Source organism: Bartonella sp. OT172YNZD, assembly GCF_042193725.1.
Taxonomy (GTDB): domain Bacteria; phylum Pseudomonadota; class Alphaproteobacteria; order Rhizobiales; family Rhizobiaceae; genus Bartonella; species Bartonella grahamii_A.
Genome location: NZ_JBHILZ010000002.1, coordinates 115,343 through 215,015 on the forward strand (window position 1 = coordinate 115,343; position 99,673 = coordinate 215,015).

Here is a 99,673-nt window from a genome sequence, read left to right on the forward strand (position 1 = left end):
ACGCGCCCTCGTTCATTAAAATAAAGTTTAAGAGGAACAAGTGTCATTCCTTCACGAGACGTTGCATTAAAAAAACGTGCCATCTCACGTTTTGAAAGTAATAACTTGCGCAAACGTCTCGGTTCATGATTAAAACGATTAGCCTGCGTATATTCAGGAATATAGCTGTTTACTAACCATAATTCCCCATTCTCAAAACTCGCATAGCTTTCAGCAATATTGGCATGATTAGAACGTAAGGACTTTACTTCCGCTCCCTGAAGGACAAGACCAGCCTCGAGATTATTAAGGATTTCAAAATTAAAACGTGCTTTACGATTGTCAGCAATTATTTTCCGTACGGACGCGTACTTTTTTTTATTCATGGCTTTGTCAATATCATTTTATGCTTTTAAAAGACCAGCATGACTGAGGGCTGCATCAATAATCTTCTTTGTTCTTTCTGTTAATGGAACAATCGGAGAACGCACAGTATCACTACAAAATCCTAATTTGGCAGCAGCATATTTAATACCTGCTGGACTAGGTTCAATAAACACAGCACGATTAAGAGGCATCAAGCGATCATTTAATTCTCGTGCTGTTTTATAATCACCACGAAAACAAGCGGCTTGAAGCTCTGCACAAAGCTTTGGAGCAACATTGGAGGAAACTGAAATACACCCCATACCTCCATGTGCATTAAAACCTAACGCTGTACAATCATCACCGGAAAACTGTACAAAATCCTTCCCACACTTTTCACGTTGTTCACTAACGCGTTCAATTCTGCTTGTTGCATCCTTTACACCAATGATATTTTTAAAATCTTGATAAAGGTCTTTCATCGTTTCAACAGCCATATCGATAACAGAACGACCAGGAATATTATAAATTATAATCGGAATAGAAACAGCCTTGGCAATGGAAGAAAAATGTTTGTATAAACCAGATTGATTTGGTCTATTATAATAGGGAGTGACAACCAAAACTGCATCTGCACCAGCTTTTTGCGCGTATTGTGCAAGCTCTACAGCCTCACTTGTGCTATTTGATCCCGCTCCAGCAACAACAGGAACACGCTTTGCGACCTGCTCAACACACAATTCTATAATCCGCTTATGTTCTTCATGACTTAACGTTGCTGATTCACCCGTTGTCCCAACTGGGCTTACACCGTTAATCCCTTGTGTGATCTGCCATTCAATAAAATCACAAAACGCCTTCTCATCGATTGCGCCCTTGCTATCAAACGGTGTAATAAGCGCAGTTATAGCTCCCTTGAGCATGATAAACTCCCTATAATGTTCGCTTTTATTTTTTAATAATCGCCTTTTATAAATTTTAAATAGAGCATAATCTTGCTCTATCATTGAAGCAAGATGAATTTCAAAAAAAGCCCTCATAAGATGAAAATGCCTCTCCTTAAATGTGCACATTTCTTTAAAATAAGCCGTCTATATTAACGCGTTTTTCATGCTTGTGTTCTATAAATCCTTAAGTTTTTACAAAAAGCAAGGTCTCAAGGTCTTTTCTCTATGCATGTATTTTCTACCTCTCTTTTCGTATCAACCTTTACTGCACTTATACTGGCAATAAGAATTTTATTTTCAAGTGCATACGCGCAAACACCTCTTTTGCACGGGAAAGCGCCAATCCCTTTGGTGCGCCCTATTCCCGTTACCAAAAAAGAAGCTCAAGAGCCTCTTCAACAGATACACACGACATCACACAATACTGCTACACTTCAGAAACTGAAAGCTGGGCTAGATGCACTAGCAAACAACAATATTGCAAAAACAATAAATCTTCGTAATTCAATGGAAAAACACAGCCTTGATCGTCATATTTTGACATGGGCGCTGGGGGTATCAAACCAAGCTAATATACCAAGTTCTGAAATATTTAATGCAATCAACATGCTAAAAGGATGGCCAGGTATAGAAACAATGCAACGCAATGCTGAACGTGCTTTTCTTAACGAAACCAATGACACACGCGCAATCATCCAAAAATTTTCTTATCACCCGCCCCAAACAGCACAAGGGATGGCTCTCTTCGCTAAAGCACTTATCGCAACGGGACAAACCACCCGTGCTCAACACGTTATTGCACCATGGTGGCATAAAACACAGCTTAATGCAAAAGAAGAAATCTTTGTTCTTAAAAATGCAAGTGCTGCATTAAAACCTATTGATCATTTGAAACGCATGCAGTTTATGCTGTATGCATGTCGTTTTGATTCAGCAGCACGCGTTGCAAAATTAGCCCATGCTCCATCTCTTTTTGATGCTTTTGTGGCCGTTGAAAAAAATGACCCTAGAGCTACACAAAAATTAAAAGCTGTAGAGAGATCATGGCAAAAAGATCCTCTTTTTCAGTTTGCTCAAATACGCCATCTTCGACGAACAGAGCAATATGATGCAGCCGCAGCACTCATGATGAAAACATCAAAAAATGCATTCCGCCTTATGAACCCTCATTCATTGTGGAAAGAACAACGCGCCCTTTCTCGTGAAATGCTCGATTTAAACAAACCAAAAATTGCTTATCAACTCGTTGCAATGCACACTGGTATAACATCTGCATTAGCCGTCGATGCTGAGTTTCATGCAGGATGGTACGCACTACGGTTTCTTCATAACCCTAAATTGGCAATGCAGCATTTTTCACGTATTCCTCAACTCTCTTCTTTACCTTTTTCTGCATCACGTGGATATTACTGGATGGGACGAACAGCAGAAAAGCTAGAAGAACATAAAAATGCCCAACAATACTTTCATCGCGCAGCTCATTTTGGCGCAACTTACTATGGTCAATTAGCCGCTGCACGACTCAACCAAAAAAAGCTTAAAGTTTCCTTTCCCAAACCCACAACCGCTGAGCGACAACATTTTAGTGCACGAAAAGCAATCAAAGCAATTCAACGTCTTGAAGCAGCTGGCTATGCTGATTTTGCTAAATTTTTTTATAGAGAGCTCGGAAAAAAAATAGAAAGCCCCGGTGAATTAGCTCTTCTGGCTGTTATGGCAGAAAAAAATGGAGACTATTATACCAGCCTCAAAATTGGAAAAATGGCTGTTTTTCAGGGAAAAAATGTTGGTGCACTCTCTCATCCTCTGGGTGCTATACCAGCTTCTGCTAATATTTCTATAGAAGAAAAATCGCTTCTCTATGCCATTGCTCGCCAAGAAAGCGAATTTAATCCAACAGCCATATCAAAAGCAGGTGCACAAGGTATACTCCAATTGCTTCCTACAACAGCAAAAGCACTGGCAAAAAAATATTCAATCGCATGGTCCCCTAAAAAATTTAGTAGTGATGCTCATTATAATGCAACATTAGGTGCCCATTTTCTCAATGAACAATTGGAACGTTTTAATGGATCCTATATACTAACTCTTATTGGCTATAATGCGGGTCCCCGTCGAGTCAATGAATGGATAAAACGTTATGGCGATCCTCGAGGACAATCTCTCGATAACGTCATTGATTGGATTGAGCGTATTCCTTATACAGAAACACGTAATTACGTGATGCGTGTCATGGAAAATTATGGTGTCTACAAAGCAAGACTCACTGGAAAAATAGATATAAAAACCGACCTTCTTTCTGGTCGATAGAAATAAATAATATGCCTTAACTTCCTAAATAGCATTTGAAAGCGTTCATAAGAAGTGTTTTTATTCCTTATTTAATAGTACCCACATACCAACCTACTTATGATGTATAAGCAAGTAATTTTAATTAATTCAGTATCAATAAATTCGAAATGAGAAAATCCTATGCTATTTAGGTCTTTTATACCAAATACAAAATGATGAATTATCATTATAAATCAACATGTCGTACAAATAGTTCATTTCTTCTCAACATAAACAACAATATCATAGATGATTACAAATATTAAGAGAAGAGTGAAACAAATGGCTCATCCTTTTACTGTTTCTTATTAGTCAATATTCAAATCTTATACAACAGCATATTTCAAGATTATTTTGTTCTGCTTATAACATTTCTATACCAAAGAAGAGTACGTTATTATATATATCATTTGGATTATCTCTAATAACAGAAAAACAGACTCATCGAGTTAGAAAGCCTTAAAGCCAAACAATTCTCTTCTGCCCCTTCCCTTTTCATTCGGTTTTACGACTTTTAAATATGTCAATATCTTTTAATGATGAAGATAAAGCTTTGCTTTTTGTTTTTCTCATTTTCGCATATAAGCTCATATCCTTTACACAAAACAGAGCACCCCCAAATAGTATGTTTTTCTTATTTATATTCTTGTTTTATTTTAATGTTCCTAAGTCCATTTCACAACGGTGTATCTGAAAAATACTTACAAAAACCCTCTCACGAATGGTATAAAAATCGATTAGACACGATTAACCTTTACTTAATAAAAGCTATAGCTCTATCATCCTTAACTCCCAATGTTGCAACAGCCCTTTCATTTAGAGCATTCATAAGAAGTATATTCACTGCTTTTTAGAAGTTTTTATCCATGCTTCCCCTCAACTTGTGTCATAAGTAAGCAGATAGTTTTGATTGATTCAACGTCAAAAAATTCGAACGAACTATATTTGCACTTTCATTCAAATTATAAACAATCATTATAAATCAATATATTATAAGAAAAATGCCCCGCATAAAAAATCAGCTAAATATCAGGGATACTCTGATTTTTTTATTCGCTTTTGATGGTGGTGGTGGTGGAAAAGAACCAACGCGTTGAAGTGCTGCCATAGCTAATCGATCAAGTTCTGGATCTCCAGCAGAAGCGGCAACACGGCTAGAAAAAATGCTTCCTTGCTCATGCACCCTAAACTCTAACTTCACCGTTCCTTTTGCTCGGCTAGTACGCTGTCCTACAACATAATTTTTTTGCCTTTCTAATTGTGACTGTACCTTTGCTAACCACTCCATTAACAACATATCTTCAAGCCCTGCTGTCCCGACATCCTTGTTGGTGGAAGAAGAACGTACGGCCTTTGCATTGGAGCGCTTTACTACAGCCTTTGGCATAGGTATTGTTTTTTTGATAAACGCTTTATGCTCCACTTTTTGAGGAAGGGGCTCTTCCAAAGACTTTAAGTCATCTTGTTCTACCATATGCTGAGGTTCTTCCGATTGAATTTCATCCACGGATTCCAATTCCTCTGACTCCTTCTCTAAAAGATCAGACTGTAATACTTTTGGCTCTGTATTAATATCCGACTCTGTATGAATATCTGACAAGTCTGTACCAACATCCGGATATACAGTTTCTTGCACAAAAGTCAGCATAATCTCCGACGAGAGCAAGCCATTACTTACACCAATATTTTGAAAATAAAACTGCGCTCCCAATAATACATGCAAAAAGAAAGCTCCAACAAATGCACCAATCCAACGAGTTAATAATTGCTTCGTATTTACAAAATGCATCGTTTCTTCTGCCACTATTTTAAGCTTATTATTGGTGTTCAATCTCATTAAAACAGGCTATTTTGAAATTGCAACTTTTTTCTTGACTGATTTTGTCATGTTTAATATGGTTTTCTAGTGATTTTGTGTTGTTGGCAAAATCATTTCTGCTTGGCTGGCAAGTTTTAATCAGCGAGTCCAGCCTTTTTGTATGTAATATAAAATTTCCAAACAGAGAGGGGATGTTTAAAAGGGTTGTGATGTGTCATGGAAATAAGACGAAAAAATATCTATAAAAGCTGTGTGATTTTAAGTGCGTTATCGGTCTGTGTACCTTCATTTGTTTTTGCACGAAATAAAGATGGAGGTGCTGTAACTGAACTTAAACCAATTGTTATTGAAGAGAAAAAAATAGGATCGTTTTTGGATTCAGTAACTATTCTGACAGATCGTAAAACTGCTAAGGATATTAGTGAAAAACAAATAACTAGTGCCTATGATATTAGTCGTCTTGATCCATCCGTAACCTATAACCCAAGAAACAACAGTTTTGTTATGCGTGGTTTAGAGGCAAACCGTGTTCTCACAACAATGGATGGTATTGTTCTTCCATGGTTCGACGATATATTGCGTGGGAATGGTAGTAACACAACGTTTGACTTTAGTGCACTTTCTACACTTGATATTATTCAGGGATCGGATTCTAGTCTTTACGGATCTGGTGCACTAGGAGGAGTTATTGCGTTGCGTACCCTTAATCCTGAAGATCTTATCACAGAGGAGAAGAATTGGGGTGGTCTTATAAAAGGTGGTTATCATTCTGTTGATAATAGTTGGCACATAAATCAAGCTGTTGCAGTGCGTGCTCAACAAACGTTTTTACTTTTCCAAGGTTCTTATGCGGAAGGTCATGAGCGCAAAAATATGGGGACTCTAGAAGGCTATGAAGAACGCACACGTAAAAACCCTGCTCATTTTGACCAAAATAATTTGCTCTTTAAAATTCACCAATACCTTGATGACAATCACCGGCTTGGTTTTACCGCGGAGCGTTTTGGTCACAATGTTGATATACATTCATTGGATGCTTCTAAAAAATATGCTCCAGGTTCCGTTTATGATAAAGACAACAAACTCCGTGAACGCCTTTCTCTTTCTTATGACTATAACGGCAATGAAGATGCTGTTTTTGATGCGTTTCGTGGGCAGATTTATTGGCAAAAACAGTCAAATCGTTATATTATGACTGGGTTTCGTGTTGCGGCACCCAAAGGCGATTATTTGAGAGATAATTTTTTGCGTAATACCAATTATGGTTTTAATGCCGATACTCTCAAGAAAGTTCATATTGGTACTGTAGATCATACGTTAAAATTTGCCACTAATGTTTTGTCATCTAAATTTCATCATTATTTGTTAGGTAAAGATAATTGTCATTTGGCGGAAAATGCAGGAGGGTGCCTCTTTTTGCCTGCTAATCAGTCAGATTCACCGGATACGAATGGCTACAATTTTGGTTTTGTTTTCGAAGATGAAATTGGCTTTGCTGATAACCATTTCCGTATAACACCTGGAGTTCGTTATGATTGGTATAAGTACGTCCCTCATAAAACGTCCTCTTATGAGAAAGCACTGTTTTCTGACAAATTTCCTTCAGAAAGAAGTGGTGCACGTTTTTCTCCAAAATTACGTATGGAGTGGGATGTTCGTAATCAAGTGACGCTCTACGCTCAATGGGCGCAAGCTTTTCGTGCACCACGTGTTTCAGAACTCTACGTCTCTTATATAAAACCCTCTGCTTATTATGTAAAAGGAAATCCTGATCTTAAAGCAGAAACCAGCAATGGATATGATGTTGGTATAAGATATAAAAATAAAAATTTCGATGGTTCACTCAGTGCCTTTTTCAATCAATATAAAGACTTCATAGATACTATAGATAAAGGGCCATCCGAGGAATTTCGATTTGCGCGTCACCATTATACAAATCGTGCAAATGTGCGTATTTATGGTGCTGAAGCAAAAATACATTTAGCTCTTAATGGTGGATTCCATAGCAATTTTGCTCTTGCCTATTCGCAGGGAAAAGATCTCGATAAGGATGAATATCTTAACTCAATTCCAGCTTTAAAAACGATTGTTGGGATCGGATACGCAAAAGAAATCTGGGGAGCAGATGTCGTGCTTACCTCATCTGCCAAACGCGATAAAGTTGCTAAGGATTCTGATTATCAAAAGATTCCTGGATACAAAATCTTTGATGTATCATGTTGGTTGAAGCCATTCGGCGAAAAAGGACTTGTTGTAAAAGCGGGTGTTTATAATCTGTTCAATGAAAAATATTGGAATGTATTAGATCTTCCTTCTGCTAAAAGTACAACATCAAAGGATTATTACAGCCAACCTGGTCGTAATTTCAAGGTGTCGTTTGTGCAAAAATTTTAGTCACTTTTGTTAACTATTTGATCAATTGAAAGGGTTGTATCGGTAAAAAATAAACTGTTGCGTTTCTGTTCTCATTGCTCTTTAAAAAATGAGCTAGATGCTTTAATTCTTTGTAATTTATCGATTTTTATTGTTCTGCTGTTGATAATAAGGGCTTATTTGGTAGTGGGTTGAACCTTTAGTTGATAATGGTTCGACTTACTATCTTTGAATTGTAAAATTGAAAAAATTAACTCTCAAATAGGCAAAATAAGGAAAGTCCATGTCATATACAGCCGAGATGATTATTCGTTTGCGTGAAGAAAAAAAAGAAATGCGTAGCCGCGATTTTGCGGTCTCTATTGGTATATCCGAAGCAGAACTTATTGCGGCCTATTGTACAATTGGAAAAGCAAAAAAACTACGCGCTAATGTCACTACTCTCTTGGAAAGTGCTTCTAAACTTGGAACGGTTATGGCATTGACACGTAATGAAAATGCTGTCCATGAAATAACAGGATGTTTTGAGAAAATTGTTCAAAGCCAGCATATCCCGATAACACTCGGTGAAATTGACCTGCGTATTTTTTCAAAACAATGGAAATTTGGTTTCGAGCATGACGTGACAATTCTCGGAAAAACTATGAAAAGTTTGCAATTCTTTGATCAATATGGTATTGCTATCTTTAAGGTCTATTCTAAAGATACGACAAATATGGAAGAATGGGCTGCACTTGTTGAAAAGTTGCTTCATGACGATCAGTCCGCTGTACTTGACATTTCTCCCGTTCCTACTGCAGTACAATGTGATACGGCAAAGCTGGATGTTGAAAAACTCCGAGATCGTTGGCGACAGATGACTGATGTACATCAGCTTCACGGGATTATTTCTGAACTGAAAATTAATCGACATGTTGCTGTAAAACATGCCGGAAATGAGTTTGCCGATGAGTTAAAAATAGAAGCTGTTGAGATGATGCTCAAACAAGTTGCACAAGAAGAGTTACCAATTATGTGTTTTGTTGGTAATAGAGGATGTATCCAAATCTTCACTGGGCAAGTAAAGAACATTAAGAAAATGGGACCTTGGCTTAATGTTCTTGATCAGAAATTTCACCTCCATTTATTCGTTTCTGGGATCAATAAGGTATGGCGTGTCCGCAAACCTACGATTGATGGTTATGTCAGCTCACTTGAAGTTTTTGATAAAGATGATGAGATGATTATTCAATTCTTTGGCATACGCAAGGAAGGTCAAAAAGAACGTGAAGATTGGCGCTCTTTATTAAATAGTTTACCATCGTGCCAAAAAAACAGCAGTAACTAAGATAAGGCAAGGTCGAACATGTTCATATCTCTTTTGCATAGGTTATCAAACCTTTTTCTTATGTGTTTACTGCTTTCTCTTACCTGTTTTTTTAAACAAGTGATTGCTGAACCCACAACCCATTTTCCTGAAAATGCTCGAATTGTTTCTATCGGCGGAGCACTTACAGAAATTATCTATGCATTGGGAGCCCAAGATCAGCTTCTCGCCCGTGATAGTACAAGCGTCTACCCGCAAGAGGCACTCAAGCTTCCTGTGCTTGGGTATATGCGCGCTCTTTCACCTGAGGGGGTTTTATCACTTGCCCCAGAGGGCATATTGCTTGTTGAAGGAAGCGGACCTGCTTCAACAATTGCTATTCTCAAAAAAACATCAATACCTCTGGTGATTATACCAGAAAACTACTCCCGTGAAAATGTGATAGAAAAGATTCGCCTCGTTGGCCAAGCCATTCATCGGGAAGTGCAAGCAGCTGCGTTGATTGAAAAATTGAAGCGTAGTTTTTTAGACAACGATGCGCTTTTGGCGAAAGTAACAAAGCCAAAGCGTGTTCTTTTTGTTTTATCCGTGCAAAATGGACGCGTCATGGCATCTGGCACAGGGACAGCAGCCGATGGTATGATAAAACTTTCAGGTGCTATCAATGCTATCACCGATTATAAAGGATATAAACTACTCAATGGCGAAGCGTTATTGAAATCAGATCCTGATGTTATCTTACTTGTAAAACATGGTGCAAGATCAACCAGCATTGATAAGATTTTAGCCATACCGGCAGTTCAAGCAACAACTGCAGCAAAAAATCATGCTATAAAACAGATGGATGCTATGTATCTTTTAGGATTTGGTCCACGCACTGCAGACGCATCAAGAGAGCTTATTAAGATATTTTATGGTTCAAATCAAAACGGTAAGAGCTGATAAAAATGGTAGACGGTACATCCATGATGCATTTACCTGAAGCAAAAGAAGGTAAAAAAATAAACCGTTCAAAGCAGGGGAAGGTTTTATTATTAAGCTTAATAATATTCCTTACCTTCAGTATTTTTGGTGGGCTCTTGAATGGTGCAGCAAAGGTTTCTTTCGTTGATCTCCTTCATGTGATGCTTACACAAGATTTTTCGGTAAGTAGTAAAACGCGTGATTACCTCGTGCTTATCGACATAAGGCTTCCCCGTGTTATCTTAGGATTGTTGATTGGATCAGCTTTAGCTGTCTCCGGTGTTCTTATGCAAGGGCTTTTCCGTAATCCTCTTGCAGATCCTGGAATTGTAGGTGTATCAGCAGGTGCTGGACTTGGAGCAGTCTTAGCAATTGTTGTCGGTATTGCTTTTCCTGTTTCATTTACACCTTTTCTAGAACCTTACAAAGTTATCATAGGTGCTTTTTTTGGTGGACTTTTATCAACGATTGTTCTCTACATAACAGCAACGCATAATAGCTTTACCTCTATTGCAACCATGTTGCTTGCTGGTATTGCTCTTAGTGCATTAAGCAGTGCAGTTGTCGGAACATTGATTTTTATCGCAAATGACCAGCAACTCCGTGATATCACTTTTTGGAGTCTTGGCTCTCTTGCTGGGGCAACATGGTTGAAAGTTTGGCTTATTTTGCCTTTTATCTGTGCTGGTCTCCTTTTTTCCCCCTTTCTGTCACGCGCCCTTAATGCTCTCTCTCTTGGAGAAGCAGTTGCTGGTCATGTTGGCTTCCATATCCAACGGGTTAAAAATATCGCTATTTTCCTTGTTGCGCTTATGTGTGGTAGTGCTGTTGCTGTCAGTGGTGGTATTGGTTTTATTGGTATTATTGTTCCTCATATTTTACGTCAGCTCATTGGTCCTGATCATCGCTATCTCATTCCTTGCTCTGCTCTCTTGGGAGCAGCATTACTTATTTTTGCTGATACGTTTGCACGCTTAATTGTTACCCCCGCAGAATTGCCGATTGGAATTGTAACAGCACTTTTTGGTGCACCTTTCTTTCTATGGATCCTTATATGCAAACGAGGAACAGACTTTTCATGATTGAAGCGACAAATATTTGTGTTCGGCGCGGAAAGAAGCAGATTCTTAAACACATTAATCTTCAAGCTAAAAGTGGTGCTTTTACCATTATTATTGGTCCTAATGGATCAGGAAAAAGTACTTTTATCAAAGCTCTGAGTGGTGAAATTCCTTACAGTGGAACAATAACCTTAAATGGTTATAATGTATGCCAAACAAAAACCCATGAAATGGCAAAAATGCGCGCTGTGCTACCACAATCAACAACACTCGTATTTCCATTCTTAGTCCATGAAGTTGTAGGGCTTGGACTTTCTGTAAACCAATTTACCATTGCCAAAGCCGAATTGGAAAATCTTATCCAAAAAGCTTTAGAGTGCGTTGACCTTTCTGATTACGGCAACCTGTATTATCACCAATTATCAGGCGGAGAACAAGCTAGAGTACAACTTGCCCGTGTACTTTGCCAAATCTGGAAACCTGTTTATAATGGGATTCCTCGCTGGATGATATTAGATGAACCTATTGCTAGCCTCGATATTCAACATCAAATCATCGTTATGGATATTGCTAAACAATTTGCCCATTCTGGTGGTGGCGTTCTTGCTGTTCTTCATGACCTCAATCTCGCAGCACATTATGCAGATAACATGATCTTGCTCAAGGAAGGAGAGATTTATTGCGAAGGAAATCCAACTAACGTTTTGACAACACAAAATCTCCGTGAGGTTTATCATTGTTCTTTAAACGTTTCTGAATTACCTAAAGAAGATATCCCATTTATACTCCCTCAAACGGCATCCTCCTATGAAATTAAATCTCTAAGCTATCGGCTTCAATCTAAAAACTACTAGTTTAAAATCTTTCAAGATTTTACATAACTAAAAACATGTAAGGTTTTGTTTTGCTATCACACTGTTAGACAATACGAATTTATACAACGTAAATATGCGTTTTCTTACTCTTTCTATCACTTTATCTTTATAAAAATGATTCAAGAAATACGTAAAAATGCCTTTGTTATAATAATGGAGTGTATTATTTATATCTTCTAAGGACCATAGAGAAATCAAGTACCTTTTCCCCATCCATAAAAGATTTATTTGTAGCTTTAATAGTAATATTTTCTTTGTAACACATCTATTTTAGCTTTTTGTATAAATAAATATTGATTTATAACGATATTTTTTATTTTTCTCTCTCTATTAAAAAATTGCTTATTAGCATATAATAAAGAATTAAACTATTGAATAAAAACTTTAAAATAAAATCAATAACGTTTCTTGTAAGCCCCCCTAATGCAAAAACAATGCGGAATATAGGGATAAGGAGAGAGTATAGAAATAGCATTTGTCTGCTGCTTCACAAGCATAAAGATGATTCCACTCAAGAAGTACTATCATTTACAGATAAAGCCTACACCATGGCAATGCAAAGAAATGAAATCGACAACAAGATGAGAGATATCTTTATGAGATGAATTAACTCATCTATTAACAATATAGATTTCCTTTTCATATGCATAGAAAATAACGCGGAATTTCTCCGCGTTAACAAAATTATCAGGGTGTATAGATTATTATTACTCATGATTTTATAGCATAGACAACAGTTGTATTAACAGGGCGCGTTTCTGCCTCACCCGTATGGGAAAGAGTTACCTTGTGTGTATGTGCGCCAGCAGAATCTGTTGTTCCTTTCAGGGTCGCATCATAGGTATAATGATTCGGTAGTCTCCCAATATCACCAACTGGCCATCCAACTCCTTTATACTTAAAACTATGCGCATGCTCGCCTGCGTTTTCAATGCTCCCAATATGCGTATGCGATTTTATGCTATCTTGTTGTTCATCTGCAAATTTTCTATCACCATCTAAACCCCGACCATTATCAAAGCCGCGTAAAAACATGCCTCTAAAATCAGGAACTTTAAAAGTTTTATTACTGTCTTTTCCCCATTTATCACCTATTGCCCTGAATAACTGCGGATAATCTTCACGCTTATAGGCTTTACCATCACATAAAAGCCAACCATTTGGCACATTTTGCATAGCAAATGTTGCAATAAATCCAGAGGGAAAACTTTCTATCTTTGGTGGTGTAGGATTTAATAAATACCAACCCTCATGCTCTTTTATTAAAACACCATTATTATATACCATTTCATAAATGCCATCTGTTTGAAATTCTCCACCTTCTAATGGTATAACCCCCGCATCAGTGGCTTTATAGATAAGCTTTTCTCCTATATTATTAACAGTTATTGTTGTCGCGCCAATATTTACACCACAAGCTTTAAAACGTATGACGATATCATTGTTGTATTTCTTTATAGGCGAAACTGTCTTTAAGGTAATTAATGTTGTTTTATCTTCCACATTTACTATAAAGCTTGAATTAATAGATCCACCATTATCTGCAAGATATTCACGTACGCGCTGCATCATCGCCCGTGCACTATCATTAACAGAACTAGGCGGCTGACCTTCTGCCCAATTAATGATACTATCTGAATAAGCATTTTCATCAGCCTTTAGAGACCAATCGTAAATATTAGACATTATAAATCCCCCATTATTTTCATAGTTTTTCTAAAAATTTCTCATTCTGTGTACTAAAATGTGCTACCGCTGTTGATTGGTACATCATAACCACTGCACCATCCGTATTTACGTATTTTACCTCTCTTCACTCCTTGCAATTTAATAACCTAAATTCACCAGACGCTTTTCATAACATTAGTATTAATACTTTCCCTTCTAATGTGTAATATAACCACCTCATCTGATGTTACTTAATATCTTGTTTTGCTGTTTTACTGTTGTTATATAATTATTTTTCAATCTTGCATCTTGTTGCAAAATTTATAAATACTGTTCAAAATTTTTCTTATTATGGATTTCATATAACCATTATTGAATGTAATAAATTATCATCGACATAGAAAGTTTCTGACTTAAAAATTATTTTTTTATTTTTTTCAATATGTTGAATCTATCTCGTCGAGATTTTATACCATATATTTTAAACAAAGAAACTCTTTCATTTGTATAAAATTTTAAAAGTTAGCTTCAAATTCTTTGCACGCTTCATTATGCTTTTATTCACTTGCAGCTACTTTGTTCTATGTTATTCAATTTATTCCTGAAATTATGTTACAAGATCAGCACAAATGTTTTTTGAACAAGCTTTTGTTCAATCTAAATACACCATAGAGAATATATTTAATATGGCCATTTCTTTCGACTTTCATTGAACTGGAAATGAAATACTTTGAAATACTAAAGAAATATCACACACCTTCACTACATTTGAAGATTGTATCCAACCCGGAAAACATTAAAAAGCATAACCCAGCGCCCTCTCCCAATTTTTATGAACAATATCCTTGTTTTTTAAACGCCCCGTAACCAACTTCTCCCCTCCTGCACTTAGTATATCTCTTTATATGTTATTATATGTATATTTTTTTTGCAAGAACAATAAATCATTCTCAACAACATGTTGTAATTATCGGTGTTCTTCTTAATTCATGGCAATATCAAAAGCATTTTCCAAACTGTTTTGCTAACTCATCTGCTTCATCAATCCAAACAAAAAATACGCTCCATCGATTTAACACTTGCTATACCCTTAACTATCAAAGAAAAAATCTTGCTAAATAAGTAGCCAGACAATTAAACTATCTATGGCTTGTTTTTCCACATAGAATATCCTCTCCTCTCATTACCGACTTTATTTTCAGTGTTCTCTGCACCTTTAACTTCTATCTTCCCTTTAAAATACGCATTATTTATTAGCTACGCCCTTTACCAGCTCTAAATGGGGTTATTTTTTACTGTTTTTAAAGTTATCGCTATATTTTCTAATGTCAGAAACATTTTCTTTAGGTAATAAAAAACTGAGAAATTTCAGAATTTCTAAATGTATAACGCCATACATAATCTTACCATACATGAATGAAATGTAATCTGTTCTAATCCACAAAATGAACACTCAAAAAGAAAGATGGAGATATGAGTTTTGGAGACCTTATAGTATGCATTATGGTAGGATTTTTATTTATAATCTTTTCATTGGGGGGTGGGTGAATGCTCAAAATCGTTACAGCAGAATGGAAAAAAGAATATTTTAGGTGTTCTTTTCTATTCCTTCCACCATTTACCTCATTATTTAGTATAATTACACTACTTAAATATGATTTTTTTAACAAGATCTAAAAGATAAGCTGTTTTTATATCCTTCCTAATGTGCATAAAGAGTTTTATGATGTTAGTGGGACAATGCAAAGCGATTATAGAATGCTATGATAGTGCAAATAAAGAATTCACTAACGAATTTATCTATGAATCTCTTATTAACAAATTTGTCTATCTCTGCTCTGGGGTATACCAATCATCTTTTCCCGCATAGCTGCAGCTTTTATATGGCTACCAATTATAACATTGCTAATATAATAGCAATGTTAGTGGGAATTTGGTTCCTCTTCCTCATAATTCCCGACTTACTCAAAAATTGGTTTTTGGCTTTGTTAATTATTATCATAACAATTCTTTGTTTGCCTTTTTTATTTATTACCTATTTTAGTATTTAAAAATTTTTTTGACGCAAATTTACTCAATTTTTCTCTTGTTGTACTATAATAAATAAGAGCACTTCATTATCATTAGATAAGCTTTTTGTATATAATTAATAATTTCCTATCTGTAATATTGTTGCACGATATCACATGACTCTTGAATAACTTTACCTTGAAAACAAAGAGCTTTATGTCTCAGAAAATGAATTTTTACCTCGTCTTAAGCTAAAACACAGCGCTTTGCACACATTTCTATTGCAAACTAATTAATGAATTTACGTAGTACTTTATGCTGAAATACATCCTTTTGCTTTCTTCTCTCTTCCAACTATTTACAAAGTGTTGATGAAATTTCAAAAAGCCTTTGTTCATTTTCATCATCATTTTTTAATTCAGCTTTACGATTTTCAAAACATTCAAGGCAATATTATTTCTAATAATAAAGATTAGGCATTGTTTCACGCTTTTGTTTATCGCATTCTTAATAGGAACATCCCCTTCATGAAGAATAGAATACCCCAAACAAAATATAATGATATTGCATATCACGCACTTTTTTAAGAAATATTGCTCAAAATATACTCCGTTCATTTTACGACAGCGCACGTCAATGATATAATAGTAAGCCATTATAGATCATCATCTTTAAGCTTTTGAAAATACAAGCTGGAATCCATCATACATTTTGTTGGACCCCACATTGCGACAGTCCTCGCATCTGAGAATGTTCATTTATGACATTTGACTTCCTTTCTTCAAGTGTTTTGCCCATACGCTCCCACTTATGACGTGCAAGGAAGTGATTTTATATGAAAAGATGTATGATGAGAGAATCTTATGATCTTTTGAGTTATTATTTTAATATAAAAAAATCTCAATCAGAACTATAAACTATCTACTTTTTCCTTGATAATCCGTTTTTAACTTTATTCTTGTTTATAAAAGCTTCAATATCATAGTTTGTCACTTCATAATATCTATTTTCACTCTTAAAAAACACACCAAAATCGTTTAAAATATATTTTTATGATTGACAATATAGATATTTAAGCCAACCATATTCGTATTAACAAAAATACTTTAGGTGGGAGGAGGTATGCAAATATGAGAATAGATATTGTATCAATTTTTCAAAATAAATTTTCTTGAGCTTTATTGGATTTTCTTTGCTATAAAGCAATACTATTCCTATTTATCCGAATGCTCGTGATTGATAATTTGAATACATCCCCATTAACATCGTAACCTATTTTTGAACTCTGTGTCTATAAGGAAAAAGTTTGTGCAGAAAAATACTCCATCGATCAGTTGTAGCCCCTTTCCCGCTTCACGCAAAATTTATCAACAGAGCCTTCTCTTTTCTGATGTGCGCGTACCATTGCGTGAAATTTCACTGACTGATGGCAGTGGTGAAAAACCTTTAAACGTCTACGATACTTCTGGCCCCTACACAGATAAAGGTATGATCATTGATATTACAAAAGGCTTGCCAGCAATTAGCTTACCTTGGCTCTCTAAGCGAGATGATACTGAAACTTATCCTGCACGATTAATTCAACCTGAAGATAATGGATTGGCTTCTGATAAAAACCTTACACCAGCCTTTAAACAAAAACGTCCCATTTTACGAGCAAAAAATGGCAAAGCAATTACACAAATGGCTTATGCGCGCGCAGGCATTATTACCGAAGAAATGGAATATGTGGCTATACGAGAAAATGAAGGATTAGCAGTAAAAGAATGGCAGAATGTACTATCAAATGAAACATTTTCTGCATCAATACCAGAAATTTATACTGCCGAATTTGTTCGCAATGAAATTGCTTGTGGACGCGCCATTATTCCACAAAACATTAATCATCCAGAATGCGAACCTATGATTATTGGGCGTAATTTTCGTGTTAAAATTAATGCCAATATTGGCAATTCAGCAGTGACTTCATCTATGGAAGAAGAAGTTGATAAAATGGTTTGGGCCATTCGCTGGGGAGCAGATACAGTTATGGATCTCTCAACAGGTCGAAATATTCATAATATTCGTGAGTGGATTATTCGAAATGCCCCTGTTCCCATCGGGACTGTTCCACTTTATCAAGCACTCGAAAAAGTACAGGGTATTGCCGAAAACTTAACATGGAACATTTTCCGTGATACCCTTATTGAGCAAGCAGAACAAGGTGTTGATTATTTTACCATTCATGCGGGATTAAGATTACCTTTTATCCCTTTGACCGTTGATCGGGTAACAGGTATTGTTTCACGAGGTGGTTCTATTATGGCAAAATGGTGCTTGCATCATCATAAAGAAAGTTTTCTCTATGAACATTTTGATGAAATTTGTGATATTGCACGCGCGTATGATATCTCTCTTTCATTGGGGGATGGATTACGCCCTGGCTCTATTGCCGATGCCAATGATAAAGCCCAATTTGCAGAGCTTAAAACTTTGGGAGAATTGACAAAAATTGCTTGGGGAAAAGATGTACAGGTTATGATTGAAGGTCCTGGGCATGTCCCAATGCACAAAATTAAAGAAAATATGGAGCAGCAATTAGATCTTTGTCATGAGGCGCCTTTTTATACTTTGGGACCTCTTACAACGGACATTGCTCCTGGTTATGATCATATTACATCAGCAATTGGTGCCGCTATGATTGGATGGTTTGGAACAGCCATGTTGTGTTATGTAACGCCTAAAGAGCACCTAGGACTTCCCAATAGGAATGACGTAAAAACTGGTGTAATCACTTATAAAATTGCTGCTCATGCCGCTGACCTTGCCAAAGGTTTTCCTAGAGCACAATTGCGCGATAATGCTCTTTCGCGTGCACGATTTGATTTTAGATGGCATGATCAATTCAACCTTTCTCTTGATCCGGAAACAGCCTGTGCCTTTCATGATGAGACAATGCCTAAAGAAGCCCATAAATTGGTGCATTTTTGTTCCATGTGTGGACCAAAATTCTGTTCTATGCGTATTTCTCATGATATTCGTGAGGCAGCAGCAATAAGAAAAAAAAAGGAGAAGGTATGATCGCCATGGCCGAGAAATATCAAAAAAATGGTGATCTTTATATGGAAATTGTTCCTCCTCAAAAAGAGAAAGTGAACAATTGAAGAACATTCTTATCAAAGGTGCGGGTGTAGGCGGCTTAACCGTTGCCTTTATGTTACAGCAAAAAGGTACTTCTGTTACTGTATCGGCTCCCCCTCATTCTCCTATAGGAACGGCTAGTTGGTATGCAGGAGGAATGCTCGCACCTTACTGTGAAAGAGAAAATGCAGAACAGATTGTTGAAGATCTTGGTATACAAGCTATACAGTGGTGGCGTAAAACACTCCCCAACCTTGTCATACAAAAAGGCACTTTAGTGGTTGCACCTACACGAGATAGAGGAGAGCTTGAACGATTTTCTGTGCGTACGCATAATCACAAAACCATAGATAATGTAGAAATAGCTCATCTTGAACCAGATCTTGCGGAACGTTTTAACTGTGCGCTCTTTTATGAAAATGAAGCCCATATTGATCCTCGCAAAGCGCTTATGGCTTTAAAGGAAAAACTTCTCAACAATGGAGCGTGTTTTGTTGATGTAGAGACGGCTGAAACAAATTTTGATATTGTTATTGATGCGACAGGAATAGCACGTTTAGGAAAAGATAAAAATATACGAGGCGTACGCGGCGAAATGCTTCTCGTGCGCTGCACCGATATTAAAATTTCGCGCCCAATTCGTCTTCTTCATCCACGGTTTCCTCTCTACATTGTACCTCGACAAGATAATATTTTTATGATTGGCGCAACAATGATTGAAAGTGACTTTGATGGTGCAGTCTCAGTGAGATCAATGGTGGAACTGCTCAACGCGGCTTATACTTTACATCCTGCTTTTTCTGAAGCAGAAATTATTGAATCTGGCGTTGGTGTTCGTCCATGTTATCCTGATAACTTCCCTTCTGTGCATAAAGATGGTAACTGTATTTCTATTAATGGATTTTATAGACATGGTTTTCTTTTGTCTCCAGAAATGGCAAAACGAGCAATGAAATTGGCATTGGAATAAAGAATGAAAATATTTGTTAATGGTGAAACAGTCCAAACAGAAGTTATGACTCTCGGTCTCTTGCTTGAAGAATTGGGTTATGAAGGAAATTGGCTTGCAACCGCTGTTAACGCTGAGGTTGTTCCTATAGATGCACGAAGCCAATTTGTCTTGCATGAAGGAGATAAAATTGAAATTTTAAGCCCAATGCAAGGAGGCTAAAATTATGCTGAATCTTTATGAACGACAATTCTCTTCCCGTCTTCTCTTAGGTACAGCGCAATATCCTTCACCAGCAATCCTTCGTGATGCTATTCATAAATCGAATACGGATATTATAACTGTTTCCTTACGCCGTGAAACTGCGGGTGGAAAACAAGGCGGACAATTTTGGCAATTTCTTCAAGAACTTGGGGTAACAGTGCTTCCTAATACTGCTGGTTGTTATACTGTTAAAGAAGCCGTAACCACAGCGCGATTAGCAAGAGATCTTTTTAAAACAGCTTGGATTAAACTCGAAGTCATAGGAAACCCAGACACCTTACAGCCAAATGTTTTTTCCTTACTCGAAGCTGCGCAAATTTTAAACAATGAAGATTTCAAAATTTTTGCCTATACAACGGATGATCTCATTGTTGCTGAAAAACTTTTTGACATCGGTTGCCGTGTTATTATGCCTTGGTGTGCTCCTATTGGTTCTGCCAAAGGACCTCATAATACTGATGGATTGCGTTCTATCCGTGCTTACCTTCCTGATGCTACTCTTGTTATTGATGCCGGCATTGGACGCCCATCACATGCCGCCATTGCGATGGAACTCGGTTATGATGCAGTACTGCTTAATACCGCAGTTGCTAGAGCAGGTGATCCTGTCTTAATGGCTGAAGCATTTTCTAAAGCTGTTCAAGCAGGACGTATGGGATATAAAGCTGGCATGATAGAAGCACGCAATGTAGCAGTCCCTTCAACGCCAGTCATTGGAAAAGCAGCATTTTCATGAAACTGGATCCATTTTACCTCATCGTTGATAACGCTGATTGGATTGAACGTTTGCTCCCTCTTGGAGTTAAACTCGTACAATTGCGTATGAAACATGAAAATCAACAAATAATCTGTCAACATATCAAGCACGCAAAAAACATATGCAATAAATTGGGAGCACAATTAATTATTAATGATCATTGGGAAATAGCAATTAATGAAAAGTGCAATTTTATTCATCTGGGACAAGAAGACCTAAGCAATGCTGATCTTCACGCAATTCGCAAAAGTGGTATAAAAGTTGGTCTTAGTACACATGATGAACATGAATTGGATACCGCACTTTCTGTTAATCCTGAGTATATTGCACTTGGTCCTATTTATCCAACAATCTTAAAAAAAATGAAATGGATGCCGCAAGGACTAGAAAAAATCAAACAATGGAGAAAGCGGATTGGTGCTTTACCTTTGGTGGGTATTGGTGGTTTAACACCAGAACGCGCAGTTGGTGTTTTAAAAGCAGGAGCCAATAGTGCTGCTGTTGTAACTGATATTATCTTTCATAAAAAACCTGAAGAGCGTGTAAAGCAGTGGATAAAAGTGACACAAACATGGCGTTGATACCTTCCATTCTTATTGTTGCAGGCACTGATCCAACAGGAGGAGCCGGTATTGTTCGTGATATAGAAACCGCTGTACATTTTAAAATAAAAGCAAATTTAGCAATCACTTGTGTTAACGTACAAGATGATAATCACGTTGTCGAAATCATTCCAATGCGTGAAGACCGCGTCGCTGCGCAAATGCGTGCTGCCCTAGACGCAAATCCAATAAGCGCAATAAAAATTGGTATGACGGGAACAAAAGCAATTATAGCAGCAATTTGTAACGTACTCAAAGACTATCCCCATGTTCCAGTTATTCTGGACCCTTTACTTGTCGCTTCATCAGGAGGAAAACTAACAACAGAAACAATCATCGACACTATGATCGATGAACTACTTCCTCATGTTGATCTTTTAACACCGAATAGAGAAGAACTCGCTCTTCTTAGCCAAAGTCCATTGGCATCTCATGATAAGCAAGCAATACAACAAGCAAAAAAACTTTTGTCATTGGGAGCTCGCTCTATTTTAGTAAAAGGGGGACATGCAGAAGGTCCTCTTGCAATTGATAGCTTCATTGACAAAACTGAAGTCATAAATATTTCTACTCCACGTTTAAAAGGAACAATGCGAGGAACAGGTTGCATTCTCTCAAGCGCTATTGCAGCGCATTTAGCATTAAATGAACCTCTCATTTCAGCTGTAAAAAAAGCAAAAACATATATCCACACATTGCTTTTAACCCATTGTAAAAACAGCTTGTAAAGTCTTAGTATTTTCTCATATAAAAGTAATATTTATATATTTCTTAATATTTTTAATAAAAATTATTTAAAATATAACAATAAAAAATTGATACTTAATTTTAATAAAATATATAAAAGTCACTTTCATTAATTATTAAATATAGAATATAATGATCAAAAATGTTATCATAACACTTGCATTTTACGGTTTGCCTTTTTTGTGAAAAGAGAGAATCCTATCAGCGTTCTTATACATTAACGGCTAGCGAATACATTTATAAAACTTGAAGGATAATTTTATTTGATCTATAGTTGCTAAATCATTAGAAAAAATAAAATGTTAAATCAAATGCCGTGTTCAATTGCCTATGAAGAACTCTTAAACTTTTATAAAGAAAGTGGTGCGGATGCTGTTCTGACAGATTCTCCTATTGATCGTTTTAAGCAGTCTGCTTGTTCAGAGAGAAAATTAATATCTGTTGTGAACAATAATCAACAAATATCTCCCAAAACATCTCCCACCGTAAAATTAGATCATCATCCGCTGCCTAACTCTAGGGCTATACAAAATGAACCTACAGCTATAGAGAGTGCAAAAAATGCAAAGACACTTGATGAATTAAAATCTGCTCTCCTTGCATTTAATGGTTGTTCATTAAAATTGACAGCAAAAAATACCTGTTTTTCAGATGGAACAGCAGGAAGCCCCCTGATGCTTATAGGCGAAGCACCAGGACGAGAAGAAGATATACAAGGAATTCCTTTTGTGGGAAAAGCAGGAATGTTGCTTAATAAAATCCTCGCATCAATTGGTTTAACAAGAAATAATGTTTACATTGCCAACACTATTCCTTGGCGTCCACCAGGAAATCGTACACCAACACCAAGAGAAGTTGCCTTGTGCCGCCCTTTTATTGAACGGCACATTTATTTAGCACGTCCTCGTGTACTTATAGCACTAGGAGGCATTGCTGCACAATTTCTTACAGGATCTCAAAATGGGATTATCCGAACACGAGGGAAATGGCATATTTATGAAAGTGAGGATAATATAAAAATACCTGTTATGCCAACTTTTCACCCTGCCTACCTTCTCCGAACCCCTAGTCAAAAAAAACTTACATGGATAGACTTCTTAGAAGTAAAAAATCGCCTTAATAGCCTTTTGTAATTCTTTAATCTTCTTTGACTCTAAAATTAAACACCTTCTTTAACTCTTAAAATACGAATGGGAACAACTATGGAACAGCCAACAACATCTATTTATCGTTTGGAAGACTACCAACCAACCCCTTACGCTATCCCTAAAACACAACTTTCCTTTCAATTAGCACCAACAAAAACCTATGTTACAGCCATATTGTCTATTGAGACCCGTCACAATACAAAAGAATTAACACCTCTTGTTCTTTCTGGCGATGATCTTACTTTAAGTTCCGTTTCTATTAATGATGAAACATTAGCCCCAAACACCTATAAAGTAACGCCTTCACGTTTAGAAATTACAACGCCACCAGCGGCTCCTTTTACATTGAAATTGGTTACAGAACTGAATCCTGAAAGCAACCGCCAACTTATGGGCCTTTATCTTTCAAATGGTGTTTATTGCACACAATGCGAATCGGAAGGTTTTCGTCGTATTACTTATTTTTACGACCGCCCAGATGTTCTTTCTACCTATAGAGTAAAAATTGAAGCAGATTCCCAAATCCCAATCTTGCTTTCAAATGGTAATCTGGTAGAAACAGGGACTTTGGAGAATAATCGCCATTTTGCCATTTGGGAAGATCCTTATCCCAAACCATCTTATCTCTTTGCTTTAGTAGGTGGAAATCTTGATAAGTTAGAAGACCATTTTACAACTGTATCTGGACGACGTATCGAGCTTGGTATCTATGTAGAAAAAGGAAAAACCAAACGCGCAACCTATGCAATGGATGCTCTTAAACGTTCCATGCGTTGGGATGAACAATGTTTTGGGCGTGAATATGATCTTGATGTTTTCAATATTGTTGCTGTGTCCGACTTTAACATGGGAGCAATGGAAAACAAAGGACTTAACATTTTTAATGATAAGTATGTTCTTGTCGATCCTGAAACAGCAACCGATCAGGATTATAGAAATGTTGAACGTGTCATTGCACATGAATATTTCCATAATTGGAGCGGTAATCGTATTACCTGTCGCGATTGGTTTCAACTCTGTTTAAAAGAAGGATTCACTGTTTATCGTGATCAGGAATTTTCATCAGATCAAAATGTACGCAGCTTACAGCGAATTGAAAATATAAAAACATTAAAAGCTACTCAATTTGTCGAAGACGCTGGTCCCCTCGCTCATCCTGTACGCCCTCGTCAATATAGCCAAATTAACAATTTTTACACCACAACTGTTTATGAAAAAGGTGCTGAAGTTGTTCGCATGATACGGACTATTTTAGGACCCTCTCTGTTTCGTAAAGGTACTGATCTTTATTTTCAACGTCATGATGGACAAGCTTGTACAATTGAAGATTTTATCGCTTGTTTTGCTGAAGTATCTGGTCAAGACTTCTCCCAATTCATGTTGTGGTATGAACAAGCCGGAACACCCAATGTAGAAATCAATAGTCATTATAGCGATGGTGTTTTAACAATTCATGCAAAGCAACAGGTTCCCACAACCCCACAACAAAATACAAAAAAGCCCATGCTTATCCCTATATTATTTGGCTTGTTAGGACCTAATGGAGAAAACCTCACCTATGAAGCGGATACAGATATTCAATCAAATGTTATGCTTTTATCCAAGGAAAACCAAACGTTTACATTAAAGAGTCTGCGTGAAAAACCTATTTTATCACTGCTTAGAGACTTTTCTGCACCAATCAACCTACAAACTCCATTCAATGAAAGCGAACTTATTTTTCTTGCACAACATGATGACAATCACATCAATCGCTGGCAATCTCTTAATCATTTAATGATGCAAGCTTTGATTCAAAGCATTCAAGATAAAACACAAGCACAAGAAACAATCCCCTCTGCTTTGCTAAACCTAATTGAAAAGATTATAACAGATGAAAGCTTAGAGCCTGAATTTCGTGCCTTCTGTTTAAATTTACCTAGTGAAGTTGAGCTTGCCCATACAATCGGTAAAAATATTGATCCAGATCGTATTCACTATGTACGCAATCAGTTTTTAACTTCACTTGCACAAACACATCAAAAAGTCTTAACAAAATTTTATGGGCAAATGCAAATCAAAGAGCCCTATTCACCAAACGCTGCACAAGCTGGGAAACGAGCATTAAAGAATATAATACTGGATTATCTTTCCATTACCGAAGCCAATCCAAATCGTGCTGCTATACAATATGCAAAAGCTGATAATATGACTGACCGTATGGCTAGTATCGCTGTTCTCGTGAAACATTTTAATGAAAGTGAGCAGGCACAAAATGCCTTAAATGATTTTGAAAACCGCTATCGGCATGATCCTTTGGTCATGGATAAATGGTTTTCTATTCAAGCAATGGTTGCTGGCACATCAACGCTCGAGAATGTTCAAAAGCTCATGCAACACCCGCTATTTTCACAAAATAATCCTAATCGTGTACGTTCCCTAATCGGTGTCTTTGCCTCTAACAATCTCACGGGCTTTAACAGAATGGATGGAGCGTCTTATCATTTTCTTTGCCAAATCATTTTGGAAATTGACAAAAAAAATCCACAGCTCGCTTCACGATTATTAACAACGATGCGCTCTTGGCGACAACTAGAACCCATTCGACAACAAAAACTTGAAACTGAATTAAAAACGATTGCTGCTGCGCCAAAATTATCAAGCGATGTCGCTGATATCATCAACCGTCTGCTCACTTGAAACGAAAATTTATTTTAAATCAATATTCTATAATATTTTTTAAAATAAATTCTACAAACTATTTGATCATCATTAAACCTATAAACAGGCAATCTAAGCCTGTTTATAGATCATGTTTAAAGTGCCTTTTCCTTTTCATATTTCAAGTTCATAGAAGTAAAATTATTTTTTTTAAAAAAAAACTGGACAGAAGACTCCTGTTTTGATTCATTGCACTCGATGGGGTTACTATGAATATCGAAGCAGTTTTAAAATCACATTATTCCGGAATTAAAGGAAGAAGAGATGGCTAAATTGGACGCATATAATGCGCCAAGAGAGATATATGCTGATTCAAAATCGAGCGCTCCAAGTCATAAAGCGCAGAAAAAACGTATTCATCTGCTTTCTGGCTCTGCTTATCAAAAGATTCTCTTTATTGAACCTTGGTTACGTCGCTCACTTCCATTTGTCATTGTAGCATTTCTTATTGTACTTGCATCAATTCGTTTTGTATCACTCTATGATCAGCGTAACATGATTGATAAGAACACGCGTTCTACCATCACTCTCTTAGCTTCTCATATTACCAATACAATTAATCATGACTTACTGGCTGTTTCTCAAAAAGGAAAAGTATCTGCCCTTTCTCATAGTCATTTGCAAAATATCCTCACCACTTTTCGTAATCAAGATCTTATTAATCCTAGCACTCTGATCGCCATTGTTGATCAAAAAGGAAATGTCTTAGCTTCATCCAGTTCAGAGATTGCTTTAGGAAAACCTTTACAAGACTTTATCTCTGACAGCATTGCTTTACAATCTCTTGGACAGCACATTGGAATTATGAAAATCACAATAGGAAAAAATGTCTCTGCTCTTGCTTCATTTCACCAAACAGAAAATGGGCAATATGGCGTATTCATTAGCGAAAAGATGCAAGATAGCGCCATGAAATGGCGGAAAATTCTCTCATTAAATATAACCCTGTTCATTGGAACTAGTGGCGTTATCCTCGCTCTTCTTTATGCTTATTACAACCAAATTGTACGAGCACGCAAAACGGATCTTGTTTCAGAAAAAATTCAAAACCGTATTGATATGGCAATGATGCGTGGACGCTGTGGACTATGGGATTGGAATATGGCAAGTGGACGCGTCTACTGGTCACGAGCAATGTACGAAATGCTCGGCTATGTCCCTCAAGATGCATTGCTCTCAATTTCGCAAATTAGCGCCATTATCAATCCAAATGATGCAAATTTTTTTGATCTTGCTCAGGAATTAATGAGCGGTAAAAAAAAGCATATCGATATTAACGTTCCCATGCGCCATGCCGATGGTCATTATGTCTGGATGCGCATTCGTGCCGAAGTTACTGAAGAAGAAGAACCCCATTTGGTTGGTATTTCCTTCGATATTAGTGAACAGCGACAATTAGCTGAACAAACAGCGCAAGCCGACCTTCGTATCCGTGATGCAATTGAAAACATTTCAGAATCTTTTGTCTTGTGGGATTCAGAAGGACGTTTAGTCATGTCCAACAGCAAATTTTGCGAATATGCCGCTATTCCTAAACAAATTCTACAATCAGGTATCCAACGTGCAACTGTCGAAGCCATGGCACGCCCTGCTATCAGTGAATATCCCCTTAAAGATGATGGTACTGGTAACTTAACCAGTATTCGCCAAACGGCAGATGGTTGTTGGCTTAAAATTAACGAACGGCGAACCCAAGACGGAGGATTGGTTTGTATTGGTACTGACATTTCTGAGCTTAAACAACAACAGGAAAAATTTGAAGATAGTGAAAGGCGTCTTTTTTCTTTCATTCAAGAACTCAAGCGCGCGCGAGGGAGTGCTCAACAACGTGCAACAGAAGTTGAAAAACTTAATAAAAGTTTGAAAGCAGAAAAAGAACGCGCCGAAAGTGCTAATAAGGCTAAATCAGAATTTTTAGCCAATATGTCTCATGAATTGCGCACGCCACTGAATGCTATTCTCGGTTTTTCAGATATCATGTTGCAATCGACTTTTGGCCCTCTTGGTTCACAACGCTATAAGGAATATATGCATGATATTTACAATTCAGGAACCCATCTTCTAACCCTTATCAATGATATTCTTGATATGTCAAAAATTGAAGCTGGAAGATTTACGCTTGATTGTAAAAATACCGATCTTGAGCCTATCATTAGTGAAGCAGTACGAACACTAACGCCTCAAGCTCAAGAAAAAAATATTGTTGTTACAACAAACATTACCCAAAAACTTCATGCTGAAGTTGATGGTCGTGCAATGAAACAGATTTTCCTTAATCTCATCTCTAATGCCGTTAAATTTACGCCTTCTGGCGGAAATATTGATGTCTGCGCTTTCAAGAAAAAAAATAACCTTATTTTTAAAATTACAGATACGGGTGTTGGTATTCCTCAATCAGCAATTAAAAAACTTGGGCAACCTTTTGAACAAGTCGAAAATCAGCTTACTAAATCTCACACGGGCTCAGGTCTTGGCTTAGCCATTTCACGCTCCTTGCTAGAACTCCACAAAGGAAAACTTGAAATTACTTCAAAAGAAATGAAAGGGACAACTGTAACTATTATAATGCCCATCACACAAAGTTAAATTTCTTCATTTTGTTCTCGTTGTAGCAAAATCTGTTTCCGTTTGGCCCCCCAACGATACCCTGAAATAAAACCATTTTTACACACAACACGATGACAAGGAATGATAACAGCCAATTCATTACGTGCACACGCATTAGCAACGGCACGAAAAGCGTTCGGTATACCAATACGGCACGCTAAGACTTCATATGAAATTGTTTTACCACATGGTATATCACATAATGCTGCCCATACTTGTCGTTGAAAAACTGTACCATTTATATCTAAGGGAAAATTATATTTTTTTACCAACTTAGGTGTTTCTATCATGGCTATAATATGAGCAACTTCTCTCTTAAATGTATTGTCACCTATAACTTGTTGTACATTGCCAAAACGTATCGTAAACTCCTGTAATAATTGCTCTATAGTGTCTCCTAACGCTATATGACAAATCCCTTTTTGAGACCTAGCTACCAAAAGCTTTCCTATTGATACATCTTTCAGACAGAACACTTTCGTTTGAGAAATATTCAGCATTTTAGCATTTTTTATATTTTAAATAAGTTTTGAACATCATCCATAAAGTAAAGGAAGAGTATTCACTATCTTTTAAAAACAAACAAAATCACTCTGAAATTATCTCCTTAACTATTGTATTAAAATACACTCTCACCCTTTTATGAAATGGAAACATACATAGATTGACTTTCTTCTTACCCTAAAACGGAAACTTCGACCAGAGCCATTCTATCAACAATCTTGCTTTTTATCTAACAGATTCCAATTGAGACCATTTCATATGGTTTATTTCATAAGCTCTCTACAGATAAATCCTGCCCTGAATTCTATCATATCCTCTAACAAAAAACACCTTAATCTGGTAAATTTTCATACCTTATATCACAGCTCTAAACGCAGTATTTTACGGAACAACAAGATAAACTTCCCATTTCATTTTACGAAATCTCATCGAACCATAAATAATGGCTTATGTTTTACAAGCAACAGAAAAAGCACACGCGCTCTTAGGTAAACAACGTCATAAAACACAAAATATGCCGGCAATAGACTGAAAAGATGTTCCGGCTTTTTATTCTCCATAGTATGCTTGAATATTCTAATTTGTTGGAGCTCTACTATTATTTTTTTATCAAAGGTCATACTTTTGATAAACTGGCGGGATGACTCAACTCAAAAAAGAAATTTATCTTCAATTTTATGAAAAAAAGCATGGAAAAGGTATTTTAGTGCTTACTTTCTTTGTCACTTAACTTATAAAATGACTGTAGCCTCAGAACTGAAATATTTTGCCCGCAACAATCGCGCACAGATATTTGTCATAGGAAAAAGCCATGCCCAAACGCACAGATATAAAATCTATTCTTATCATCGGAGCAGGACCTATTATCATTGGTCAGGCATGTGAATTTGATTATTCAGGAACACAAGCCTGTAAAGCATTAAAAGAAGAAGGTTATCGAATTATTTTGGTAAATTCTAATCCTGCCACGATTATGACAGATCCAGATCTAGCTGATGCAACTTATATAGAGCCCATTACTCCTGAAATAGTTGCCAAAATTATTGCCCACGAACGTCCCGATGCCCTTTTGCCCACTATGGGAGGACAAACAGCCCTCAATACTGCTTTATCATTAAAGCGTATGGGTATTTTAGACCGCTATCATGTTGAAATGATAGGAGCCAATGCTAATGCTATTGATAAAGCTGAAGATCGTGCTTTATTCCGCCAAGCGATGGCAAAAATCGGTTTGGAAACGCCACGCTCTATGTTAGCCAATGCAACAGAACTAAAAGAAGAAAATCGCCGACAGCACGCAAAAAAGCGTGCTGAACTTAAAGCAAAACTTTCTGGTGCTGCACTTGACAAAGCACTCGAAGAACTTGAGCGCAACTGGCGACATACCGAAACTGATCGCAAACAACATTATATCGCCCATGCAACAGCAAAAGCAGTTCAAGCTCTTGATATTGTTGGACTTCCAGCTATTATTCGTCCTTCATTTACCCTTGGTGGAACCGGTGGTGGAATCGCTTACAATCGTTCTGAATTTTATGAAATTATCGAACGCGGTCTCGAAGCTTCGCCTACAACAGAAGTTTTAATTGAAGAAAGTGTTTTAGGGTGGAAAGAATATGAGATGGAAGTTGTTCGTGATAAGAACGATAACTGTATCATTGTTTGTTCTATTGAAAACATTGATCCAATGGGGATTCATACCGGTGATTCGATTACTGTAGCACCTGCTCTCACCTTAACAGATAAAGAATATCAATGTATGCGTAATGCTTCGATTGCTGTTTTGCGTGAAATTGGTGTTGAAACGGGGGGATCCAATGTACAGTTTGCTGTCAATCCTGAAAATGGGCGCCTCATTGTTATTGAAATGAATCCGCGTGTTTCTCGCTCTTCAGCGCTTGCCTCAAAAGCCACGGGGTTTCCCATTGCCAAAGTAGCAGCTAAATTGGCTGTTGGTTATACACTTGATGAGTTAAAAAATGATATCACGGGTGGTGCAACACCAGCATCATTTGAACCTTCTATTGACTATATTGTGACAAAAATTCCTCGTTTTGCTTTCGAAAAGTTTCCCGGTTCATCACCTGTCCTCACAACTGCGATGAAATCTGTAGGAGAAGTCATGGCAATTGGACGCACTTTCCAAGAATCGTTACAAAAAGCACTCCGTGGACTTGAAACAGGACTTACGGGTCTTGATGAAATTGTGATTCCAGAGCATGCTGAAGGTGATGAAAAAAGTTCTATACGCTCAGCCATTGCCATACCAAGCCCTGATCGTCTACGCTATATTGCTCAAGCCATGCGTACAGGCTTACCCTTAAATGAGATTCACCAAATTAGCAAAATTGATCCGTGGTTTTTAGAACAAATAGCCTCCATCATTGAAATGGAGCAGCGTATCCATATTCATGGATTACCTCAAGACGCAGATAACTTACGTATGTTAAAAGCTATGGGATTTTCAGATGCGCGATTAGCCTCCCTTACTGGAAAAGAACCCGATTATATCGCAGCTTTACGCAAATCACTGAATGTTAAACACGTCTTCAAACGGATTGATACTTGTGCTGCTGAATTTTCTTCTCCTACAGCCTATATGTATTCAACATATGAAGTTCCCTTTGCAGGTGTAGAGCACTCGGAAGCACACGTTTCTGAACGTAAAAAAATTGCTATTTTAGGCGGTGGACCAAACCGCATTGGGCAAGGTATTGAATTTGATTATTGTTGCTGCCACGCTGCTTTTGCACTGCGTGATGCAGGCTTTGAAGCGATTATGATTAACTGTAATCCTGAAACAGTTTCAACCGACTATGATACCTCTGATCGCCTTTACTTTGAATCTTTAACAACAGAAGATGTTATCGCTATTTTAGAAGCAGAACAGGAAAAAGGAGAGTTGGTTGGAGTCATCGTCCAATTTGGCGGACAAACACCCTTGAAATTGGCAAGCGCTCTAGAAAAACACAACATTCCCATCCTAGGTACTTCCCCTGAGGCTATCGACTTAGCAGAAGATAGAGATCGCTTTCAAAAACTGTTATTTAAACTTAACTTAACACAACCTCAAAATGGTATTGCCCACTCCATCGAACAAGCACGCCTCATTGCCCACGAACTAGGCTTCCCATTGGTTGTACGTCCCTCTTATGTTTTAGGGGGACGTGCTATGCAAATTATCCGTGATGAACGTAGCTTACAAAATTATTTACTTGAGAGTGTTCCTGAATTAATTTCAGAAGATATCAAAGTCCGTTATCCTAACGACACAACAGGACAAATCAATATATTGCTTGGTAAAAATCCGCTTCTCTTCGACACCTATTTAACAGAAGCAATTGAAGTAGACGTTGATTGTTTATGTGATGGCAAAGAAACACTGATCGTTGGTATTATGGAACACATTGAAGAAGCTGGTATCCACTCTGGTGATTCAGCATGTTCTTTACCAGTCCATACGCTCTCAAATAAAATAGTTACTGAATTAGAGCGCCAAACCAAAGCATTAGCGCAAGCACTTCATGTTCGCGGCTTAATGAATGTACAATATGCTATAAAAGATGACACCATTTATGTCTTAGAAGTGAATCCCCGTGCTTCACGTACTGTTCCATTTGTTGCAAAAACGATTGGTCGCCCTATTGCTAAAATGGCTGCACGTATTATGGCAGGAGAAACGCTTCATGATGCTCTTCAAGCTTATGGTGGATTACCTTCTCTGCAGGAAAAACAACATATTGCTGTCAAAGAAGCAGTATTTCCTTTTGCTCGTTTTTCAGGTGTTGATACTCTTCTTGGTCCAGAAATGCGCTCAACCGGTGAAGTTATGGGACTTGACTATGAATTTTCGCTTGCTTTTGCTAAAGCCCAACTTGGAGCTGGTGTAAAACTCCCTAAAGAGGGGACTTTGTTCGTTTCTGTAAGAGATGAAGATAAAAGACGCATCTTAAATCCTGTAAAACGTTTAACTGAGCTTGGCTTTTCTGTTGTCGCCACAAGTGGAACACAAAAATTTCTCACTGAACACCACGTTGAAGCAAAAAAAATCAACAAAGTTCTAGAGGGACACCCTCATATTGAAGACGCTATTCGTAATCGGCAAATTCAATTGATTTTTAATACAACTAGCACCGCCAGTGCCATCTCAGACTCAAAATCATTACGTTATGCAGCACTCATGCAAAATGTTCCCTATTATACCACAATAGCTGGAGCCGAAGCTGTCGTAAAAGCGATCAACGCACTCAAAAAAAGACGCCTTGAAGTACGTTCACTACAAAGTTATTTTAGTTGAATTTTTTCTACTCAGCAAAATGTACACTGTTTTCTTATTTTTTCTTTATATAAAAATTGATTAAGACTTGCTTTTTGTTCTAAAGACTTTTATAGAAGTTTTATCGAATTTTCGGTTACGTGACTTTCTTTCCTGTGCAATCTGCACTTTTGACGAAACTTCTCCCACCTAATTTCGATCTACAGCCGTATTGAAGGAATGAAAGCTTCAATACCCAATATAATTATATATTCTAAGGAGTTTCCTATGTCTACAGGAACAGTTAAGTGGTTTAATACAACAAAAGGTTTTGGATTTATTCAGCCTAGTGATGGTAGTGCAGATGTATTTGTACACATTTCTGCTGTTGAGCGTTCTGGTCTAAACAGTCTTAATGAAGGGCAAAAAATTTCTTATGATGTTCTTCAAGATCGTCGTTCAGGAAAATTTGCCGCTGGCAACCTTGCAGCTCTTTAAAGTTTAAATTCTGCAATATGTTATTTAAAAATCTTCGTCTGTAACGACGAAGATTTTTTTATTTTGTATAAAGCATCATTTTACCTTGTTAAAATAAAAGACTGCTTATCTCCTTTGCACAATTAATCAAATCTCCCTTATACTTCTTCAAAAACTTTCATAAAATCTAAGAAGAGATTATCTTGTAAAAATCTCAAAAAGAAGAATGTAAAGCCCGTGTAAGAGTATTTTGGAAGTTTTTTATTGCATACAATATAATCTCTTATAAAATATCCTTAAAGCAATGACCATTTGTTGATATAATATAAGGATTTAAAATTATGGCTTTTATTGCCGACAAACTGTCTCGTATCAAACCTTCTGCAACAATTGCGATTTCCCAAAAAGCTCGTCATTTAAAAACATTAGGGCACAACGTTATTGCTTTAAGCGCTGGAGAGCCAGACTTTGATACCCCAGACAACATCAAAAACGCGGCCATTGAAGCTATTCGAAGAGGAGAAACAAAATACCCTCCCATATCTGGAATTCCAGAATTGCGCCAAGCAATTTCTGCAAAGTTTAAAAGAGAAAATAACCTTCTTTACCAACCAGAACAAATTATTGTTGGTACCGGTGGAAAACAAATTCTCTTTAATGCATTCATGGCAACTTTGAATAAAGGAGATGAGGTCATCATTCCATCCCCTTATTGGGTTAGTTATCCAGAAATGGTCGCACTCAACGATGGTACGCCTGTCTTTTTAGAAACAAAAGCTGAATTTTCTTATAAACTCCAACCACAAGAGTTAGAAGCTGCCATTACCCCCAAAACCAAATGGTTCATCTTTAACTCTCCTTCAAATCCATCAGGTGCCGCTTATACACAGAATGAATTGAAAAAACTCACAGATGTTTTAGTACAATATCCTCATGTTTATATCCTTTCCGATGATATATATGAACATCTCACATATGAGGGGTTTACCTTTGTTACTCCAGCTCAAGTAGAACCAGCGCTTTATGATCGTACACTCACAATGAATGGTGTTTCCAAAGCCTATGCGATGACGGGATGGAGAATCGGCTATGCAGGCGGACCACAAGAATTAATTAAAGCTATGGATACCATTCAAGGTCAGCAAACATCAGGAACAAGTGTCATTTCACAATGGGCTGCTGTTGAAGCACTCAATGGGCCACAAGACTTTATCACTAAAAATAAAAGTATTTTTCAAGCACGCCGTGATCTCGTTGTTTCCATGCTAAACCGAGCTCCTGGCATTCACTGTCCAACACCCGAAGGTGCTTTTTATGTTTATCCTTCTTGCACAGGACTTATTGGAAAGAAAACACCCAACGGTCAATGTATTACGAATGATGAAGAGTTTGCCATAGCGCTTCTAGAAACAGAAGCTGTTGCTGTCGTCCAAGGATCTGCTTTTGGACTTGGATCGGCTTTTCGTATTTCTTATGCAACATCAGAAAAATTACTTGAAGAGGCTTGTATACGTATACAGCGCTTTTGCAACAGTTTAATTTAAAATTTTTAATATCATCTCTTGTAATCGTTTTTTTGCCGAATGTCAGTATATCCGAGAAAATATCAGAAACTGTATCATAGTCTGAATCAATTGATTCAGTAAAAATATCCATGAATAAACACAACAATAAAGGCTGTAGATAAAGATCAAAAAAATCTAGCCCTCAAATAAATGAACCGGTCTATTATCATGAGAGATGAAAAACCTATTCTGCTTTCTCTATTCAATTTATAACTCTAAAAAAGACCGAGCACTTTTAAACACAATTGCGCTTATAATCAACGGCCATTACAATCAAATCTTTTCTATTTCTCGGCTTCTTCTTCGTCCTAAAATGAAGAAGAAGCCATCTCCCATCGTTATGCAAACAATCCAGTTTCCTTTAAATTCTGTTCAATAACTACTTGATTTACTTCATAGGCTTTATGAACAAGACCTACCTTGAATATTCACCTCACACTCTAATAAAAAGCACTTCATGTATAAAATTTTAAATATTTGATATCATGCCCCTAAAAGACAGACTTTTATGGTACAACAGGATAAATCTCTCTTAAACTCCTCATTGAATTTTAGTATTCTTAAAGAATTGTTAGGTATTCACAAGTTTCTAAATTTTTTCCTTATCATCTTCCCGTATATTGCAATTTCTAGGAACTTTTTCAAAAATAAAAAAAAGCCGGACATATGCCCGGCAAATTTGGAAAATCCTCAGAGATAAAATCAATCTGATAGATCTTCGTAAGGGAACACTCAAGAAAATGCACTGGGAAGAAACATAATCAAGAGATCGTATTCTATGTCATTTTATAAGAAAAAGTACAATAAAGACTTAAGCGTATCTGCTATGCAATAAACACATAGCTTTAAATTTGTCTTCATCATGTACCACTCTCTAATTAAATATAAAAATGTGAGCTACATTATAACACGATTGTCCAGTTTTCAATATATAATAAACCTCACATTTGCTAGCATTCATATAAAACATTTATCCTTTTTTTCAAAAGTATTTCTCCACACGGACTCCCTCCACTTTTAATGTGCAATAAATAGTTTTAATTGATTCAATATGAGCAAATTTGAAACGAAAGAATATTAGGCGACTCTCAAGTTGCAAAACAGTTAATTATTCCTTATAAATTAAGGCATTAACATTAAAAAGACCACTGACGGGCTTTTAAAAAAATATAATCTCGAAAAGCATTTAACCTTGCCAAATTCTTTAAATTATGAGGATAACAAAAAAAAGTATCAAAAGAAGGAATATCAACCATATCAGGAAAAAGACGCACCAAATGCTCATCATTATTGACAATATAATCAGGCAGCACAGCAATTCCAAGATCACGCATAAGCGCATTCTTTATTGAAATGATGTTGTTGATTTGTAGAACTGAAACACGCAATGATCCATCACTTCTACTAGCCTTTTCCAACCAATTTAAACCAGACAAATAAGGTGGGACAGGTTCGCCGAACGAAATAATACGATGCTCATCGAGATCAGACAACTTTTCCGGCTTTCCATAATTTGCAATATACTTTTCCGAAGCATAAACATGCATATGAATTGTAAAGAGTTTTCTTTGTATAAGATCAGGTTGTTGGGGTTGATGTAAGCGAATAGCACAATCCGCATGACACATTGTCAAATCAAGCTCTTCATCGGAAAGCAAAAGCTGAACCTGCATATCAGGATAAAGACTAAGAAATTCTGGCATACGCTCTGCAATCCACCCTGCCCCCATTCCAAAGGTCGAGGTCACACGCAAGTGCCCCGTTGGTTTTGCATAGCTTTCACTTAATTGCAAACGTACACTTTCAAGCTTCATCAAAACATCATGAGCTGTACGATAAAGAGTTTCTCCCTGTTCTGTAAGAATCAAACCACGCGCATGACGTTGAAATAAAGATACCCCAACCTCTTGTTCTAAAGCCGAAACCTGTCGTGAAACGGCTGATTGAGATAAATGAAGTTTTTGAGCAGCATGCGTAAAAGATCCCGCTTCTGCTGCAGCGTGAAAAACCCTTAACTTATCCCAATCCAACGGTGGCGCCACAATTAATTCTACCTCTAAATTCTCTATGTTCTCAATGAGTTGCTAACGCTTAGGTATATCCAAAAACCGTTCTGCTTCCAACGCTGCCATACATCCTCTTCCCGCAGCTGTTACAGCTTGGCGGAATGTTTCATCTGTTACATCTCCAGCAGCAAAAACACCAGCAATGCTTGTTGCTGTTGAATCCGGCGCTGTCCATAAATAGCCGCCTCGTTTTTGTTTCAACTGTCCTTCAAACAGAGAAACAGCAGGATCATGCCCAATGGCAATAAATATGCCCTCTGCATTCACTTTCATCTCGTGACCTGTCTTAACATTTTTCAGATGTGCCCCTGTTACAACAGCCCCCATTGAATCTTGAGCTGGCAAACCAACAATTTCTTCTACCACATGATCCCAAATGATACGTACGTTCTTGCATGCAAGCAACCTATCTTGCAAAATTTTTTCTGCCCGAAAATGATCTCGGCGATGAACCACGCTTACACTTTTAGCCAAATGCGATAAATAAAGTGCTTCTTCAACAGCCGTATTTCCTCCTCCCACAACAATAACGTCCTTATCACGATAAAAAAAGCCATCACATGTAGCACAAGCGGAAACACCACCGCCCATAAAGGTCTGTTCACTTTCTAAACCAAGCCAGCGTGCTTGAGCTCCTGTTGCAATAATCAGTGCATCACAAGAATATTGTGTTCCTGAATCCCCATATAAGACAAAAGGATACTTCAACAAATCAGCCTTTATAATTGTATCATAGACAATTTTTGTCCCCATATTCTCAGCTTGTTTCGCCATTTGTTCCATCAACCATGGTCCTTGAATGGGATCTACAAAACCTGGATAATTCTCAACATCAGTTGTAATTGTTAATTGTCCACCCTGCTGTAAACCCGTCACCAAAACCGGCTTAAGCATTGCTCTTGCTGCATAGATCGCCGCTGTATAACCAGCTGGACCTGAGCCTATAATCAGCAGACGAATATGCGATTGTATCATTAAATCCCCTTCACTTTATTACAACTTAATTATTCTATAAATGATAACGGAATGCAGCCTTTAAAAAAAATATTTTTCAAGAGCCTCAATTATGTTATATGTACTTCTTTTTAAGTTTTATGAAAAGGTCTGATTACTAATTCATCAAGGCATGCTAATGTTAAGAATTAATCTTTATCCTATAAAGAAAAAAACGTAAATTCTTATGAGCACCAAACCATAATAAAAAGAGATACAAAGATAGGGAACGGTCATTTTTCAGTTTATTATCAATGTCTGTGCACGTTTTGCGTTAATCATGGGAGGAGCAATGCTTTTGCCAATTTTTGTGGATTTGCATGACAAAAATCGTGATTGGATAATCTTTCTCTATTCTTGTACCATAACTACCATGTTAGCAACGCTGATTCTTTTAGCAACTAAGGGAGCTACTTGTCGTTTTTCAGCGCGGCTCGGCTTTATGCTCACTGTTTGTCTTTGGCTAACAGGAAGCATCGTAGGTGCCTTACCTCTTTATATTTCTCCTCTTCCCATTTCTCTAGCAGGAGCCATTTTTGAATCTGTTTCTGGAATTACAACAACAGGCTCCACAGTCCTTTCTGATCTTGATAATTTATCGCGAAGTATTTTGTTATGGCGTTCTATTATATGTTGGATTGGGGGCATTGGTTTTATCGGTTTAGCCCTCTTGCTTTTGCCTTCACTGCGTGTGGGTGGCGTACGACTTTTTCATATGGAATCATCTGATAAATCTGAAAAAATATTGCCTCGGATCAACCAAATTGCTAACGGAATCATCATCGCTTATGTTGGACTCACATTGGCTTGTATGCTTTCTTATTTTGCTGCAGGCATGAATTTATTTGATGCCATTAACCATGCAATGAGTACAGTAGCAACGGCTGGTTTTTCAACGCATGATGCTTCTTTTGGCTATTTTTCTGATACACCAGCCATCTTAGTTATTTCAACAATCTTCATGTTGCTTTCTGCTTTGCCCTTCGTACTTTATGTTAAATTAGTCCTTCCTGGACACTCCAAACGCTTCCTTGACCCACAAGTGATTGTTTTTCTGCATATTGTTCTCCTTTTCAGCTTTGCTTTAGCGGCATGGCTACGGTTTTATGATCATCGCGCTTTCCACTTGATTTTCCTTGATGTCATTTTTCACCTTTCATCCATTATTAGCACCACAGGTTATAGCGCTGAAGATTATCAACTTTGGGGACCGTTTGCGCTTGGAGTTTTCTTCATCGTTTCTTTTACAGGTGGATGTGCTGGCTCTACTTCTGGTGGCATGAAAATCAATCGCCTCATTATTCTTTGGCGTATTACACAAACAAATATAGAAAAACTTCTTTCTCCGAATGTCGTTGTAAAGGCGCGCTACGATCACTCAAATATATCAAACGATGTTGCTCAAGCCGTTTTGTTTTTTGTCTGTCTTTATATGTTTTGCCTTGTTATCGGTACTGCACTTTTGCTTACAACCGGTCTTGACTTTACCTCTGCCTTTACGGGGGTCTTAACCGCACTTTCAAATGTTGGTCCCGGCTTTGGAGATATTATTGGCCCCGCTGGTAATTTCTCTACAATCAACGATAATGCTTTATGGATTTTAAGTTTTCTAATGTTAGCTGGACGCCTTGAAATCATAACAATATTCGTCCTTTTTATTCCCGCTTTCTGGCGTGAACAATTCTAATGTATAGAGCATTTTATTCTACCATGATAAAAAATTTACAAGATAAAAAGGTGTGAACAGTATGCGTCATAATATTCACCCCTCACTCAATCCACTGAAGATTTCCTAAAATTTCATACAAATCATCATATCAATGATATAAAAGTTGATATAAAAATAATTCAATAAGAACAATAAAATACCGAGAGCTTTCAAAGCCATAATATATAAAACTTCACTTTATTGATCTTGTTTATCAAATAAAGTGGACGCATAGAACATCTTTTTTATGAATAATCTCTCATGCAAAAATATGAATATTTGCTGATAAAAGTGTTTTTTTTAATAGAGTTACATCCTTATAGAAAATAAAATGATATTATATTACGAATTCACAAGCTTGTAAAAAAACATCTCACAATACTCATCATCCCCATTTCACGACAGCCCTCATGAAAGAGATAAAATGGGCACCATCATTTTTACTTAAATAATAATAAGGTGCAAATCGGTACCACAAAATAAGATATAAATTAGTACCACCATATTATTTTCTTTCTGTTAATGTCGTAATAGCCGCATTTCAGACAATTTATAAGAAATCTCTTTATATCTCGTCTTCAATAGTTTTTATCCACCACATGCCTTCTTCCAATTATGATGTGCAAGAGGATAGCTCTCATTGATTTAATATCAACAGATTTGACATGGGAAAATCTTACGATATTCAAAGCTCTTATTCAAATTGAAAAGGTAATTTATCTATGGATAATCAATATATATTCAGCACGACACCGTATAAGATAGTGCATAAATACCCCAGACTTGAGTTATAGCTTTCCTCTTTCCTAGTACGCTTTATCATAAACCATATATCGCTCTCAAGCGTATACATTTTTAATCTTTTATTCAAAATTTTGAGAACTTCTTATAGCGTTCTACTAAAGACAATATAAATTTTGTAAAATAACATTTATATTATTGAGCTGTTTTCTTGATGACTATAAAAAAACTTTAAGGAAAACACTTTTTATCATTCCTCAAGAAGATTTCTGATATAATAATCAAAGTGTTTTTTCTGCAAACAGTTCTTTGTAAACACGTCCAATCTCGGCAGTCTCCTTTTCCAAAGGAAAGTGAGTACGAACATAGGTTAGAGCTTTCTTTCCGGCTATCAATGTTTTTTCTACATCAGCAAAATAAGATTCAATTGCTGCCGTTAAAGCCGAACCATCTCCTGCTTTTACAACTGTTCCTATCGCTTCTACAACCAATTCTTTATAAGCTCCTGCGTCACTCGTTACAACCGCAACCTGTGATGCCATTGCTTCTAATGGTGTTAAACCGAAACCTTCTGTACGAGAGGGTGCAACATAAAGTGATAAACGACGATACCACAAAGGGATGTCTAGAATCTCACCAAGAAAAATAATGCGATCATCCAAACCGGCCTTAGCAATCTTTTGGCGTAATTCTTTTTCAAAATGATAATATTGCTCTGTCGTACGACCAGCGATAAGTGCTGTCCACTCAGGATAGTCAGGCAATAATGCTATCATGGCATCAACAAATAAATCTGTTCCCTTTGAGCAGCGCAGACGCCCAAAACATCCTACCGCATATTTTCCTGGAAATCCTGTTGAAGAAAAACAATCATCAAGAGTCTGTGGTGGAGTAAAACGCCTCACATCCACCCCATGCATAATAACCCTATGAGGCACTTCTAGATAAGCGCCCGTATGTGTACTGGTAGCGATAACCCTATCCATACAGCGAATCAACCATTTGGTAAAAGACTTATGATGGCGTTGTGAAGCCGATGTGAAAATAAGTTTCAGCTTCATTTTCAAGATATCGCGCAAAAAGATCCCACAAAGCATCTCAATATTGCGTCGTGCATGCCAAATACGAAATGGCTTCCCTTTCGGACTTTTCCAAAGTCCGAAAAGGTCTCTAAAGGCAAGGATCGGCAAAGTTTGTGGTAAACCAAACCCCAAAGTGGATATACGCACCCCTTGTTCGCGTTGCAGTGGAATAAGCTGAATAATCGTAGATGTTACTCCCGATAAACGCCTTTTAAAGTGAGGCGCAATAATCTCAGTTTCGTCCAAAGATACACGCATAATAATCCATATTTAGATGTACTGAACCTTAATGATCTCGTAATTATGCGCACCACCGGGTGCATTCACCTCAATCACATCACCTTCTTGCTTGCCAATGAGTGCACGTGCAATAGGCGAAGAAATAGAGATTTTACCAACCTTTACATCAGCTTCTTGATCTCCTACGATCTGATACACTTTTTTTTCTTCGGTATCCTCATCCAAGAGTTTAATGGTTGCTCCAAACTTTATTTTGTCGCCTGAAAGACGCGAGACATCTATAACTTCTGCTCGTGCGATATAATCTTCAAGCTCATTTATACGCCCCTCATTATGACTTTGCGCTTCTTTAGCTGCATGATACTCAGCATTTTCTGATAAATCACCATGTGCACGCGCCTCAGAAATTGCTTCAATAATTCGCGGACGCTCCTGTTGTTGACGCCAACGCAACTCTTCTTTAAGACTCTCAAAACCAGCTGTAGTCATCGGAACTTTTTCCATAATCCGTCCCTTTCTATTACACGGAAGGTTTAATAAAAATACAAAAAACGGCTTCCAAAATTACTTTTGGAATCCGAAAACTACGATCTTTTTTATTATATAGTACAGTATCGCTATTTTCCATACAAAAATAAATAAAGGAAACAAAACATGCACAAATAGTGATTAAAACATCTCATTTTGGTGTTTAAAACGTTAAACTTCACTCTTCTCTTTAAATTGACCTAAAGAAGAAAGAATTGTATTTTTTTCTGTTTTATCATAATCTAGAAAAAGAACTCATATGAGATACGAAGAGAGAAGGATAGAAAATTTCTAAAGAAATTCTTTACAGAAAAATGAAAAAAATCGTCATTTTTTTTATATTTGGCTCTCTCTTTTTCGCCACAACAGTATCTGAAGCTGCAGACGCTTTTGTTACGAGAAATCTTAATTTTAGAACAGGTCCCAGCACTCAGTATGCACGTTGCGGCTTAATCTCTGCTGGAGAATTGGTTTTTGTTAAAAACTGTGCAGGAAATTGGTGCCATATTCGATACAACACTCAAATAGGTTGGGTGTCATCTCGTTATCTTTCATTTAAAGATGGAAATGATCTTTATCACACATACACAATGTCTTTAGTGCCCAAACGTACCGATTATTCTCCATAACAGCCATAATAACTTATGCCATCTTGAATATCATCATGGCAAAAATGCAATAGTGTCCACGAACAACCACAAATATGCCCCTTCCAAAGAAACACTTCGAAGAATTTGTCTCATAGAAAAAACTTGATCAATATCCTAATGAAAGCTCCAATAAACCAAAATAAATCTGTTTAATAACGTTTTTCTGTTGTCGTAATGAAATTGTAAAAATTAGTGTTTTCTTTAAAATCACCAGCACTTTTCTATCAAAGGATACAACAATGAAAAATGGTGTTACAGCAACTGTAGAAGCTCTTTCTGCTCTGATTGCCTCAGGCAACCCTCTTTTTAAGAATGGCACATTATGGACACCCCACCGCCCTGTTCGTCCTGAAAAATCTGAAGGTGGTATTCCATTTCAACTTGCAACATCCTTTGAACCTACAGGGGACCAACCTAAAGCAATTAAAGCTTTGGTTGAGGGAATTGAGAAGAATGAGCGCACTCAAGTGCTTTTAGGTGTTACCGGCTCAGGAAAAACCTATACCATGGCCAAAGTCATTGAAAAAACACAGCGTCCAGCTCTGATCTTAGCACCAAATAAAACTCTAGCAGCACAACTATACGGTGAATTTAAAAGTTTTTTTCCCCATAATGCTGTCGAATATTTTGTTTCTTATTACGACTATTATCAGCCAGAAGCTTATGTTGCACGCTCTGACACCTATATTGAAAAAGAATCTTCTATTAATGAACAAATCGATCGTATGCGCCATGCTGCCACACGGGCCGTACTTGAACGTGATGACGTCATTATTGTTGCATCCGTATCTTGTATCTACGGGATTGGTTCAGTAGAAACCTATACTGCGATGACCTTGCAAATAAAAAAAGGTGACAAACTCGATCAACGACAATTACTGACTGATTTAGTTGCCCAACACTATCATCGACAAGATATTAACTTCATTCGCGGTTCTTTTCGTGTCCGAGGAGATACAATCGAAATTTTTCCTGCCCACCTTGAAGATCGAGCTTGGCGTATTTCGCTCTTTGGCGATGAAGTAGAAACAATTACTGAATTTGATCCTCTCACAGGGCAAAAAACAGGTGACCTTCAATCGATTAAAATTTATGCCAATTCACACTACGTAACACCACGCCCAACACTCAACCAAGCAATGAAATCAATCAAAGTAGAACTGGTACAACGCCTCGCTGAATTAAACGCAGCTGGACGTCTTTTAGAAGCACAACGTTTGGAACAGCGTACAATTTTTGATTTAGAAATGTTGGAAACTACCGGCTCGTGCTCTGGAATCGAAAATTATTCACGCTATTTAACAGGACGAAAACCTGGTGAACCACCACCAACCTTGTTCGAATATATTCCAAACAATGCTCTTGTTTTTATCGATGAAAGCCATGTAACCATTCCCCAAATTGGTGGTATGTACCGAGGAGACTTTCGAAGAAAAGCAACTCTAGCGGAATATGGTTTTCGCCTCCCCTCCTGTATGGATAATCGTCCTTTACGCTTTGAAGAATGGGATGCCATGCGCACGCAAACTATTGCCGTCTCTGCAACACCAGGACGTTGGGAAATAAAACAATCTCACGGCACTTTTGCTGAACAAATTATTCGCCCGACAGGACTTGTTGATCCACCAACAGAGGTTCGTCCAGCCAGTAATCAAGTCGATAATGTTGTGAATGAAATTCGTAAAACAATTCAAAAAGGCTATCGCACATTGGTGACTGTTCTAACAAAGCGTATGGCAGAGGATTTAACTGAATATCTCCACGAGCAAGGCATTCCCGTACGCTATATGCATTCTGACATTGACACATTAGAACGTATTGAAATTCTACGCGATCTGCGGCTTGGCACCTTTGATGTCCTCATCGGTATCAACTTGCTCCGAGAAGGCTTAGATATTCCAGAATGTGGTTTTGTTGCCATTCTAGATGCCGATAAAGAAGGTTTTTTGCGCTCTGAAACTTCCCTTATACAAACAATCGGACGTGCTGCACGTAACGTAGATGGCCGTGTTATCCTCTATGCAGATACAATCACTGGTTCCATAAAACGAGCCTTACAGGAGACACAAAGACGTCGACAAAAACAAATCGCCTATAATGAAGAACACCACATCACACCGAAAAGTATCAAAAAAAATATCGGAGATATTCTCAATTCAGGCTATGAAAACAACCATATTCGCACAAACATCCCTGATGTCATCGAGAAAAAAAATATGGTTGGCAACAATTTGGCATCTCATATTAAACACCTTGAAAAATCAATGCATGAAGCAGCTGCTGATCTCAACTTCGAAGAAGCAGCACGGCTTCGTGATGAAATCAAACAGCTACAAAAAATAGAATTAGAAATCGCAGAAAATCCCTTAACACATCATAGCAAACAATCCACTCGTGAGCCCGTGTTACAACCAAGTCTTTTCTCCAAACCAGACCTTGCACACATGGGACCAACCATGGACACTGGTATTTTGAAAAAACAAAAAGGGAAATCTCGAAAAAGTACCCCTAATCAAGCAACAATAAAACGAAAAAAAATGCAACCAACAAAGGAGCAAGAAATTTCAAACCGCCTAAAATAAGCTTTTGCTCTTCTAAAAAACGACTAAAGCTCAAAAGCAAACAGCATTATCCGAAAAATAGATAACCTCAAACATCAAGGATGCTCCAATTTGTCTAAAACAACATAAGAAAGAACATTTTATAAAAAACGCTTAAAATTATTCACTTTTTAAGCAATTTTTCTTGTTAAACCACGTTATAAAAAATCTCTAAAACTTTAAAAAACTTCTAAACTCTAAAAAACGCAGACAAATTTAAAGAGAATGTCTTATATATATCAAAAAAAATTCCTGAAATATATTATCTTTATACACTTATATTCTGATATCCAAATAAATATTATTTAACCTCACAAGAGAATAGTCAAACAGGACAGTATCCTATAACACAAATAAAGTAAAATAAGACTTTATCATAACACCATTAAGCCTATGATGACAAAAACTATAGCTTTTATTCATACGCCTATTGTTCAATTCATATTGTATCAAGCAATAAAAAAATCATTTCTAAATAAAGGGGTTATATCCCATAGTAAACAATCGGGTGCTCTCAATTTAATTAACCTTAAGCAGAATATATTAATTGAAATCAAAATTTTGTCATGATTTTATTTTATCGTGCCCGCAACAGGTTTAATTAAATAGATTTTATTCATTTTGTCAAAATAAAGTCAAAAATTGTTCAGGCTCTATTCAGTTTGACACGTGTATGATGCGAAAAATGCGAATTTACATAAGGAGTGTCATTATGAAAAAGGTGATCAAGCTAGCAGTATTATCAGCAATGTCAGCCGTAACCGTTTTTATACCGCTAGATACAACGCTTGCAGATATGGCATGGGATCATAGTAACTATGTGAAGAGAAAAATAGATGATACGATAAGGGAAATGAAGAGGAGGGTTGATTTTCCGTTTTACAATTTTAGCTCCCATTCTTCTCACAGTAAATATCACTCTTTTGATGATCCCCACAAGCGTCATTATGTCGGACATAGAAGGACGGAGCATCATCATGTGGAACGCAAGACGTACCATTATGTCGAGCACGAAAAGACAAAACACAGTCATATTCATATAAATAACGGAGGAGATGCTTTAGCAGCGGGCATTCTTGGTCTTGCAGCAGGCGCAATTCTTGGCAAAGTTTTTAAGCAACCAGAACAGCCACAATTTGTTTATCAAATCGCACCACCAAATCAGGTGGTTTATCAAAAAGTTCCGCAAAATCAAAGGGTTTATCAGCTACAACAAACAGTGGAATATGAGCCAGTACAACAATCATGGGAATCTGATTGGCTTAACTATTGCAAGAAAAAATACCGTTCCTTCAACCCTAAAACAGGAACTTTTCGAGGCAGTGATGGCTTAAATCATATCTGCTATGCTCCAGTAAATTGAATTGACATTGAGACAAGCCCGCTCTAAAGCGGGTTTTTGATGCCCTCCCCCTTAAATCTCTTGGAGAAAAGGGTTCCATTGGCGCTCATAACCTATGCTACTTTTGGGGCCATGCCCACAAATAAAATGAACGTCGTCGTCTAAGGATAAAACTTTTTCTCGAAGAGACCTCATCAGTTTTTCATGAGAACAGAAGGGAAAATCAGTGCGTCCAATAGAACCACGAAAGAGAACATCACCCAAGAGAGCGAAGCGTTCTCTTTCATTGAAATAAATAACATGACCAGGAGAATGTCCTGGGGTGTGAAAAACCCTAAACACATGTCCAGCAAAATGAACGCACTCACCATCTTCTAACCATTGGTCAGGAATACAGATGCAAGCATCCGTGATGCCATAATTTTTTGCGCTTTCGCTCACGGCATCCATCACAGGCTTATCATCGCGATGAGAACCGATGATTTTAACATCAAGCGCTTCTTTCGCTTGCATTGCAGCTCCCACATGATCAAAATGACCATGCGTTATCCAAATAGCCTCAACGATAACGCCATTCTTTTCAATTACGTTTTGAATCCGTGGCCAATCACCACCAGGATCAACGAGAACCCCTACTTTTCGTTCATTATCAAAAAGTAAAGTGCAATTTTGTTGAAAAGGTGTAACCGGAATAATATGTGTACTAAGCTTACCCATGACGTCCTTTTCAAAAGTAAAATTTTTCTAAGTTTATAAGAAGCATTCCCTCTCCCTCTACAAAAAATAACCTGCTCGACAGCTTTATACAACTTATGTAAACTTGCATTTTGTGTAAACTAAATTTTTGTCAAGGTTTTTAAGAATGGCCGATCATGTTCAAGTTTTGTGTGATGACGCACCTCATCTTCTTGTGATTGATGACGACACTCGTATCCGCAATCTTTTATTTCAGTTTCTCATTAAAAATGGATTTCGTGTTTCAGTTTCAGCCAATGCTAATGAAGCAAGACGACTGTTGGCAAGTTTAGATTTTGATCTTCTTATTGTTGATGTCATGATGCCTGGTGAAAACGGTATTGATCTTACTCATTCACTCCGCCAAACAAAAGATGTTCCTATCTTCATGTTAACAGCTTTATCAGAAATAGACAATCGTATCCGTGGATTAGAAGTAGGGGCAGATGATTATCTGCCTAAGCCGTTTGACCCTCGTGAACTTCTCCTTCGCATCAACGCCATTTTACGACGTGGTTTTCCCCTTAGCCAACCCAAAATTGAGCAAATCGTTTTTGGTCCTTATATATTTTCAATTTCACGACGCGAACTCAAAAAAGGAGGAGAAATTATTAAATTAACAGATAAAGAACAAGAAATGATGGTCATGTTTGCCGAAAATGCAGGCGATACAATTCCGCGCCATAAATTCGTGACCGATGACAGCAATAATAGCAATATAAGTGAACGTGCCATTGATGTACAAATCAACCGCCTTCGTCGTAAGATCGAAAAAAACCCAGCACTGCCTATATGGCTCCAAACCGTGCGAGGAATAGGGTATAAACTCTCTATTGAATAGGCATAAGAATGATCAAACCTTTAAGATTTTTTCTTCGATGGTTAACGAAAAAAATGCCTAAACGGCTTTATGCTCGCTCTTTGATCATTATTATCGCTCCCATGGTGCTTCTGCAAACGGTCATTGCTTATGTCTTTATGGAACGCCATTGGCAAATGGTAACCGAACGTCTTTCAACGGCTGTCGTGCATGATATTTCAGCCATTATTGATATTCTTGAAACATACCCACAACAAGATAACTATGAAGATATCAAGCGTATTGCACAACAACGTATGGGATTAAACATTTCTATTCTATCTCCTACCTCCTTACCCCTTCCAGGACCTAAGCCATTTTTTGCAATTCTTGACTATTTTTTAAGTGAAGAAATCACTCGCCAAATTAACCGCCCCTTCTGGATCGATACCGTAGGAGATTCTGACCTTGTTGAAATCCGTATCCACCTTGGTCACAACATCTTACGCGTTTTTGCTCCACGTAGCCAAGCCTATGCTTCCAATACTGCTATTTTTTTAAGCTGGATGGTAGGAACAGCTCTTGTTTTATTGCTGATAGCAATTTACTTTTTGCGCAATCAAATCAAACCGATTCAACAATTAGCTGAAGCCGCAGAAAGCTTTGGACGCGGTCGTCCTTTACCAAAAGGATTTCAACCACAAGGAGCTGATGAAGTCCGTCGTGCAGGTATCGCTTTTTTACGCATGCGTGAACGTATTGAGCGCCAAATTGAACAACGTACCATGATGCTCTCAGGAGTAAGTCATGATTTAAGAACCATTCTTACACGCTTTAAACTTCAGCTAGCGTTAGTAAATACTGACTTTGATATTAAACCGCTTGAGCAAGATGTAAGTGACATGCAAAATATGTTAGAAGATTATCTTGCCTTTGCTCGTGGTGAAGGGAATGAAAGTGTTAAAAGCTTTGATTTAAATGCTCTTATGCAAAAATTTTCCGCCGATGCTTATCTTCACAAACGTCAATTTTCTTACACCATTGAAGGTCCTACAGAAATACAAGTACGTCCCCGTGCTTTCACACGCTTGGTCAGCAATCTTGTATCAAATGCATTTTGTTACGGCACGACCATTAAACTAACAGCTAACTCTCAACAAGAATCTTTTATATTGATAATCGATGATAATGGACCTGGAATTCATGAAAATATGCGCACAGAAGTTTTTAAGCCATTCTTTCGACTTGATAAAGCGCGAAATCAAGATGCAAGTGGAACAGGACTTGGTCTTTCTATTGCTCAAGACATAGCACGCAGCCATGGTGGCAATATACAATTAGATGAGAGCCCACTCGGGGGATTACGCGCTATTCTTGATATCCCTTTATGAGCAATATTTCAGCAAACCGTCTGTAAAAATAACAGACTGTATATTTTAGGCATTCCCTACAGTTTCAAACAAAGTATACTGCAGTGCCTTGTAAGCACTTTCTCCTGACAAAGCAACCATCTGAAATGCAACATAATGGCTTTCACAGGCTTTAAGTGCATGTATCAACAATGTTTCAACCTGTATATGAGATGGATGCACCCCACCAGCCAAAAGAAGACCTTGCCGATAAATAACTGAATTATTCCTTTGCCAGTAATCAAAATGCCCCAACAACAACTTTTCATTAATTGCTAGCAATAAGCGCTGTATTTCAGCTGTTCGAGTATTTTTAATAAAGAGATCAAATGAACAAGCCAGATGAAGTGCTTCATGCTCCTCCATCCATGAAAAAGCAAGACGATAATTTGTGCGTTTTCCTTCCACACAAACGCTAATTTCATCTTGCGCATCCCGCTCAAACGACCAATCATATTCACAGGCAATCTGTTCGATAAAGTCAACAGGGTGCTCTTTTCTTTCTGTGGCGCAAAATGCAAGCCTCATCACAATCCTCAATCATCTTAAAACATTGTCAACAGAATATAAACCGCCTAAACTGTAACAATATTTTGCTACAATCAGACCCTTTACACCAAACAAATACACATAAAAACATCGACAGTACACAAACACCCAGAACACAATCGCGCTATTTAGGGCAACTTGATAGTTATAAAACGAATCATCAAGTCTTTTCAGTGTATTGATACAATTTCATAGCGCCAGCCCCCCTGATTCAAAAAAATGTATTTTACCCAAAAAAAAATCAAAAATAAACAAATGCTCCGCTCTAACAGACTCAAGATTAAGCATTTTTTAGTTTTACGCATCATACTGAAAAATTGGGGATATTTTTTGAAGATTCTTTTTTTAAGAAACTATTTTACTTTTTTGTGTCTGCTTTTTTAAATTATCTTTTTCTAAATCATCAAGGCGCCTTTTCAAATCAGCATTATCAGCATGGATTTTCAGCACCATCTCCTTAAAAGTCTCAAACTCTTCGCGAGAAACAAGATCAAGTTTGTTTGCTATCTTTTCAGCCTGTACACGAAAAGCTGTTCCAGCGTCACGTCGTATACCTTGTGCGACGTCAGCAGCATCTGTTGCTAATTTTGCTAATTCATCAAGAATACGATTTGATCCATTACGCATAACATTTTTCCTTAAATTTTAATTATTGACGCACGCATTATAGCGTATTCTCATAACATTTAGATACTGTAACTTGTTCCTTTTACCCTATATTTTGTATATTGTGCAGATTTTCCATGACGTTTTTGTTTAAGCTTTTTTAATATTCCTTTTATCATCATATTTTTTTACCGCGATCAACCAGTGGAAATCTATCCCCCTTTCTGACTAGCCCCCCCTATTGACTTGACCATTGTGCATTCATCTGTCATTTCTGACTATCAGAGTCACTTCATATTCATCTCGTATAATGTTAAGATGCTTAATTCATGAACAATCTGTCTTGTCCAGCCATTGCTTTTCCGTCTTTTCTTGATCCTGTCATTATCCAGCTAGGTCCCATAGCACTTCATTGGTATGGACTTGGTTACGTGGTGGGTATTCTTTTTGCTTGGTGGTATGCGCAAAAATTATTAAAAAAAACATCTCTATGGTATAGAGACCACCCTCCTATGGATAAAGAAAAGATCGGAGATTTTGTTATCTGGTCTGCCATAAGTGTTGTTGTCGGAGGACGCTTAGGACAAGTTCTTGTATGGGATCCCATTTACTATTTTAACCATCCAAGTGCTATCATTGCCATATGGGATGGGGGAATGTCCTTTCATGGCGGACTTATTGGTATTATCATTGCTATGATCTGGTTTGCCCGTAAAAATCATATTAACATACGAGCCATGTTTGATATCATTGCTGCAGGTGCTCCTATTGGTATCGGTATTGTACGAATCTGCAACTTCATCAACCAAGAGTTATGGGGCAATATTACTACACGTCCTTGGGCTGTTTGTTTTCCTCTCGATCCTCACTATCTACCGCGCCATCCAAGCCAGCTTTACGAAGCATTCATGGAAGGATTTCTTCTCTTCATCATCTTGTGCCTTCTTATTTTTGGGTTCAACGCATTAAAACGTCCCAGTACTGTATCAGGAACATTTATTATAGGCTACGCAATAGCACGCAGCATTTCTGAAGTTTACCGTGCACCTCAAGAAGATCCAGAATGGTTTTCGACTCTTTTCCATTCTACTGGTTTTACCTATGGCATGGCTTTATCTCTTCCCATGCTTCTTTTAGGTTTTTATCTTCTTCTCCACGCCTTTAAATATAAATCGACAGAAAATGGACAATCTAAAAGAAAAAATTAAAGAAATTATTGCCCTTAATGGACCAATCACTGTTAGCCAATATATGACGTTGGCACTTACCGATCCTCAATTTGGTTATTATCAAACACAAACACCTTTTGGACGTACCGGTGATTTCATTACAGCACCTGAAATAAGCCAATTATTTGGAGAAATGATTGGGATTTGGACTCTCGCAAGTTGGAACGCTCATGATTGTCCTCACCCTTTTATTCTAGCTGAAATAGGTCCAGGACGTGGAACTCTCATGGATGATGTTTTGCGTACCATTCAAAAATTATCCACGACAGCATTTAATGCCGCTGAAGTTTTTCTCCTTGAAATAAGTAAAAGGCTCGCAGAGGAACAAAAAAAGCGCCTTGCCTCCTATCAAAAACAAATCCATAGCATTGAACGTTTTGATCAAATCCCCTTAAAACCACTCTTCTTAATAGCCAATGAATTCTTCGATACACTCCCCATCAACCAGTATATTAAAATTAAGGGAGAATGGAGAGAACGCCGCATTACAATCGATCAAAATGGAGAGTTCACATTTATTGCTGACCCGCGTAAATTTCCTTCTTCTTGCTTACAATCTTACGATTCTAATGTCCCTGATGGAACAATTTTTGAACATGCGCCCTTACGGCATCAATTTATGCAACACATCAGCAACCGCTTAATACAAAGAAAAGGTTCTGCTTTGCTCATTGATTATGGTGCTGCTGATCTTGCATTTGGTGATACACTGCAAGCGCTGTCAAAACACAGATTCCGTGGTATTTTCGATGCTCCTGGTGAACATGATTTAACATCGCATGTTGGTTTTTTCTTTTTAAAAAAAATAGCTCTTGAACAAGGTTGTTTTGCTGAAATTTTCGAGCAAGGAGATTTTCTTTTAAAAATGGGGCTGCTAGAACGTGCAAAACAGCTTGGAACGAGCAAAAGCGCTACACTGCAAGACAAAATCCGCCAAGATATGGAACGATTAGTCAGTCCAGATCAAATGGGGAAATTATTTAAAGTCTTGTATGTTTGTGATAAAAATATACCACTACCTCCTACGTTTTAACGACCGTCAATAATACTTATTGACACATGCATCTCATACACCATTCTTACTTTGAAAATAACTGCCCATATAAGGAACTTTTATGAATCCTGTCCCTATTCCTATCCTTGCAAAAAATCTTTCTTCTTTTCACCACCAAGGGTTAAAACATGGTTTTTTTACTCGTCAAAGTGGTCTTTCAAAAAGCCTTTACCAAAGCCTTAATGTTGGCCAAAGCTCAAATAATTATCCTGAACATATTGCACAAAACCGTACTTTGATCGCTCATTATTTTGATGTTGAGGCACAAAATTTAGTCACAGTCAATCAAATACACTCTTGTGAAGTCGTTATCGTTGATCAAGCTTTTATAGGCTTCCCCCCTCAAGCTGATGCTCTCGTTACGACTAGAAAAGATCTCGTAATTGGCATTCTTACAGCAGATTGTGGTCCAATTTTATTTGCTGATCCTCAAGCAGGTGTCATCGCTGCAACTCATGCTGGCTGGCGCGGAAGCTTAAATGGAATTATCGAGAAAACAATTGCTGTTATGAAAAAACAAGGAGCCAAAAGACAATCAACAATAGCGGTTCTTGGACCTTGTATTGGTCCTTGCCACTATAAAGTAACAGGTGAATTTTACGATCAATTTATTGATTGCCACAGTAAATACCAAAAGTATTTTTTAAAAACAGACAAAATAAATCACTTTCGCTTTAATCTATGGGCATTCATTATAAATCAACTAACAGAAGCAGGCGTCAATGCTTCTTGTGTAAAGCTTTGCACCTACAAAGACGAAAAGCGTTTTTTCTCCTATCGCCGTGCAATACACCGCAACGAACCCGATTACGGACGGCAAATTTCTGCTATTATGCTGAAAAACAAAAGATGAGTCCTTTTTATGCTTGAGAACAATACCAAAACTGCAAAACTAAACTTTTTACCCAAATGTAACAATAAATTCCGTTGTACTTTGCTTTTTTCACGAAATTATCTACCAGCCCATAAAATATGATAGCCTTCTCTATGAATCATTTTCAATGTTTGGTTATAATGATTGAAGGCAAGATGATACTCCTTTTGATTACTCCCCTTCATTCATCATAGATATGAAACATTCTCCATATTGAAAGCATTTTTTATAAAGTAATAACCAAAAAGCTTAATCAATATGTATTTCTTTGCCGCATGGAGAAAAAACTTTGCTCTATAAAGTAACAAACTTTTGGAAAAAGAGAAAACATACCGCATAGTTCTTTAACAATAATAGATAAAATTGTAAGGCTTTTGTAATTGTTCTCTTGCAATTTAATAAAAAGAAATTAAAAACCGTGTCGCATTCCCACCATGATGATTCAGAGGTTCTACTATGAAACTTTTCTGCGGAAATTCTAATCCACGCCTAGCTGAAGATGTTGCAAATTATTTGAACATCCCCTTAGGCAAAGCAACTGTAAAGCGCTTTGCTGATCAAGAAATTTTCGTAGAACTTCATGAAAATGTACGTGGACAGGATGTTTTTGTTTTGCAGTCTACATCCTATCCCGCAAATGATCATTTGATGGAGTTGCTCATCATGATTGATGCTCTTCGTCGTTCTTCTGCGCGTCGTATTACAGCGGTAATACCCTATTTTGGCTACGCCCGCCAAGATAGAAAACCAGGACCACGGACTCCTATTTCTGCAAAACTTGTTGCCAACCTGATTACTGAAGCAGGGGCCCATCGTGTTTTAACATTGGACCTTCATGCAGGACAAATTCAAGGTTTTTTTGATATCCCTACAGATAATCTCTATGCTGTTCCTGTCATTTCTCGCGATGTCAAAGTTCATTATTCTCTTGAAAATGTTATTGTTGTTTCACCTGATGTGGGTGGTGTGGTCCGCGCACGCTCGCTCGCAAAGCGTTTGAACAGTTTGCTTGCTATTGTTGATAAACGTCGTGAACGTCCTGGTGAATCAGAGGTTATGAATATCATTGGAGATGTATCGGGAAAAGATTGCCTTTTGCTTGATGATATCGTTGATTCAGGTGGAACTTTATGCAATGCAGCAAGTGCTCTGCTTAAACATGGTGCCAATAGTGTCACGGCTTATATCACGCACGGTGTTCTTTCTGGTAATGCAATCGAACGAATTACCAATTCAGAGATGAAGGAATTGGTTATTACAGATTCAATTATGCCAACACAAGCTATTGAGAAAGCCCATAATATTCGTGTTTTACCCATTGCCGACCTTATTGGAGAAGCAATAGCAAGGACAGCAGCAGAACAATCGGTTTCCAGCTTATTTGGTTAAAGTGGTTCCTTGGGGTCTCCTGGTGCTGTTTCAATGCCAAGATCAGGAAATGCAACAATACGTTGATCACTAAAATGCGTATGAATAACAATAAGACCACGCTCTTCAAAGTAGGTTAAAAGTCGGCGTGCACGACTTAAAGAATGAGTCCCATAAAGACGTGCTAAAAATGCATCAGATGGACATGGCTTTCTCCCTAATGCGGCCTGTGCTACATTCAAGAAGACTCCTTGGACTTCTTCTTCCAAACTTTCTGATATCTGCAAAATATGTTTCCAATGTTCACTGACAGCCGTTTGTTCATCAACAAAAGCCTGAGCAATAGCCAATTTACGCCGAAATTGTGAAAGATTAAAAGGAACCTTTGACATACCATGGATACGGCAACGAACTGAAAAATCTTGATAAAGCACCGCTGTTGAACGATAAAAAGCCTCAGAATCCTCAAGAATTTCCCGAATAATATGTTCTGCTTGGCCGTCACTCTCAACATCAAAAAGTTCAGGAAATAGACTCGGGTTTTCTTCCAACAACTCTTGTTTTTTATGCACTACCTCCTCTAACATCTCGTGCATTGATTTTTCCATCATCGGCTCTCGTGTTTGTTTAAATGGCGTTAAAATTTCCTCTGGTGAAGCAGTAAAAACGAGCTCTTGCACATCATCCCGCTCTGTTGGAAGTGGCATTAATTTAGGGCTAGAAGAGCGTGCCAAAGTTTCAACCGAACCGATAATGATTGGTAAGGGTCGTCGTGATAAAGCGGGGCCTAAAGCTATAAAATTTCCTCGCTTAAGATCTCTAAACATTTCCGCTTGGCGACGCTCCATTCCCAAAAGATCAGCAGCGCGCACCATATCAATATCTAAAAAAGTCCGCCCTATTAAAAAATTTGAAGCTTCAGCAGCAACATTTTTGGCCAGCTTAGCCAAACGTTGTGTCGCAATAACACCAGCAAGACCCCGTTTACGCCCTCGACACATAAGATTGGTCATAGCACTAAGAGAAATCTTACGTGCTTCATCAGAAACTTCTCCTGCCGCAGTTGGAGCAAACAATTGTGCTTCATCGACAACGACAAGCATAGGATACCAGTAATCACGTTCCACATCAAACAGTGCCCCAAGGAAAACCCCTACAGCACGCATCTGTTGTTCAGTATCCAAACCTTCAAGATTAAATACCACCGAAACACGATGTTGTCGAATGCGATGGGCAATACGAGTCAATTCTAATTCACTACGTTGCGCCTCTACAATAACATGACCAAATTTATCTTCCAAAGTTACAAAATCGCCTTCTGGATCAATTACACAATGCTGCACCCACTTAGCACTTTGCTCCAAAAGACGGCGTAAAAGATGTGATTTCCCTGAACCGGAATTACCTTGTACAAGAAGACGTGTCGCCAATAATTCTTCCAGATCAAGAAGTGCTGGCATCGATTTATGCAAAGTACGACTCTCTGACATTTCACCCAAGGCAATCTCAACCTTCATAACATCTCCAGTGTTTGATTTTGAACATATCAGCGCCAGCGCATATTGGTTGATTCTCTATCCACACCGTAATTTGTAACATTTCCTTCTTTTTAACGGTAGAAATCATCGATTTTTCCCACAACTCTTGCATCTATGAATAGTTTGAATTATAGAACAAACTTCTGCGTAGACACCCTTGGAGGCAACGTAGAATGGAGCGATCGCTGGTGGTTAGCGCATATCTTCATATCCATGCAAAAACTATTACTGTTTTTGAAGGATCTCCAATCATGTAAAAAGGACTTAAATTATGAGCAAAAGCTACACTCTTAAGGCCGAAAAACGCGAGCGGGTTGGTAAGGGGTCCTCCCGTGAACTTCGTCGTAACGGTCTTATTCCTGCTGTCATTTATGGTGAAAAACAACCTCCCTTGGCAATAACAGTTCCCTATAAAGAAATTTTCTACAAAATTCATGCCGGTGGCTTTCGTACCACCATTGCAACGATTATTCTTGACAAGAAAAAAATTATGGTTTTGCCAAAAGATTATCAATTAGATCCCGTGCGTGACTTTCCCCTCCATGTAGATTTCTTACGCATTTCAGCAAAATCCGTTGTAGAAGTGAATATTCCTGTCCACTTCCTCAATGAAGATACAGCACCTGGACTTAAAAAGGGTGGTGTCCTCAATATTGTTCGGCACGAAATTGAATGTACTGCTCCAGCAAGTGCTATTCCTGAAGCTATTGAAATTGATCTCTCCAGCTACTCTATTGGTGATTCTATTCACATTTCAGCAGTGCAACTGCCAAAAGATGTGACTGCCATCATCCAAGATCGAGACTTTACCATTGCAACCATTGCAGCTCCTGCTGGCATGGATATCAGCGATGAAACTTCTGAGCAAGAAAATGATGAAGAAGACACGCAAACTTCATAAAACTCTAAAGGCGGGAATTTTTTCCGCCTTAATTTATGAAACATTCCCCTTACTCATACTTTGACTGAAGATACACATGTGGCTTATTGCTGGTCTTGGCAATCCTGGTTTACAATATCGAAATAACCGCCATAATATCGGTTTTATGGCTGTTGATGCCATTTATCAGTCCTTTTCTTTTTCTCCATGGTCAAAGAAGTTTCAAGCAAAAATCTCCAATGGTTTCATAAATAATGAGAAAATTTTTCTTATAAAACCACAAACTTTCATGAATCTCTCTGGTCAAGCTATCGGTGAAGCTTTGCGATTTTATAAGTTAGATTTGAAGAGTTTGATCATCATTTATGATGAGTTAGACCTGTCACCGGGAAAAGTTCGTATAAAAATTGGTGGAAGAAATAATGGGCATAATGGCATTAAGTCTATTGATGCCCATTGTGGTACTGACTATTGTCGTATACGTATAGGAATTGGTCATCCTGGAAGCAAAGAACTTGTTCATCGGCATGTTCTGGGAAATTTTACCAAATCTGATCAAGAATGGTTATCCCCTCTCTTAAAGGCAATTGCAAAAAATATCGCTCTCCTTATAAAAAATGACAAATCCCTCTTTATGAATGAAGTTTCACAAACGATAAAAAACAATCAAAACTATTGGCTTGCGTGTCACAGTCGCGTGAAGCATACGGATAAGAACTCTTGAAAAAAGAAAAAATGCCTCTTATAAACTTTCTCAAAGGCAAAATCTATTGGCAACGTGAGAAGCTAGAAAATAGAATAAGAAGAATACAAGCTTGTACACACTTTTGAAAAAGAAAGGCTTTAATTCTTTTTCAGAGAAAGAGAAAATTGAACAGCAAACCAAAATACTCAAACGGCTCTCTCCAATCTTCTCCCCCAAATTAAAAAAATTCATTTGGCTGAATGGTCGACTGTAGCGGATCGTAGCTATTTGATTGTTGACTATAAACTATAGGAATACTCCTATTGTTTTGCAAGACCACAACACGCGAACCAACGGGAACACGATCATAAAGATCAATAATATCTTGATTAAGCAAACGAATACATCCACTTGAAATAGCACGCCCAATTGACCACGATTCGTGTGAGCCATGAATACGGAAAAGTGTATCTTTCCCATTTTTGAACAAATAAAGTGCCCGCGCACCTAATGGATTATCGGGTCCTGGTGGCATTCCTTTCCCAAGATGACCATAACGTTCTGGTTCTCGAGCCATCATAGCTGCAGTAGGAGCCCAATTTGGCCACCGACGCTTGCGCTGTACAACCCCTTCACCTTCAAATGCTAAACCTTCCTTACCGACCCCAATCCCATAACGTAAAGCTTTTCCATTTTCACCAATAAGGTAAAGAAAACACTCTTGCGTATCTATAACCAATGTTCCAGGTGGATAAGATGTATAATAAATTACTTCTTGTCGCCAAAACTTTGGATCAATTGTCGCAAGATCAATAGCAGGTAACGAATAGGTCTCATTCGTTACAGGACCGTAAAAAGCCTGTATTTCTGGTGGAATGTATCGGACTTGTTGAAAAGGAACCGATGACATATCTGACTGATGTGTAGCACATCCAGCCAAAGCCAAAAGTGCTGCAATTAAAAAGGCACAACGAGATAACACTCTTCTATTTTCTCCGATTAATTATTTATGCAGATTTGCATACCATGAAAAACTTAGCACACTATTAAGATTAATTCGAAGTTTTCTTATCCTTGAGACTAAGGAGAGCATTAAGATAAGAAGAACTAAGGTAAAAAAAGCAGATTATCTGTTACTTTAGACTTTTTTCTCACTTATCGCAACACAAAGACTATAACTCTTCTGAAAATATGCTATAAAAAAGAAGCTTTATCTTGACTATAAAATCAAAAAAAGAAAGACTCTCATGGGCTTTAAATGCGGTATTGTCGGATTACCTAATGTTGGGAAATCAACTCTTTTTAATGCATTAACAAAAACAGCCACTGCACAGGCTGCCAATTATCCTTTTTGTACCATTGAACCCAATACCGGTGAAGTTGCTGTTCCAGATTTACGAATGGAAAAAATTGCATCAATCGCTGGTTCAAAAGAAATGATTCCTACACGCATTAACTTCGTCGATATTGCGGGGCTTGTACGAGGAGCTTCAAAAGGCGAAGGTTTAGGAAACAAATTTTTAGCCAATATTCGCGAAGTTGATGCCATTGTCCACGTTTTACGCTGTTTTCAAAATGAAGATATTACCCATGTAGAAGGACGTATTGATCCCATTTATGATGCAACGACGGTTGAAACCGAACTCATGCTTGCGGATCTTGAAAGTCTTGAGAGACGAATCATACAAATCCGTAAACGAGCAACCGGAAAAGACAAAGAAGCTCTGACAATTTTACCCATTATGGAAAAAGCATTAAACATACTGCAACAGGGATACCCTGTCCGGTTATTACCCAAAGATATCTCTTCCGATGAACACCACATTCTTAAGAGTTTGAATCTTTTAACCTCCAAGCCTGTACTTTATGTTTGTAACGTAAGCGAAAATGACGCCGCTCATGGAAATAGCTTTACCCAAAAAGTTGAAAAAATGGCAACAGAGCAAAATGCGCAAAGCATTATCATTTCTGCTTCTATCGAAGCGGAAATCACACAACTGAGTGATGCTGAAGCATCAGAATATCTCAATGCTCTAGGACTCTTTGAACCAAGTTTAAATCGCCTTATTCGCGCTGGTTACAATTTACTTGATCTCATTACTTACTTCACCTCTGGACCTAAGGAAACACGAGCATGGACAATTACGCGTGGTACAAAAGCTCCCCAAGCAGCTGGCGTTATTCACTCAGATTTTGAGCGCGGTTTCATTCGTGCCCAAACCATAAGCTACAATGACTATATTGCTCTGGGTGGAGAAAGCGGTGCAAAAGAAGCAGGAAAAGCCCGTGATGAAGGAAAAGAATACATTGTGCAAGATGGCGATGTCATGTTATTTAAACATAATACTTAAATCTTCACTCTGTCTTAATAGTTTATCTTGAAAACTTTGTAATAGGTCCTTGGAATCTTGTCGCAAAAGCTCCTAAGAGTTTTTTGAACAAAAAACTGTTGCTAGCATATTATTATGGTAGCAACAGTTTTATCCATTAAACAATGGAAATATAAAATTAGCGTGTCCAACGCCCTTCGTATTTAAATGTTGGAGCGTCCTTTAAAGAATCCTTTGTCGCATTTGTAATGAGTTTCCATTTACCATAATCATTTGTCATCTGGATTGTTTCTGGAGAAACGACCACATAACTCTCGCCTATGCCAAGAAAACCACCAACAGCAACAACAAACCCTGCAATATTATTTTCACGTAAAATAATATCTTTTACTTCACCAATATTTTCATCTTCTATATTATAGACATTGGCGCCTATAAGGCTGGAAGCAACAAAATCGGTTGCTAAAGGTGTCACATAACGCACAGACTTATCTAGCCCCACCTGTACAATACCCGTCGAAGAGATCATTTCAGGTTTTGAAGGCACTTCAAAAGACTGAGCGTAAGTACTAGAAACCATCAAAACTGACATAAGAGTAGTACATACAATTTTTTTCATTTTAACATCTCCGTTTTTACTTTGCTTTTACTTTATAAAACCTCAATGCATCATAAACAGATTTGTTCCTTATGCTCTTTATACTCTATACTCTTTCAAGCCTTGTCGCTTTACCATTTTATCTTTATTTCGTTTTTTGTTTCTTTCTCTAACTCTTCTTCTAAACCACACCAAATACGATTTTTTAAAATATAAACAAGCCCTGCAAAAATGATTAAAAATAAAATAACACGAAAACCGGTTTTTTTACGAATTTCCATATGAGGATCGGCAGCCCACATCAAAAAAGCAGAAACATCGCGCGCGTAATGTTCAATGATTTCTGGGGTTCCATCTTCATAAGCCACCATACCATCACTCAAAGGAGGAGCCATAGTTAAAGAATTACCAGCAATAAAATAAGGATTATACCAATAACCATCCGCAATTTTTATCTCCTTCGATGCCTTCTGATATCCTGTTAAAAGAGCTGTAATATAATCTGGACCAACTGTATCATAATGAGTCAATGCATCAGTAATTAAAGCAGGAAACGGCAAAGATACACCACGTGCACGTGCCATCAATGACAAATCTGGAGGATAAGCACTATTCAAAATAAATCTTGCTTCTTCTTCATGTGCAAAAGGAGAAGGAAAATAATCCGTTGCAACCCCGGCACGTTTAAAAAATTTTCCTTCTCGATTAGGACCATCGCGCACTTCATATTGCCCCGCCAAAGCTTTAATCTGTTCTTGATTATATCCAAGAGCTTTTAAATTGCGAAAAGCCACATATTTTAGCCCATGGCAGCTGGAACAAACTTGTCTATAAACCTTTAATCCACGCCTCAATTGCGCCTTATCATAAAGACCAAATGGTCCTGAAAAACTCCATTCTTGTTTTTTAGGAATCCGTAAAGGAAAAGAAATAAATTCCTCCTCCTGATCAGAGGCATCACTCGCCAAACTCTGAGCAGAAAAACTCATAGCAATGATAACAATCAGTCCGACAAAAACATTTACCATAGACTCTTTTTTTTCTGTTTTAAATCTTGCATAATTGAAGAAGGAAGAGAACAATTTTTTTCAAACGCTGGCAAAATTGGCAAAATAACCAAAAAAAATATAAAATAATAAACCGTAGCCAATTGCGTCCATAAAAGAATTTTGTCATTTATTTCTCTTGACCCCAACCAGCCAAGGAAAACGACATCAATAACCAATGCCCAAAAGAAAATTTTATAAACAGGTCGATATCTTGCTGAACATATTTTAGAGCGGTCTAACCATGGCACAAAAATTAAAATGCAAATCGAACTGACGAATAAAACAAAGCCCACAAAAGTTGAAGGGAAAATACCAATATCAAAAGTTATAGCACGAAGCATCGCATAAAAAGGCAAAAAATACCATTCTGGAACCACACGAAGAGGTGCCTTTAAAGGATCTGCCACACTATAATTTTCAGCCTGCCCCATATAATCAGGCATATAAAACAAAAACCAGGCAAAGAAGATCAGAAAAACAGTAATAGCAAAAATATCTTTAATAAGCGCATAAGGTGAAAATGGAACCGTTTCCTTATCTGATTGTATAGCAAGACCCGTTGGATTGCCTTGCCCAACACAATGGATTGCCCAAATATGCAGCCCCACAAAAAGAAGCAAAACAAATGATAAAACATAATGGAAAACATAAAAACGATTCAACGTTGGTTGTCCTATGCCATAACCACCCAGAAGTGTCTCATGCAACCATGTCCCCACCAAAGGTATCGTTTTTAAAAGCCCTGCAATCACTGAAGCCGCTGAAATAGACATCATCCCCCAAACAAGCACATAACCAAAAAATGCTATTGCCATCATGATGATATAAATAAAAATACCTGTAACCCACACAATTTCTCGCATGTTTTTATAAGAACCATAATAAAGTCCACGTGCCAAATGGATATAAACAGCAATAAAAAAAAACGAAGAGCCTACACAATGCCATGGACGAAAAAGCCAACCAAACTGCCCTTCACGCCGAAATCGTTCACTAGTTTCAAAAGCCAAATGAATATCTGGAACATAATGCATAGCCAAAACAATACCAGTCAAGAGCTGTGATAAAAGCATAATGGTCAAAATACCGCCAAATGTGTAAAAGTAATTAAGATTACGCGGAACAGGAAAAATCACAAATTTATTATAAAAAAAACGAGGAAGAGGAAAACGCTTATCAAGCCAACGGGCAAGAGAATTTTTAGGACAATAAGGAGGAAACCTTGTCATGACCTTATCCTATTTTGAGCAAAGTATCAGAAAGAAATTGGTAAGGTGGAATAGCCAAATTATAGTTAGCTGGACCTGACCGCACTCTTCCAGCGGTATCATAGACAGATCCATGACAGGGACACAACCATCCTCCAAATTTACCCGATTGCCCAAGTGTTACACAGCCTAGATGCGTACAAAGATTAATAACAACAAGCCAATTTTCACGTCCTTTACCTGCTGAACGCGCAAAATCTGTTGCTTCTTTTTCACCTTCAAGATTAGGATTGCGCGCTTGACGATCTTTTAGAAGACTCAATTTAGTAGCGCACGCATTAGCAATTTCTTTTTTCGTACGATTTCGAATAACAACAGGCTGTCCTCGCCACTTTACCGTCACCGACATCCCCTCTTCAATACCAGAAAGATCAACCTCAACAGAGGAAGATGCCAAAACAGCTTCATCTGGACGCAACTGACGGATAAAAGGCCACGCAACCGCTCCCATTCCAACTGCTCCTGCAACAGCTGTTACCAAAAACAGAAAATCCCGCCTCGTTTGCTCACCCATGGACTTAACTTAAAGAGACTATTTGCTAAAACATTCTTTTACCATACCCTCTCCCATTGTACAATGCTTGATCACTCAGTTGCCTCAACCATAAAAACATCCCCTTAAAAAACTCCTGCCATTTGTATGGCTTATACAACAAACTGTTTTATAATGATAATTCATCGTTTTATAGAGCGAATGAAATCCTGAAACACCGTAAGTTTCTTTCATTTCAAACCTACTCATATTAATCAATCACTAATCAATCAAAAATACTCTCCCGCCTGTGAAAAATGGAGATAGCGTGTAAACAAACACTCCTAAAGAAAGATAGATAGTCTTGTTATGACCAGATCTCAGTAAATAAGTTGAGCTTATCGGTTATTTCTTTAACACATTTACAGCATCTCTCCCTCCTTCAATTCCAACTGGTTGAATGAGTATTTTTTCCGCTTCTGCTTTTGCATAAAAAGCATGTTTTGTTGATTTTAATTAAAATGGATGGTTTAACCTCATTAAATATCCCACTTTTCAATATAATGAGTTAATCATTTCATGTATCGCTCAATAAAAGAAAGTCCTTAATAGGGAGATTCTCTCTTATCCCAAACAAACCTGTGTACATAACTTTTTCCCTGAAATTTAAAGTGAATAAAAATTAAACGTAAAAAAATGTATTTCTCAAAGCATATTTTTCGAATAAATTGTAATGCTTCTTTACAAAGTCGAAAGAAAAATCATATTACAGAGAACATGACACTTCATATAGCTCTTTTCCAACCTGATATTGCTGGTAATACTGGAACGATTTTACGTCTTAGTGCTTGTTTTGGTTTACATGTGCACATTATTGAACCCACAGGCTTTAATCTGTCGGATCGTAATCTCAAACGCGCAGGATTGGATTATCTCGAATATGCTTCCTTAGAACGACACATTGATTGGCAACATTTTATAAGCTCCATGAAACACTTTAACCGCCGTCTGGTGCTTTTAAGTACAAAAGCAAAAACATGCTATACGCAGATATGCTATCAAAAAAATGATGTTTTACTTTTTGGTCGTGAAACAGCTGGCGTTCCCGATTATGTTCATGATGCGGCCGATTACACATTGAAAATTCCCATGAAACCACAGGCACGCTCTCTAAATCTCGCCATGTGCGTAGCCATAACAACAGGAGAAGCATTACGCCAAATTGGTTATCATGAAAGAAACTGTAATCTATAAAAACACAACAATTCCAGTAAAGTCTTTAATAAAACAATAAAAATACATGAAATATGGTTTTAAATAATTAAAAAAATCTTTTATATAAAATATAATGAGTATTTAAAAGCGCATAAAGTTCAATAATACTTTTAGAATAACTTACAGAATGCCTATAAAAACCCATAAATTATCACGAAAAACAATATACAACATATCAAAGAACAGTTAGAGCGTATAACGCCTATCATTTTTCAACAATCAAGTACTGATAAAATAAATATTTCTTAGTGCCAATCACATCCATTTCATATCACCACCTATAAATAATTAAACACTCCTTATAGTAAAAATCCATTGGACACCCCCCTCTTTATGCTCATACAAGGTGTAAACCGCTATCATTATTCTCTTTATCCGTTCTCACTTTCGAGAATCCTTATTTTTGAGATGGTTCATAAGAGACATTTTTCCTCTCTGTAATCATTTTTCCTCACACAGCTTCCCCAACTTGTAACCGTATAAGACAATGATTTTGATTGGTATAATATGAACAGATATATTATAAATCAATTTTTTCTAATAATGCATGACGATCCATTAAAAATCCGCTTTCAACCCATATCATTTCTAACTCTTTAAGCTTTTTTCCTAAAAGCACACCTTTAGCAAAACCTTTCTTTATTAAATCGTTACCATTAATAGGAAAAGTTGGAATCTGCCATTTTTGAGCAAGCTGATGAAGCTTGACATAACCCTCTGCTTTTTGCAAAGCATCACTTTTTTCCAGATTATCGAGATGTGATGCAGCGACAGACAACGATAATTGATCTAAAACTGGCTGTCGTCCATGAAAATAAATCAGTTTTTGCACAAAATGACCAGAACAGTTTTGGTTTATTATTTCTAACTCTGCCCATTCTTTTAATCGCGTTGTTTCTTTATGGGAAAAATGCAAGCGCTGTGCCATTTCATGAAGACGTATGGAGTCAGGAGGAAGAAGGCTTTCTAGCCGTAACAATGGATCAATTTTCCAACCAAGAACCTGTTCTGTCTTCACCAATGCGTGAATTGCATCAATACCCCATCGTTCTGTTTCAGGAAAAATGAGTGCCAAAATTCTACTTTGTCGCATCCATAAAAGAGCACGTGTTGGATCAAACGCCGCAAGAAGCTTTTTCATTTCTGCCCAAATACGTTCAGAAGAAAGTTTTTTTAAACCGTGTTTTAAACTAACACATGCCTTCAACCCTTGCACATCAGGTCGCCCTGCTCCATACCACGCAAAAAAGCGAAAAAAACGTAAAATACGCAAATAATCTTCGCAAATACGATCTTCTGCAACCCCAATAAAACGAACTGTTCGGCTAGCAATATCACTCAAACCTCCCACATCATCATAAAGATTGCCAGCAGCATCACAATAAAGCGCATTTATCGTAAAATCCCGCCGTTCAGCATCTTTTTTCCAATCACGACCAAATGCCACTTTTGCATGACGACCATCTGTTTCAATATCGCAGCGAAGCGTTGTAACCTCATAGGAACATGAATGAGCAACTACTGTTATTGTACCAAAAGCAATCCCTGTAGGAATAGCTTTAAATCCTGCTTCTTCTACACGTGCAATAACCTGTTTCGGCAAACAGGTTGTTGCAATATCAATATCACTAATAGGCTGCCCTAGCAGTTGATTACGCACTGCTCCCCCCACAATACGTGCCTCTTCTCCCTCCAAAGACAAAACACGAAGAAGTGTTTGGATATCACTTTGTCGTAACCATGCAACCTGTTTGAAGTCCTGTTTTATATTCACCCTTTAACCTTTCAAAAAAGTTGTCTTCATTGCTTTAAAGAACTCTCTTCATAAAATAAATTTTTTAAGACATCCCTTATAAAACACGTCTATTCCTTCCAAAGAAACTTTTCTCTTCTTACATACGAATATGAAAAAAATGGCATATGATACTTCATTTCTTCTCATTTTCTGTTACAAACAATAAAATATCCATTATCATGCAGAGAAAATTACCATTTTTGCGACAAACGCCTTAAGGAAGAAATATGAGTCAACATGATCCATCATCCAATTGTGTAAAAAAGGTCAATATCAATCATGAGGCTCAAATCATTATTGATGATATTGATACGGCACACAAAGAATTGGATATTTTACAACAAGAAATTGACAAAGTTATTTTTGGGCAAAGTCAGGTAATCGAATATGCTTTAATCGCTATTTTTGCCGGTGGTCACGCCCTTCTTGTCGGTGCTCCAGGACTTGCAAAAACACGTCTTGTTGAAACATTGGGAACAGTCTTAGGGCTTGATGAAAAACGCATCCAATTTACTCCTGACTTAATGCCATCGGATATTATTGGTTCTGAAATTATGGATTCCGGTAAAGACGGTAAACGTTCTTTTCGATACATTCAAGGTCCTATTTTCACGCAACTTCTCATGGCTGATGAAATCAATCGTGCTTCTCCACGGACACAGTCAGCCCTTTTACAAGCTATGCAAGAATATCATGTTACTGTTGCAGGTAACCGTTATGATTTGCCACAACCTTTTCATGTTCTTGCAACGCAAAATCCTCTCGAACAAGAAGGAACCTATCCACTTCCTGAAGCACAACTGGATCGCTTTTTGATGCAAATCGATATTGACTATCCTGACCTCACAACAGAGAGACGGATCATTTTAGAAACAACAAAAGAAAAAAAAGCAAATGCAAAACCAATTTTATCCGCCAAAAAATTGCAAAAAATTCAAAATATCGTTCGCAAAATGCCTCTTTCAGAAAATGTGATCGAAGCTATTTTAAAAATTGTCCGCTCAACTCGCCCTCATACAGACAATAGCCTTGCTAATACTTATGTTTCTTGGGGACCTGGTCCACGGGCATCACAAGCCCTTTCACTTTGTGTTCGCGCCCGTGCTCTTTATTATGGACGCTTAGCCCCCTCACTTGATGATGTTGAGGCATTGGCCTATCCTGTATTACAACACCGCATGGCTCTCAATTTTTCTGCCCGTGCTGAAAATATAACTGTAAAAGATATTATCAATAACCTTGTGAAAGATGCTCTTTGAATGGCTATTGGCAAAAAAGTTTTACAAAAGCCTCCATTGTCGCTGGCAAATGAACTGTATAAGGATACTGGCAAAATGCCATATTTCCTTTTACAAGCGCGTCATATCGCTAATACACTGATAACCGGATGGCATAGACAACGTAAACGCGGTAATGGGGAAAACTTTTGGCAATTTCGCCCCTATGTTGAAGGAGAATCCATTACCCGCATTGATTGGCGTCGCTCAGCGCGTGATGAAAATACGTATCTCCGCGAACACGAATGGCAAATGACACAAATCGTGTGGCTCTGTCCCGATCAGAGCGCATCAATGCATTACTGTTCGCGCTTTTCTAAAATCTCTAAAGGTAATCATGCCATTATTCTTACCCTTACCTTAGCATCACTTCTTGCACGCAGTGGCGAACACATTGCTATTCCCAACTTAATGTCCCCCACAATGACATCCAATGTCGTAGAACGAATAGCCTTTGCTTTAGAAAATCATGCAGATGAAAATTCATTTCCGGATTTTTCAACGATTACACGCTTTTCACATGTCGTTATAATAAGTGATTTTCTCGACTATCCTGAAAAAATCATCCAACATTTAACCGTTTTAACTACAAAACAGGTGACAGCTCATTTAATTGAAATTTCTGATCCCGCAGAAGAAAGCTTTCCCTACACAGGTCACACAGAATTTTTTGATCCTGAAACGAAAGAGAAACATGTTTCCACAAAAGCAGAAGATCTTCGTAAGAGCTATTGTAAACTATATCACGCAAGGCGACAAGAATTGGCAAATTTTTGCGCACACCAAGGATGGTCTTATCACGTTAGTACAACGGATCAACCTTTAACAGAGACCATTTTTCATCTTGCACATACAATGGGCGGCTCTCCATTGCAAAAAAGGAGAGCACTTTGAGTTTTGCTGCTCCCTTTCTGTTACTAGGGCTTTTGTTCCTACCTTTCATTTGGTGGCTGTTGCGGATAACTCCTCCATCTCCGCGTAAAGAGCTTTTTCCTCCGTTACGCTTCTTACCCAAACCAATTCATCAGCAAGAAACAGCAAAACATACACCTTGGTGGTTGCTCTTATTGCGTTTAACCATCGCAGCACTTGTTATCATAGCTTTAGCACGCCCCACGTGGGATCAAAAACCAATCAGCTTTTCCGGATCTCACCCCCTTGCACTCATTATTGATAATGGTTGGGCTTCTGTAAAAGAATGGAAAAAGCGCATCTCTACAGCTGAAATGCTCCTTGCACAGGCAGAAAAACAGCAAAAAAATATTTATCTTGTTGCAACAGCTGAAAATGATATCTCTAATATAGAACCCCAACCAGCCAAGATTATAAAACAGCATTTAATGCATTTGCAACCGCGTCCTTGGCCTGTCAACCGCGTAGATGCACTGAAAAAACTCAGAAAAATAACCAAAGGAAAACCTCTTGATATTGCTTATTTAAGTGATGGATTACAAACAAATGAAGATGAGCAAACTTTTGCTTTGCTTGAAGAATTAAAACCTGAAAAATTCTTATGGTATTTGGCTGATATTTCTGATTTAATCGGCATAACATCCGTAGAAAACAACGATGGAAGCATGGTCGCGCGTATTATCCGCTCAACAACACACGGCAAAACTTCTGCTACACTCAACCTCTACGATTCAAACAATCAACTTCTCGGTCAATTTACGAAAAATTTTTCTGAAGGAGAAACAACAGCTCTTGTTCCTTTTGATGTACCACTTGAACTACGCAATGATATCGCTTGGATAAAAATGAATAATCAAAACCATGCTGCTGCAACCTTCTTGATAGACAGCCATAACAGGATAAGCCGTGTTGCTCTTCTATCACCCGATACCAATGAAATAGCACAGCCCTTACTTTCTCCATTTTATTATATTATCAAAGCATTACAGGAACATACACAGCTTATAACAGCCGGTGGAAGAGAGCTTTCAACGGATATTGATTATTTGCTTAAACAAAATCCATCTGTTTTCATTATGAGCGACATGGTTAACATGCCTGAAAAAGCAGAAAAAAAACTTTCTGATTTTGTGAATAAAGGGGGAACACTCATCCGCTTTGCAGGAGAAAAACTCAGTAGTGCAGAACATTATGATAGTCTCCTTCCGATACCGCTGCGTCAGGGTCAACGTTTCCTTGGAAGTATTATGTCTTGGACGAAACCACAAAAGCTTTCCCCTTTTGCAAAAAATAGTTTTTTCTTTGATCTTCCTTTTCCAGAAGATGTCACTGTCTCGCGCCAAATCCTCGCAGAACCAACCCCAGATCTTTTTGAAAAAACGTGGCTTAGCCTTTCGGATGGAACTCCTCTTATTACCGCAGCAAAACGTGGTAAAGGAACCCTCATTCTCATTCATGTTGCTCCTGACCCAACATGGTCTAATCTTCCTCTTTCTGGCTTTTTCGCACAAATGTTGCAAAAACTAATCACATTAGGGTCTAACGAAAACACAGGCCTAACACACAGAGAAAAAAGAACAATGGTACAAAACCCGTGGCGTACTATAGCCGCTGACGGACAATTACAAGTACCGCCCTCTGATGTTGTTCCACTGGTCTTTGACTCTCAAAATCCACCCCATCCTTCCTATCATACTCCCCCAGGACTTTATGGTATCAAAAACGATTTTTATGCACTCAATCTCTTAACTCATTCGTCGCACTTGATGAAACAATCATCATTGCCAACTTCTCTTAATAAAAGCCCTTTATCTTACGATATAAAAGAAAAAAATCTTATCGGCCCACTTTTAGGATTAGCCATCTTATTATTCGCCTTTGACAATTTTCTCATTTTATGGATGGGAAATATTTTTTCTTTCATGAAACAGCGTAATATGTTTCTCCTCCCTTTTATAAGTCTTATTGCCTTATTTTCATATGATCCAACTCTTCATGCACAAACGAACGAAAATCATTATGATAGTGTACAAGCTGCTGGTGCAACACATCTTGCCTATGTTATAACTAATAATCATGAAATTGATACAACAAGTAAAAGTGGTCTAAAAGCGTTAAGTCAATTTATCACAGAGCGTACAATGCTTACCCTAGGCTCTGTTACAGCACTTGATCTCGATAAAGATGAACTCTCTTTTTATCCTCTTATTTACTGGCCAATTGATGTTAAGAGTCCTATACCAACCCCCAAAAGCCTTGAAAAAATAAATAACTTTATGAAACATGGGGGAACAATTTTATTTGACACGCGTGATCAGATAAAGAGTAATCTTAATCTTGAAGGAGATGCCACTCCAGAAACGCAACGATTACGAGATATCTTAAAAGAGTTAAATATTCCATCCATTGAGCCAGCGTCAATGGATCATGTTGTTGCACGTTCTTTTTATATTATGCCAGATTTTCCTGGTCTCTACCGTGGTTCACCTTTATGGATTGAATCCTCATCAACAAACAAAAAAAATAAAAATTCTCTTGCCAGCGGTGATAATGTAAGTTCTCTTCTCATTACCGCCAATAACTTTGCCGGTGCGTGGGCACTCAATGAAAAAGGGACATGGAAATATCCCCTTGTTCCCAATGATCCAATGCAACGTCTATGGGCATTTCGTGCGGGTTTAAATATTGTCCTTTATGTTCTGACAGGAAACTATAAAGCGGACCAAATTCATGTTCCAGAACTCTTGGAACGCTTTAAAAGAGAAAGAAGGCAATGATATCATTTTTCACTTTTCAGCCTTTTTTACCACTCATTTGGATTCTGTTCTTAAGTGGAATATCGATTCTTTTTGTCGTTGTTGGTCTTGTTACGCAACGTCAAGGTTCTTTATTTCGTCTGATGGCATTAAGTGCCCTCATCCTTGCTTTGCTCAATCCAATGATCATAAAAGAACAGCGTGAACCACTGAAAAGCACTGTAGGAATTGTCATTGACCGCAGCAAAAGCCAAACATTTGGAACACGTACAAACGACAGTGATGAAGCGCGCGCGCGATTAACTCAAGCATTGGCGCATTATCCACAATTTGAACCACGCTTTATTGAAGCTGGAAAACTTGCTGATAATCAGTATGCACCCTCAACGAATTTGTTTGATGCTTTAACACAAGCAGTATCTGATGTACCGCTCTCTCGTTATGCAGGAACCATTTTTATCACCGATGGACAAGTGCATGATATCCCTTCCATTTCAGACCTTCATCATGAAGCACCTCTCAATGCTCTGATTACAGGACACTCAAATGAATTTGATCGCCAAATCAAGTTTATTTCTCCTCCACGCTTTGCCCTTGTGAACAAACCACAAACGCTTTCCATTTTGGTAGAAGATAAAGGTCCTGCCAAAAAAACAATATCACAGAAAGCAAATATTACACTAAGCGTCAATGGACAAAACATTGGCCATTATTCTGTGACTCCCGGCGTGATTTTTCAAACCGAAATTACCCTTCCTCATGCTGAAAAAAATATTATCCAAGTGATAACCGATCCACACAAAGGTGAACTAAGCTTTGAAAACAACCGCGCCATAACAATCATTGAAGGAATCAGAGAAAATTTACGCGTTCTTCTTATTTCAGGTGCTCCTTATAATGGAGAACGGACATGGCGAGACCTTTTGAAAGGTGATTCCAATATCGATCTTGTTCACTTTACTATTTTGCGTCCTCCCACCAAAGCAGATAATACGCCCTTAAGCCAATTATCCTTGGTAGTCTTTCCCACAAGAAAACTCTTTGTTGAAGAGATTAATAACTTTGATCTCATCATCCTTGATGGCTACCAGCACTCTGCTGCTCTACCCTTAGTCTATTATGATTATATCGCCCAATATGTACAAAAGGGGGGTGCATTGCTGATGGTAACAGGACCTGAATTTACCAAAAACAACTCACTCGCGAAAACACCTTTAATAAGCATTCTACCGGCATTACCCAATGGAACTATTATTGAAAAGCCTTTTCGCCCCACATTAACCAAAGAAGGTGAGCGTCATCCTGTCACAAGGGGCCTTGCAACACTTAACCTTCCAGCTTCTCAATGGGGGCAATGGTTGCGACAAATTGCCATTCAAAACATAAATAACGGAATCGCCCTCATGAAAGGAGCTGATGAACAACCACTTTTACTTCTCTCACATGTTGATAAAGGACGTGTAGGCATGTTGCTCTCCGATGAAAGTTGGCTTTGGGCACGAGGTTTCGAAGGCGGCGGTCCTTATGCAGCTCTCTATCGTCGCATTGCTCATTGGCTCATGAAAGAACCAGAACTTGATGAAGAAAAATTAAGTGCAACCAGCAGCCATCATCATTTAACAATTCGCCGCCAAACTCTAAAAGACCATCCAGAACCCGCTGAAATAACCTTTCCCTCTGGCAAAAAAGAACATATCACTCTCACCAAAGAGAAAGAAGGTCTCTTCAGCGCAACTGGGACCACTGATGAAACAGGAATTTTTACCATTAAAAATGGCGATTTAACAATCCTTTCTTCTGTAGGGATGCTCGATAATCTTGAATTGTTTGACTTAATTTCAACACAAGAAAAACTAGCTCCCATTATTAAGCACACAGGTGGTTACATCGGACGGTTACACCCCGAGGGAAAAGAAAACATTCATTTTCCTCCATTCAAGCTGATTCAATCAAAAATAAGCCAGCATTCTTCCCCAACACATTCAATTGTTCTGAAAGAAGCGACAGAAACTCGTTTAATTAATACCTTTTATTTTTCGATATTTTCTGGTTTCTTGTCACTGCTTGCTTGCCTTTTACTGTTGAGCAGCATGTGGTATCGTGAAAGCCGTTGAAAAATCTGAAATTTCGTATAATAGTCTTAAAATTCAGCTTATCTTTTTGTGTATTTTCTTGTCTTTTACAATTAGATAAAAATATTGATCTATAATGATAATTTATCATTATTTTCATATTGAGTCATTATTCCCAGTAGGATTTTTCTTCCTTGTAATACTTTCCATATTAAATCAATTAAAATCACTCTCTTACACATCATTAAAAGAGGTGCCGTATAAATAAAAACCATTGAAGAAGAGAGTGAAGTACCTCTTATGAATCCTCTTAAAGCAAGGATTTTCATAAAATTAGAAGGGAATAGTATGATTGTTTTGCTTTGAACCTTGTATAAATGTAAAGATGGTAGCGCATAATAAGCCTTGTAAACGAGGCTTTTCATAGCATTGCGAGCTTTCGTGAAATGGGATCAAGCGCACTGGGAAATATCTCTTCAAAATAAATACGTGAATGTACAACACAATGATATTTTATTTGGGATATTTTATTTGAAATATTCCTCTTGAAGCGTTCTGTTTTGTGTGAAAAAATCTCCCATTAAAAGCAATACATGGCAGCGCAAAACCGTAAAAATTCCTGATAAATACAATACATTCTTTTGCATTTTACACTGAATAATTAGATTTTTTTATGATAATGTGTGGACGTATAAAACTGTTTAAAAGTCTTAAAACTTTATGACCATCATTTTAAAGTTTATCTTATCATACAAAAGACATATCGGTTGCCAAGAATGATATATTGTATTATGCTACCTTTTCCATAAAAAATACAATACAGCGTTAATTCTTCAAAGAATTTTCTCATACTTTCAACAAGCTATTTTTCATTTTACAATCCTTCTTGTCTTTAAATATCAACTTATCTTATATTTATTCTTTAAATCATTTTTAATACTCTACGAGCTTTTATGTTTTATCTTGCCCATATATCGGATATACATCTTTCCCCTCTCCCGCAGCCTTCCCTTTTTGAACTTTCTGGAAAGCGTCTTACCGGTTATCTGAATTGGCAAAAAAAACGTAAGAGTCAAATGGTAACAAATGTCCTAGAAACTTTAATAAATACCTTGAACAAAAAAAAACCTGATCATCTTGTGATCTCTGGTGATCTTGTGAATCTTGCTCTAGACAAGGAATTTGAACAAGCACATCGTTGGCTACTTAACTTAGGACAACCGCAAGATATTTCCTTGACATTTGGAAATCATGACGCCTATGTCCGCGGTGCTTTCCAAAAAGCATGTACTCTTTTTAAACCTTGGATCACAGGTGACGTCCCTCAAAAAAGCGCTTTTCTTTTTCCTTATATGCGCATTCGCAAAAATGTTGCCATCATAGCAACTTCTTCAGCCATCGCGACACCACCTTTTCAAGCTTCTGGTTATTTTGGTAAAATGCAAGCGCAAACTTTACCACTCTTTTTAAAAGAAGCAGCACAACGCAACCTTTTTCGTGTCGTCATGATTCACCATCCCCCCTTTCCTAAGGCAACGTCTTGGCATAAAAAACTATGGGATATAAAACGTTTTCTAGACGTTATCAAATATCACGGTTGCGAACTTATTCTTCACGGACATACTCATTTACCCACATTAAATTACATTGAAGGACCAATGAAAAAAATTCCTATTGTCGGTGTTCCTTCCGCATCACAAGCTTTTGGTGATAAAAAACCACCCGCAGGCTTTAATTTATTTTCCATTGAACGCTTACAAAATCAATGGCACTGCCAATTGCAACGTTATAGCATTATCGACCCCAAAAACGAGATTGCATGTACTGAAATAATTAATCTTTAAACACCTTTATAGTTGCCACAATAACCAAAAACGAAAATATTTTTATTTCATGTCCCTTTGAAAATCATAATTCTTATTTCCCTTTTTCTCCTCAAAAAATAAAGTTCTCCCTTCTCTGTCGATAAATCAATTTCTCTCAGAGAGTTCCGTCTGCTACCCCACTTATGTGACTGGCTTTAAAAACTCATCGGTTCACTTCCTTCCCGTCCTAAAGGCCGAAAATTTCTACCACACCTGATCTATAAATAATCCGGATTCTTGTCGCACGGGTTTCCCCTGCTAATTGCGCATGTGATTTACTTCATAAAGCCCTACAAACAAATCCTGCCTTGAATTTCATCATACATTCCTACCAAAAGCATCAATGTGTACAATCATTATACCACTACAGTGATGATATTTTATAGAATAATGAGAAGCTCATTCAGCTTCTATACCTGAAAATCAATGCCTAAAAAAGCCCAATAATAACTTAAAGTATATAATTTCAATAACCAATCCTACTTGTAATTCGTAAACAAATGATGTTGATTGATTTATCGTAAATAGATTTGAAATTATCCCCTACTATTTCACTTGATATTTATCATCGTACAGTTAAAAGATTTATAAAAAATAATAGATTCTATTTCGATAACAAGCATAGGTAATAATGTTTTTTATGTCTCGATAAATTCCTAATTTTCTATCTATTTTTTCCTATAAATTACTTTATAATTATTTTATTATTGTAAATTATTATTTATAATATAACATAAAATATCTAATAATAATAAAAATTATAATATGAATTTTCATTATTATTAAGTCATATTTCAGATGTAATTTGACGGGCTTTAGAAATTTTTTTGCGATTTTTTTGTCATTAAATAAAATATTTTACGATAATGCAAAACAGAAAAGTCGATTGTATGAGAGGTATTTCAAATAAAATAAAACGCCATTAAGTTGCTAATTTATATGTTTGTTTAAAAAAGTATCTTTTAAAGCACCCAAACCCATTTCGCGACGGCACCTATGAATGATGTAATGATAAGTCCATTTAGCAGCACCATCTTTACATTTATAAAAATCAAGCTAGTAGCAAATCTCACACTTTGCCCCCCCAATGTAGCGACAAACTTTGGCACTTGAGATGGTTCATACGAAGCATTTTTATTCTTTCTTTAATGTTTTTTATCTTACAGCTTTCCCACCTTTTTAGGTGCAAAAGACATAGTTTTGATTGGTTTAACATAGTATAGGTTTAAAATGAGAAAATTTTATGATACTTGGGGCTCTCACTCAACATGAAAAAAGTAAATTATATTTACAAATCAAAGTATTGTTCGAATAAAATAGTAACTCTTTTGAGTGAAGGATATTTTCCAGAACATATCTGAAAAATAAAAGCCTCATTTGAAAATGAGACTTTTGAATTTTTAATTCTGCAAAAAATTAAAATTTATAAGCTACACCCACGCGGAAATCATTTGTCTTGTAGCCCATTTCAAATTTATCATGCACGAACTTCTTCTTACCAAAATCTGAATAACGATATTCTGCACGCACAATAACATTATCAGTCATTGCAAAATCAACACCACCTCCGAGGGTATAACCAATCATGGTCTTTTTTTCATCATGCAACCAATCAGAAAAATTAACTGCTCTATTTTTGCTATCAGCAACTAACCCAAAAATATTCTGAAGCTGCGTATAAGCAATCCCTCCAGAAACATAAGGCATCATACGCTCAATCGCAAAACCAACTCTTACCCGCGTAGCACCAACCCATTTTTGTTTTAAAGTATGACGTACAGCTTCAATAGGTGTTGTCGAATTCTCCTCATGAGAATCTCTTGTTCGATTTTTTTCTTCTGGAGAAGCTTCTTCAGTTTGACTTTTTTTTGGTAGACTAATATCTTTTGTATTCTTTTTATCAGACCACATCATATCCGTATCAATACCTATAATAAAACCATTATCGATATCAATATTGGAACCTGCATACCCCCCCCCCATAAAACCAGAAAGTTTAGGTAAATTCTCCTTTCCAATTGGATTCCATATCCCTGTCTCATCTTTTAAATAACTTGCAGTTGTTTTATCTGAAAAGTTACCAATCTGTCCTCCAAAATAAAATCCTGTCCAAGAAAAAGCAGGAACTGCAATAACAGGAACAGGCTGTTCAGAAGTAATGATATCCGATGCCTGTACTACAGAAATTAAAATTAAAGAAAAGATAGATGTTGAGGCTAAATACTTTGTAATCATAATTGCTCCCCTAAAAACTAATGTTACATAAATAATAGTAAATCGTTTCACAGTTTTTTTAAAAAATATATAGCAAAAATGACACAGTTACAAAAAAAATAAATTTTATATTTAAAAATAAAATTAGTTTTAATAAATAGTATTATAAAAAAAATTAAATATGCTTTATATTTCAATTAATTATTACATGTTATCTTTTATAGCTTCATATTAATCGTTATTATCCAGAATTATATAAATAATTATTCTGTACGATAAAAACTCTTGCATATATTCTTGTGTTGAATATCTCTCAATTCATAAATGTATCTGATATACTGCTGCTTAATAAATGACCCATATGCTTTTATCATACACATGAGATAAGGCTCATAAAGAATATCATTCACTAAACTAGTCACTCATCGCTTTTTGTATAAAGAATAACAACTAAAATAGCACATTTAACTGAGAATTTTTTTCATCACACTTGAGAAACCAGTAGAGAACTTCACTCTAACCCTCTCAAGCGTATAATGAAATAAAAGATAAAAATTAATATATAAAAATAGAATTAATAATTTTTATTATTCTTATAGAATTGTTTTAAGATTTCATGATTTTTGTAAAAACTGAACAGACCAATTGCCCAGTTTCTGCAATTAATTTTTCAACACGAAGTAAATCAGGTTCCCCAACACTATTTAACAACAGGTCACTTAATCCAGATGGCATATCATTGGGATCAAGAGAATCATTTAAGCAAAGCCGTATAATTTGACTTAAATTTGTATAAAGACGATAGGCATAATGTAAATCAGCAATACATGACTGATTAAGAAAACTGTTTGGTAAGTGATCTAAAATATCCGCTGTCGTCGCTCCAATTTGAAACTCAATGACATGCGTAATAAGAGAAAATTGAGCAATAAACTCCAAATCCATAATGCCACCAGACATCGTTTTTAAATCCCATTGATTTTTTGGTGGCTTTTCTTTTGCAATCAAGGAACGCATTTCACATACTTCTTTTACAACTTCCTTCTTATCACGAGAAATAGCAACAATTGCGCACACTTCATCTTCTAGCTTTTGTAAAAAATCAGGATCTCCTGCAATGCCTCGAGCCCTTGTTAAAGCAAGATATTCCCATATCCATGCTTCTTGGCGATAATACTTTTTAAAAAATGGAAAAGAAACAGCAACAGGACCTTTATTACCTAACGGCCGTAACCTTAAATCAACGACATAAAGAACACCTTGGCTTGTAAGAGTGGATAAAGCAGAAACGAGGCGCTGTGCTAAACGCGTATAATATTGAGAGATATAAAGAGGCTTTTCTCCGTCAGATATTTCTGCATCATCATCGTGTTCATAAAGAAAAACGAGGTCAACATCGGAATCTGCCGTTAATTCGCGACTTCCAAGCTTCCCCATACCCAATATGCCAACACGCCCCCCTTTAATACTACCATGAAGACGAGAAAACTCCTCTTGAACGGCAGCAAATGTTTTTGTAATCATGAGATCAGCAAGCGCAGTAAAAGCAAAACCCGCTTTTTCTCCTGTAATTACACCATTCAGAATTCGAATACCAATCAAAAAACGTTGTTCATCTGCAAAAATCCTTAAATGGTCGAGAATTTCCTCATAAGAAAGAATATTTTCAAGAAAATATTCAAGCCGTTTTTCTAAATACGTTTTTGTTGGTAATTCTGAAAGAATATTCGGATCTAACATTCCATCAAAAACATGGGTTCTGCGTGTAATAATTTCTGCAAGACGTGGAGCAGCACCCATAATAAGGACAAGCATATTCAAAAGAGAGGGATGAGACTGCAAAAGACTAAAAAGCTGAATTCCTGAAGGTAAGCCCTGTAAAAAACTATCAAAACGCAACATCGCTTCATCAGCTCGTTTTGTCCCACCAAAAGCTTTCAAAAGAGCTGGTGTTAATTCCGTTAATCTCTCGCGTGCTTCGGCTGATTGCGTTGCTTTATAACGACCACAATGGAGAGTGCGCATAATACGACAAATATCACTTGCTCTTTCAAAGCCTAAACGGCTTAACGTTATTAATGTCTCCGGATCATCTTCTTCACCTGTAAAAACTAAATTACCAATTTCTAAACCAAGTTCTTGCTCATTCTCAAACAGTACTGCATAATGTTTTTCAACAACCTGAAGTGTTTTTAATAAATCACGGATAAAACTGCTACTGTCTTGATAACCCATTAAATAGGCAACACTCGTGAATTGAGCAATATCATTTGGAAGAAGATGTGTTTGTTCATCGAAAAGAATCTGAATACGATGTTCTACATTTCGAAGAAAAGCATAACTTTTTATAAGGCTATTTCTTGTTTTCTCACTGATCCAACCAAGCGTGTGAAGTTCTGCTAACATTGCAACTGTCTGACGTCCACGTAATTGAGGAAAACGCCCACCGGCAATGAGCTGCTGTGTCTGAACAAAAAACTCAATCTCACGAATACCACCACGACCTAACTTTATATTATGCCCATAAGCTGCAATTTGATCGTAATTTTTATGCGCATGAATTTGACGTTTGATCGAATGAATATCAGCAATAGCAGCGTAATCTAAATATTTCCGCCACACATAAGGAAAAAGCTCTTTGAGAAAGTTAGAACCTGCCCTCTTATCACCAGCAACTGGACGTGCTTTAATCATGGCTGCTCGTTCCCAATTTTGCCCACGCCCTTCGTAATAACGCAAGGCAGTCCTTACTGGTAAGGCCAAAGGAGTTGATCCTGGATCTGGACGAAGCCGAAAATCAAGACGAAAAACATATCCTTCCGCAGTGCGTTCTTGAATGATACGGATTAATCGGCGTACCATTTTAGAAAATACGTCAACACTTTCAGAAAGATTACCAATATGAGGTGATGTTTCATCAATTAAAACAATAAGATCAATATCCGAAGAATAATTAAGTTCCCCTGCTCCTAATTTTCCCATCCCTAAAATAATTAAACCACAGTCTTTTTCTGGATTCTCACGGCTTAATAAATTGATCTTACCATGATCATGCGCTTCTCTTAATAGAAAACGTAGTGCTACACTTAATGCTGCTTCGCCCAAACGTGTCAACCAAAAACATGAAACTTCGTAAGTAAAAACACCACTCAAATCAGCTAAAGCAATGAGAACATGCGCTTCTCGTTTTTTGCGCCTTAAAGCAACCATCAATGAAGTTTCATTTATAGATTCATCCTTATCAATAGCCGTAATATCATCTATAATTTCTCTCAACCTTGTTTCTATATCAACATTTAATAAAGCACTAAGATATGATGGATTGGCAATTAAAACCTCACGCAAAAAAGGAGATAAGGTCATAACCGAACTGATAAAATCAATCTGCGTTCCACTTTCTGAAATAATAGAAACAAGCGATTCTAAACCTTCTTTCCTTGCTTGTTCTTCCAGGTCTTTTAACCATTGGGAACCACTTTTATTGAGAGGGCATAAAGGGAGAAGCTGTGTTTTTAAAAAAGCTTGTTTCGTTTGCGCTCCCTTGAAAAGCATGTTGCCTTCCTTTCTATTGCTTTATACTTTTAAAATAGTTGTTACGTATGAAAAGAGAAAAGTGAAGAAAAATATCTTTAAGGAAATAACAAAACAGCCCTAAGCCCTGGATTTGCATTTTCAAGTAATAATTCACCCCCATGAAGTTTCATAACTGCTTTTGCTATACTTAAACCAATCCCAAACCCAGGTTGTGTGCGGCTTTCTTCAAGACGAACAAATCGTTCTGTCACTTTTTCACGTTTATCCTCTGCTATTCCTGGTCCATTATCGCTCACAACCACTAATAAATGTTCATCACGATATTCCATTGATAAGCAAACCTCGGCTTTCATTTCACCTTTAGACGCATATTTAATGGCATTATCTATAAGATTAAAAATTGATTGTGCAACAAGCTCACGATTCAATTTAAGGTCTTTATCAAATATATTCCCTAACCGAAGTAAAACACCTGTCTCTTCAGCAAAAGGTTCGTAAATCTCAACAGCATCTTCAAGGATCAGTTTCATATTCATCATTTCAAGATGCTCAATTGCACTGCTAGCCTCAATACGTGAAATCATTAAAATCGCATTGAACGTACAAATAAGTTGATCTGATTCTGCAATAACCCTATCAAGGACCTGACGATATTCAAGCTTTGTCTTATTTCCTGAAAGCGCCTCTTCAGCGCGATTTCTAAGACGCGTTAACGGCGTTTTCAGATCATGAGCAATATTATCTGATACTTGACGTAAACCAATATTTAACTCTTCAATGCGGTCTAACATAACATTAAGATTAGTTGACAATCGATCAAACTCATCCCCTACTCCAGAAACAGGTAAACGCCCACTGAAATCACCATCCATCAAGCGCTGTGATGCAGCCGTTACATGATCAATCCTTTGTAAAGCTCTCCTGCCAACAAAAAACCATATGAGTAAAGCGCCTCCAACCATTGCAACAAGTGCAATGATCACAGCTTTACGAATAACCACTGCAAAACGTTCTGGCTCATCCAAATCGCGTCCTATAAGAATCTTCATAGCATTAGGTAAATCAACAATAACCGCCAAAGCGCGATGTTCACTTGTTTTGCCATGTTCTCCAAAACGGGAATACAAAAAAGAGGTAGAAATAAAACCACTCTGATTCAAAAGACCTAATTCAATACGTGCTACATTTCCTGCTAAAATACGCCCCATAGAATCCGTAACAAGATAAAGAAATGCTCCTGGTTGTCTTGAACGATAATCAATAGTGCGCATTAATAAGGATAATCCCCCATAATTATAAGCATTTTCAATATACTTTAATTCTTCATGTAAAGCCTGTTCAGTTTGCTCTGTTAACAATGAAGCAGAAAATGCCGTCATATAAATAGAAAGCCCTGTTGCCACCAATCCAAACAATAAAATGTAAAGTGCTGAAAGCCTTAGCGCCGTCGTGCGCATTATATTAATCAAACGATTCATGCTTTGTTATCTGGTGCTTTCAGCATATATCCAGCTCCACGCACGGTATGGAGAAGGGGAACATCAAAATCTTTTTCAATTTTGGCTCTCAAACGGGAGATATGGACATCAATGACATTCGTTTGTGGATCAAAATGGTAATCCCAAACATTTTCCAAAAGCATAGTGCGTGTAACAACCTGCCCCGCATAGCGCATCAAATATTCAAGTAAACGAAACTCTCGTGGTTGTAATAGGATGTTTCTATCACCCCGTTTTACCGTATGTGCTAGCCGATCAAGTTCAAGATTACCTACACAATAAACAGTTTCTGCTTCTTTAGGATTTTTCCGCCGTTGTAAAACTTCAACACGCGCAAGAAGTTCAGAAAAAGCATAAGGCTTTGTCAAATAATCATCTCCCCCTGCACGCAATCCCGTTACACGATCATTAACTTGCCCTAAAGCCGACAGGATAAGAACCGGTGTTTCATTGCCTTTAGCGCGCAATTCAGCAATAATAGAAAGACCATCACGATGCAAAAGCATTCGGTCAACAACCATAACGTCATAATTTTCCGTGGTCGCTAAAGCGTATCCCGTATCCCCATCATAAGCAACATCAACAGAATGCCCTACTTCTGAAAAAGCTTTTTCGAGATAATGCCCCGTCTCATGATCATCTTCAATAACGAGTATTTTCATAAAACGCATCTCCATTATCTTGTTATGTTGTAGGACAAATATTTAATAAACATTTGTCCTACAACTAAAGCCTTATTTTTTGAAAATTGGAAGAGCAACAAAACGATTTTGATCATTTGTTCGCACTTGTAAGAGTATAGCCTTTCGTCCTAACTGCTGAGCATTTTTGATTGTGCTAATAATATCAGAGACTTTTTTAACCGGTTTATTATTTACTGTCACAATGATATCACCAGGACGTATCCCTTTATCTGCAGCATCTGAATCGATATCGACATCCGTTACGACAACCCCTACACCATCATCAGAAGGCATAACAATCAGACCATAATCTTCCAATGTCTCATCTAAATCACCCCGTCCATTTGAATATTTTGAAGTCTCTTTCTTACTTTCATCTTCAGACATTGAAGCGAGTTTAACCTTGATACTCTCCTCCTTACCTGATCTCCAAATCCCTATGGTTACCGTTTCTCCTGGTTTAATATTTGCAATACGTTTCGCCAGCTCACGCGCATCAGCAACCTTTTCATTATTCACTGAAATAATTACATCACCCGCTTTAATACCAGCCTTTTCTGCCGGTCCTTTTAACGGATCAGTGACCAAAGCCCCTTTGGCTTCTTTCAAACCTATTGAATCAGAAATCTCCTTTGTTACCGGTTGAATCTGAACACCTAACCAACCACGTTGAACTGAACCTTTTTCAATAAGTTGTTGTACAACCTGTTTTACAGTCGCTGCCGGAATAGCAAAAGCAATCCCAACATTTCCTCCAGAAGGAGAAAAAATTGCTGTATTAACCCCAACAACCTTTCCATTAAGATCAAACGTTGGACCACCAGAGTTCCCTCTATTAACAGCAGCATCAATCTGAATAAAATCATCGTACACACCAGTGCCAATATCACGTCCGCGTGCAGAAACAATACCTGCTGTCACAGTTCCACCAAGGCCAAATGGATTCCCAATGGCAACAACCCAATCCCCAACACGAAGCTTTGAATCATCACCAAAATCAACATAGGAAAATTTTCTTTTATCACTCACTTTTAATACGGCAAGGTCGGTTTTGGGGTCTTTCCCAATGAGCTTTGCGTTCAATTCTGTACCATCATCAAGAACAACAGTATAACTTGTTCCGTCAGAAATCACATGATCATTGGTCACAATGTAACCATCAGACGAAATAAAAAAACCCGATCCAAAAGCAACAGGACGGAGTCTCTGCGATTGGTGGGGAAATTTATTTTTAGGTTTATCAAAATCATAAAACTCTTTAAAAAATCTTTTCAAAGGATGCTGGTCTGGTAATTGATCAAAACCTGGACCACTAAAAAAGTTGCTAAAGAACCTATCTTCTTTCTTTTTATTGCTCTTTACTTGTACTGCTACAACTGCTGGTTTCACTTGAGCAACAATATCAGCAAATCCCTGTTGTTGCATTAACGAAGTAAATACAGAACTTGCATGAGCCTTTGTCATCCACAAGCTTGATGTACATCCACTAAAAAACAGTGCACTTTCCAACATCGCAGAAAAACTCACTGCGACAAATGTTTTAAAGAAAGCCTTTTTAACCATTTACTCTATGCTCCTATTCAATCATACCTTTATTCCAATTCCGATCACTTATAAGACACCAGACCTTACCGTTTTCTGTCTAAATTATTAAAGTTTTGTAAGGTTTCAGTATTCCCTAATATAATTACAATAAGATTGTATGCTCATTGTAGATGATCTGATTTTTTTCTTTTATATAACATCTTTTTTAATGCAATGGCATTTTTGACTGTTCTTTTTCATTCACATAACTTACTATTTTCTCATGATTATTCCGTTTGAAGTGGAAAAATATGATACTTGCCCCAATGATGATAATGATCAAAGGCGAAAACCATAAAAACCAAGTTATTTTATTCAATGGTGGCTTCAAGAGAATAAATTCACCATATCGCTCAACAAGAAAGTCAGTGACTTGCTGATTACTATAGCCCATTTTTAGCCTTTCCCGAATTAAAAGCCGTAAATCACGTGCTAGAGAAGCATCTGAATCATCAATTGATTGATTTTGACAAACCGGACAACGTAAATGCGATGAAATATGACGTGCTCGCGCTTCAAGAAGCTTATCTTTTAAAATCTCATCCGGCTCTACTGCTATTGCTAATCGAAAAGGAAACGTTGCAATTAAAAAAAATACAATCCAAAGAATTTTTTTCATCTCAATGTCTTTTCCAAAAATTTAAAGCAAGCAGTACCCTATTGTACATGCCAATGCGAAACCAATACCCCAGAAGAGAAAGACATCCGCCTACAGCCATCATGAATGCCCCTAACCAAATACATATTACATAAGGCTTCCACCATATGTGCACCACAAGACCCTGATTATCGATACGTCCCGGTACGATATATAGCTGCGATAAGCCATGATTTTGAAGACCAACTTCTGTTGTTGATGTATTTTGGCTTGAATAAAATCTCTTTGAGGCTGTTACATGACCCACAATGTTTTTATCTTCATATATTTTAAAACAAAACTCCATTGCCGAATAATTCGAACCAACACCATCATACACTGCATCAAAATGAAGCGTTTTATCCACTATCGTCACCCTATCCCCTACGTTCATGATTAAAATACGTTCTTGCCCAAAACTTGCCACACAAACAATACCAAATAATGTAACGCCTAATCCCATATGTGCTATTGCTGCACCAAAAGTAGACCATGGCAATCCAATAAATTTCTTAACGCGTACTGAAAAAGCTCTCTTGCCATATCCACTCTTTCCCCATAGATCGGCTAAACTGCCTAAAAAAACAAACGCGGAAAGCCCAATCCCTAAAACTGCAAAAATATCACGCACAGATGTCGCATAAAATATTATAAAACAGACGATACCAACCAATACAAAAACAAACCACAACCGTTCAAAAACTGCAAGAAAATCACCGCGTTTCCATGCCATCATTGCCCCAAACGGAACAAACAACAACAGCAAAACCATTAGCGGTCCACAGGTAAGGTTAAAAAAAGCCGCCCCTACAGAAATTTTTTGCCCTGTTAATATCTCAATAAAATAAGGATAAAGCGTACCAATCAATACTGTTGCTGTTATTGTTGTAAGTAACAAGTTATTTAAAACAATAAACCCTTCACGTGAAATTGGTTGAAAAAATCTTTCTGTCTTTAAAATAGGGGTGCGCAAAGCAAAAAGAAGAAAAGCCGCTACTGTAAAAAAAAATAAAAGCGCAAGAATTGCTTTCCCCCGTGCTGGATCAACAGCAAAACTATGAACAGAAACTAAAAGCCCCGAACGCACAAGAAAAGTTCCCATCAGAGAAAGGGAAAAAGTAAGCAGCGCTAAAAACAAAGTCCAACTTTTCAATATTTCTCGTTTTTCGAGAACAAGAGAAGAATGTAAAAGAGCCGTTCCTGAAAGCCAAGGCATAAACGAAACATTTTCAACAGGATCCCAAAACCAATACCCCCCCCATCCTAGCTCATAAGAAGCCCAATAGGAGCCAACCATAATACCCAATGTCAAAAAACACCAAGAAAGTAAAAGCCACGGACGAATCCCACGCGCCCAAATTCTATCAACATGTCCGGTAATCAATGCCGCAACGGCAAAAGAAAAACAAAGTGAAAAACCAACATAACCTAAATAAAGTAGCGGTGGATGAATCGCTAATGCAATATCTTGTAAAAGAGGATTGAGACCATTTCCCTGCAATGCTGGTGGATTCACACGTAAAAATGGATTGGATACAAAAAGAATAAATAAAAGAAAAGCACTTGTAATCCAACTTTGACAAATTAAAACAAGCGTCTTAAAATCTTCTGACAAATGTTGGCTAAAAAAGGCCATCAATGCACTAAAAAAAGCAAGACTTAAAACCCATAACAACATAGAGCCTTCGTGGTTGCCCCAAACACCTGTAATTTTATAGAGCATCGGTTTTTCTGAATGAGAATTCTCAACAACGTTCAAAACAGAAAAATCAGATACGGCATAAGCATAAATTATCACTAAAAAAGATAAAAGCAGTAATGTAAAAGTGATATATGTTAGAGGAACAGCTGTTTGCATTAACAAACGCTCTCTCCACCAAAAACCTAAAGCAGGTAAGAACGCCCCTAATAAGCTTACTGAAAATGCTGCAGCTAAAAAAATATGACCCAGTTCGACAAGCACAATCGAATTATTTCTCCATAATGTAATGTTTTTTCAAACGATCAGCTGTTTCTTTAGGCATATAAGTTTCATCATGTTTTGCTAAAATACGCGTCCCTATAAAAAAACCCTGTTTATCGAAATACCCTTCTACAATCACCCCCTGACCTTCACGAAAAAGATCCGGTAAGGCACCGTTAAAAACCACTTTTTCATGTTTTTTGTTATCCGTTACAAAAAAAATAACGCCTCTCTTTCCAACATATTGAACAGTTCCCTTTTCAACAAAGCCACCCAAACGCAAAGGGCGCCCCGTTAAAATATCTTCTCTTGTAATTTCAGAGGGCATTCTAAAAAAACTGACCGCATGACGCATTGCATACACTATGAGACTTGCTGCAATTGTTATAACCAAACAACATAATAATATGATCAGTAAGCGCTTTTTTTTTCGCTGCTCTAAAATAATCTTCAACGAAGCAGAATTCTTTAAAGATCGACTGTTCATAGACACTATACGAAAAAATTTTAAATACGTTATAATTAAGTATCAATATTTTATTTTTTAAGAGCTTTGCCACATCTTCTACATAGGTGCAACTTTTTATCCAATAGCTCACCTTTGTTAACAAGCTTATCAATACCTTTTTTAGTTTTTCCACCAATTTTTATTTAACCTATAACCACTTATATCGCGCTCTTTACATTCTTCATTTCTGTTCTTCAATCTTCTTCACAAATACGTACTTCTAAGATGATTACTTCTCTTGTTCTTTCTAAACAGCTTTTCTCTTTATATTTCATCATCTCAATTGGCGACGATTGCTTTTCTTTGTATGCTCACTCGATAAATCACGTAACTGAATCATCATTTTTTTAACTCGTGATTTTCCTGAAAAATTTTCAGGCATTGTATCAAGAAAGCTTTGTAAAAATTGCACTGCCTGCGCAGTTTTTCCTGCTTGATGAAATGCATCGGCCAACAATAAACGTGGATAAAAATCTGTTGGCGCTAAATCTGCTGCTTTTTGAAAAGCATTTTGTGCTTCTTGTGTTATCACTCCCCCTTCATAACCAACCAATGCTAAACCATATCCTACAAGTCTGGGAGCTGTTTCTCCATTCAAACGAAGTGCGTCTAAATAAGTATTCACAGCCTCTTGAAAAAAGCTTTCTTCGAGATACCCTACCGCTAACGCATCTGCTAGCTTACCATCATGAGGTGCACGGAAAAAAAGCACTTGTAAACGAATAAGCTTTTCTTGCTTACTGAGAGTTTTAGGATCCTTATCCATTAATTCGCTAAAAAAATAACTTTTCACTTCTGGATTGCCTGTCAGGCCATAAATATTCCATGTCATAAGAAGAACAAACAAAATACTTAAAGCCTTAAGAATATTTCTTTTTTTATAATGCATATAAAGCTTGTTAAACTCAATCGTATGCTTATGACTTCTATAACCATCCACGATTTGAACTTTCCATTTTTTCTTTATCTCATCGTCAAAACGTAGTGAAAGAAAAAGAATACTTGCCAGTAAAGTCAGAAAAAATGCTGCAAAAATTAATAAGAGCATATCATTTTTTTCCAATACGAACAGAGAATAACTCGCTTACATTTTACCCTCTTCATGAGAAGAGTGATATGAATTGATAAAAATTTATCTTTTCATGGAAAATATTATAAAATCTATTGTACATGGTTATTATATATTCAATTAAACAAAGAAACTAAAAAAATGTTTCCCTACTCTTTATGTATTGTCTGAAAATACTGCTTTACAAACTTTATAGACATTTCTTTCTTAAGGAGAAAATATGTTATTCTCCCATCTTAGGTAATAAAACTTTTGCATACAACCCACCCAAATCAGAACGTGATAAAAAGAGATTTCCACCATATTCACTGACCATATCTGAAACAATTGCTAACCCTAAGCCTGCCCCCAGTTTACTTTCATTAAACCGCCTCCCTCTTTTTAATGCTTCATCCATTTTGTCTTCTGTTAGACCAGGACCATCATCTTCTACAAAGATACTGAAATATTCTGTTTCTTCAACATTTTCTTCTAAACAACAAGAGATCAAAACCTTTGCTCGAGACCACTGAGTAGCATTTTCAATCAAATTCCCTATAATTTCTTCTAAGTCTTCCTTCTCTCCAGAAAAAACAATATCATCAACATCCATAATAAATTGAATTTGTTTTTCAGGATTAAGCTTTTTCATAACCCGCACCAAACGTTCAAGCACACTGCGAACAGACGTATGATAGATAATACTATCGCATTGTGCTGCAATCCGCGCACGCTGAAGATAATGATTGATTTGAGCTTGCATCATTTGCGTTTGCTCTCTCAACAAACAAGCCTTTTCTCCACGCATCTTATCTGTCTCATTCATAATCACGGATAGAGGCGTCTTCAATGAATGCGCAAGATTACCAACCTGTGTGCGAAATCGCTCAATAATACGCTGATTATTATTAATGAGAGCATTCATCTCTTGTACAAGCGGCATCACTTCGCTTACTAAATCCGTATTCACATAATGAACTCTTCCTTCGCGAATATCATTCAATGCACGTCGAATAAGCTTCAACGGTTGAAAACTAAAGAAAATAATAGCAATATTAATAAGAACACTCCCGATACCGAAACTCCAAAGAAAAATTTGCAAAGTTCGCTTAAATTCCTTTACCTGGGCATGAGCTTCATCGATATTCCCAACAAGCCGAAAACGTGCAATATGATTTTTATTATCAAGAACAACATCACTCTCAATCACTTGTAGCTTTTGACCATTGTTCCCCGTTATCCGATAAGAGCGAAAGAATTTATTGTTAAAAGGTATATCAACATCACTTGGTGTAAATATCTCGCCTGTTCCCAATGAGGGGGATGTCAATCTTCCTTTTAAATTATGGGATATCGCAACAACTTCCCAATACCATCCTGTTGTTGGATCAGAATAACGAATATCATCAATCCCAGCCCCTCCTCTTAAAGTACCTTCTGATGACACCGTCACTGTTGCAATAAGACTGTAGAGTTGAGCAGAAAGGATACGCTCTAGGCTTTGTTCAGTCGAACGCTTATAAAATAAAATACTTACTGCAGAAATCGATAAAAGAGAAATAACAACCCATAATGTTGATAAGATCATAACACGTAAACTGAGAGATCGAGTAATTACAAAAAAGAACCTCCTATACCAATTATTCTCTTCGAAAATAGTCATTAATCACCTCGCGTTCTCACGCGATATCCCATTCCTCGAATAGTTTCAATCAAATCCACTCCAAGCTTTTTCCGTAACCGACCTACAAAGACTTCCACTGTATTCGAGTCCTTATCAAAATCCTGATCATAAAGATGTTCAGTAAGCTCTGTTCTTGAAATGACCCTGTCACAATGATGCATGAGATACGAAAGCAGTCTGAATTCATAAGATGTTAGTTTAATCAATTGACCATCCACAAAAACACGAGACGTCTTTGTATCCAACAAAACATTTCCGCAACATAATGCACTCGTCGCATGTCCCGTAGTGCGACGAATTAATGCTCGCAAGCGCGCCATCACTTCCTCCAAATGAAATGGCTTCACAACATAATCGTCAGCTCCAGCATCAATACCGTGCACCTTATCAGACCAACGGTCTCGCGCTGTTAGCATTAAAACAGGCATGGAGATCCCTTCTTGACGCCACTTTTCAACAACACTAATACCATCAATCTGCGGTAAACCTATATCAAGTATCACCGCATCGTAAGACTCTGTGCTACCTAAAAAATAAGCCTCTTCACCATCGAAAGCACTATCGGAAACATATCCTGCACGTCTTACAGCTTCTGCTAATTGATGGTGAAGATTCCGATCATCTTCAACAATTAAGATACGCATCACAACACCATCTGCTAAAGACTAATCAGCAGGAACAAAAAACTCAACACGACGTAACTTTTCACCATTACGGGCTGGTACAACAACCACAATTGCACACATGTCCTTTCCATCCTGAACAACCGGTTTTGAACGGACGAGAACCCCGCTCTCTTGGGCGGCAGCCTTCTTACCTACTTCAGCACACCCAGAAGCTAGAACAGAATCTGCTTCTAAAAAAGCTGCTATTATTACGAACAAGAATTTTTTTTTCATCATAAATATTTCAGTAACCCATCTCCTCTCTTCCTTGATAAAGGATAAAAGAAATAATGGTTTTTTTTGGTCGATTAAAAAATCACAAATGAAAACAATTTATCCTCTATCTTACAGAAGAACATATTAACATTACTCCAAATTTTTAAAAAATCAAAAAAATATTTTTAATAATGAGAATAAAATTTATTCAATAAAATAATAAAATATTAATATACTATCTTACAAAAAATGCATAATTCTAAAACAAATTCTTTCTCTGTTAGAACTATAGAAAAAAAATACTTCTACTCCATATAATTATTGTAGATTTGTTTGGTTGTATTGCTTTGCCATAGGCTCTCTTTAAATGTTTGATTTTTTAAAAAAAAAGAAAGGGCAACACCGTAAGCCATTTCATAGTCCTGCTCTCATTGAATTAGACGCACGATTAGACACAGCGCTTTATCACATTCGTTCTGCTAACAGTTTTTTCTGGAAAAAGGCAAAAATCGTCTCACAAAATTTTCATCTTCAAGGATGGAAACGTTTTATCGTTGAAGTTCTCGATGAAATACTAACATTAGGGTTGATGGGATTTACTCTTTTTACCATTTTTGGCATTTCTGTTTTTGAACTGACCAAAACAGATTGGTCTTCTCCTAAAAACTTTTCCATTCTTTTTCTAGATCGCTATGGAAATTCCATTGGGCACCGTGGTGCACTGCCGGCAATCTCTGTCCCCGTTGAAGAAATGCCTGACACTGTCATTAAAGCGGTTCTTGCTACAGAAGACCGTCGTTTTTTTGATCATTGGGGTATTGATTTTCAAGGACTTACACGGGCAATTTCACAAAATATGCAAGCTAAAGGTGTGGTGCAAGGTGGTTCAACTCTCACACAACAATTGGCTAAAAATTTATTTTTAACAAACGAAAGAACCATAACACGTAAAATCAAAGAAGCTTATCTTGCTCTTTGGCTAGAAGCAAATTTTAGCAAAAAGCAGATTTTACAACTTTATCTTGACCGAGCCTATATGGGAGGAAACAATTTTGGTATTGCCGCAGCGGCAAAATTTTATTTTGGAAAAAACATACGTCATGTATCTTTAAGTGAATCTGCTATGTTAGCAGGACTCTTTAAAGCTCCAACAAAATATGCTCCTCATAGTCATCTCTTTGCTGCTCAAACACGTGCCAATGTCGTCCTTTCTAATCTTGTTAATAGTGGCTTTATGACGAAGAGTCAGATTATCAATGCGCATCGCCACCCTGCTAGAGCACTTCCCCAAATAGAAAATAATCAGCCTGATTATTTTCTTGATTGGGCATTCGAGGAAGTCAAAAAAATGCGTAATCAACTTCCAAGCCATAGTTTAATCATTCAAACGACCCTTGATCCGAATATTCAAAAAGCAGCAGAAGAATCAATTGCATATCATTTACATCAATATGGTCAACAATATCGCGTAACACAAGCTGCCACTGTTATACTCGATAATAATGGTGCCGTATGTGCAATTGTTGGAGGACTGAATTATAAAAAGAGCCAATTTAACAGAGCGACACAAGGAGGACGGCAAACTGGTTCTTCATTCAAACCTTATGTTTACGCAATCGCACTGGAACACGGTCTATCTCCCTCAACAATCGTTTTAGATGCTCCCATCAATTGGGGAGGTTGGACACCAAAAAATAATTCTGGTCGTTATTTGGGGAAAATTGATTTAGCAACAGCTTTAGCTTTTTCCATTAATACAGTCCCTGTGTATCTCACCTATCAATATCTTAACCGCGATACCCAACCTATTGTAGATCTCATCAAGAATATGGGGATTAACGCGCATATTTTATCACACAAAACGATGGTTCTTGGCACTTCCAACATGACCCCCATGGATCAAGCAACTGGCTTTAATGTCTTTGCGAATGGCGGGATAGCTGGTAATCGGCATGGGTTCACGCAAATCAGAACAATCGATGGGCGTGTGGTATGGGATTTCAAGCATAACGGAAATAAGTTACACCGAGTTCTCAGCAGACAATCAACTGCTTATATGAACCAAATGATGGTGGGTGTCACAACACGAGGGTCTGGTAAGCGTGCTGCTCTGCCCATGACTCTTGTCGCTGGGAAAACTGGAACATCACAATCCTATCGTGATGCTTGGTTTGTTGGCTTTACAGGCAATTATACTGGAGCGGTATGGATGGGAAATGATAACTTTTCACCGATGAATCGTGCTTTTGGGGGTGGCGTTCCTGCCATGATATGGCATCGCATCATGCTTACTGCACACCAAAATATTATGCTCAAACAACTCTATGGTGTTAAAAGTTCTCTTCTTCCTTATCATCCCCCAATACTTTCCTCCCATGCAGATTCTGAATTTTTTTCCCCAATACCCTCTACGCTTTCTCCTGAAACATTGAATATCGTGCGATTGATTAACAAAGATCTGAAAAAAACATCTGCAATTTCTGTGAAGATGAAAACAACTGGAGATTCAACATTTTGAATTCAAGATATTCACTGATGTTTTTTAATATCACCATTTTCTTTTTTATCGTCACTTTTTCCATTTTATGTGGAAAACTGAGTGTTGATTATGTGCTCAATTCCTTTCCTCATTTTGGACGCTTCACAATTGGAAAATGGAGTGCTTATCCACAAGTGGGAACCGCCAATATGGACCCTTACACTCGCGCCCGCACGGCCAAACGAGGCATAGTTTCACTCGAACGCACTGAAGGTCTTCAATTCCAGATTTGGCAAGATAACCAAGGACGTCCACTCCATCCGCACTGTCATTATTTGCTCAAAGGCACCATCCCTGAAACCCGTCTTTTTACCCTTTATACAGCTAACAAATCCCTTAAACCCTATACTTCATCTAAAGAAATCCCTTTTGAACTCCACACGAACGCTATTACTTATGAACATGATGGCTCATTGCGCATCAATATTTCACCTACACCGCAAGCCGGTAATTGGCTTGCAGCAATTAGTCAAAAAGAATTTGGGCTTATTCTTACCTTATACGATACCTCAATCATTTCTGCAACGGCACTACAAAAGCTTACGATGCCCTCAATAGAACAAATTCCATCAGGACAAATAAATTGTGACTAGATTTATTCATACCGCACTTCTTGCAATCATTGGCGCTATCATTGTTCATATTTGCGTTTTATTTCTAATCCCCTATTGGGCACAAAATAATATATGGACAACTCTTAAAAAATCTGGATTCCCTTATCAATTTGTTGACTTTACTCCCAATAATCCTATTCAACAATTTGCTGATCCACTCTTTCTTCTTAAAGTCTGTAGATTTAATCTTGAAAATGGACCTGTTCATTTAAAAGCTTCGAAAACACGACAATTTTGGTCACTGGCAGCCTACACACACAACGGAATTATTTTCTACAGCCTTAATGACCGAACAGCCCCTGATAATACACTCGATCTTATTATTGGAAAACCAATACAAATAATAGAACTCAAAAAATCAAAACCTAAAAAAAATGCCAATTCAGTTTTGGTTGCTAAAAATTTGAATGAAGGTTTTGTCATTTTACGTATTTTTGCCCCTTCTTCACTAGCAAAAAAAGAAAGTGAAGCTTTCCTTTCATCTGCAACCTGCCGCATATTTTATGAATAAAAACGGACTAACCTCTCATTTGTACAACACCTTACTTTCTATACAAAATAAACGAAGCCTATCAAAATGGTTATCTTTTTTCTCTATTAATCGAATACTCGAATTCAGGTTTGTCTGATTGTAGATCCCTAAATTTTTTATTGAGATAGAATGAAATCTCTATTGCACATCATCATACCATATTTGATACGCATTATCTGACAGAAAAAACTCCCCGCGATTAGAAGAGCAAAATCAAAATTCTAAATAAATATGCTGCTAACAACCGTAAAACTTGTTATTTGAGTTTATTTCTTTTTATTTACAAACATTCCCATACAATTCGCATCAATCACATGATAAACTATAGAAGAAATACTGATTACTTTCAATGAAGTGCTAAAATAATCGCTGGAAACTTATAACACATTACGCATCCTTGACCTCAAAAATAAGTGCTTTATTTTTGTCTTATAAGCAGAAGCTTTTCGTAAGGTATGCACTCTGAAAAAAAACTTGGCTTATAGTTTACAATTGAGGGGAAAAACTTCATGAAGAAGAGATATGTTCAGTTCGTTTCAAGAGCAGCGGTATGGTCCCCTCGATTTGGTGGATTGGCGTTCTTTATTTTATTATTTTCAGTCATTTTACAACGTTTTTCCGTCATTAACGTAACCGACTTCATAATTTTGATAGGCATCTCTACTGGCTGTGTAATTATTTCTCTTTTTCTTGCTTTAAAAGCACTTTACAGCTTATGGGTCTATGGAGCCCTAGGGGGAATGAAAGCTTTAAAAGGGATCATTTATTCATTAATAACTGCTACACCATTGATGTTATTTTTTGGACTTTGGTTTACCTTCCCGGCTCTTTACGATATTTCTACCGATACACAAAACCCGCCAGCTTTTTTTCGCACAATACGTCCCAGCGATGCTTTACCGCTTAAAAGTGTTTTGACTGAACAAACAACATTACAGATGTCACAATGGCCAGAAATATCGGGGCGCCGTTATGATGGCTCACCTGAGCGTATTCGCGAATCTGTTCTCAATGTTTTAGCAACCTATGATTGGCCTGTTGTGGCTCAAAGAAAGTTTCAAGGTGAAGAAGATGCGCTTTATATTGAAACAATAGCAAAAACTTTTTACCTTGGTTTCATTTCAGATATTGTGATACGCTTAACTGATGAAGGTGATACCACCTTTGTTGATATGCGCTCTGCTTCTCGTTATTTGCCTAGAGATTTGGGAACGAATGCTGCTTTTATTATCGATTTTATGGATGCACTTGATACAGAAATCGCATCACTTCCTCTTTATCAAGATGATGAGTAGAAACTTGTACTTAGCTTCCGACAGAAAAATCTCTACCAACCTATCATTTGTTTCCACTATTATTACTGAAAGTGCTTTTACTCTTTCAAGATAAAGCTTTTAAAAGAAAATATCTCAATCCTAAATTATTTCATAACAAAAATATTATTTTGTATATCATTGAATGTTTTTCTTTAAAGTATTTTAATTATTAATATATATTAATTATAAACACATTATCTATTAAATAATAAAAATGATTTATTTTATTAAATTAAGTAAATCTATAATATATGACAATAAAAAATAATTTAACTAATAAGTAAATAATATAATTAAAATATCCATTGTTCATCCTTCTTATAAGCGGGAAAGAGTGCTGGCGACTTATTCCTTTAGGAAAATACAAATGTCTAAAAATCTCTTTATATCCTGCACAGCTGTTGCAACAATCCTATTGTTGGGCGCACACTTTAACGCGCAGGCTGAAATCCTTAAGGATCAAAAAGGAAAAACAATTATAGAGTCTAAAAAAAGTTACGAGAGTATTTCTGCAGAAAACGGTGGAACAATCTATGGTATTGATTTAACTCTCGTCGGTCCTAGTATCCCAGGTGCTGGTGTTGTAAGTGCTGTCTATAGTAGTCTCGACGATAACACACCTAGAAGCACGATTGAATTATATAGAAATACAACTGTTAAAAGCACTAACAACGGTCTTGTTGCATACGATAATGGTACGATAAAAATGACCGGTGGTACTATTGATTCAAAATCATCGATGGCAGCGAGTGCTCAGGATAAAAATGCCTTTATTCAGTTAGATCATGTAACCATTAATGCAGGATACATAAGTCTTGCTATACACCACAATGGCATAGGGTATATGACAGGGGGATCCATTACTTCTGCAAATGATGGTGTTGATCTCCTTATTAACGGATCTCCTGATACTCAACTAGAAAATGTTAAGTTGGAAAATGTGAAGATTAATGCCGGCGCACATGGAATAAATAACTATAATTATAATGCCACTTAAAAAAACGTAACTATTACGAGCAAAATTTCAGCTATATATTCATTTTCAGTTGACAACTCGCTAATAACGGTATCTGGTGGATCCTTGCAAGGAGATATAAAAGGAATAGAGGCTTCATACAGATCTACGATCATTCTAAATGATCATGTTAATGTTATATCTAATGATTCTGCACTCTATGCAGAAAACTATAATGGACAGATCGTGATGACTGGGGGAAGCGTAGAGGGATATCGTAAAATCTTTAAATCGCTTTGTACGGTGCCTTTTTGTCGATTTAAACACATACCTAATCCCAAAATGATCACCACTTTTCACGATTTTGTTAACTTGCAATGTTTTTCACTGTTCTCCCAAGACCATTTAAAGTTTCTTCAAGCTCTTGCTTGTGAACAAGCGTTAGTGGTCTAAAATGCTCTTTCGCTGTTTTTTCTTTGAGTGCTTTCTCACGTGTGTTTTCAATTGCTCTACGTACACTTTCGGCTTTTGAAAGAAGGGTGTTTTCTACTGTCTGGCAATAAGCTAAAAGCTCTCCACAAGTTGGCATAAATGTTTTTGATATCCCAATTGCTTGACCAGTTACGATATCTTCGACACCCTTTTTCAGAGCATATGCTGAAATTTTTTCCAGCATCATGCTATAGGATAGGACAACGGCTTTGGAATCTGTGTTCGCAGGGACTCTCATGCTTGAGAGTAGGA

At 37.2% G+C, this 99,673-nt stretch carries 73 protein-coding genes and 2 pseudogenes (1 of these 75 only partly in view); 43 read left to right on the forward strand and 32 right to left on the reverse strand.

Annotation, left to right across the window (positions count from 1 at the left end):
* Nucleotides 1-365, reverse strand: the 5' portion of a protein-coding gene (gene smpB / locus ACFIJS_RS01410) for an SsrA-binding protein SmpB (RefSeq protein WP_375649154.1). The gene continues 112 nt to the left of window position 1, outside the view; only the first 365 of its 477 coding nucleotides appear in the window; the start codon lies at nt 363-365; its stop codon lies beyond the left edge, outside the window.
* A gap of 18 nt (nt 366-383) precedes the next feature.
* Nucleotides 384-1,268: a 4-hydroxy-tetrahydrodipicolinate synthase gene (gene dapA, locus ACFIJS_RS01415; RefSeq protein WP_375649157.1), complete on the reverse strand. Its 885-nt coding sequence runs from the start codon at nt 1,266-1,268 to the stop codon at nt 384-386.
* A 249-nt stretch (nt 1,269-1,517) separates the two neighbouring features.
* Here dapA and ACFIJS_RS01420 point away from each other — a divergent pair, with 249 nt between their 5' ends.
* Complete coding sequence (locus ACFIJS_RS01420; RefSeq protein WP_375649159.1) at nt 1,518-3,602, forward strand: lytic transglycosylase domain-containing protein; 2,085 nt, start codon at nt 1,518-1,520, stop codon at nt 3,600-3,602.
* Nucleotides 3,603-4,641: 1,039 nt separating this feature from the next.
* Here the strand turns inward: ACFIJS_RS01420 and ACFIJS_RS01425 are convergent.
* Nucleotides 4,642-5,412 carry a cell envelope integrity protein TolA gene (locus ACFIJS_RS01425; protein ID WP_375649314.1) on the reverse strand — a complete coding sequence of 257 codons (771 nt, stop codon included), beginning with the start codon at nt 5,410-5,412 and terminating at the stop codon, nt 4,642-4,644.
* 246 nt (nt 5,413-5,658) lie between these two features.
* On the opposite strand from ACFIJS_RS01425, the gene ACFIJS_RS01430 reads away from it, so the two are divergent.
* The 5 genes from ACFIJS_RS01430 (at nt 5,659) to ACFIJS_RS01450 (ending at nt 11,999) form a co-directional block, all read left to right on the forward strand.
* A complete protein-coding gene (locus ACFIJS_RS01430; RefSeq protein ID WP_375649161.1) occupies nt 5,659-7,836 on the forward strand; it encodes a TonB-dependent hemoglobin/transferrin/lactoferrin family receptor in 2,178 nt (725 codons plus the stop codon).
* Between the two features lie 262 nt (nt 7,837-8,098).
* Nucleotides 8,099-9,142 (forward strand): hemin-degrading factor, encoded by a 1,044-nt coding sequence (locus ACFIJS_RS01435; RefSeq protein ID WP_375649164.1) that lies wholly within the window; start codon nt 8,099-8,101, stop codon nt 9,140-9,142.
* Between the two features lie 18 nt (nt 9,143-9,160).
* Entirely contained in the window at nt 9,161-10,063 is a 903-nt protein-coding gene (locus tag ACFIJS_RS01440) for a hemin ABC transporter substrate-binding protein (protein ID WP_375649166.1), read from the forward strand.
* Nucleotides 10,064-10,068: 5 nt separating this feature from the next.
* Nucleotides 10,069-11,166 (forward strand): FecCD family ABC transporter permease, encoded by a 1,098-nt coding sequence (locus tag ACFIJS_RS01445; RefSeq protein WP_375649168.1) that lies wholly within the window; start codon nt 10,069-10,071, stop codon nt 11,164-11,166.
* Nucleotides 11,163-11,999, forward strand: coding sequence for a heme ABC transporter ATP-binding protein (locus tag ACFIJS_RS01450; protein ID WP_375649171.1), 837 nt, complete (start codon nt 11,163-11,165; stop codon nt 11,997-11,999). Before ACFIJS_RS01445 ends, ACFIJS_RS01450 begins: the two co-directional genes overlap by 4 nt.
* Before the next feature lie 732 nt (nt 12,000-12,731).
* On the opposite strand, the gene ACFIJS_RS01455 is transcribed toward ACFIJS_RS01450, so the two are convergent.
* Nucleotides 12,732-13,706: a tail fiber protein gene (locus ACFIJS_RS01455; RefSeq protein WP_375649173.1), complete on the reverse strand. Its 975-nt coding sequence runs from the start codon at nt 13,704-13,706 to the stop codon at nt 12,732-12,734.
* 3,300 nt (nt 13,707-17,006) lie between these two features.
* Here ACFIJS_RS01455 and thiC point away from each other — a divergent pair.
* The 9 genes and pseudogenes from thiC to ACFIJS_RS01500 all read left to right on the forward strand — a co-directional run bounded on the left by thiC (nt 17,007) and on the right by ACFIJS_RS01500 (nt 28,571).
* Nucleotides 17,007-18,841, forward strand: a pseudogene (thiC, locus tag ACFIJS_RS01460) (phosphomethylpyrimidine synthase ThiC).
* Entirely contained in the window at nt 18,838-19,788 is a 951-nt protein-coding gene (thiO, locus tag ACFIJS_RS01465; protein WP_375649175.1) for a glycine oxidase ThiO, read from the forward strand. The pseudogene thiC and the gene thiO overlap by 4 nt, the downstream one beginning before the upstream one ends.
* 3 nt (nt 19,789-19,791) lie before the next feature.
* Nucleotides 19,792-19,989 carry a sulfur carrier protein ThiS gene (thiS, locus tag ACFIJS_RS01470; RefSeq protein ID WP_375623447.1) on the forward strand — a complete coding sequence of 66 codons (198 nt, stop codon included), beginning with the start codon at nt 19,792-19,794 and terminating at the stop codon, nt 19,987-19,989.
* A gap of 4 nt (nt 19,990-19,993) precedes the next feature.
* Nucleotides 19,994-20,767 carry a thiazole synthase gene (locus ACFIJS_RS01475; RefSeq protein WP_375649178.1) on the forward strand — a complete coding sequence of 258 codons (774 nt, stop codon included), beginning with the start codon at nt 19,994-19,996 and terminating at the stop codon, nt 20,765-20,767.
* Entirely contained in the window at nt 20,764-21,369 is a 606-nt protein-coding gene (locus ACFIJS_RS01480; protein WP_375649180.1) for a thiamine phosphate synthase, read from the forward strand. The genes ACFIJS_RS01475 and ACFIJS_RS01480 overlap by 4 nt, the downstream gene beginning before the upstream one ends.
* A complete protein-coding gene (locus ACFIJS_RS01485) occupies nt 21,360-22,118 on the forward strand; it encodes a hydroxymethylpyrimidine/phosphomethylpyrimidine kinase (RefSeq protein ID WP_375649316.1) in 759 nt (252 codons plus the stop codon). The genes ACFIJS_RS01480 and ACFIJS_RS01485 overlap by 10 nt, the downstream gene beginning before the upstream one ends.
* Nucleotides 22,119-22,436: 318 nt before the next feature.
* On the forward strand, nt 22,437-23,270 hold the full coding sequence (locus tag ACFIJS_RS01490) for a uracil-DNA glycosylase family protein (protein WP_375649183.1): 834 nt from the start codon (nt 22,437-22,439) through the stop codon (nt 23,268-23,270).
* Between the two features lie 69 nt (nt 23,271-23,339).
* Nucleotides 23,340-25,964: an aminopeptidase N gene (gene pepN / locus ACFIJS_RS01495; protein WP_375649185.1), complete on the forward strand. Its 2,625-nt coding sequence runs from the start codon at nt 23,340-23,342 to the stop codon at nt 25,962-25,964.
* 285 nt (nt 25,965-26,249) lie between these two features.
* Nucleotides 26,250-28,571, forward strand: a complete 2,322-nt coding sequence (locus tag ACFIJS_RS01500) for an ATP-binding protein (RefSeq protein WP_375649187.1) — start codon at nt 26,250-26,252, stop codon at nt 28,569-28,571.
* On the opposite strand, the gene ACFIJS_RS01505 is transcribed toward ACFIJS_RS01500, so the two are convergent.
* Nucleotides 28,568-29,092 (reverse strand): methylated-DNA--[protein]-cysteine S-methyltransferase, encoded by a 525-nt coding sequence (locus tag ACFIJS_RS01505; RefSeq protein ID WP_375649189.1) that lies wholly within the window; start codon nt 29,090-29,092, stop codon nt 28,568-28,570. The two genes, ACFIJS_RS01500 and ACFIJS_RS01505, sit on opposite strands and share 4 nt — an antisense overlap.
* A 458-nt stretch (nt 29,093-29,550) precedes the next feature.
* Here ACFIJS_RS01505 and ACFIJS_RS01510 point away from each other — a divergent pair.
* The 4 genes and pseudogenes from ACFIJS_RS01510 to ACFIJS_RS01525 form a co-directional block, all read left to right on the forward strand.
* Nucleotides 29,551-29,625 (forward strand): annotated as a pseudogene (locus ACFIJS_RS01510) (integrase); the annotation flags it as partial.
* Between the two features lie 282 nt (nt 29,626-29,907).
* Nucleotides 29,908-33,393, forward strand: coding sequence for a carbamoyl-phosphate synthase large subunit (gene carB / locus ACFIJS_RS01515; RefSeq protein ID WP_375649191.1), 3,486 nt, complete (start codon nt 29,908-29,910; stop codon nt 33,391-33,393).
* Between the two features lie 246 nt (nt 33,394-33,639).
* Entirely contained in the window at nt 33,640-33,849 is a 210-nt protein-coding gene (locus ACFIJS_RS01520) for a cold-shock protein (RefSeq protein ID WP_012754908.1), read from the forward strand.
* Between the two features lie 320 nt (nt 33,850-34,169).
* Nucleotides 34,170-35,372 (forward strand): pyridoxal phosphate-dependent aminotransferase, encoded by a 1,203-nt coding sequence (locus ACFIJS_RS01525; protein ID WP_375649194.1) that lies wholly within the window; start codon nt 34,170-34,172, stop codon nt 35,370-35,372.
* 1,157 nt (nt 35,373-36,529) lie between these two features.
* Here ACFIJS_RS01525 and ACFIJS_RS01530 read toward each other — a convergent pair.
* Both ACFIJS_RS01530 and trxB read right to left on the reverse strand, forming a co-directional pair.
* Nucleotides 36,530-37,435: a LysR family transcriptional regulator gene (locus ACFIJS_RS01530; protein ID WP_375649196.1), complete on the reverse strand. Its 906-nt coding sequence runs from the start codon at nt 37,433-37,435 to the stop codon at nt 36,530-36,532.
* Nucleotides 37,436-37,477: 42 nt separating this feature from the next.
* A complete protein-coding gene (trxB, locus tag ACFIJS_RS01535; RefSeq protein ID WP_375649198.1) occupies nt 37,478-38,434 on the reverse strand; it encodes a thioredoxin-disulfide reductase in 957 nt (318 codons plus the stop codon).
* A 310-nt stretch (nt 38,435-38,744) separates the two neighbouring features.
* Between trxB and ACFIJS_RS01540 the strand changes: the two genes are divergently transcribed.
* Complete coding sequence (locus ACFIJS_RS01540; RefSeq protein WP_375649201.1) at nt 38,745-40,139, forward strand: TrkH family potassium uptake protein; 1,395 nt, start codon at nt 38,745-38,747, stop codon at nt 40,137-40,139.
* Between the two features lie 1,043 nt (nt 40,140-41,182).
* On the opposite strand, the gene ACFIJS_RS01545 is transcribed toward ACFIJS_RS01540, so the two are convergent.
* Together ACFIJS_RS01545 and greA are read right to left on the reverse strand one after the other, a co-directional pair.
* Nucleotides 41,183-42,241: a glycosyltransferase family 4 protein gene (locus tag ACFIJS_RS01545; protein ID WP_375649203.1), complete on the reverse strand. Its 1,059-nt coding sequence runs from the start codon at nt 42,239-42,241 to the stop codon at nt 41,183-41,185.
* A gap of 12 nt (nt 42,242-42,253) precedes the next feature.
* Nucleotides 42,254-42,727 (reverse strand): transcription elongation factor GreA, encoded by a 474-nt coding sequence (greA, locus tag ACFIJS_RS01550; protein ID WP_007347010.1) that lies wholly within the window; start codon nt 42,725-42,727, stop codon nt 42,254-42,256.
* A 338-nt stretch (nt 42,728-43,065) separates the two neighbouring features.
* On the opposite strand from greA, the gene ACFIJS_RS01555 reads away from it, so the two are divergent.
* From ACFIJS_RS01555 to ACFIJS_RS01565, 3 genes are all read left to right on the forward strand, one after another.
* On the forward strand, nt 43,066-43,380 hold the full coding sequence (locus ACFIJS_RS01555) for an SH3 domain-containing protein (protein WP_375623421.1): 315 nt from the start codon (nt 43,066-43,068) through the stop codon (nt 43,378-43,380).
* A 260-nt stretch (nt 43,381-43,640) separates the two neighbouring features.
* Nucleotides 43,641-45,983: an excinuclease ABC subunit UvrB gene (gene uvrB / locus ACFIJS_RS01560; protein ID WP_375649205.1), complete on the forward strand. Its 2,343-nt coding sequence runs from the start codon at nt 43,641-43,643 to the stop codon at nt 45,981-45,983.
* 730 nt (nt 45,984-46,713) lie between these two features.
* On the forward strand, nt 46,714-47,364 hold the full coding sequence (locus tag ACFIJS_RS01565) for a BA14K family protein (RefSeq protein WP_375649208.1): 651 nt from the start codon (nt 46,714-46,716) through the stop codon (nt 47,362-47,364).
* Between the two features lie 51 nt (nt 47,365-47,415).
* On the opposite strand, the gene ACFIJS_RS01570 is transcribed toward ACFIJS_RS01565, so the two are convergent.
* Nucleotides 47,416-48,060: an MBL fold metallo-hydrolase gene (locus ACFIJS_RS01570; protein ID WP_375649210.1), complete on the reverse strand. Its 645-nt coding sequence runs from the start codon at nt 48,058-48,060 to the stop codon at nt 47,416-47,418.
* 145 nt (nt 48,061-48,205) lie between these two features.
* Between ACFIJS_RS01570 and ACFIJS_RS01575 the strand changes: the two genes are divergently transcribed.
* Nucleotides 48,206-48,919, forward strand: a complete 714-nt coding sequence (locus ACFIJS_RS01575; protein ID WP_375649213.1) for a response regulator — start codon at nt 48,206-48,208, stop codon at nt 48,917-48,919.
* 8 nt (nt 48,920-48,927) lie between these two features.
* Complete coding sequence (locus tag ACFIJS_RS01580) at nt 48,928-50,268, forward strand: ATP-binding protein (protein ID WP_375649215.1); 1,341 nt, start codon at nt 48,928-48,930, stop codon at nt 50,266-50,268.
* Between the two features lie 45 nt (nt 50,269-50,313).
* On the opposite strand, the gene ACFIJS_RS01585 is transcribed toward ACFIJS_RS01580, so the two are convergent.
* Both ACFIJS_RS01585 and ACFIJS_RS01590 read right to left on the reverse strand, forming a co-directional pair.
* Nucleotides 50,314-50,814 (reverse strand): YbjN domain-containing protein, encoded by a 501-nt coding sequence (locus tag ACFIJS_RS01585; RefSeq protein ID WP_375649217.1) that lies wholly within the window; start codon nt 50,812-50,814, stop codon nt 50,314-50,316.
* A gap of 366 nt (nt 50,815-51,180) precedes the next feature.
* Nucleotides 51,181-51,462, reverse strand: a complete 282-nt coding sequence (locus ACFIJS_RS01590; RefSeq protein ID WP_375649219.1) for an accessory factor UbiK family protein — start codon at nt 51,460-51,462, stop codon at nt 51,181-51,183.
* 308 nt (nt 51,463-51,770) lie between these two features.
* Between ACFIJS_RS01590 and lgt the strand changes: the two genes are divergently transcribed.
* From lgt to ACFIJS_RS01610, 4 genes are all read left to right on the forward strand, one after another.
* Nucleotides 51,771-52,649, forward strand: coding sequence for a prolipoprotein diacylglyceryl transferase (lgt, locus tag ACFIJS_RS01595; RefSeq protein WP_375644054.1), 879 nt, complete (start codon nt 51,771-51,773; stop codon nt 52,647-52,649).
* Nucleotides 52,624-53,703: a class I SAM-dependent methyltransferase gene (locus ACFIJS_RS01600; RefSeq protein WP_375649222.1), complete on the forward strand. Its 1,080-nt coding sequence runs from the start codon at nt 52,624-52,626 to the stop codon at nt 53,701-53,703. The genes lgt and ACFIJS_RS01600 overlap by 26 nt, the downstream gene beginning before the upstream one ends.
* Nucleotides 53,704-53,785: 82 nt before the next feature.
* Complete coding sequence (gene pgeF, locus ACFIJS_RS01605) at nt 53,786-54,577, forward strand: peptidoglycan editing factor PgeF (protein WP_375649224.1); 792 nt, start codon at nt 53,786-53,788, stop codon at nt 54,575-54,577.
* Between the two features lie 477 nt (nt 54,578-55,054).
* Nucleotides 55,055-55,987, forward strand: coding sequence for a ribose-phosphate pyrophosphokinase (locus ACFIJS_RS01610; protein WP_012754888.1), 933 nt, complete (start codon nt 55,055-55,057; stop codon nt 55,985-55,987).
* On the opposite strand, the gene ACFIJS_RS01615 is transcribed toward ACFIJS_RS01610, so the two are convergent.
* Nucleotides 55,984-57,483 (reverse strand): helicase HerA domain-containing protein, encoded by a 1,500-nt coding sequence (locus ACFIJS_RS01615; protein ID WP_375649226.1) that lies wholly within the window; start codon nt 57,481-57,483, stop codon nt 55,984-55,986. The two genes, ACFIJS_RS01610 and ACFIJS_RS01615, sit on opposite strands and share 4 nt — an antisense overlap.
* Before the next feature lie 292 nt (nt 57,484-57,775).
* Here ACFIJS_RS01615 and ACFIJS_RS01620 point away from each other — a divergent pair, with 292 nt between their 5' ends.
* On the forward strand, nt 57,776-58,405 hold the full coding sequence (locus ACFIJS_RS01620) for a 50S ribosomal protein L25/general stress protein Ctc (protein ID WP_375649228.1): 630 nt from the start codon (nt 57,776-57,778) through the stop codon (nt 58,403-58,405).
* A gap of 76 nt (nt 58,406-58,481) precedes the next feature.
* Nucleotides 58,482-59,108, forward strand: coding sequence for an aminoacyl-tRNA hydrolase (gene pth, locus ACFIJS_RS01625; RefSeq protein WP_375649231.1), 627 nt, complete (start codon nt 58,482-58,484; stop codon nt 59,106-59,108).
* A gap of 199 nt (nt 59,109-59,307) precedes the next feature.
* On the opposite strand, the gene ACFIJS_RS01630 is transcribed toward pth, so the two are convergent.
* On the reverse strand, nt 59,308-60,051 hold the full coding sequence (locus ACFIJS_RS01630) for a L,D-transpeptidase (RefSeq protein WP_375649233.1): 744 nt from the start codon (nt 60,049-60,051) through the stop codon (nt 59,308-59,310).
* Nucleotides 60,052-60,316: 265 nt separating this feature from the next.
* Between ACFIJS_RS01630 and ychF the strand changes: the two genes are divergently transcribed.
* A complete protein-coding gene (ychF, locus tag ACFIJS_RS01635) occupies nt 60,317-61,420 on the forward strand; it encodes a redox-regulated ATPase YchF (RefSeq protein ID WP_375649235.1) in 1,104 nt (367 codons plus the stop codon).
* Nucleotides 61,421-61,577: 157 nt separating this feature from the next.
* Here the strand turns inward: ychF and ACFIJS_RS01640 are convergent, their stop codons facing one another.
* From ACFIJS_RS01640 to petA, 4 genes are all read right to left on the reverse strand, one after another.
* On the reverse strand, nt 61,578-62,018 hold the full coding sequence (locus tag ACFIJS_RS01640) for a PRC-barrel domain-containing protein (protein ID WP_375623390.1): 441 nt from the start codon (nt 62,016-62,018) through the stop codon (nt 61,578-61,580).
* Nucleotides 62,019-62,128: 110 nt separating this feature from the next.
* Entirely contained in the window at nt 62,129-63,025 is an 897-nt protein-coding gene (locus ACFIJS_RS01645; protein WP_375649238.1) for a cytochrome c1, read from the reverse strand.
* Nucleotides 63,019-64,275 (reverse strand): cytochrome bc complex cytochrome b subunit, encoded by a 1,257-nt coding sequence (locus ACFIJS_RS01650; protein WP_375649241.1) that lies wholly within the window; start codon nt 64,273-64,275, stop codon nt 63,019-63,021. Before ACFIJS_RS01650 ends, ACFIJS_RS01645 begins: the two co-directional genes overlap by 7 nt.
* Before the next feature lie 4 nt (nt 64,276-64,279).
* Nucleotides 64,280-64,828 carry a ubiquinol-cytochrome c reductase iron-sulfur subunit gene (gene petA / locus ACFIJS_RS01655; RefSeq protein WP_375649244.1) on the reverse strand — a complete coding sequence of 183 codons (549 nt, stop codon included), beginning with the start codon at nt 64,826-64,828 and terminating at the stop codon, nt 64,280-64,282.
* Between the two features lie 735 nt (nt 64,829-65,563).
* On the opposite strand from petA, the gene ACFIJS_RS01660 reads away from it, so the two are divergent.
* Nucleotides 65,564-66,040, forward strand: coding sequence for a tRNA (cytidine(34)-2'-O)-methyltransferase (locus ACFIJS_RS01660; RefSeq protein ID WP_375649246.1), 477 nt, complete (start codon nt 65,564-65,566; stop codon nt 66,038-66,040).
* 541 nt (nt 66,041-66,581) lie between these two features.
* Here ACFIJS_RS01660 and ACFIJS_RS01665 read toward each other — a convergent pair.
* Nucleotides 66,582-67,835 (reverse strand): CCA tRNA nucleotidyltransferase, encoded by a 1,254-nt coding sequence (locus tag ACFIJS_RS01665; RefSeq protein ID WP_375649249.1) that lies wholly within the window; start codon nt 67,833-67,835, stop codon nt 66,582-66,584.
* 248 nt (nt 67,836-68,083) lie between these two features.
* Here ACFIJS_RS01665 and ACFIJS_RS01670 point away from each other — a divergent pair, with 248 nt between their 5' ends.
* The 5 genes from ACFIJS_RS01670 to ACFIJS_RS01690 all read left to right on the forward strand — a co-directional run bounded on the left by ACFIJS_RS01670 (nt 68,084) and on the right by ACFIJS_RS01690 (nt 76,717).
* On the forward strand, nt 68,084-69,115 hold the full coding sequence (locus tag ACFIJS_RS01670; protein ID WP_375649251.1) for an AAA family ATPase: 1,032 nt from the start codon (nt 68,084-68,086) through the stop codon (nt 69,113-69,115).
* Nucleotides 69,116-70,027 (forward strand): DUF58 domain-containing protein, encoded by a 912-nt coding sequence (locus ACFIJS_RS01675; RefSeq protein ID WP_375649253.1) that lies wholly within the window; start codon nt 69,116-69,118, stop codon nt 70,025-70,027.
* Entirely contained in the window at nt 70,024-72,822 is a 2,799-nt protein-coding gene (locus tag ACFIJS_RS01680; protein WP_375649255.1) for a DUF4159 domain-containing protein, read from the forward strand. Before ACFIJS_RS01675 ends, ACFIJS_RS01680 begins: the two co-directional genes overlap by 4 nt.
* On the forward strand, nt 72,819-74,915 hold the full coding sequence (locus ACFIJS_RS01685; protein WP_375649258.1) for a glutamine amidotransferase: 2,097 nt from the start codon (nt 72,819-72,821) through the stop codon (nt 74,913-74,915). The genes ACFIJS_RS01680 and ACFIJS_RS01685 overlap by 4 nt, the downstream gene beginning before the upstream one ends.
* Before the next feature lie 911 nt (nt 74,916-75,826).
* Nucleotides 75,827-76,717: a metallophosphoesterase family protein gene (locus tag ACFIJS_RS01690; RefSeq protein WP_375649260.1), complete on the forward strand. Its 891-nt coding sequence runs from the start codon at nt 75,827-75,829 to the stop codon at nt 76,715-76,717.
* Between the two features lie 1,437 nt (nt 76,718-78,154).
* Here ACFIJS_RS01690 and ACFIJS_RS01695 read toward each other — a convergent pair.
* The 12 genes from ACFIJS_RS01695 to ACFIJS_RS01750 form a co-directional block, all read right to left on the reverse strand.
* Entirely contained in the window at nt 78,155-78,973 is an 819-nt protein-coding gene (locus ACFIJS_RS01695; RefSeq protein ID WP_375649262.1) for an outer membrane protein, read from the reverse strand.
* Between the two features lie 585 nt (nt 78,974-79,558).
* Entirely contained in the window at nt 79,559-82,504 is a 2,946-nt protein-coding gene (locus ACFIJS_RS01700) for a bifunctional [glutamine synthetase] adenylyltransferase/[glutamine synthetase]-adenylyl-L-tyrosine phosphorylase (RefSeq protein WP_375649264.1), read from the reverse strand.
* A 77-nt stretch (nt 82,505-82,581) separates the two neighbouring features.
* Nucleotides 82,582-83,964: an ATP-binding protein gene (locus ACFIJS_RS01705; RefSeq protein WP_375649266.1), complete on the reverse strand. Its 1,383-nt coding sequence runs from the start codon at nt 83,962-83,964 to the stop codon at nt 82,582-82,584.
* A complete protein-coding gene (locus ACFIJS_RS01710; RefSeq protein WP_375649268.1) occupies nt 83,961-84,647 on the reverse strand; it encodes a winged helix-turn-helix domain-containing protein in 687 nt (228 codons plus the stop codon). The genes ACFIJS_RS01705 and ACFIJS_RS01710 overlap by 4 nt, the downstream gene beginning before the upstream one ends.
* Before the next feature lie 72 nt (nt 84,648-84,719).
* The gene (locus ACFIJS_RS01715; protein WP_375649270.1) at nt 84,720-86,231 is read right to left on the reverse strand and encodes a Do family serine endopeptidase; all 1,512 of its coding nucleotides are present in this window, start codon (nt 86,229-86,231) and stop codon (nt 84,720-84,722) included.
* A 187-nt stretch (nt 86,232-86,418) separates the two neighbouring features.
* On the reverse strand, nt 86,419-86,871 hold the full coding sequence (locus ACFIJS_RS01720) for a cytochrome c-type biogenesis protein CcmH (RefSeq protein ID WP_375623358.1): 453 nt from the start codon (nt 86,869-86,871) through the stop codon (nt 86,419-86,421).
* A 1-nt stretch (nt 86,872) separates the two neighbouring features.
* Nucleotides 86,873-88,852 carry a heme lyase CcmF/NrfE family subunit gene (locus ACFIJS_RS01725; protein ID WP_375649272.1) on the reverse strand — a complete coding sequence of 660 codons (1,980 nt, stop codon included), beginning with the start codon at nt 88,850-88,852 and terminating at the stop codon, nt 86,873-86,875.
* 7 nt (nt 88,853-88,859) lie between these two features.
* On the reverse strand, nt 88,860-89,339 hold the full coding sequence (gene ccmE / locus ACFIJS_RS01730) for a cytochrome c maturation protein CcmE (protein WP_375649275.1): 480 nt from the start codon (nt 89,337-89,339) through the stop codon (nt 88,860-88,862).
* A gap of 295 nt (nt 89,340-89,634) precedes the next feature.
* On the reverse strand, nt 89,635-90,408 hold the full coding sequence (locus ACFIJS_RS01735; protein ID WP_375649277.1) for a tetratricopeptide repeat protein: 774 nt from the start codon (nt 90,406-90,408) through the stop codon (nt 89,635-89,637).
* Between the two features lie 244 nt (nt 90,409-90,652).
* Nucleotides 90,653-92,071 (reverse strand): ATP-binding protein, encoded by a 1,419-nt coding sequence (locus tag ACFIJS_RS01740; protein ID WP_375649279.1) that lies wholly within the window; start codon nt 92,069-92,071, stop codon nt 90,653-90,655.
* Nucleotides 92,071-92,736 (reverse strand): response regulator transcription factor, encoded by a 666-nt coding sequence (locus ACFIJS_RS01745; RefSeq protein WP_375634257.1) that lies wholly within the window; start codon nt 92,734-92,736, stop codon nt 92,071-92,073. Before ACFIJS_RS01745 ends, ACFIJS_RS01740 begins: the two co-directional genes overlap by 1 nt.
* 21 nt (nt 92,737-92,757) lie before the next feature.
* The gene (locus ACFIJS_RS01750; protein WP_375622279.1) at nt 92,758-92,994 is read right to left on the reverse strand and encodes a hypothetical protein; all 237 of its coding nucleotides are present in this window, start codon (nt 92,992-92,994) and stop codon (nt 92,758-92,760) included.
* A 346-nt stretch (nt 92,995-93,340) separates the two neighbouring features.
* On the opposite strand from ACFIJS_RS01750, the gene ACFIJS_RS01755 reads away from it, so the two are divergent.
* The 5 genes from ACFIJS_RS01755 (at nt 93,341) to ACFIJS_RS01775 (ending at nt 98,971) form a co-directional block, all read left to right on the forward strand.
* On the forward strand, nt 93,341-95,491 hold the full coding sequence (locus ACFIJS_RS01755; protein ID WP_375649281.1) for a transglycosylase domain-containing protein: 2,151 nt from the start codon (nt 93,341-93,343) through the stop codon (nt 95,489-95,491).
* 17 nt (nt 95,492-95,508) lie between these two features.
* Entirely contained in the window at nt 95,509-96,105 is a 597-nt protein-coding gene (locus tag ACFIJS_RS01760) for a DUF1214 domain-containing protein (RefSeq protein ID WP_375649319.1), read from the forward strand.
* Complete coding sequence (locus tag ACFIJS_RS01765; protein WP_375649284.1) at nt 96,098-96,637, forward strand: hypothetical protein; 540 nt, start codon at nt 96,098-96,100, stop codon at nt 96,635-96,637. The genes ACFIJS_RS01760 and ACFIJS_RS01765 overlap by 8 nt, the downstream gene beginning before the upstream one ends.
* A gap of 530 nt (nt 96,638-97,167) precedes the next feature.
* Nucleotides 97,168-97,953 (forward strand): DUF1499 domain-containing protein, encoded by a 786-nt coding sequence (locus tag ACFIJS_RS01770; RefSeq protein ID WP_375649286.1) that lies wholly within the window; start codon nt 97,168-97,170, stop codon nt 97,951-97,953.
* 388 nt (nt 97,954-98,341) lie between these two features.
* Complete coding sequence (locus tag ACFIJS_RS01775) at nt 98,342-98,971, forward strand: hypothetical protein (protein ID WP_375649288.1); 630 nt, start codon at nt 98,342-98,344, stop codon at nt 98,969-98,971.
* A gap of 325 nt (nt 98,972-99,296) precedes the next feature.
* On the opposite strand, the gene ACFIJS_RS01780 is transcribed toward ACFIJS_RS01775, so the two are convergent.
* Nucleotides 99,297-99,673: hypothetical protein (locus tag ACFIJS_RS01780; RefSeq protein WP_375649290.1), on the reverse strand; the 377-nt coding region annotated here is incomplete at its 5' end.

What these genes read in the sequence shown, in the direction of transcription:
- ACFIJS_RS01705 (WP_375649266.1), bottom strand. Translation starts at nt 83,964, where the DNA reads ATGAATCGTTTGATTAATATAATGCGCACGACGGCGCTAAGGCTTTCA.
- ACFIJS_RS01545 (WP_375649203.1), bottom strand. Translation starts at nt 42,241, where the DNA reads ATGCGTGTATCTTTGGACGAAACTGAGATTATTGCGCCTCACTTTAAA.
- ACFIJS_RS01685 (WP_375649258.1), top strand. Translation starts at nt 72,819, where the DNA reads ATGATATCATTTTTCACTTTTCAGCCTTTTTTACCACTCATTTGGATT.
- ACFIJS_RS01490 (WP_375649183.1), top strand. Translation starts at nt 22,437, where the DNA reads ATGTTAAATCAAATGCCGTGTTCAATTGCCTATGAAGAACTCTTAAAC.
- ACFIJS_RS01485 (WP_375649316.1), top strand. Translation starts at nt 21,360, where the DNA reads ATGGCGTTGATACCTTCCATTCTTATTGTTGCAGGCACTGATCCAACA.
- ACFIJS_RS01570 (WP_375649210.1), bottom strand. Translation starts at nt 48,060, where the DNA reads ATGGGTAAGCTTAGTACACATATTATTCCGGTTACACCTTTTCAACAA.
- ACFIJS_RS01640 (WP_375623390.1), bottom strand. Translation starts at nt 62,018, where the DNA reads ATGAAAAAAATTGTATGTACTACTCTTATGTCAGTTTTGATGGTTTCT.
- ACFIJS_RS01745 (WP_375634257.1), bottom strand. Translation starts at nt 92,736, where the DNA reads ATGCGTATCTTAATTGTTGAAGATGATCGGAATCTTCACCATCAATTA.
- ACFIJS_RS01540 (WP_375649201.1), top strand. Translation starts at nt 38,745, where the DNA reads ATGCTTTTGCCAATTTTTGTGGATTTGCATGACAAAAATCGTGATTGG.
- ACFIJS_RS01475 (WP_375649178.1), top strand. Translation starts at nt 19,994, where the DNA reads ATGCTGAATCTTTATGAACGACAATTCTCTTCCCGTCTTCTCTTAGGT.
- ACFIJS_RS01445 (WP_375649168.1), top strand. Translation starts at nt 10,069, where the DNA reads ATGGTAGACGGTACATCCATGATGCATTTACCTGAAGCAAAAGAAGGT.
- petA (WP_375649244.1), bottom strand. Translation starts at nt 64,828, where the DNA reads ATGGGTGAGCAAACGAGGCGGGATTTTCTGTTTTTGGTAACAGCTGTT.
- ACFIJS_RS01670 (WP_375649251.1), top strand. Translation starts at nt 68,084, where the DNA reads ATGAGTCAACATGATCCATCATCCAATTGTGTAAAAAAGGTCAATATC.
- ACFIJS_RS01770 (WP_375649286.1), top strand. Translation starts at nt 97,168, where the DNA reads ATGAAGAAGAGATATGTTCAGTTCGTTTCAAGAGCAGCGGTATGGTCC.
- ACFIJS_RS01500 (WP_375649187.1), top strand. Translation starts at nt 26,250, where the DNA reads ATGGCTAAATTGGACGCATATAATGCGCCAAGAGAGATATATGCTGAT.
- carB (WP_375649191.1), top strand. Translation starts at nt 29,908, where the DNA reads ATGCCCAAACGCACAGATATAAAATCTATTCTTATCATCGGAGCAGGA.
- ACFIJS_RS01690 (WP_375649260.1), top strand. Translation starts at nt 75,827, where the DNA reads ATGTTTTATCTTGCCCATATATCGGATATACATCTTTCCCCTCTCCCG.
- uvrB (WP_375649205.1), top strand. Translation starts at nt 43,641, where the DNA reads ATGAAAAATGGTGTTACAGCAACTGTAGAAGCTCTTTCTGCTCTGATT.
- ACFIJS_RS01715 (WP_375649270.1), bottom strand. Translation starts at nt 86,231, where the DNA reads ATGGTTAAAAAGGCTTTCTTTAAAACATTTGTCGCAGTGAGTTTTTCT.
- ACFIJS_RS01480 (WP_375649180.1), top strand. Translation starts at nt 20,764, where the DNA reads ATGAAACTGGATCCATTTTACCTCATCGTTGATAACGCTGATTGGATT.
- ACFIJS_RS01645 (WP_375649238.1), bottom strand. Translation starts at nt 63,025, where the DNA reads ATGGTAAATGTTTTTGTCGGACTGATTGTTATCATTGCTATGAGTTTT.
- ACFIJS_RS01660 (WP_375649246.1), top strand. Translation starts at nt 65,564, where the DNA reads ATGACACTTCATATAGCTCTTTTCCAACCTGATATTGCTGGTAATACT.
- ACFIJS_RS01695 (WP_375649262.1), bottom strand. Translation starts at nt 78,973, where the DNA reads ATGATTACAAAGTATTTAGCCTCAACATCTATCTTTTCTTTAATTTTA.
- ACFIJS_RS01585 (WP_375649217.1), bottom strand. Translation starts at nt 50,814, where the DNA reads ATGAGGCTTGCATTTTGCGCCACAGAAAGAAAAGAGCACCCTGTTGAC.
- greA (WP_007347010.1), bottom strand. Translation starts at nt 42,727, where the DNA reads ATGGAAAAAGTTCCGATGACTACAGCTGGTTTTGAGAGTCTTAAAGAA.
- ACFIJS_RS01575 (WP_375649213.1), top strand. Translation starts at nt 48,206, where the DNA reads ATGGCCGATCATGTTCAAGTTTTGTGTGATGACGCACCTCATCTTCTT.
- ACFIJS_RS01505 (WP_375649189.1), bottom strand. Translation starts at nt 29,092, where the DNA reads ATGCTGAATATTTCTCAAACGAAAGTGTTCTGTCTGAAAGATGTATCA.
- ACFIJS_RS01450 (WP_375649171.1), top strand. Translation starts at nt 11,163, where the DNA reads ATGATTGAAGCGACAAATATTTGTGTTCGGCGCGGAAAGAAGCAGATT.
- thiS (WP_375623447.1), top strand. Translation starts at nt 19,792, where the DNA reads ATGAAAATATTTGTTAATGGTGAAACAGTCCAAACAGAAGTTATGACT.
- ACFIJS_RS01620 (WP_375649228.1), top strand. Translation starts at nt 57,776, where the DNA reads ATGAGCAAAAGCTACACTCTTAAGGCCGAAAAACGCGAGCGGGTTGGT.
- ACFIJS_RS01600 (WP_375649222.1), top strand. Translation starts at nt 52,624, where the DNA reads ATGGACAATCTAAAAGAAAAAATTAAAGAAATTATTGCCCTTAATGGA.
- ACFIJS_RS01755 (WP_375649281.1), top strand. Translation starts at nt 93,341, where the DNA reads ATGTTTGATTTTTTAAAAAAAAAGAAAGGGCAACACCGTAAGCCATTT.
- ACFIJS_RS01710 (WP_375649268.1), bottom strand. Translation starts at nt 84,647, where the DNA reads ATGAAAATACTCGTTATTGAAGATGATCATGAGACGGGGCATTATCTC.
- ACFIJS_RS01750 (WP_375622279.1), bottom strand. Translation starts at nt 92,994, where the DNA reads ATGATGAAAAAAAAATTCTTGTTCGTAATAATAGCAGCTTTTTTAGAA.
- trxB (WP_375649198.1), bottom strand. Translation starts at nt 38,434, where the DNA reads ATGATACAATCGCATATTCGTCTGCTGATTATAGGCTCAGGTCCAGCT.
- dapA (WP_375649157.1), bottom strand. Translation starts at nt 1,268, where the DNA reads ATGCTCAAGGGAGCTATAACTGCGCTTATTACACCGTTTGATAGCAAG.
- ACFIJS_RS01430 (WP_375649161.1), top strand. Translation starts at nt 5,659, where the DNA reads ATGGAAATAAGACGAAAAAATATCTATAAAAGCTGTGTGATTTTAAGT.
- ACFIJS_RS01700 (WP_375649264.1), bottom strand. Translation starts at nt 82,504, where the DNA reads ATGCTTTTCAAGGGAGCGCAAACGAAACAAGCTTTTTTAAAAACACAG.
- pepN (WP_375649185.1), top strand. Translation starts at nt 23,340, where the DNA reads ATGGAACAGCCAACAACATCTATTTATCGTTTGGAAGACTACCAACCA.
- lgt (WP_375644054.1), top strand. Translation starts at nt 51,771, where the DNA reads ATGAACAATCTGTCTTGTCCAGCCATTGCTTTTCCGTCTTTTCTTGAT.
- ACFIJS_RS01720 (WP_375623358.1), bottom strand. Translation starts at nt 86,871, where the DNA reads ATGAAAAAAATTCTTTGGATTGTATTTTTTTTAATTGCAACGTTTCCT.
- ACFIJS_RS01525 (WP_375649194.1), top strand. Translation starts at nt 34,170, where the DNA reads ATGGCTTTTATTGCCGACAAACTGTCTCGTATCAAACCTTCTGCAACA.
- ACFIJS_RS01440 (WP_375649166.1), top strand. Translation starts at nt 9,161, where the DNA reads ATGTTCATATCTCTTTTGCATAGGTTATCAAACCTTTTTCTTATGTGT.
- ccmE (WP_375649275.1), bottom strand. Translation starts at nt 89,339, where the DNA reads ATGAACAGTCGATCTTTAAAGAATTCTGCTTCGTTGAAGATTATTTTA.
- ACFIJS_RS01775 (WP_375649288.1), top strand. Translation starts at nt 98,342, where the DNA reads ATGTCTAAAAATCTCTTTATATCCTGCACAGCTGTTGCAACAATCCTA.
- ACFIJS_RS01740 (WP_375649279.1), bottom strand. Translation starts at nt 92,071, where the DNA reads ATGACTATTTTCGAAGAGAATAATTGGTATAGGAGGTTCTTTTTTGTA.
- ychF (WP_375649235.1), top strand. Translation starts at nt 60,317, where the DNA reads ATGGGCTTTAAATGCGGTATTGTCGGATTACCTAATGTTGGGAAATCA.
- ACFIJS_RS01675 (WP_375649253.1), top strand. Translation starts at nt 69,116, where the DNA reads ATGGCTATTGGCAAAAAAGTTTTACAAAAGCCTCCATTGTCGCTGGCA.
- ACFIJS_RS01420 (WP_375649159.1), top strand. Translation starts at nt 1,518, where the DNA reads ATGCATGTATTTTCTACCTCTCTTTTCGTATCAACCTTTACTGCACTT.
- ACFIJS_RS01555 (WP_375623421.1), top strand. Translation starts at nt 43,066, where the DNA reads ATGAAAAAAATCGTCATTTTTTTTATATTTGGCTCTCTCTTTTTCGCC.
- ACFIJS_RS01580 (WP_375649215.1), top strand. Translation starts at nt 48,928, where the DNA reads ATGATCAAACCTTTAAGATTTTTTCTTCGATGGTTAACGAAAAAAATG.
- ACFIJS_RS01520 (WP_012754908.1), top strand. Translation starts at nt 33,640, where the DNA reads ATGTCTACAGGAACAGTTAAGTGGTTTAATACAACAAAAGGTTTTGGA.
- ACFIJS_RS01455 (WP_375649173.1), bottom strand. Translation starts at nt 13,706, where the DNA reads ATGTCTAATATTTACGATTGGTCTCTAAAGGCTGATGAAAATGCTTAT.
- ACFIJS_RS01425 (WP_375649314.1), bottom strand. Translation starts at nt 5,412, where the DNA reads ATGCATTTTGTAAATACGAAGCAATTATTAACTCGTTGGATTGGTGCA.
- ACFIJS_RS01760 (WP_375649319.1), top strand. Translation starts at nt 95,509, where the DNA reads ATGTTTTTTAATATCACCATTTTCTTTTTTATCGTCACTTTTTCCATT.
- ACFIJS_RS01590 (WP_375649219.1), bottom strand. Translation starts at nt 51,462, where the DNA reads ATGCGTAATGGATCAAATCGTATTCTTGATGAATTAGCAAAATTAGCA.
- ACFIJS_RS01735 (WP_375649277.1), bottom strand. Translation starts at nt 90,408, where the DNA reads ATGCTCTTATTAATTTTTGCAGCATTTTTTCTGACTTTACTGGCAAGT.
- ACFIJS_RS01610 (WP_012754888.1), top strand. Translation starts at nt 55,055, where the DNA reads ATGAAACTTTTCTGCGGAAATTCTAATCCACGCCTAGCTGAAGATGTT.
- ACFIJS_RS01615 (WP_375649226.1), bottom strand. Translation starts at nt 57,483, where the DNA reads ATGAAGGTTGAGATTGCCTTGGGTGAAATGTCAGAGAGTCGTACTTTG.
- ACFIJS_RS01650 (WP_375649241.1), bottom strand. Translation starts at nt 64,275, where the DNA reads ATGACAAGGTTTCCTCCTTATTGTCCTAAAAATTCTCTTGCCCGTTGG.
- pth (WP_375649231.1), top strand. Translation starts at nt 58,482, where the DNA reads ATGTGGCTTATTGCTGGTCTTGGCAATCCTGGTTTACAATATCGAAAT.
- pgeF (WP_375649224.1), top strand. Translation starts at nt 53,786, where the DNA reads ATGAATCCTGTCCCTATTCCTATCCTTGCAAAAAATCTTTCTTCTTTT.
- ACFIJS_RS01435 (WP_375649164.1), top strand. Translation starts at nt 8,099, where the DNA reads ATGTCATATACAGCCGAGATGATTATTCGTTTGCGTGAAGAAAAAAAA.
- ACFIJS_RS01565 (WP_375649208.1), top strand. Translation starts at nt 46,714, where the DNA reads ATGAAAAAGGTGATCAAGCTAGCAGTATTATCAGCAATGTCAGCCGTA.